The 114,427-nt window shown below is 56.8% G+C and carries 95 protein-coding genes and 6 tRNA genes (1 of these 101 running past the window's edge); 36 read left to right on the forward strand and 65 right to left on the reverse strand.

Annotated elements, in window-relative coordinates:
* On the reverse strand, window positions 1–97 hold the beginning of the coding sequence (locus AC2D8O_RS08690; RefSeq protein ID WP_484678430.1) for a hypothetical protein. Its footprint begins 839 nt before the window's first position; the window shows 97 of its 936 coding nt (coding positions 1–97); it begins with the start codon at window positions 95–97; its stop codon lies off the left edge, out of view.
* A gap of 63 nt (window positions 98–160) precedes the next feature.
* On the opposite strand from AC2D8O_RS08690, the gene AC2D8O_RS08695 reads away from it, so the two are divergent.
* Window positions 161–508: a thioredoxin family protein gene (locus AC2D8O_RS08695; RefSeq protein WP_484678431.1), complete on the forward strand. Its 348-nt coding sequence runs from the start codon at window positions 161–163 to the stop codon at window positions 506–508.
* Window positions 509–563: 55 nt separating this feature from the next.
* Here the strand turns inward: AC2D8O_RS08695 and AC2D8O_RS08700 are convergent, their stop codons facing one another.
* The 4 genes from AC2D8O_RS08700 to AC2D8O_RS08715 form a co-directional block, all read right to left on the reverse strand.
* Window positions 564–2,060, reverse strand: coding sequence for a GH3 auxin-responsive promoter family protein (locus AC2D8O_RS08700; RefSeq protein WP_484679308.1), 1,497 nt, complete (start codon window positions 2,058–2,060; stop codon window positions 564–566).
* Window positions 2,061–2,136: 76 nt separating this feature from the next.
* Window positions 2,137–2,874, reverse strand: a complete 738-nt coding sequence (lptB, locus tag AC2D8O_RS08705) for an LPS export ABC transporter ATP-binding protein (protein ID WP_484678432.1) — start codon at window positions 2,872–2,874, stop codon at window positions 2,137–2,139.
* A 33-nt stretch (window positions 2,875–2,907) separates the two neighbouring features.
* Window positions 2,908–3,507 carry a riboflavin synthase gene (locus AC2D8O_RS08710; protein ID WP_484678433.1) on the reverse strand — a complete coding sequence of 200 codons (600 nt, stop codon included), beginning with the start codon at window positions 3,505–3,507 and terminating at the stop codon, window positions 2,908–2,910.
* Window positions 3,508–3,568: 61 nt separating this feature from the next.
* Window positions 3,569–6,502 carry a T9SS type B sorting domain-containing protein gene (locus AC2D8O_RS08715; RefSeq protein ID WP_484678434.1) on the reverse strand — a complete coding sequence of 978 codons (2,934 nt, stop codon included), beginning with the start codon at window positions 6,500–6,502 and terminating at the stop codon, window positions 3,569–3,571.
* A 242-nt stretch (window positions 6,503–6,744) separates the two neighbouring features.
* On the opposite strand from AC2D8O_RS08715, the gene rplM reads away from it, so the two are divergent.
* From rplM to efp, 5 genes are all read left to right on the forward strand, one after another.
* Window positions 6,745–7,194: a 50S ribosomal protein L13 gene (gene rplM, locus AC2D8O_RS08720; protein ID WP_484678435.1), complete on the forward strand. Its 450-nt coding sequence runs from the start codon at window positions 6,745–6,747 to the stop codon at window positions 7,192–7,194.
* A 24-nt stretch (window positions 7,195–7,218) separates the two neighbouring features.
* The gene (gene rpsI, locus AC2D8O_RS08725; RefSeq protein WP_484678436.1) at window positions 7,219–7,611 is read left to right on the forward strand and encodes a 30S ribosomal protein S9; all 393 of its coding nucleotides are present in this window, start codon (window positions 7,219–7,221) and stop codon (window positions 7,609–7,611) included.
* A gap of 8 nt (window positions 7,612–7,619) precedes the next feature.
* The gene (gene rpsB, locus AC2D8O_RS08730; protein ID WP_484678437.1) at window positions 7,620–8,360 is read left to right on the forward strand and encodes a 30S ribosomal protein S2; all 741 of its coding nucleotides are present in this window, start codon (window positions 7,620–7,622) and stop codon (window positions 8,358–8,360) included.
* A gap of 101 nt (window positions 8,361–8,461) precedes the next feature.
* On the forward strand, window positions 8,462–9,844 hold the full coding sequence (hisS, locus tag AC2D8O_RS08735; RefSeq protein ID WP_484678438.1) for a histidine--tRNA ligase: 1,383 nt from the start codon (window positions 8,462–8,464) through the stop codon (window positions 9,842–9,844).
* Window positions 9,845–9,894: 50 nt separating this feature from the next.
* Window positions 9,895–10,455 (forward strand): elongation factor P, encoded by a 561-nt coding sequence (efp, locus tag AC2D8O_RS08740; RefSeq protein WP_484678439.1) that lies wholly within the window; start codon window positions 9,895–9,897, stop codon window positions 10,453–10,455.
* 90 nt (window positions 10,456–10,545) lie between these two features.
* Here the strand turns inward: efp and dapA are convergent, their stop codons facing one another.
* Window positions 10,546–11,445 carry a 4-hydroxy-tetrahydrodipicolinate synthase gene (dapA, locus tag AC2D8O_RS08745; RefSeq protein ID WP_484678440.1) on the reverse strand — a complete coding sequence of 300 codons (900 nt, stop codon included), beginning with the start codon at window positions 11,443–11,445 and terminating at the stop codon, window positions 10,546–10,548.
* Between the two features lie 63 nt (window positions 11,446–11,508).
* Between dapA and AC2D8O_RS08750 the strand changes: the two genes are divergently transcribed.
* The 3 genes from AC2D8O_RS08750 to AC2D8O_RS08760 are packed head-to-tail and all read left to right on the forward strand — an operon-like array spanning window position 11,509 to window position 16,207.
* Window positions 11,509–12,531 carry an agmatinase family protein gene (locus AC2D8O_RS08750; protein ID WP_484678441.1) on the forward strand — a complete coding sequence of 341 codons (1,023 nt, stop codon included), beginning with the start codon at window positions 11,509–11,511 and terminating at the stop codon, window positions 12,529–12,531.
* Window positions 12,532–12,555: 24 nt separating this feature from the next.
* Window positions 12,556–13,473, forward strand: coding sequence for a S66 peptidase family protein (locus AC2D8O_RS08755; protein WP_484678442.1), 918 nt, complete (start codon window positions 12,556–12,558; stop codon window positions 13,471–13,473).
* Between the two features lie 55 nt (window positions 13,474–13,528).
* Complete coding sequence (locus AC2D8O_RS08760; RefSeq protein WP_484678443.1) at window positions 13,529–16,207, forward strand: YfhO family protein; 2,679 nt, start codon at window positions 13,529–13,531, stop codon at window positions 16,205–16,207.
* 92 nt (window positions 16,208–16,299) lie between these two features.
* On the opposite strand, the gene AC2D8O_RS08765 is transcribed toward AC2D8O_RS08760, so the two are convergent.
* The 8 genes from AC2D8O_RS08765 to AC2D8O_RS08800 form a co-directional block, all read right to left on the reverse strand.
* Window positions 16,300–16,926 carry a hypothetical protein gene (locus AC2D8O_RS08765; RefSeq protein WP_484678444.1) on the reverse strand — a complete coding sequence of 209 codons (627 nt, stop codon included), beginning with the start codon at window positions 16,924–16,926 and terminating at the stop codon, window positions 16,300–16,302.
* Window positions 16,927–16,946: 20 nt separating this feature from the next.
* Window positions 16,947–18,626, reverse strand: coding sequence for an ATP-binding protein (locus AC2D8O_RS08770; RefSeq protein ID WP_484678445.1), 1,680 nt, complete (start codon window positions 18,624–18,626; stop codon window positions 16,947–16,949).
* Between the two features lie 19 nt (window positions 18,627–18,645).
* Window positions 18,646–22,494 carry a sensor histidine kinase gene (locus AC2D8O_RS08775; RefSeq protein ID WP_484678446.1) on the reverse strand — a complete coding sequence of 1,283 codons (3,849 nt, stop codon included), beginning with the start codon at window positions 22,492–22,494 and terminating at the stop codon, window positions 18,646–18,648.
* A gap of 106 nt (window positions 22,495–22,600) precedes the next feature.
* Window positions 22,601–23,818, reverse strand: a complete 1,218-nt coding sequence (locus AC2D8O_RS08780; RefSeq protein WP_484678447.1) for a bifunctional 3,4-dihydroxy-2-butanone-4-phosphate synthase/GTP cyclohydrolase II — start codon at window positions 23,816–23,818, stop codon at window positions 22,601–22,603.
* Between the two features lie 58 nt (window positions 23,819–23,876).
* A complete protein-coding gene (locus AC2D8O_RS08785) occupies window positions 23,877–24,872 on the reverse strand; it encodes a glycosyltransferase (RefSeq protein ID WP_484678448.1) in 996 nt (331 codons plus the stop codon).
* 2 nt (window positions 24,873–24,874) lie between these two features.
* The gene (locus AC2D8O_RS08790; RefSeq protein ID WP_484678449.1) at window positions 24,875–25,480 is read right to left on the reverse strand and encodes a hypothetical protein; all 606 of its coding nucleotides are present in this window, start codon (window positions 25,478–25,480) and stop codon (window positions 24,875–24,877) included.
* Window positions 25,480–26,655 carry an RluA family pseudouridine synthase gene (locus AC2D8O_RS08795; RefSeq protein WP_484678450.1) on the reverse strand — a complete coding sequence of 392 codons (1,176 nt, stop codon included), beginning with the start codon at window positions 26,653–26,655 and terminating at the stop codon, window positions 25,480–25,482. The genes AC2D8O_RS08790 and AC2D8O_RS08795 overlap by 1 nt, the downstream gene beginning before the upstream one ends.
* A 293-nt stretch (window positions 26,656–26,948) precedes the next feature.
* Entirely contained in the window at window positions 26,949–29,177 is a 2,229-nt protein-coding gene (locus tag AC2D8O_RS08800; RefSeq protein ID WP_484678451.1) for an FG-GAP-like repeat-containing protein, read from the reverse strand.
* 101 nt (window positions 29,178–29,278) lie between these two features.
* Between AC2D8O_RS08800 and AC2D8O_RS08805 the strand changes: the two genes are divergently transcribed.
* From AC2D8O_RS08805 to AC2D8O_RS08815, 3 genes are all read left to right on the forward strand, one after another.
* Window positions 29,279–29,365: transfer RNA gene (locus tag AC2D8O_RS08805), tRNA-Ser, on the forward strand.
* Window positions 29,366–29,416: 51 nt separating this feature from the next.
* Window positions 29,417–29,491: transfer RNA gene (locus AC2D8O_RS08810), tRNA-Pro, on the forward strand.
* Between the two features lie 128 nt (window positions 29,492–29,619).
* Window positions 29,620–29,693 (forward strand) — tRNA-Arg (locus tag AC2D8O_RS08815).
* 154 nt (window positions 29,694–29,847) lie between these two features.
* Here AC2D8O_RS08815 and AC2D8O_RS08820 read toward each other — a convergent pair.
* The 6 genes from AC2D8O_RS08820 to AC2D8O_RS08845 form a co-directional block, all read right to left on the reverse strand.
* Window positions 29,848–30,075 carry a histone H1 gene (locus AC2D8O_RS08820; RefSeq protein WP_484678452.1) on the reverse strand — a complete coding sequence of 76 codons (228 nt, stop codon included), beginning with the start codon at window positions 30,073–30,075 and terminating at the stop codon, window positions 29,848–29,850.
* An 80-nt stretch (window positions 30,076–30,155) separates the two neighbouring features.
* On the reverse strand, window positions 30,156–31,403 hold the full coding sequence (locus AC2D8O_RS08825) for an aminotransferase class I/II-fold pyridoxal phosphate-dependent enzyme (RefSeq protein ID WP_484678453.1): 1,248 nt from the start codon (window positions 31,401–31,403) through the stop codon (window positions 30,156–30,158).
* A 44-nt stretch (window positions 31,404–31,447) separates the two neighbouring features.
* Window positions 31,448–32,689 carry an anthranilate synthase component I family protein gene (locus AC2D8O_RS08830; RefSeq protein ID WP_484678454.1) on the reverse strand — a complete coding sequence of 414 codons (1,242 nt, stop codon included), beginning with the start codon at window positions 32,687–32,689 and terminating at the stop codon, window positions 31,448–31,450.
* A gap of 26 nt (window positions 32,690–32,715) precedes the next feature.
* Window positions 32,716–33,645, reverse strand: coding sequence for a hypothetical protein (locus AC2D8O_RS08835; RefSeq protein ID WP_484678455.1), 930 nt, complete (start codon window positions 33,643–33,645; stop codon window positions 32,716–32,718).
* Window positions 33,646–33,991: 346 nt separating this feature from the next.
* On the reverse strand, window positions 33,992–35,095 hold the full coding sequence (locus AC2D8O_RS08840) for a glycosyltransferase (protein WP_484678456.1): 1,104 nt from the start codon (window positions 35,093–35,095) through the stop codon (window positions 33,992–33,994).
* An 8-nt stretch (window positions 35,096–35,103) separates the two neighbouring features.
* Window positions 35,104–36,336, reverse strand: a complete 1,233-nt coding sequence (locus AC2D8O_RS08845) for an NADH-quinone oxidoreductase subunit D (protein WP_484678457.1) — start codon at window positions 36,334–36,336, stop codon at window positions 35,104–35,106.
* Between the two features lie 38 nt (window positions 36,337–36,374).
* On the opposite strand from AC2D8O_RS08845, the gene AC2D8O_RS08850 reads away from it, so the two are divergent.
* Together AC2D8O_RS08850 and trpS are read left to right on the forward strand one after the other, a co-directional pair.
* On the forward strand, window positions 36,375–36,986 hold the full coding sequence (locus AC2D8O_RS08850; protein WP_484678458.1) for a hypothetical protein: 612 nt from the start codon (window positions 36,375–36,377) through the stop codon (window positions 36,984–36,986).
* Window positions 36,987–37,042: 56 nt separating this feature from the next.
* Window positions 37,043–38,020: a tryptophan--tRNA ligase gene (trpS, locus tag AC2D8O_RS08855; RefSeq protein ID WP_484678459.1), complete on the forward strand. Its 978-nt coding sequence runs from the start codon at window positions 37,043–37,045 to the stop codon at window positions 38,018–38,020.
* A gap of 87 nt (window positions 38,021–38,107) precedes the next feature.
* Here trpS and AC2D8O_RS08860 read toward each other — a convergent pair whose 3' ends face one another.
* The 4 genes from AC2D8O_RS08860 to AC2D8O_RS08875 form a co-directional block, all read right to left on the reverse strand.
* Window positions 38,108–38,962, reverse strand: coding sequence for a peptidoglycan DD-metalloendopeptidase family protein (locus AC2D8O_RS08860; RefSeq protein ID WP_484678460.1), 855 nt, complete (start codon window positions 38,960–38,962; stop codon window positions 38,108–38,110).
* 202 nt (window positions 38,963–39,164) lie between these two features.
* Window positions 39,165–40,130: a TerC/Alx family metal homeostasis membrane protein gene (locus AC2D8O_RS08865; protein ID WP_484678461.1), complete on the reverse strand. Its 966-nt coding sequence runs from the start codon at window positions 40,128–40,130 to the stop codon at window positions 39,165–39,167.
* 127 nt (window positions 40,131–40,257) lie between these two features.
* Window positions 40,258–40,851 (reverse strand): phosphatase PAP2 family protein, encoded by a 594-nt coding sequence (locus AC2D8O_RS08870; RefSeq protein WP_484678462.1) that lies wholly within the window; start codon window positions 40,849–40,851, stop codon window positions 40,258–40,260.
* On the reverse strand, window positions 40,851–42,071 hold the full coding sequence (locus tag AC2D8O_RS08875; protein ID WP_484678463.1) for a methylmalonyl-CoA mutase family protein: 1,221 nt from the start codon (window positions 42,069–42,071) through the stop codon (window positions 40,851–40,853). The genes AC2D8O_RS08870 and AC2D8O_RS08875 overlap by 1 nt, the downstream gene beginning before the upstream one ends.
* A 229-nt stretch (window positions 42,072–42,300) precedes the next feature.
* Here AC2D8O_RS08875 and AC2D8O_RS08880 point away from each other — a divergent pair, with 229 nt between their 5' ends.
* The 4 genes from AC2D8O_RS08880 to AC2D8O_RS08895 are packed head-to-tail and all read left to right on the forward strand — an operon-like array spanning window position 42,301 to window position 45,244.
* On the forward strand, window positions 42,301–42,846 hold the full coding sequence (locus AC2D8O_RS08880; RefSeq protein ID WP_484678464.1) for a SiaB family protein kinase: 546 nt from the start codon (window positions 42,301–42,303) through the stop codon (window positions 42,844–42,846).
* Window positions 42,847–42,893: 47 nt separating this feature from the next.
* On the forward strand, window positions 42,894–43,283 hold the full coding sequence (locus AC2D8O_RS08885; protein ID WP_484678465.1) for a DUF1987 domain-containing protein: 390 nt from the start codon (window positions 42,894–42,896) through the stop codon (window positions 43,281–43,283).
* Between the two features lie 34 nt (window positions 43,284–43,317).
* The gene (locus AC2D8O_RS08890) at window positions 43,318–44,097 is read left to right on the forward strand and encodes a hypothetical protein (RefSeq protein WP_484678466.1); all 780 of its coding nucleotides are present in this window, start codon (window positions 43,318–43,320) and stop codon (window positions 44,095–44,097) included.
* Window positions 44,098–44,107: 10 nt separating this feature from the next.
* Window positions 44,108–45,244 carry a glycosyltransferase family protein gene (locus AC2D8O_RS08895; RefSeq protein WP_484678467.1) on the forward strand — a complete coding sequence of 379 codons (1,137 nt, stop codon included), beginning with the start codon at window positions 44,108–44,110 and terminating at the stop codon, window positions 45,242–45,244.
* Here the strand turns inward: AC2D8O_RS08895 and scpA are convergent.
* From scpA to AC2D8O_RS08955, 12 genes are all read right to left on the reverse strand, one after another.
* Entirely contained in the window at window positions 45,241–47,319 is a 2,079-nt protein-coding gene (scpA, locus tag AC2D8O_RS08900) for a methylmalonyl-CoA mutase (RefSeq protein ID WP_484678468.1), read from the reverse strand. The two genes, AC2D8O_RS08895 and scpA, sit on opposite strands and share 4 nt — an antisense overlap.
* Window positions 47,320–47,332: 13 nt before the next feature.
* Complete coding sequence (locus AC2D8O_RS08905) at window positions 47,333–48,091, reverse strand: phosphatase PAP2 family protein (protein WP_484678469.1); 759 nt, start codon at window positions 48,089–48,091, stop codon at window positions 47,333–47,335.
* Window positions 48,091–49,383, reverse strand: coding sequence for a murein hydrolase activator EnvC family protein (locus AC2D8O_RS08910; protein WP_484678470.1), 1,293 nt, complete (start codon window positions 49,381–49,383; stop codon window positions 48,091–48,093). The genes AC2D8O_RS08905 and AC2D8O_RS08910 overlap by 1 nt, the downstream gene beginning before the upstream one ends.
* Window positions 49,364–50,176: a lipoprotein insertase outer membrane protein LolB1 gene (lolB1, locus tag AC2D8O_RS08915; protein ID WP_484678471.1), complete on the reverse strand. Its 813-nt coding sequence runs from the start codon at window positions 50,174–50,176 to the stop codon at window positions 49,364–49,366. The genes AC2D8O_RS08910 and lolB1 overlap by 20 nt, the downstream gene beginning before the upstream one ends.
* On the reverse strand, window positions 50,163–51,932 hold the full coding sequence (locus tag AC2D8O_RS08920) for a tetratricopeptide repeat protein (protein WP_484678472.1): 1,770 nt from the start codon (window positions 51,930–51,932) through the stop codon (window positions 50,163–50,165). Before AC2D8O_RS08920 ends, lolB1 begins: the two co-directional genes overlap by 14 nt.
* 10 nt (window positions 51,933–51,942) lie before the next feature.
* Window positions 51,943–52,941 carry a sugar phosphate nucleotidyltransferase gene (locus AC2D8O_RS08925; protein ID WP_484678473.1) on the reverse strand — a complete coding sequence of 333 codons (999 nt, stop codon included), beginning with the start codon at window positions 52,939–52,941 and terminating at the stop codon, window positions 51,943–51,945.
* A gap of 29 nt (window positions 52,942–52,970) precedes the next feature.
* On the reverse strand, window positions 52,971–53,414 hold the full coding sequence (dut, locus tag AC2D8O_RS08930; RefSeq protein WP_484678474.1) for a dUTP diphosphatase: 444 nt from the start codon (window positions 53,412–53,414) through the stop codon (window positions 52,971–52,973).
* A complete protein-coding gene (locus tag AC2D8O_RS08935) occupies window positions 53,411–53,713 on the reverse strand; it encodes a 4a-hydroxytetrahydrobiopterin dehydratase (RefSeq protein WP_484678475.1) in 303 nt (100 codons plus the stop codon). Before AC2D8O_RS08935 ends, dut begins: the two co-directional genes overlap by 4 nt.
* Before the next feature lie 17 nt (window positions 53,714–53,730).
* Window positions 53,731–54,456, reverse strand: coding sequence for a hypothetical protein (locus AC2D8O_RS08940; protein WP_484678476.1), 726 nt, complete (start codon window positions 54,454–54,456; stop codon window positions 53,731–53,733).
* 294 nt (window positions 54,457–54,750) lie between these two features.
* Window positions 54,751–55,323: a 50S ribosomal protein L25 gene (locus AC2D8O_RS08945; protein WP_484678477.1), complete on the reverse strand. Its 573-nt coding sequence runs from the start codon at window positions 55,321–55,323 to the stop codon at window positions 54,751–54,753.
* Window positions 55,324–55,343: 20 nt separating this feature from the next.
* On the reverse strand, window positions 55,344–56,279 hold the full coding sequence (locus AC2D8O_RS08950) for a ribose-phosphate pyrophosphokinase (protein ID WP_484678478.1): 936 nt from the start codon (window positions 56,277–56,279) through the stop codon (window positions 55,344–55,346).
* Window positions 56,280–56,395: 116 nt separating this feature from the next.
* Window positions 56,396–56,466 (reverse strand) — tRNA-Gln (locus AC2D8O_RS08955).
* A 178-nt stretch (window positions 56,467–56,644) separates the two neighbouring features.
* Here AC2D8O_RS08955 and AC2D8O_RS08960 point away from each other — a divergent pair.
* From AC2D8O_RS08960 to fumC, 3 genes are all read left to right on the forward strand, one after another.
* Window positions 56,645–57,934, forward strand: coding sequence for an aminopeptidase P N-terminal domain-containing protein (locus tag AC2D8O_RS08960; RefSeq protein ID WP_484678479.1), 1,290 nt, complete (start codon window positions 56,645–56,647; stop codon window positions 57,932–57,934).
* 212 nt (window positions 57,935–58,146) lie between these two features.
* Window positions 58,147–58,704 carry a hypothetical protein gene (locus AC2D8O_RS08965; RefSeq protein WP_484678480.1) on the forward strand — a complete coding sequence of 186 codons (558 nt, stop codon included), beginning with the start codon at window positions 58,147–58,149 and terminating at the stop codon, window positions 58,702–58,704.
* Window positions 58,705–58,779: 75 nt separating this feature from the next.
* Entirely contained in the window at window positions 58,780–60,171 is a 1,392-nt protein-coding gene (gene fumC, locus AC2D8O_RS08970; RefSeq protein WP_484678481.1) for a class II fumarate hydratase, read from the forward strand.
* Window positions 60,172–60,546: 375 nt separating this feature from the next.
* Here fumC and AC2D8O_RS08975 read toward each other — a convergent pair whose 3' ends face one another.
* Both AC2D8O_RS08975 and AC2D8O_RS08980 read right to left on the reverse strand, forming a co-directional pair.
* Window positions 60,547–61,383, reverse strand: coding sequence for a hypothetical protein (locus AC2D8O_RS08975; RefSeq protein ID WP_484678482.1), 837 nt, complete (start codon window positions 61,381–61,383; stop codon window positions 60,547–60,549).
* Between the two features lie 44 nt (window positions 61,384–61,427).
* A tRNA-Arg gene (locus AC2D8O_RS08980) sits at window positions 61,428–61,501 on the reverse strand.
* A 156-nt stretch (window positions 61,502–61,657) separates the two neighbouring features.
* On the opposite strand from AC2D8O_RS08980, the gene AC2D8O_RS08985 reads away from it, so the two are divergent.
* A complete protein-coding gene (locus AC2D8O_RS08985) occupies window positions 61,658–62,701 on the forward strand; it encodes a glycosyltransferase family 9 protein (protein WP_484678483.1) in 1,044 nt (347 codons plus the stop codon).
* Here the strand turns inward: AC2D8O_RS08985 and AC2D8O_RS08990 are convergent.
* From AC2D8O_RS08990 to AC2D8O_RS09060, 15 genes are all read right to left on the reverse strand, one after another.
* Window positions 62,667–63,635 (reverse strand): AAA family ATPase, encoded by a 969-nt coding sequence (locus AC2D8O_RS08990; RefSeq protein ID WP_484678484.1) that lies wholly within the window; start codon window positions 63,633–63,635, stop codon window positions 62,667–62,669. The genes AC2D8O_RS08985 and AC2D8O_RS08990 overlap by 35 nt on opposite strands.
* Before the next feature lie 704 nt (window positions 63,636–64,339).
* Window positions 64,340–66,055, reverse strand: a complete 1,716-nt coding sequence (pyrG, locus tag AC2D8O_RS08995; RefSeq protein ID WP_484678485.1) for a CTP synthase — start codon at window positions 66,053–66,055, stop codon at window positions 64,340–64,342.
* A 142-nt stretch (window positions 66,056–66,197) separates the two neighbouring features.
* Window positions 66,198–67,031, reverse strand: coding sequence for an energy transducer TonB (locus AC2D8O_RS09000; protein WP_484678486.1), 834 nt, complete (start codon window positions 67,029–67,031; stop codon window positions 66,198–66,200).
* Between the two features lie 115 nt (window positions 67,032–67,146).
* On the reverse strand, window positions 67,147–67,686 hold the full coding sequence (locus AC2D8O_RS09005) for an energy transducer TonB (protein WP_484678487.1): 540 nt from the start codon (window positions 67,684–67,686) through the stop codon (window positions 67,147–67,149).
* Between the two features lie 83 nt (window positions 67,687–67,769).
* On the reverse strand, window positions 67,770–68,585 hold the full coding sequence (locus tag AC2D8O_RS09010; protein WP_484678488.1) for an energy transducer TonB: 816 nt from the start codon (window positions 68,583–68,585) through the stop codon (window positions 67,770–67,772).
* A 20-nt stretch (window positions 68,586–68,605) separates the two neighbouring features.
* The gene (locus AC2D8O_RS09015) at window positions 68,606–69,211 is read right to left on the reverse strand and encodes an ExbD/TolR family protein (protein WP_484678489.1); all 606 of its coding nucleotides are present in this window, start codon (window positions 69,209–69,211) and stop codon (window positions 68,606–68,608) included.
* A 33-nt stretch (window positions 69,212–69,244) separates the two neighbouring features.
* Complete coding sequence (locus AC2D8O_RS09020) at window positions 69,245–69,847, reverse strand: ExbD/TolR family protein (protein ID WP_484678490.1); 603 nt, start codon at window positions 69,845–69,847, stop codon at window positions 69,245–69,247.
* Between the two features lie 3 nt (window positions 69,848–69,850).
* Window positions 69,851–70,741: a MotA/TolQ/ExbB proton channel family protein gene (locus tag AC2D8O_RS09025; RefSeq protein WP_484678491.1), complete on the reverse strand. Its 891-nt coding sequence runs from the start codon at window positions 70,739–70,741 to the stop codon at window positions 69,851–69,853.
* Between the two features lie 173 nt (window positions 70,742–70,914).
* Complete coding sequence (locus tag AC2D8O_RS09030) at window positions 70,915–72,543, reverse strand: pseudouridine synthase (RefSeq protein WP_484678492.1); 1,629 nt, start codon at window positions 72,541–72,543, stop codon at window positions 70,915–70,917.
* Entirely contained in the window at window positions 72,464–73,090 is a 627-nt protein-coding gene (scpB, locus tag AC2D8O_RS09035; RefSeq protein ID WP_484678493.1) for an SMC-Scp complex subunit ScpB, read from the reverse strand. Before scpB ends, AC2D8O_RS09030 begins: the two co-directional genes overlap by 80 nt.
* A gap of 67 nt (window positions 73,091–73,157) precedes the next feature.
* A complete protein-coding gene (locus AC2D8O_RS09040) occupies window positions 73,158–73,613 on the reverse strand; it encodes an RNase H family protein (RefSeq protein WP_484678494.1) in 456 nt (151 codons plus the stop codon).
* A 7-nt stretch (window positions 73,614–73,620) separates the two neighbouring features.
* Window positions 73,621–74,640: a glycosyltransferase family 9 protein gene (locus AC2D8O_RS09045; RefSeq protein WP_484678495.1), complete on the reverse strand. Its 1,020-nt coding sequence runs from the start codon at window positions 74,638–74,640 to the stop codon at window positions 73,621–73,623.
* Window positions 74,637–75,434 (reverse strand): glycosyltransferase family 2 protein, encoded by a 798-nt coding sequence (locus tag AC2D8O_RS09050; protein ID WP_484678496.1) that lies wholly within the window; start codon window positions 75,432–75,434, stop codon window positions 74,637–74,639. The genes AC2D8O_RS09045 and AC2D8O_RS09050 overlap by 4 nt, the downstream gene beginning before the upstream one ends.
* Window positions 75,435–75,480: 46 nt before the next feature.
* Window positions 75,481–77,445, reverse strand: coding sequence for an AAA domain-containing protein (locus AC2D8O_RS09055; RefSeq protein ID WP_484678497.1), 1,965 nt, complete (start codon window positions 77,443–77,445; stop codon window positions 75,481–75,483).
* Between the two features lie 9 nt (window positions 77,446–77,454).
* Window positions 77,455–77,943 carry a thioredoxin family protein gene (locus tag AC2D8O_RS09060; RefSeq protein ID WP_484678498.1) on the reverse strand — a complete coding sequence of 163 codons (489 nt, stop codon included), beginning with the start codon at window positions 77,941–77,943 and terminating at the stop codon, window positions 77,455–77,457.
* 117 nt (window positions 77,944–78,060) lie between these two features.
* Between AC2D8O_RS09060 and AC2D8O_RS09065 the strand changes: the two genes are divergently transcribed.
* Together AC2D8O_RS09065 and AC2D8O_RS09070 are read left to right on the forward strand one after the other, a co-directional pair.
* The gene (locus AC2D8O_RS09065) at window positions 78,061–78,747 is read left to right on the forward strand and encodes a peptidase associated/transthyretin-like domain-containing protein (RefSeq protein WP_484678499.1); all 687 of its coding nucleotides are present in this window, start codon (window positions 78,061–78,063) and stop codon (window positions 78,745–78,747) included.
* 53 nt (window positions 78,748–78,800) lie between these two features.
* Window positions 78,801–79,691: a hypothetical protein gene (locus tag AC2D8O_RS09070; protein ID WP_484678500.1), complete on the forward strand. Its 891-nt coding sequence runs from the start codon at window positions 78,801–78,803 to the stop codon at window positions 79,689–79,691.
* 7 nt (window positions 79,692–79,698) lie between these two features.
* On the opposite strand, the gene mutS is transcribed toward AC2D8O_RS09070, so the two are convergent.
* Complete coding sequence (gene mutS, locus AC2D8O_RS09075; protein ID WP_484678501.1) at window positions 79,699–82,326, reverse strand: DNA mismatch repair protein MutS; 2,628 nt, start codon at window positions 82,324–82,326, stop codon at window positions 79,699–79,701.
* A 106-nt stretch (window positions 82,327–82,432) separates the two neighbouring features.
* Between mutS and AC2D8O_RS09080 the strand changes: the two genes are divergently transcribed.
* A complete protein-coding gene (locus tag AC2D8O_RS09080) occupies window positions 82,433–82,975 on the forward strand; it encodes an RNA methyltransferase (RefSeq protein WP_484678502.1) in 543 nt (180 codons plus the stop codon).
* A 4-nt stretch (window positions 82,976–82,979) separates the two neighbouring features.
* On the opposite strand, the gene AC2D8O_RS09085 is transcribed toward AC2D8O_RS09080, so the two are convergent.
* Both AC2D8O_RS09085 and AC2D8O_RS09090 read right to left on the reverse strand, forming a co-directional pair.
* On the reverse strand, window positions 82,980–83,660 hold the full coding sequence (locus tag AC2D8O_RS09085) for a cell division ATP-binding protein FtsE (protein ID WP_484678503.1): 681 nt from the start codon (window positions 83,658–83,660) through the stop codon (window positions 82,980–82,982).
* Between the two features lie 20 nt (window positions 83,661–83,680).
* A complete protein-coding gene (locus AC2D8O_RS09090) occupies window positions 83,681–83,905 on the reverse strand; it encodes a fructose-6-phosphate aldolase (protein ID WP_484678504.1) in 225 nt (74 codons plus the stop codon).
* 171 nt (window positions 83,906–84,076) lie between these two features.
* Here AC2D8O_RS09090 and AC2D8O_RS09095 point away from each other — a divergent pair, with 171 nt between their 5' ends.
* From AC2D8O_RS09095 to AC2D8O_RS09105, 3 genes are all read left to right on the forward strand, one after another.
* Entirely contained in the window at window positions 84,077–85,873 is a 1,797-nt protein-coding gene (locus AC2D8O_RS09095; RefSeq protein ID WP_484678505.1) for a tetratricopeptide repeat protein, read from the forward strand.
* Window positions 85,874–85,945: 72 nt separating this feature from the next.
* Entirely contained in the window at window positions 85,946–87,883 is a 1,938-nt protein-coding gene (gene hscA, locus AC2D8O_RS09100) for a Fe-S protein assembly chaperone HscA (RefSeq protein WP_484678506.1), read from the forward strand.
* Between the two features lie 96 nt (window positions 87,884–87,979).
* The gene (locus AC2D8O_RS09105) at window positions 87,980–89,335 is read left to right on the forward strand and encodes an alkaline phosphatase D family protein (RefSeq protein ID WP_484678507.1); all 1,356 of its coding nucleotides are present in this window, start codon (window positions 87,980–87,982) and stop codon (window positions 89,333–89,335) included.
* 64 nt (window positions 89,336–89,399) lie between these two features.
* Here the strand turns inward: AC2D8O_RS09105 and AC2D8O_RS09110 are convergent, their stop codons facing one another.
* Window positions 89,400–91,286, reverse strand: a complete 1,887-nt coding sequence (locus AC2D8O_RS09110) for a DNA topoisomerase IV subunit B (RefSeq protein WP_484678508.1) — start codon at window positions 91,284–91,286, stop codon at window positions 89,400–89,402.
* A gap of 147 nt (window positions 91,287–91,433) precedes the next feature.
* Between AC2D8O_RS09110 and AC2D8O_RS09115 the strand changes: the two genes are divergently transcribed.
* From AC2D8O_RS09115 to aat, 3 genes are all read left to right on the forward strand, one after another.
* Window positions 91,434–92,831: an MBL fold metallo-hydrolase RNA specificity domain-containing protein gene (locus AC2D8O_RS09115; RefSeq protein ID WP_484678509.1), complete on the forward strand. Its 1,398-nt coding sequence runs from the start codon at window positions 91,434–91,436 to the stop codon at window positions 92,829–92,831.
* Between the two features lie 98 nt (window positions 92,832–92,929).
* Window positions 92,930–94,792, forward strand: coding sequence for a M61 family metallopeptidase (locus AC2D8O_RS09120; protein ID WP_484678510.1), 1,863 nt, complete (start codon window positions 92,930–92,932; stop codon window positions 94,790–94,792).
* 63 nt (window positions 94,793–94,855) lie between these two features.
* Window positions 94,856–95,464 carry a leucyl/phenylalanyl-tRNA--protein transferase gene (gene aat / locus AC2D8O_RS09125; protein ID WP_484678511.1) on the forward strand — a complete coding sequence of 203 codons (609 nt, stop codon included), beginning with the start codon at window positions 94,856–94,858 and terminating at the stop codon, window positions 95,462–95,464.
* 44 nt (window positions 95,465–95,508) lie between these two features.
* Here the strand turns inward: aat and AC2D8O_RS09130 are convergent.
* Window positions 95,509–95,590: transfer RNA gene (locus AC2D8O_RS09130), tRNA-Leu, on the reverse strand.
* Between the two features lie 116 nt (window positions 95,591–95,706).
* Window positions 95,707–99,093 (reverse strand): methylmalonyl-CoA mutase family protein, encoded by a 3,387-nt coding sequence (locus AC2D8O_RS09135; RefSeq protein WP_484678512.1) that lies wholly within the window; start codon window positions 99,091–99,093, stop codon window positions 95,707–95,709.
* Between the two features lie 154 nt (window positions 99,094–99,247).
* Between AC2D8O_RS09135 and recJ the strand changes: the two genes are divergently transcribed.
* Entirely contained in the window at window positions 99,248–100,936 is a 1,689-nt protein-coding gene (recJ, locus tag AC2D8O_RS09140) for a single-stranded-DNA-specific exonuclease RecJ (protein WP_484678513.1), read from the forward strand.
* A 63-nt stretch (window positions 100,937–100,999) separates the two neighbouring features.
* Here recJ and AC2D8O_RS09145 read toward each other — a convergent pair whose 3' ends face one another.
* Window positions 101,000–103,186, reverse strand: coding sequence for a S9 family peptidase (locus AC2D8O_RS09145; RefSeq protein WP_484678514.1), 2,187 nt, complete (start codon window positions 103,184–103,186; stop codon window positions 101,000–101,002).
* 112 nt (window positions 103,187–103,298) lie between these two features.
* Here AC2D8O_RS09145 and AC2D8O_RS09150 point away from each other — a divergent pair, with 112 nt between their 5' ends.
* Genes AC2D8O_RS09150 through AC2D8O_RS09165 form a run of 4 tightly spaced genes read left to right on the forward strand, consistent with a single transcriptional unit; the run spans window position 103,299 to window position 106,253 of the window.
* Window positions 103,299–104,039, forward strand: a complete 741-nt coding sequence (locus AC2D8O_RS09150; protein ID WP_484678515.1) for a M48 family metallopeptidase — start codon at window positions 103,299–103,301, stop codon at window positions 104,037–104,039.
* Window positions 104,040–104,072: 33 nt separating this feature from the next.
* Entirely contained in the window at window positions 104,073–104,876 is an 804-nt protein-coding gene (locus tag AC2D8O_RS09155) for an RluA family pseudouridine synthase (RefSeq protein ID WP_484678516.1), read from the forward strand.
* Entirely contained in the window at window positions 104,866–105,564 is a 699-nt protein-coding gene (locus AC2D8O_RS09160; RefSeq protein WP_484678517.1) for a Dph6-related ATP pyrophosphatase, read from the forward strand. The genes AC2D8O_RS09155 and AC2D8O_RS09160 overlap by 11 nt, the downstream gene beginning before the upstream one ends.
* Window positions 105,564–106,253, forward strand: coding sequence for an alpha/beta fold hydrolase (locus AC2D8O_RS09165; RefSeq protein WP_484678518.1), 690 nt, complete (start codon window positions 105,564–105,566; stop codon window positions 106,251–106,253). The genes AC2D8O_RS09160 and AC2D8O_RS09165 overlap by 1 nt, the downstream gene beginning before the upstream one ends.
* 2 nt (window positions 106,254–106,255) lie before the next feature.
* On the opposite strand, the gene AC2D8O_RS09170 is transcribed toward AC2D8O_RS09165, so the two are convergent.
* The 5 genes from AC2D8O_RS09170 to AC2D8O_RS09190 all read right to left on the reverse strand — a co-directional run bounded on the left by AC2D8O_RS09170 (window position 106,256) and on the right by AC2D8O_RS09190 (window position 114,208).
* On the reverse strand, window positions 106,256–107,800 hold the full coding sequence (locus AC2D8O_RS09170) for an ATP-dependent DNA helicase (protein ID WP_484678519.1): 1,545 nt from the start codon (window positions 107,798–107,800) through the stop codon (window positions 106,256–106,258).
* Window positions 107,793–109,148: an adenylosuccinate lyase gene (gene purB, locus AC2D8O_RS09175; RefSeq protein WP_484678520.1), complete on the reverse strand. Its 1,356-nt coding sequence runs from the start codon at window positions 109,146–109,148 to the stop codon at window positions 107,793–107,795. Before purB ends, AC2D8O_RS09170 begins: the two co-directional genes overlap by 8 nt.
* Before the next feature lie 14 nt (window positions 109,149–109,162).
* Window positions 109,163–109,975 carry an enoyl-ACP reductase FabI gene (locus AC2D8O_RS09180; RefSeq protein ID WP_484678521.1) on the reverse strand — a complete coding sequence of 271 codons (813 nt, stop codon included), beginning with the start codon at window positions 109,973–109,975 and terminating at the stop codon, window positions 109,163–109,165.
* Window positions 109,976–110,056: 81 nt separating this feature from the next.
* Entirely contained in the window at window positions 110,057–112,438 is a 2,382-nt protein-coding gene (locus AC2D8O_RS09185) for an OmpA family protein (RefSeq protein WP_484678522.1), read from the reverse strand.
* A gap of 222 nt (window positions 112,439–112,660) precedes the next feature.
* Window positions 112,661–114,208 carry an APC family permease gene (locus tag AC2D8O_RS09190; protein ID WP_484678523.1) on the reverse strand — a complete coding sequence of 516 codons (1,548 nt, stop codon included), beginning with the start codon at window positions 114,206–114,208 and terminating at the stop codon, window positions 112,661–112,663.
* Window positions 114,209–114,427: the final 219 nt, after the last annotated feature.

A 114,427-nucleotide genomic window follows, 5' to 3' on the forward strand; every position in this document is an offset into this window, starting at 1 on the left:
TCACCAAACTAAGGCCAATAGCGACAATCAAAGCAATCATCACCCAGCCCCAGATAAAGTCAGTCGTCCACTTCAACACACCTTTCTTTTTCTTCATACCCCCAATCTACCGAAAATCTGCCATTGTGGCATGGGCAGGGGATTTGCTGTAGGGAAGGGTATGGCAAGCTTCAAAGAACTCGTGAACGATACGCGCCCCGTGCTGGTGGACTTCACCGCCTCGTGGTGCGGGCCCTGTCAGGTGCAGGCGCCCATCCTACAGGAACTGGCCGGCGTCTATGGCGACCGTGTGCGCATCCTGAAGATTGACGTGGACAAGAACCAGGCGCTGGCCCAACAGCTGCACGTGCAGGGCGTGCCTACGCTCATCCTCTACAAAGGCGGCGAAATCTTCTGGCGCAAAAGCGGCGTGTCGTCCCTGCCCGACCTGCAACAGGTGGTGGACAAAGCCCTGAAGAGCACCGACGCCTTCAACGGCCTGTACGGCGGCGGCATGGGTTTTAAATAAGTCCAGCCAAACTGACCCGCGCGCTAACCAACTGGTTGGATAAACCAGTTGGTTGCTACTGGACGGGTAACAGCGGCAGGAGGGAGTCGAGATACTGGCGGTCGTTGCTGAGGCGGGGCACTTTGTTCTGCCCGCCCAGCTTGCCGCGCTGGCGCATCCACTCGTAGAAGGTGCCCTGTGGGGCGAAGTGCACGACGGGCGGCGTCATGGCCATGTCTTTGTGGCGCTTGGCCTGGTAGTCGGAGTTGAGGCGCTGGAGCGTGGCGTCGAGCACCTGGACAAACTGATGGGCATCGCGCGGGGGTGTACTGCACTCGATGACCCACTCGTGGCCGCCGGGCTGGCCGGGGGCGGGCATGTAGATGGGCGCGGCGGTGTAGTCGGTGACGGTGGCACTGGTAGCAGCACAGGCTTCGGCGAGGGCAGCGTCGGCGTTTTCGATGACGAGCTCTTCGCCAAAGGCGTTGATGAAGTGCTTGGTGCGGCCAGAGATAAGGAGCTTGTAGGGGCTGGTGCTGGTGAAGCGGATGGTGTCGCCGATGAGGTAGCGCCAGAGGCCGCCGTTGGTGGAGATGACGAGGGCGTAGTTGCGGCCGACCTCCACCTGACTGAGGGGCACGGTGCGGGGGTACTCGGAGCCGACTTCCTCGAGGGGCACGAACTCGTAGTAGATGCCGTAGTCGAGCATGAGGAGCAGAGCGGGGTCGGCGAAGTCGTCCTGGAGGGCGAAGAAGCCTTCGGAGGCGTTGTAGGTCTCCATGTACCGCATGCGCTGGCCGGGGATGAGCTGGCGGAAGGTGTCGCGGTAGGGCGTGAAGGCCACGGCACCGTGGAAGAAGACTTCGAGGTTGGGCCAGGGGTTGCCCTCGCCGCCGATGTGTGGGCGGCCGGTGATTTCGAGCAGGCGCTTGAGGAGGACGACCGTCCAGGTGGGCACGCCGGCCATGCTGCGGACGTCCTGCGGCAGGGTGTGGGCTGCGAGGGCTTCGATCTTGGCCTCCCACTCGGACATCAGGGCGATGTCGCGTGTGGGCGTTCGGAACCACTCGAAGAAGGTGGGCATGTTCTGGATGAGGACGGCGGAGAGGTCGCCGTAGCGGGCGTGGCCGGAGAAGCGGGAGATTTCGTGGCTGCCGCCCATAGACAGGGTGAGGCCATGGAAGAGGCGGCTGTCGGGGCGGAGGTCGAGGTAGAGGGCAATCATGTCGCGCCCGAGCTGGTAGTGGCAGCCGTGGAGGCTGTCGGGCGGCATGGGGATGAACTTGGAGGCGGCGTTGGTGGTGCCGGACGACTTGGCGAACCACTCTACCCTACCGGGCCACAGGACATCGGCCTCACCGTTGAGGGCGCGCTCGATCCAGGGGTAAAACTGCTCGTAGCTCTGGACGGGCACCTGACGGGCGTAGGCATCGGGGGTGGTGGCGGCAGTGAGGCCATGACGGCGGCCGAAGTCGGTGCTGGCGGCACTGGCCATGAGGGTACGGAACACGCGCTCCTGCGTGCCGTGGGGGTCGCGGCGGAAGGCGTCAATACGGGCCATGCGGCGGCGCATGACGGGTGCGCCAAGGGCCTGCAAAGGCAGCACCGCGCGGAGGATATCGCCGAGAGAGGGCATAGGCGAAGGGGAGTTAACGGGCCATTCGGCGGCGGAGTTCGAACTTCTCGCCGAGATAGACGCGGCGCACCTGCTCGTCTTCGGCCAGCTCTTCGGGCGTGCCCGCCTTGAGGATGGAGCCGTTGTAGAGGAGGTAGGTGCGGTCGGTGATGGAGAGCGTTTCGTCGACGTTGTGGTCGGTGATGAGGACGCCGATGTTACGTTCGACGAGCTTGGAGACGATGCGCTGGATTTCCTCGACGGCGATGGGGTCTACGCCGGCAAAGGGCTCATCGAGGAGGATGAACTTGGGGTCTACGGCCAGGGCGCGGGCAATCTCGGTGCGGCGGCGTTCGCCCCCGGAGAGATAGGTGCCGAGGTTCTTGCGGACGTGAGTGAGGGAAAACTCCTCGAGCAGCATCTCGGTTTTCTCGCGGGCCTGCTGGCGGGTAAGGTCGGTAAACTCGAGGACGGAGAGGATGTTGTCCTCGACCGAGAGCTGGCGGAAGACGGATGCCTCCTGCGGCAGGTAGCCGATGCCGATTTGGGCGCGGCGATACATGGGCAGGGGCGTAATGTCCTGGTCTTCGAGGAGCACACGGCCACTGTTGGGGCGGATGAGGCCCACCACCATATAGAAGGTAGTGGTTTTGCCCGCGCCATTGGGGCCCAGCAGCCCGACGATTTCGCCCTGGGCTACCTGCACACTGACGTCGTTGACGACGGTGCGCTGTTTGTACTTCTTGATGAGATGCTCGGTGCGTAGCAGCATGCAGGGGCAAAGATAGGCGGAAAGCCGTGCGGCCTACTGCGGGCGCAGCTGAAGTGAACGTTGAACGTACTTGCCGAGGATATCGAACTCGATGTTGACTGGCTGGCCTTCCTCAAGGGTATGGAGGTTGGTGTGCTGCCAGGTGTAGGGAATGATGGCCACCGAAAAGCCGTCGGCTGGGGCCTCTACCACGGTGAGACTGATGCCGTTGATGCAGATGGAGCCCTTTTCCACCACGAGATGGGCGGTGCCGGGGGGCAGGGCAAAGTGCAGCTCCCAACTGCCGTCGAGGGTGACGAGGCGGCGGAGTGTGGCGGTGCAGTCGACATGGCCCTGCACAAAATGGCCGTCGAGGCGGGCGCCGGGGATGAGGCAGCGTTCGAGGTTGACGAGGGTGCCGGGTTGCCAGAGGCCGAGGTTGGTGCGGCGAAGGGTCTCGTCGATGGCGACGACCTCGTAGGTGCTGGCGGCGGTGTCGATGGCGACAACCGTGAGACAAACGCCGTTGTGGGCAACGGACTGATCTACCTTCAGCTCGCTGGCGAAGGGGGCGTGCACGGTGAACCGACGGTTGGTGCCTTCGGGTTGCGCGGCCACTACCCTACCCAGTGCCTCAATAATTCCTGTAAACATAATATTCGTCTAAGCGGGTATCCGATAAGCTGTTATCAGATACCCACACGTTACTTAACAGTTAATACATGACATTCACGACGCCTGTCCGGATGATTTTTTCGCCCCGTGTGAGGCCTTCGAGGAAGATCTCGATGGTGTAGTAATAGGCACCGGCCTGCGCGGGTTGGCCTGCAACCTTGCCATCCCAGAGGTTGTTGCGGTCTGTGGAGAAGGAGAGCTGACGGCCCCAACGGTCATAGACATAGCAACGGACGGCGGCCACCTGCTGCACCGAGAACTGGTCGTAGTTGAGGGGGCGGAAGATGTCATTGATGCCGTCGCCGTTGGGCGTGATGACATTGGGCAGCTGGAACTCGAAACACTCGGCGTCCACACACTTCTCGCCGATGACGCCAGAGCGGTTGCCTGCTTCATCTATCAGTATCAGCCCGTAGCAACCTGCAATGTTTTTGTTGACGGCATCCTGGCGCGTGAAGGTGATCAGCGTGCCCGCCGTGGCATTGGCCAGGGTGTCGATGGGTTGGAAAGGTTCGTTGGGGTAACGCCTGTAGACGAACAGTACCGTATCAAGATCTGCGTTGCAGCCGAAGGGAATCAGGTTGCCAAAGTATGTAACCGTTCCCGTGTTGCAATCTGTTCTGATAGAGAAGTCATTGTCGCCGCAGGGCGCGGTGGTGTCAAAAGGGGTGGCGCAGGCAATCTCAGAGCGGTTGCGCAGGGCAATCGCCGCGAGGTCTGGCGAGGTAAAGCGTCCCAGGCCATCCACATAGTAGCAAACCGGCACACGGGGTTGCAGGCCTGTGTCGCGGAACGACTGTGTACTAGCTCCGGGGATGGCGGCCACTGTTTGCAATAAAGTGAACGGCCCGCCATTGATCGAGCGGTAGATATCGAAATTCTGGTTGACCCAGGGAGTTAGCCAGTTCCAGGTGAGGTCTACCGCACGCTCGGCAGCGGTGGCGGTGAGGAAGGTGCTGGTAGCAGGGTCAGACTGTGAAAGACTGTCGCCATTGGCGTCGTACAGGCCTACTTTATAGGTATATCCTGTCGTGGCTGTGTTGATTCCGGCAATACGATAAGTGGTATCGTTGAGGGGGGTGAAGGCTGTTACTTCACGGAACGTACTGGTTCCAAGGCCGGTGGACTGGAAGAGTTTGTAGCGGAAAGGCAGAATGGGCGCCGGACTGAACCTGGAGGGGTCAGGTTGGATCCAACGCACAAGGAGCTGACCCGTGGTGGGATTGGTAGTCTCAATGTCGACGTTGCGGATGACAGGGAACGAGCGTTCCTGTATCACACAATCCTGATTGGAGGGACAAGAACTGACCAGCGTGCCCAGCAAAGGCCGGTAGACGGCCACTACCCGGTAACAGTATCTGCCCCGGAATGGTAGCGGGGTGGTAGCGCCATCGGTGTAGGTAAAGGTAGTGGGGCCAACCTCGGCAATTTTAACATAGCCAGGGCCCGCTGTACCATCGCAGCAGGCGTCAGGGGCAGCAGCCAGCGAGTCGGTGGCGCGGTAGATGTCGTATCGTTCGACATTGGGACAAGCTGGGGCCGCCCAATTGAGCACAACAGAACGGTTGGGCAGAATGACGGCAGTAAAGTTCTGTGGAGGGGGCGCCGACACCCTTATGGTGGTGACGTGGTTGTCGGCAAGGATGGGCCGGTTGGTGATGTTGAAATCACGGCCATCAGTGGCGTAGAAATCCACACGGTAGGGCTGTGCGGTGATGTCATCGCACTCGATGAGCCAGTCGAACCTTGAGACGATGGGGAAGAACCCGGGTGGTGGCGGCACCAGGGGTTGCCGCTCGACACGCTGAGGGGCAAGTGCCAGGTTATTGGGTGGCGTGAGCGTGGCCCCCCTCTGCCAAGGCGCGTTCAGTCTGGAGGGGTCAAACGTGCCGGTGGTGAAGTCATTATTAAGGTACAGGAGTACAGAGTCGCCCGGATTTGGGTCGCGTACCTGAACATCGAAACTCAGGGTTTGGCCAGGTGCGACGCAGGTGTCGTCGAGGGCCTCAATGATGGGGGGATCGTTGTTGCAGTTCCGCACGATAATGGCCATATCGCGCAGTACCTGGCCAATCTTTACGCCAAAACGATATTCCTCCACGAGAATGCCTACAGTGTAGATACCGGGAATCTGTGGGGTGTTCCAAGTAACGATGCCTGTTCGGGGATCAACGTCATAGCCATCGGCAGCAGGCGACACCTCATCTGGAAAGAGGTAGCCGGGCGCTGGAACCGGCTCGAAAATCTGGGCAGGAATCGAGGGATCGTACTGAATGGAGGGCGACCGGGAGAAGACGAGCGAATCTCCATCGGGGTCCACGGCACCGGGGTTGTGCGACCACAGGCGGTTGGTGCAGGCGTCGTCATAAGGGCGGTTCAGCAACTGAGGTGAGCTGTTGGGGCCCTGCGCCGGCACATTGAAAAGAGTAGTCGCTACGTACCAGGTGACCGAGCCAGAATTGGTCATGTTGAGGATGCCAGCAGTTCGATACGGGCTGTAGTATCGAATTTCATAGACACCGGGGCCACGCAGTTCGATGGTGGTAACATAGACATTCTTCTTAAGGCGGCGAGCCCCACCTCCAAACAATGCTCCGTTGTTATCGATGATCCGTACATACTCACCTACGGGGATTCCTGGGGCAACAGTGGCTTCGCAAAGGGGTGTAAAACCGCCGTTGGTACGTCGCACGTTAGCGAGACCAGCAACCTGGTCGTCTGGGACCCGGATGAAATTGCCACTGAAGCGAGCCCAGAGCTCAAAGGAAATGGTAGGCTCATCGACCCCGTTATCGCAAGGAGTAGTATACGTAGTAAGGGTTATCTCGTAACGGTTGAGGCCGAGGTATCGATAGGTAATCTGCCCGGCGAGGTTGTGCGAGGCCATCAGGCATGCAGGGACAAAAAGCAGGCAGAAGGCAAGCAGGGCAACCAGTGGTCGGCGGAGCAAGGAGAGCGATGCTGTTGCAGACATATCTGCGAATGTAACCGCCAAGGGATTGCGGAGATTCCTTTTTGGGTAATTTTAAGGATGAGAGGTGGCAGGCAACTGGCCTGAGGCTGGTTTATCTACAATTGCACGGAGGCTGTTGGCAGGAAAAACAGACGGTAGTGGAGAAAGGGCAGGTTTTTTTGAGGAGAATGTTTGACAATTCGCGAAATGTGCCGAAATTGCGGCCCTTTCTGCAAATACCCTACATAGCGTAGTTACTCGTCATGGACGCAAAGAGTTTTAAAACCGAGCACGTAAAGGCTTCTACGGCCGACCGCAAGTGGCTTGTGGTTGACGCCAACAGCCTGGTGCTGGGCCGCATGGCCAGCCAGGTAGCCTTCCTGCTGCGCGGCAAACATAAGCCCAGCTTCACTCCTCATGTGAACTGTGGTGATCATGTAATCGTCATCAACGCCGAGAAGGTACGCCTGACCGGCCGCAAGCTGGACCAGCGTGAGATCCTGCGTCACACGGGTTACCCGGGTGGCCAGCGCATGGAGACTCCCCGTCAGATTCTGGCGAAGAACCCCGCACGACTGATCGAGATCGCTGTGAAGGGTATGCTTCCCAAGAACAAATTGGGTGCTGAACTGTTCCGCAACCTGCATGTATATGCTGGCAGCGAGCATCCGCACCAGGCTCAGGAGCCCAAAGCATACAAACTTCCTTTCTGAATCCTGACCGTCCGATAACGCCTTATGTCGCATATCAATACTGTTGGCCGGCGCAAGACTTCCATCGCCCGTGTGTATCTGACACCGGGTGGTGCCGGCAAAATGATCATCAACGATCGTGACTCGCAGGAGTTTCTGAACCACGACGTACTGCGTATGAAAGTGCGCAAGCCGTTCGAGGTACTGTCGCTGGACCCTGCTGGTTTCGATGTGAAAGTGAACGTCACCGGTGGTGGTGTAAACGGCCAAGCCGAAGCGATTCGCCTGGGCATTTCGCGCGCCCTCGAAACCTACAACCCTGAGTTCCGCGCAGCGCTGAAGAAGGAAGGCCTTCTGACGGTAGACGGCCGTCAGGTAGAACGCAAGAAGTACGGTAAGCGCAAAGCCCGTCGCAGCACTCAATTCTCGAAACGCTAATCTGCCCCATGGTTACGCACGAACAACTACTGGAAGCCGGAGTACACTTCGGCCACCTTTCGCGCAAATGGCACCCTGCCATGGCTCCATACGTGTTCATGGAGCGGAACAACATTCATATCATCGACCTGCTGAAGACGCAGAAGATGCTGGACGAAGCTTGCCGTGCTGTACAGCAGCTGGCAAAGTCGGGCCGGAAGATTCTGTTCGTAGGCACGAAGAAGCAAGCCCAGGAGATTATCAAGGAGCAGGCTTCGTCGGTGAACATGCCTTACGTAACCGACCGTTGGCTCGGCGGCATGCTGACGAACTTCGCCACTGTGCGTAAGAGCGTCAAGCGCATGCAGATGCTGCAGCGAATGGAGCAGGACGGCACGCAGAAGCTCATCGGCAAGAAAGAGCGTCTGATGATTGGCCGCGAACTGGAGAAACTGGACAAGGTATTGGGTGGCGTGGTTGACATGACCCGTCTTCCTTCGGCCCTGTTCATCGTTGACATCAAGAAGGAGCACATCGCTGTTGCGGAAGCCCGTCGTCTCAACATCCCGACCATCGGTATGGTTGATACGAACAGCAACCCCAACATGATTGACTTCCCGATTCCTGCCAATGACGACGCTGCCAAGTCGATCCAACTGATCACCGGCACTATCGTTGACGCCATCAAGGCTGGCTTGGCCGAGCGCAAGCTGGACAAGGAAGCTGAAGGTGCCAAGAAGGACGACGCTCCCGCAAAAGACGAGGAGTAATACCTACGCTACAAAGCAGAAAAAGGCGGACTAATCACCCGCCTTTTTTGTTTGCCACTCACCTACCCTTTTCTGCTACAAACCCCTCTTCTCTTCGCGCGATGAAACCCGTGAAGCCCAGTAACGCCCGTGGTACCCGCGACTTTACGCCAACTGTGCTGCGCCGTCGTCAATATGTCTTCCGCACGCTGACACAGGTATTCGAGAAGTATGGCTATGCGCCGATTGAGACGCCAGCCATGGAGAACCTGAGTGTGCTGAGCGGCAAGTATGGCGAGGAAGGCGACCGGCTGATGTTTCGGATACTGAACAGCGGCGACTATCTGAAGGAAGCCCCTGCCGAGACCCGTACCGACTACCAGGCGCTTATGCCGCACATCACCGAAAAAGCGCTGCGCTATGACCTGACGGTACCGTTTGCGCGGTTTGTGGTGATGCACCAGAACGAACTGGCCTTCCCATTCAAGCGGTACCAGATACAGCCGGTGTGGCGCGCCGACCGCCCGCAGCGGGGCCGCTACCGCGAGTTCACGCAGTGCGACGTAGACGTGGTGGGCAGCAAGTCGCTGCTGCACGAGGCCGAGTTTGTGGCCATCTACGACGAAGCACTGAGCCGTCTGGGCCTGAAGCAGTTTGCCATACACGTGAATCACCGGCAGGTGCTGGCGGGCATAGCCGAAGTGATTGGTGCACAGGGCAAAGAAGTGGACCTGTGCACGGCCATTGACAAGCTGGACAAGATAGGCCGCGATGGTGTGGAAGCAGAACTGCGCGAGCGCGGCATTGGCGAGGACAGCATCCAGAAGCTGACGCCCATCTACAGCCTGACGGGCACGGCCGCCGAGCAGATTGCCCAACTGAAGGTGTGGCTGAAAGACAGCGCAACCGGCATGGCAGGTATTGCCGACTTCGAGACTTTGCTGGGCCACCTGCAACACTTTGAGCTGCAACGTGCTGAACTGAAACTGGACCTGACGCTGGCCCGCGGGCTGAACTACTACACCGGCTGCATCTTTGAGGTGAAGAGCGGCGAGGTGCAGATGGGCAGCATTGGCGGCGGTGGTCGTTACGACAACCTGACAGCCATGTTTGGCGGGCGCGACCTGCCGGGCGCCGGCATCAGCTTTGGTGCTGACCGCATTTACGATGTGATGGAGGAACTGAACCTCTTTGAAGGCAAAGTGCCAGCCGACACCACCGTAGCCCTGATGGTGAACTTCGGTGCCGCCGAACTGGGCTATGCGCTGAAAGTGGTGCAGCACCTGCGCAGCGAAGGTCTGGCCGTGGAACTGTACCCCGATGCCACCAAAATGGGCAAGCAACTGGAATACGCCGACAAGCGTGGTATTCCCTTTGCCCTGATAGCCGGTGGCACCGAGCAGACTGCTGGCACCGTAAACCTGAAAAACCTGCAAACCGGCACTCAGGAGGCCATTGCCCTGCCAGAACTGGCAGCAAAGCTGAAGGCCCTGACGCAGAACTGACCGGATTCTTTATTTTTGCACCCGAAATAACCGCAACCCTACCCCAAGCAATGGCAACTACTTCTGATGTTTCCCGCGGCATGTTCCTGCGCCACGAAGGTGAGCTGGTGCAACTGTTGGAATTTGAGCACCGCACCCCTGGCAACCTGCGGGCTTTCTACCAAGCCAAGATGCGGAACGTGCGCACGGGTCGTCTGGTGGAATACCGTTTCCGCTCGGGTGAGAACGTGGAAATCGTGCGTGTGGAAGTGCGCAAGCTCCAGTACCTGTACATGGACGGCGACAACTTCATGGTGATGGACACCGAGACCTTTGACCAGATGCCGCTGCCGAAGGTGCTATTTGGCGAGCGCGCCGAGTTTCTGAAAGAAGGCATGGACGTGATGGTATCGTTCGACGGCGACATTCCGCTGCTGGCCGAACTGCCCCCTATCGGCGAATACGAGATTACCTACACCGAGCCCGGCCTTCGGGGCGATACCGCTACCAAAACGCTGAAGGCCGCCACCATCGAGACGGGTGCTACGGTACGCGTGCCCTTGTTCATCGACATCGGCGATCGTATCCGTGTAGACCTGAAGACTGGCGAATACATGGAACGCGCCAAGTAAGGGCCTGTTTCTACGCTTGCTCTCTTACAAGATAAAACCCCAGTCGGACGACTGGGGTTTTGCTTTTCATGACGTTAGACCCGCGTGGCATCAGCCTTGAAAGTGGGCCAGTTCGGCGCGAAGCTGCTCGGTGAGCTTGTCAGAGGCCTCGACGAGGGGCAGGCGCACCTGCGGATGGCAAAGTCCGCGCAGCGACATGGCGGCTTTGATACCGACGGGGTTGCCCTCGGCGAAGAGCAGTTCGATGAGGCGGATGAGGTGAAGGTTGGTGGGCGCAGCGACGGCAAACTCGCCTTTCAGGCACTGGCGGATCATATCGCTGAAGGTGCGTGGCAGTACATTTCCCAGCACCGAGATGATGCCTTCGTAGCCGCAGGCGATACCTGCGAGCGCCAGGGGGTCGTCGCCGGAGAGGACCTGGAAGTGTGCGGGCTTGTCGCGGAGAATCTTCATGCCCTGCTCGACGGAGCCGCTGGCTTCCTTGACGGCCACAATGTTGCGGCAGTCGTGGGCAATGCGGCAGATGGTGTCGGGCAGGACATTGCTGGCGGTGCGGCCGGGCACATTGTAGAGCACGATGTCGCGGTCGGTGGTCTGGCTCAGGGCCTTGTAGTGGCGGTAGATGCCTTCCTGCGACGGCTTGTTATAATGGGGGCTGGCGGTAAGATAACCCTGCACGCCAAATCGCTTGTTGTACTCATCCATTTTGCGGGCTACGGCGGCGGTGTCGTTGCCAGCGCAGCCGAGCAGTACAGGCAGGCGGCCTGCGTTCTGCTCGAGGGCGGCGTCTACGCAGCGGGCAATCTCGTCGTCGGTGAGGACGGCAGCCTCGCCTGTGGAGCCCATGAGCACCATGTATTCCACCCCACCCTGCACAAGGTGGTCCACAATCTTTCGAAGCGACTGGATGTCAGGTTGGTGGGCAGCATCGAAGGGCGTAACCACGGCAACGCCCGTGCCAGTCCAGCGGCGGGTGTGGGGAGTATTCATACGAGTAATGGAAGGGAGATGCAAAGAAATGGTTTGTTTTGCGAAGCCAATTGAAAAAACAGCATGATTCCTGAAAATTTCGACCCGAGCGACGTAGGACTGGACAACGGCAATCTGTATGGCCTGCCACATACACTGGAGACAGCCCAGATAGCCATTTTGCCTGTACCGTGGGCCGCGACGGTGTCGTATCGAGAAGGAACAGAGCGCGGGCCGGAAGCCATGCTGGAAGCGTCGTTGCAGGTGGACCTGTATGACCAGGACGATGCCGACGCATGGAAGCGGGGCATTTATATGCTGCCGATTTCGGAGGAATGGCTGGAGCGGTCGGACGCCATGCGCGAACATGCCCGCACGCACATTGAGAGTCTGGTGGCCGGCAACGACCCCGCCGACACCCTGGCACACGTCGAGAAAGTGAATGCGGCCAGTCGCGAGCTGAATGCATGGGTGAAGGCGGAAACCGCCCAACTGCTGAAGCAGGGCAAGCGCGTGGGCCTGATTGGTGGCGAGCACAGCGTGCCGCTGGGCATTTTCCAAGCGATGGGCGAACACCATGGCGACTTCGGCATCCTGCACGTGGATGCCCACGCCGACCTGCGCGAGGCCTACGAGGACTTCCAGTACAGCCACGCGTCCATCATGTACAATGCGCTGAAAGAAGTGCCACAGTTGAAGAAGCTGGTGCAGGTGGGGATACGCGACTGCGGTCACAACGAAATGCAGGTGGCGGCCGACTCGAATGGGCGCGTGGACCTGCACACGATGCGGAGCATCCGGCGGAAGCAGTTTCAGGGGGCTAGCTGGGACCAGGTGTGCAACGAACTGATTGCCTCGCTGCCCCAGAAAGTGTACATCAGCTTTGACATCGACGGGCTCGACCCGGCCCTTTGCCCCGGCACTGGCACGCCTGTACCCGATGGCTTTCAGTATGAAGAGGTGTTTCATCTGCTGGCGAAAGTGACGCAGAGCGGCCGCCAGCTCATTGGCTTTGACCTGGTGGAAGTAGGCACCAGCGAATGGGACGCCATCGTGGGCGCCCGTGTGCTGCTGCGCCTGGCCTACCTGCTGGGCGCCTCGAAGTAACCACCCGACCCGCTTGTGTCGCGCATGACTGTCCCCCCATTTCTGGAGCCCGGCGACGCCATCAGCGTAGTAGCTACCGCACGTGCCGTAAGCCGCGAGGAGCTGCAACCAGCAGTAGAAGCCTTTCTGCGGCACGGGCTGAAACTGCTGCTGCCTGAGGGTCTGTTTGCCCGCGAACACCAACTGGCGGGGAACGATGCTCATCGGCTGCGCATGCTGAACGAAGCCTTGGCCAACCCGGCCAGCAAGGCCATTCTGTTTGCGCGGGGCGGGTACGGCACCAGCCGGATGGTGGACGGTATAGACTGGCAGGTTGCCAAGCGCCATCCGAAATGGATGTGTGGCTTCTCGGACCTGACGGTGCTATCGGCGGCGGCAATGCAGCAGGGCATCTGCACCTTGCACGGACCCATGGCCATCAGCTATGGCATGCAGGTAGATGCAGGAACGCTGGAGGCCCTGCCTCGCTTCCTGAAAGGCGAATGGCCCCTGCCACCCAGCTACCGCCCCCACCCTGCACACCCCAACCGCTGGGGTACCGCCAAGGGACGCCTGATTGGTGGCAACCTTAGCCTTCTGTGCCATCTGGTGGGCACCCCCACCGACTACGACTACGAGGGTGCGGTGCTGTTTCTGGAAGACCTGGACGAATATCGCTACCACATAGACCGGATGCTGCGGCAACTGAAGCGCAGCGGACGCCTGGCGCGGCTTGCCGGACTGATAGTGGGCAGTTTCAGCGACCTGAAAGACAACGCGATTCCGTTTGGCGCCGACTACACGGACATCGTTCGCGAACTGGTGGCTGAGTATGACTACCCGGTAGCCTTTGGCTTCCCGACCGGGCACGAACGCCACAACTGGCCGCTGGCCGTAGGCTGTGCGGCAGAACTGACAGTGGCCGAAACAGAGATTTCGCTGGTGTACAGCCCCACTGCCTAACCCATTTGCTACTATCTTTGGGCGGGCCCAACGGCCCCTTTTGTTTTTACTGCCGATGATCAAACGCTACTTTTCTCGCCCCGACGTGGGGGCCACCTGGCTGTCGGTGCTGGGTTTGCTGTTGCTGGCGATTCTGCTTTTCAATCCGCTGCTGCGGGGTAAAGTGCTGCCGATGGGCGATGTGGTGAACGCCACTGGCATGCAACGCGATATCGTAGAATTCCGCGAGAAGACCGGCCAGGAGCCCTATTGGGCTGAAAATATGTTCGGAGGCATGCCTGGCGAAACCATCGGCAACGACTATTCGGGCAACCTGCTTAAGCAGATGCACCAAGTGCTGATGGACGGACTGGGCCTTCCGTTCCCGATGGTTCACTTCTTCCTTGGCATGGCCTTTTTCTACGGTCTGCTTCGGGTGTGGAAAGTAAACCATCTGCTTTCCATTGCCGGGGGCATTGCCTATGCCTTCTTCTCGTACCACATCATGTGGATTGAAGCCGGGCACACCAACAAGTTTCAGGCGCTGATGATAGCGCCGGGCGTGCTGCTCTCGATTTCGCTGCTGTTCCGTGGCAAACTGGCGCTGGGCTTTGCACTGACCTTTCTGACGCTTGGTCTCCAGCTGTATTACAACCACGTGCAGATGACCTATTATCTGGCGATGGTAGCTGGCTGCTATGTGGTGTATGAACTGATCACAGCCCAGAAAGAAGGTCGTCTGAAGCAGGCTGGCATACAGGTAGTGGTGCTGACAGTGGCTTCGGGCATGGCCCTGATGCTGAATGCCGTGCCCATATACCCGCTGTACAAATATTCGCAGTTTACCATCCGTGGCAAGAACGAACTGAAGGTGAACCTGGGTCAGGGTGGCGCCGGAGACGGCGGCCTCGACCGCGATGCCTATGCCTACAACTGGAGTCAGGGGCGTCTGGAAACGATGTCGCTGCTGATACCGAACGTACAGGGCGGTGGCAATGGCTACCTGCCCGAAGACGGCAAAACACTGGAAGCACTGGTGCAACACCGCAACGAACTGCCTGGCCCGCCCGAACAGTTCATTCCGCAGCTGAAAAGCCTGTCGTACTGGGGTGACCAACCGTTTCTGTCGGGGCCCATCTACATAGGTGCTGTACTGGCGTTTCTGGCGCTGGTGGGTATGATACTGGTGCGCAGCCGCCTGAAGTTTGCGCTGGCATATGCCATTCTGCTGGGCCTGTTGCTGGCCATGGGCAAGCACAGCTTCAGCGTATGGGAAGCCCTGCTGATACTGGCCATGCCTGCCGTATACCTGTTCACGGCAGACAAAGTGAAACTGGACCGCACGCTGTATGGCGTACTGTTAATGGCAGGCGCGCTGGTGGTAGTACTGGCAGTATCGAAGAACCCGGCTGGTTACCGGTTCTCTGACCTGCTTTACGACTACCTGCCGCTGTACAACAAATTCCGGGTGCCGAGCTCCATGCTGGTGATTGTGTCAATGGCAACACCGTGGCTGGCGATGCTGGGTGCCCAGGCACTGTTGAACGAGGAGACTGACAAAGAGGCAAAATCGAAAGCGGTACTATGGGCGGGCGGCCTGGTGGGTGGCGTTGCGCTGCTGTTCTGGGTGATGGGCCCAAGCCTGTTCGATTTTGTGTCGGCGCAGGACGAGCAGGTGCTGTCATCTGGGCTGCCGAAGTGGCTGATGGACGCCATTCAGGCCGACCGGGCGGAGATGCTGCAAGCCGATGCCCTGCGTACACTACTGTTTGTACTGGCTGCTGCCGGGGTTTGTCTGCTATACACCAAGCAGTTTGTGAAATCTGCCGCGGCAGTGAGTGTGCTGCTGCTGGCCTTGGTACTGGTGGATCTGTGGGGGGTAGACAGCCGCATGCTGAACTCCAAGACCTACCAGCGCAAAACGGAGTATGCCCAGAACTTCCAACCCCGTCAGGCCGACCTGCTGATCCGCCAGGACACGACCCACTACCGTGTGTTTGCACCTACCCGTAACCCATTCAACGATGGTTTCACGCCGTATTTCCACAAATCGATCGGTGGTTACAACGCGGCCAAGCTGCGCCGCTACCAGCAACTGATTGAAAAGCACTTTACGCGTGGTATTGGCGACCCGAACGTGCTGAACATGCTGAACACCCGGTATGTGATTTCGAGCCAGCAACTGAACCTGAGCCAGTTTGCCGAGGTAGCCAAGACGAACGACGGAGAGTATATCTACCTGAACAAGACCGACTACGGCAACGCCTGGATTGTAGACAAGGTGATGATTGTGCCGACGCCTGACGCCGCACTGGATTCGCTGGGCACGGTGTTCTCATTCGAGACGGCCATTGTGGAAGAGAGCCAGAAGGGCCTGCTGACAGCGTACAGCACGGATTCGCTGAACCGCGAGCGCGAGCGGGTGCAGTTGCTGCAAAGTGACAACACGTACCTGAAGTACTCGTACAAGTCGGACAAGGCGCGATTTGTGACCTTCAGCGAGGTGTACTACCCGAATGGCTGGACGGCCACGATAGATGGCAAGGACACACCGATTGTGCAGACCAACTTCGTGCTGCGCGGTGTTGTAGTGCCTGCTGGGGAACACACGATCGAATTCCGCTATGCGCCAGAAAGTATTCTGATTGGCGAGAAGATTTCAATGGTATTTTCAATCCTGCTGGTGCTTGCGCTGGGCGGGGCGATATACCTGGAGGTTAAGGGTCGTAAGCCTGAAGAGGCTGCGCAAGCCTAATGCAACCAAGTTTACACCAAACATGGAAAGGGCCACTCGATTGAGTGGCCCTTTCCATGTGTTATACAGCTGTAGAGGGATGGGAAACCGTGCTACCTGACTGCGTAGTCGGCTTGGCCTATAACACGTGTTCGGCCTTCGTCAGGCAGAAACAGAATGTCTGTGCCGAAGGTAAGGCGATGCAGGTGGTAAAGGCCATCGGTGCGGAAATGCACTTCAATGTATACGTGGGTGTCGTAGAGCCAGGACTGCCGCTCGATAGTGGAAGCGATGTAGCGGATGACGCCAGTGGAGGCATCTCGGACGATTTTCTGACGGCGAAGGTCGCACTTGGCTTCCAAATTGGGCTTGAGAACTGCAACAAGGGTATCGCCACTGCGGGTGGTATCGAAGTATGAAAGCAGGGCGGGGTCAGAATAAAGAAGTTCGGTGGCGTACGCCAGTTCGTCGGCAAACTGAATGGGTGGAGCCGAGCGATCGGCAGTACCGTTGTCCTTGCTGCCGGGCTTATTCTTGACCAGATAACGTATAGTGGCACTGGAAGCAGGGGCCGAAGCGTCATCGGCGCCTGCAACCGTTTTGCGGTAAGAGAACGAGCGGTCAATACTGCGGTCGACCTGGGCCTGGAAACGCGAACGGATAGGATTGACGGGCTGGGCCGCCACGTGGACAACAAGTAGCAACAGCGCTGGGAGTATAGCCAGTCTGGGGGACATCATGGGGGAAAGGTAGGGAAAACTCAGGCGTGGAGAGGTAAAAGAATTGTGAAGGTGGTGCCTTTGCCAACCTCACTGGTGACACCCACAGTACCATTGTGCATCTGTACTAGTTCCTTGACGATGGAGAGGCCAAGACCGGTGCCACGTTCGCCGGCGGTGCCTGCACGCTGACGCGCTGCGAACTTTTCGAAGAGGCGCGGCAGTTGGTCGGGCTGAATGCCGATACCTGTATCGGAGACGGTAATGCGTGCCTGTTGGGCATCAGACGAAAGTGTAAGCGTAACGGATCCGGCGGTGGGCGTGAACTTGATGGCGTTGGAGAGGAGGTTGTTCACGGCTTGCGACAGTTTGCCTTCGTCCACCATTGCCATAATGCCAGAGGGCGCATTGACGAGGAGTTGAATCTGCTTGGTGAAGGCAACCGGCTCCTGGGCAGAGATGAGGCCGCGCAGGAAATGACCGAGGTCTACTTCCTGTCGGCTGAGGATGATTTTTCCGGACTCGAGGCGTGCGAGGTCGAGAATGTCGTTGACGAGCTTGAGGACGTTGCTGGTAGATTTCTGGATCATTTCGCCGTAGCGCATGACGTCGGGCGTGTTCTCGGCAATGTCCTGGTCTTTGAGGAGGCCTGCCAGCGAGGCGATGCCTGTCAGGGGCGACCGGATGTCGTGGGAGACGATGCGGACCATTTCGTCCTTGTGGGAGTTGGCCGCGATGAGCTCTTTGGTGCGCTCGTAGACAGTTTCCTCGAGGTGATCGAGGAGATAGGCGTGATCATAGGCGATGGCTGCCTGCGAGGCGAGGGTCTGGAGGATATCGATGCGCTCTTCGGTAAAGAGCCCCCGGAGGGTGGCATGTTCGAGGTAGAGAACGCCCACCTGCTTGCCACTGTTGATGAGGGGAAGGATGAGGAAAGAGGCCGGCGGGCGCGGGGTAAAGTAGGGATCTGGGGTGAGTGCGGGCGAGATATCGGCATTGGTCCAGAGCTGGCCGGCGTTGGCGGCTTCTCGAATGAGGGAAACCGGCATAGAAGCGGCCGCTTCCTCCAGCGTGAGAGCGGTGGTTTCGATGAAGCCACCCGCCTTAAGTGAAGCTTCTACCCGCAGTACATCGCCATGCTGGCTGACGAGCACCAGACGATCGGCGGCGGAATACTCGCGCATGACGCCCAGCATGGCGCGGTTCAGGTCATTGAGCTCGCGCTGGCGGGCGATAATCTGAGCGGCGTCGTGCATGAGACGAAGGACACGGTTTTGTTCGTCTATGCGACGGCCCTGCACATAGCTCTTGGCGGCCTCTTCCACTGACATCTGCATGTCGGTGATATCCCAAGGCTTCTCGATGAAGCGGTATAGGGCACCTTTGTTGATGACGTTGGTGACGGCGTGGGTCTCGGCCTGGCCTGTGAGCATGATCTTGAGCGCCTCGGGGACCTCACGATGACTGGCAATGAGAAACTCATCGCCCTTCATGCCGGGCATGAAGTAGTCGGCGATGATGACGGCCACTTCCTTACCGGAATTGACGGTGTCCTTGATGATTTCGAGAGCCTCGTTGGCGGTGAGGGCTTTTTCTATGAGAAAGCCACTGCCCAACCGCGCCGACAGCTGCTCTTCGAGCGCGTCTACTACCTCGCGAACATCATCCACGCAGATGATTACGGGCTTTGCATTAGAAACAGCGGTAACGGCGGATTGCATATGCTAGGGAGAAGGAAGGTCAGGAGTTGGGGAACTGCGGAAAGGGGCTCAGGAGCGTAACTGGCGCAACAGGCGGGGCAGCAGGGCCTGCAACTGGCAACAGAATGGTAAAGACGGTTTCGCCTGGCTGGCTGGAAACTGCCAGGCTGCCGCCATGCTCTTCGACAATCTGGCGGGAGATGTAGAGCCCGAGGCCGGTACCTTCGCCAGCGGCTTTGGTGGTGAAGAACTGATCGAAGACGCGGGAGAGGTAGTCGGCGGGGATGCCAGGGCCGTTGTCGGAGAACAGAACCTCGACCTGCTGGTCGACGAGGCGGAGGGCAATGCGGAGCACTGGCTGGAAGCCGGGATCATCCTTTCTCTTCTGGCCAATGGCGTGCACAGCGTTGACGAGCAGGTTGGTCCAGACCTGCATGAGGCGCTGGGGGAAGCCCTGCAAGGGTGGCAGGGGCTGGAAGTCGCGGATGAGCTCTATGCCATCTTTGAGGGTGTGGCTGTAGAGGGTGAGTACGAGGTCTATGTTGTCGGCGAGGTCAAAGGGCTCGAGGACGATTTCCTGGCCCTGCCCTGAGCGTACGTAGGTCTTGAGCGAGGTAACGATGCGCTGTGTTTTCTCGACACTCTGGAGAATCTTTCCGACGTTTCTTTCCAGGTTGCCGAGACGGAGAGCTGCCGCCAGAATTTCGTCGGCGCGGGCATGATTGAGCAGCGGCAGGAAACGCTCGGGCTGTGCCTGTACGCCCAGTTTGAGAAGGGTGACTGCGCGGCGGTCTGGATCTTCGACCTGAAACTGTGCAAGGACTGCGGAAAGCTGGTCGCGGAGCTGGCGTTCCTCGCGGGTGCCGAGGGTTTCGGTAGCGAGGGCGGCAACCGCCAGCAGCTCGCTGAAGGCCTGTACCACGGGCTCTTCCAGCTGCCGAAGCAGGCCCGGTAGCGAACGCAGAGTTTCGGGCAGGCTTTGCGACAGGGTCTGTGCCGTGCCTTTGATGGCCCCCAGTGGACTGTTGATTTCGTGAGCGACATTAGCGACAAGCAGCCCCAGCGCGGCCATCTTCTCGCTCTGCACCAGCTGCTCCTGCTGGCGGTGGATAGTGGCGAGAGATTCAGCCAATTCGAGGTTTTTGGACTCGAGGATGCGGCGCTGGCGCTGGTTGTCGTCGAGGGTGGTGGCAAGCTCGCGGTTGCGGGCTTCGAGCTGGTGCTGGCTCTGCTCCAGTTCGCGGTTTTTGCTTTCCAACGCTTCGGCGTTTAACTGCAAATCGCGTGTTGCGTTCTTTATAATACGGTCTTTTTCAACGCTATCCTGCACAATTTTGTAAGTGCGATATCGCAGGAAGCCATACACCCCGCCGCCCAGCAGCAACGCATAAAGCAGGAAGGCTGGCCAGGTGTAATACCAAGGGGCGCGAACTGTGAAGCGGTAGGAAGTGATGGGGGAAATGCGGCCGAGGTAGTCGACGGCGCGCACCTGGAGCTCGAACGTGCCGATGCCAAGACCGGAGAAACTGGCACTGCCAGCAGTAGACCAGTCGGACCAGTTGGTGCGGGGTTGGCCGTCGCGAAGGAGGCGGTGAGAATAGCGGATGGCCTCGGGGCGGTAGTAGGCAGCGGCGAGATAGGAGACGTCGGCGGCGTTGCGCTCGTAGTCGAGGAGCGGGCCTTCCTCGGTGCCAGGGAAGGGGTCGATGCTCAGGCCTTCTTTGTCGCGGAGGCGAATCTGCCGGAAGGCCACATGGAGATTGCCGATGGGTTCGCGGCCAAGTTGAATCCGGAGCAGGCGGCCCTCGGTAGCTACCCATGCCTGATTGTCGGAGATGGGCAGCAGTGCGTCGGCGCGGCGCTGGAAAAGCCCCAAAATGCCGGAGGTATCGGCAGTGTAGCCCTGCGCAGTCTTGCGAATGACCACAAGGGTGTCGCGATTGGCAACCCAGAGAGCGGCAGCAGACTGGGGAGCAAGGACAAGGTCGCCTTGACCTATGAGGCGCGAAAGCAGGGTATCTACCCGCAACTGCCCCTGACCGTTAAGGACAAACACGCCCTGCGCCGAGCGGAACAGCTGCTGTCCAAACGCCCGGAAGCAGGTAAGCTGGGCATCGGTGTTGGTGGGGCCGCCCTCCAGCCGCTCAACCAGCGGGGCCGAGGTAAATGCCCGCGATGGAAAGAGCGCTACCTGTGCGCCCCGGTCGTGCCCCAGCAGCAGTCGGCCGTCGGTGAGTTCTTCCACCGAATTGTATTCTTCTGTAAGGCCCTTGAGGACGATTTCTTCTGCTGCCACACCGTCGGCGGCAGGGCGCAGCACACGTACCTCGCGGCCAGTGAGCACATACAGGCGGCCGGGGAACAGGGCCGAGATTGCAATGCGGCGGACATCGCGGCCACTGGCCCCCAGCAGGGTGGCTTTGTTCTGCCGGATGAGATAGACGCCGGAGTAGGAAGCCGCGAACAAATCGCCATTGTGTTCAAGCAACTGGCGGACAGGTGCCTGAATGCCCTCGACACGGCGGAACGAGACAACCGATGCACCCGAACTGAGGAGGCGCTGGAGGGGATCGGCGAGCGGCGTGGATTCAGCAGCAGCTTTGCTGTCGGCAGGTTTGCCCCGCCGGGGCTTTTTTCGCCCGGCAATGGTGCGTACGGTCGGCTGGGCCAGAAGGCGGCGGGCGATTTCCTGCTCCAGTGCGCCGGGTGCGGGCGCCGCAGGCTGCAACGGCACCCCACCCTCGCCCAATCCCATGCCCGATGACAGGCCTGAAACCGAGGTATAGAAGAGCCCCTGAGACGTGCCTACGTACAGCCGGCCGGCATATTGCCGCAGAGCGAGAACACTACCCGAAATGCCTGGCAGAAAGCCATAGTCCTGCACGGGAAGGCTGTTGCCAACCAGCACTACACCATGATCGGTAGAAAGCCAAAGGTCACCCCCAGCCGGACTCGCCGCCACAGCATAAACAGCCTCACCGCTGAGAGCCGTAGAAGAATCGAGGATGGCGGAGAGCTTCTGGGTGCGGGTGTCCAACATGAGCACGCCGCGGCGAACGGTAGCGATGGCCAGCCGGTTGTCGCCTGCCCAGGCTGCATCGTAAATCTCGCGACCATCGAGATAGGGATTTATGTCGGGGGCAAAAGGGGCTATCTGCTCGGTGTTGGTAGTGAAGAGGCGGTGCTTACCCTCAGCGTCTACAGCGCCAATGAGGACATTCCAGCGATTGAAGGGCAGGCAGAAACGGATGTCGAGGCCGACGGTGGCGCGGGCATTACGGGCAGGGCTGAGTTTGCCTTCCATAACCTCGTGGAGGCCAATGCCCTCGACATTGACGAAGACCTTGGCGGCTGTGCTGACCAGTCCAGCAAGTTTGCGGCCGGGATATGCCAGCGCCGTAATGCGATTGGATGGCAGGGAGTAGACGAGAATGTACTCGCGGCTGTAGAAATAAACCAGACCACTGTGCAGAAGAATGCGGTCGACAGTGCCAAAGGCATCGTTGGCTTTGGCGAGCTTAGGAATGATGGGTTGCAGGCGGTACTGACCATTGGGGGCCATGAGCAGCACACCGACGCGCCCCCGGGAGCCGACGTAGATGCGGCCAGCGGAGTCGGCGGCCAGGGCGCTGACCTCGGGGACGGCGGCAAGCTTCTGCCACTGGTTGCCCTCGAGCAGGTAAACGCCGTCGCGGTTGCCCAGGAGCAAGAGGCCTTCGGGCGTAGTGGTGAGTGCGAGGTTATTGCGGGGGTCGCCTTTGTCGTCGGGCTGAGTAAAAACGCGCGTGGTTGGGTACAGTCCCTGCCCAAAGGCAATGGCAGGTAACAACACCAGCCAGCACAGCGCCAGACGCCCCAGAGCATAAATAAATGTGACGGACCTCACCACCTATCAAAAATAACCTGAAAAGCGGGGAGGAAAGGCAAAAGGGGCAGGCAATTGCCCACCCCTTGTTTCTGAACATTACAAACCCGGTGGATACCGGGCGGCAAAATCAGCTTTCCTTGAGGATGGTGTGGCCCATCTTGTCCTTTTTGGTGCGGAGGTAGGACTCGTTGTGCGGATTGGGCGTGCACTCGATGGGCACAGACTCCACGATTTCGAGGCCATAGCCGAGCAGCCCTGCGCGCTTGGTGGGGTTGTTGGTCATGAGGCGCATTTTGGAGATGCCGAGGTCGCGAAGAATCTGTGCGCCGATGCCGTACTCGCGCTGGTCGGGCCGGAAACCGAGCTCGACGTTTGCCTCCACAGTATCGCGGCCCATTTCCTGCAGACGGTAGGCTTTGAGTTTGCCCAGCAGACCAATGCCACGACCTTCCTGGTTCATGTAGAGCACGACACCCTTGCCTTCGCGTTCAATCTGCTGAAGGGCGGCGCCGAGCTGGTCGCCACAGTCACAGCGGAGCGAGCCGAGAATGTCGCCAGTGAAGCAGGAGCTGTGCACACGGACGAGCACGGGCTCGTCGGGCTTCCATTCGCCTTTGACGATGGCCAGGTGGGTTTCGCCGGTGTGGCGGTGCTGGTAGGCGATAAGCTCGAAGTGACCGTACTTGGTGGGCATCTGCACGATGACCTCTCGGGTAACGAGCTGCTCGTGGTTGAGGCGGTAGCGGATGAGGTCGGCGATGGAGACGAGCTTTAGGCCGTGCTTGTCGGCAAACTGGCGGAGCTGGGGCAGCCGGGCCATTTCGCCATCGTCGCCAATGATTTCGACAATGACACCCATAGGTTTCAGACCTGCCAGACGGGAGAAGTCTACAGCTGCTTCGGTGTGACCGGCGCGACGAAGGACACCGTCGTCCTTGGCGATAAGCGGAAAGATGTGACCGGGACGGCCGAGGTCTTCGGGATCAAGGGCTGGGTCAAGCAGCGCCTGTACGGTGCGGGAACGGTCGTAGGCCGAGATGCCCGTGGTAGTGCCATCTTTCTTGTAGTCGACAGAGACGGTAAAGGCTGTTTCGTGCACCGCGTTGTTGCGCGACACCATGAGGTCGAGTTTGAGCTCGGCCGCACGCTGGGCGGTCATGGGTACACAGATCAGGCCCCGGGCCTCGCGCGACATGAAGTTGATGACCTCGGGGGTAACGAACTCGGCCGCAATGACCAGGTCGCCTTCGTTCTCGCGGTCTTCGTCGTCCACCACTACTATCATCTTGCCGGCCTTGATGTCTTCGAGGGCGGCCTCGATGGAGTCGAGTCTGATGGGATCCATGTGTGAGATAGAGGTGTGAGTTGTCGGTATCAGTTAAACACCGGTTTGGGGCAAAAAATTACCCGGCGGTGACAAAAGCCTCGAACTGCTGGGCCTGCCCTGCGGGGGTACGCTGCGCCAGAAGGTGTTCGCGTGCGTTGGCACCCAGCAGGCTGCGGAGCCCCCGTTCGGCCCGGAGGCGCTCGACAGCCGCAAAGAGCGCAGGTGCGGTATCGGCCAGCAGCAGGTGCGCTTCATGCGCAAGGCCAAGTTCGGCAGCGGTTTCCGGTTTAGACACGCAGGGCCGCCCCAGCTGGGCAGCTTCGGCAAGGGCTCTGGCGCCGATGGCAACCACGATTTCGGCCTGCATCAGCAGGGCTGTTACGTCCTGCTCGTTGACGGGGCGCGCGGGATGCTGGTACTGCTGGGCGGGCAGGCGCCAGTCGTCGGGGAGCGGGGCATCGGCCCAAACGATGACGGAGCCCTCCGCGACCTGAGGCAGATCGAAGGGAATTGGCAACAGCGGCAGCAGAGGAGCCAGTGCCAGCATGTTCTTGTGCAGGGGTTTATCCTCAGGAAGTGCTATCTGTCCTTTCAAGAGAAACCCCTGCTGGCGCAGGAAACGCTGACCGGCACTGGCATCCATCCCGGCGATAAACGCGGAGGGCAGCCAGCCATCGTCGGCAGCAGTGCAATGGAAGATGGGGGCCTCCGGGGCCTGGTAACGGATGACGTCGGCGTAGACCAATGCGGGGTTACCCAATATCAGGCAGATATGGGGTTTCTGTTGGCGGATGTCGTGGACCAGGCGCAGCGACACCTGTTCTTCCAGCCACAGGCTGTAACGATACGGCAGGCCTCCTATTACTTTGGTGAAAAGCGCACCACCAATACCGGGGTCAAAGGGAAAAGGAACCGTAACCAGCCCTGGAAACTCCACTATTGGCGCGGGTATCTGGGGGTGATGGGGCGCCAGAGCCACACCATACAGTCTGTGGCCGCGCCGTGTCAGCGCCGACAGCAACGGCCCGGCAGTTGCCAGGGCGTCGGGGGTGGCCACCACCAGTATCTGCATGGCTATTGCTGGAGGGTAAGGTGGAGTTCGACCCGAAGGGCATTGACGCCGGAGCCCTTGATGCTCTGGCTGGCGGTGTTGCGGAGCATTTCGTTGAGGCCAATGGTATAGAAAACGCCAAAGCCTACAGTGCCCCAACGGGCGGGGAAATCGAAACTGGCGCCAATGGGCACAGCGGCATACCACGCCTGCATGGTGCCTTCGGCCCCGCTGATGAAGCCTTTGCGGGTGGGTACCCAGCCGAGCAGTAGGCCCGTTTGGGGATGGAACCAGCGAAAGCGGGGCCCTACACGGAGGTCGCCCTCGATGGCGAACCACTGGGTCTGCTGGTCGGTGGAGAAGTCCTGCATGAGGAGCGGCAGGCGAAGGCCGCTTTCCTCACTGCCTTTGTAGATGAAATTGAGGCCGAGGCGCATGCCACCCCACTGGCTCATGCTGCTGTAGTAGCCCCCGACATAAAATGTGGACCAGGTGGACTGCGCCAGCACGGGCTTGTCGGTGACGTCGGCAAAGGAGCGGAAATCGGCACCGAGACGGAAACCTACCCCGCGCTGGGCCAAGAGCCCTGCCGGGAGGAAGAGAAGAACCAGGAACAGCAGCGGGCGCATCAGGAGGTAAGCGATTGAGGATCGAGGGTGTCTTCGAGGGCTTCGCGGATGGGGTCTACCTTCATGAAGGCCGCCATGCGAATAATGACCTGCTTCATATCGTCGGGCAGGGGGCAGGCAAAGTGCATACGCTGGTGCGTTACTGGGTGTTCGAAGCCGAGGGTTTTGGCGTGCAGGGCCTGGCGCGGGAGCAGGTCGAAGCACTCCTGTATGAAGCGCTGATAGGCACGGGAGGGCTTGCCGCGCAGGAGGCGGTTGCCGCCGTAGAACTTATCGGAGAACAGCGTGTGGCCGATGTGCTTGAGGTGCACGCGGATCTGGTGGGTGCGGCCGGTCTCGAGCTTGCACTGTACAAGGGTGGCCACGCCATAGCGTTGCAGCACGCGGTAGTGCGTGACGGCGTGCTTGCCCTTGTTGGGGTCGTCGGTGACGGTAAACTTCTTGGGGTCGCTGTCAGAACGGGCGATGTTGCCGACGATGGTGCCCCCTTCGGACTTGATGTCGCCCCAGACGAGGGCGTAGTAGAGCCGGTCGGTAGTGCGGTCGAAGAACTGCTTGGCGAGGAAGTTGTAGGCGTGCTCGGTTTTGGCAATGACGAGGAGGCCGGAGGTGTCTTTGTCGATGCGGTGAACGAGGCCGGGGCGAATGCGCGCCTTGTCGGCATCGGGCAGCTCCATGTTGTTGAAGTAGTGGAGCAAGCCGTTAACGAGGGTGCCGGAGTAGTTGCCGATGCCGGGGTGACAGACGAGGCCCGCCGGCTTGTTTATGACGATGAGCGAATCGTCTTCGTAGACGATGTCGAGGGGAATAGGCTCGGGCCGGAGATCGGGCGCGGGCGGATACGGCATGATGACGCTGACGACATCGCCGGGGCGCACCTTGTAGCTGACCTTTACCTGCTTTTCGTTGACGCGTATGAAGCCAGCCACCGACGCCGCCTTGATGCGGGAGCGCGAGATGTTCTTGACGCGGTTGGCAAGGAAGAGGTCTACCCGCAGGGATTCCTGGCCCGGATCTACGACGATGCGGTGATGCTCGTAGATGCGAATATCCTTGGTATCGAGGAAGGAAAAGTCTTCCTCGGCAGCCGGAGCGGCGGGGGCCGCGGGGGCACTGTCGTCGTCCCAACTGAGGGAATCTTCTTCTACGTAGGGTTCAAATTCCTCGTCGGACATCTAGGCGAAGGCGAAAAAGCGATAAGCATGCAAGATAACGTACAGGCGGCAGAGCACCTATTGGCAGGCACTTTCCACAGGCTATTCACCAGATAAACAGGCATTTCCACACATAGCCTTTGCAATGAACAGCTTTCAGGATCCTTTGAACGGCAATCGACAGGCTATGAACAGCTTATACACAGGAATAGGCTGGTTTGGTCCTTGAAGTGTCGCAAACTGCCGCACCGTGAAGCAGCGGTAGCTGGATACCCACAGACAGTCCACAGGCCGTCCACAGGCTTTCCACTAGGTTATTCACCCGAAACCAACAGCACCCGCAAGGTGGCTTTGCGCCCATTGAGGTCGCCCTGCAGGATGTAGACGGCCGATTCCAGCCCAGAAAGACGCAGGGTGAGGCTGGAAAGCGTACCCTCGGTAGGTAACTGGGCCTCGCGCACCGTACGGCCGAGCAGATCTATCAGTCGCAGGCGGGTGCCCGCTGGGCCGGTTACCGTCAGAAGCCCTGTGGTGGGATTGGGCGCGATATCCAGCTGAAGGTCGCCGCTGAAGTTGGGCTGGTCGAAGAGGCGGGCTGGAAGCGTGGCCAGCGTTACCCCACCCTGCCGTGTGCCCACCAGCAGGGCCAGAGTGTCGGACTGGAACAGATTGCCAAGCGCAGGGGCCGAAAACGCACCGGAAACATCGGTGAGGGGTGCCAGTTCGGTAAAAAGCGCGCCAGCAGAAAGCGAAAGGTTGGCGAAGCGCCTCAGGGTTGTGCCAGCGGTTCCGACTAGAAGGTCGGGCCGGCCGTCGGCGTTGAGGTCGGCGATGAGAGGCCGGGCCTGCCCTACCCCCTGTATGGGGTCGCGGAGGTCAGCGCCGCCCCAGGTGGTGCTGATGAGCGTGAAACGGGCGTCGGTGCTGCTGCCGGTGTTTTCGTATAGAATAAGACGGCCCGACTGTGTGCCCAGCACGAGGTCGAGGTCGCCATCCTGGTCTATGTCGGCGAGGGTGGGCGCCAGGCCAAACTGGCCCAGTGCGGAAGCTGTGAGGAAATTGGCATCAAGCAGCTCGAACTGCCCGCCGGAAAGCTGCCGGTAACGGCGCAGGGCCGGGCGGTTGGTGGCAGGGTCGAACACGGCAAGCAGCAGGTCGGCATCGCCGTCGCCATCGAGATCACCAAAGGCGGGAGCCAGACTCACCAGCTGACTGGTGCTGGCATCGGCAGAGAGCCCCAGCCAGTCGCGGTTGACGAGAGACAGCACGGGCTGGCGCGACGAGCCGATGTTCTGCAACAGAGCCAGCCCGGCACGAAAGCGGCCGGGGGCCTCGAAGCGGAACTCTACCCCGACGACGACATCGAGGAGGCCGTCGCGGTTGACATCGGCAATGGCCGGATAGGCGCGGGAGCCAAAGTCGAGCATGGTATTCTGGAGGAAGTCGCGCTCCTGCAACTGGAAGACTGGCTGCGTGGCGGTGCCGGCATTGTGGTAGCGCCAGACAGAGGCGGTATCGGCATCGCGGCCAAAAGAGTTGGGGCTGACAAGCAGATCGGGTACAGCATCGCCGTCGACGTCTTCGTAGTACATAGCCGGGGCGCGTTCTACGCGTATGGGCTGACTGCTCGGAAAAGGGCCTGAGACAGAGACCATATCGGCGGCGCGGCGTGTACCGCCATTCACGAGGGAGATAGCGTAGTTGATTTCAGTATCCGAAATGAGGACATCGGTGAGCGAGTCGCCATTGAGGTTGAGCGGCAGAATGGCGCCACCGCCTTCATGGTCAGTTTTGGGGGTTGCGACATAACAGCCAGTAACGCCTAGCTGAGCGGTATAGCCGCCAAGCGGATCGGCAGGATTGAAGGCTTCACGGAAGTTACCCCAACAGGTAGCAGCCTTCTGCATGAGGAGGGTATCGGCGCGGCCCAGCAGTTCTACGCCCATGTTGCGATACCACGCAACGTTGAGGCCCAGGACATCCCATGCAAGAATGTCGAGGTCGCCATCATCATCGATATCGGAGAAGGCATCGAGATCTGCATTGGCGGTGTAAACTGGACGGGTGACATTGTCCTCATCAAGAGACTGCAAAACGGCGTATCGGCGCTGCCAGCGGAAGGAGCCATCGGGATTGCGGCCGAGGTTGACCCAGACCTGCGTGGAGTTGAGAGAGTCGGCGAAGAGGTCGGGCAGACCATCGGCATTGTAGTCGCGGAGGAGGAGCCAGTTGCGGAAGCGAAACTGCGGGAACCAGCGCCGGTAGGCTTCGTCATAGCGGAAGCGCAGATTGCCGGGGCGGCCTGTGTTGATGAACGTAAGGATACGGGCATCTGCACGATCGGCGACGACGAGGTCGGGCAGGCCATCGTCATTGAGGTCGGCAACGGAGAACTGAGGTGCAGATAGCCCTCCAGCCCAGGCAGAACAGAGCGTATCGGCCTGAAACAACAGCGGCAACTGAAAGCGGCTGGTTTGCGCATGTGCCTGAAAGACAATCAGCAGCAGCGCGAAGGCCCAAACAGCCCTGAGGGAACAATGCATGGCCGAAGATGGTGAAAAGAGAAAAACAGGTCTGAGGGACAAAAAATTTTGTGGTTTTCCTTTGCAGGAGAGAAAGAGGCGTGTACTTTTGCATTCCCAACGGAGAGGTGGCTGAGAGGTCGAAAGCACCTCCTTGCTAAGGAGGCGTACTGGAAACGGTACCGTGGGTTCGAATCCCACCCTCTCCGCAACAGGCCCGGGAAACCGGGCCGCTTCGTTTCGCGACGAAGCTGGGTACTCGGGGCATGGCGCAGTCCGGCTAGCGCACCTGGTTTGGGACCAGGGGGTCGTAGGTTCGAATCCTGCTGCCCCGACGAGAACAAGGCCACCTTCGGGTGGCTTTTGTTTTGATGGAAGGAATGGACAAGTGATGGTGCGGGCTTTGGCACAGCAGTTGAAGTGCTCTATCTTTGCCGCGCTGCCACGAGGCTGCAATGTGTATGGCTCCGTAGCTCAACCGGATAGAGCAGCGGCTTTCTAATCCGCCGGTTGGGGGTTCGAGTCCCTCCGGAGTCACATTTATCTCAGAACGCAACAGGCGCCACAATCACGGCGCCTGTTTTCATTTTGGGGCAAAAAGAAACCGCACTGCCAGGAAAGGGCAGTGCGGTGTAGGAATTGAGCCCAGCCAGGTTTGGCCTCACGGCCATACAACCAGCTTCGGAAGGAATTACTTCTTCTTGGCAGGAGCGGGCTTCTTGGCAGCGGGCTTCTTGGCAGCTGAGGAGTTCTTGATCTCCTGTACGGCCATGCGGATTTTCTGAGCTTCGTCGCGCAGATCCTTCATGCCCTTACGTACGCGAGTACCAGCGGCGTTGTTACCCTTTTCGAAGAACTTCACGAAATCGTCTTCCATGCCTTCGAACATTGCCTTCAGCGAAGCATAGGGGTTTTTCATAAACGGGTAGATAGTTAAGTAAGTAGAAACACCGATTATGAACCAATAATATGCCTTGGCGGGCGCAAAAACAAATTTTTTTACACCAAAACAGGCATTTTGTCCTCGTACTGCTTGTTTTTGAGCTTGTCGGCCACCTTGGTGAAGGTATCCAGGGTGTATTCTACGTGCTCCATGGAGTGTGCAGCGGTAGGAATAATGCGCAAAATGAGGCCGCCACGCTCGATTACCGGATAGGTAACGCCTGAGACGAAGATGCGGAAGTTCTCGCGCACGTCTTTCATCACCTGCACCATTTCGCCTACGCCACCGCGGAAGTAAACGGGCGTAACGGGTGTTGTGCCAGCGCCGATATCGAAGCCTTTGGCTTTGAGGCCGCCCTGAATGGCATTGGTGATATCCCAGAGTTGCTTGCGCAGCTCGTGACGGTCGCGGAGCAGCTCGAGACGCTTGATGGCGCCGATGGTGAGGGCCAGCGGGAGGGCCTTGGCGTAGATCTGGCTGCGCATGTTGTAGCGCAGGAAGTTGATGACCTTAGCATCACCGCAGATGAAAGCGCCGATCATGGCCATGGACTTGGCGAAGGTGCAGAAGATTAGATCGATGTCTTTCTGTACGCCGAGGTGCTCGGCAGTGCCCTGACCCTTCTCGCCCATGATGCCGAAGCCGTGTGCGTCGTCAACAAAGATGCGGAAGTTGAACTCCTTCTTGAGGGCGGCGATTTTGTCGAGGTAGCCGTAGTCGCCCTTCATGCCAAACACACCCTCGGTGACAACGAGGATACCCCCACCCGTCTGGCGGGTGATTTCCTGGGCTTTGACAAGGCGCTCGCGCAACTGCTCGATGTCGTTGTGGCGGAAAGAGAAGCGCTTGGCGGGGCTTTGCAGCATGCCGTCGATGATGCAGGCGTGCGACAGCTGGTCGTAGACGATGACGTCGTGACGGTCGGTAATGGCCTGAATGATGGAGGCGCAGCCCTGGTAGCCGAAGTTGAGCAGGAAGGCGTCGTCTTTCTCCATGAAGTCGGCGGCCATGCGCTCGAACTGCTCGTGGTACTCGGTATTACCAGTGAGCATGCGTGAGCCCATTGGATAGGCGAAGCCGTACTCGGCAGCCGCCTTGGCATCGGCCTCGCGCACCTCGGGGTGGTTGGCCAGACCAAGGTAGTTGTTCAGCGACCAGACGAGAACTTCCTGGCCCTTGAAGTACATCTTGGGGCCAATCTCGCCGGAGAGCTTGGGAAAGGTAGTCCAGCCGTGGCCGAATTTGGCGTACTGGCCGAGGTCGCGCTCCATGGCGCGGTCAATCTTATTGAAGATATCGGACATGTCTCCTGGGAAAAATCGGGGCAAAGGTACTTTATTTCCACTGGTTAACGCGCGACGGGCGGAAATAGTCGTTGAAGGGCAGCAGCTTTTGTGAGGGTCTCTTCATACTCGGCCTGCGGGTCGGAGTCAATGGTGACTGCGCCTCCTACATTGTAGGAAGCGATGCCGGTGCGGGCATCCATCTGCAGGCTGCGGATTACGACAGACAGGTCAAAACTGGCGTCTGGGCCGAACCATCCAAGGGCACCGGCGTAGGCGCCACGGCCTGTGCGTTCATACTGCTCGATGAGGCGCATGGCGGCCACCTTGGGTGCCCCGGTCATACTGGCAGGGGGAAATGCGCATGCAATGGCCCGCCAAGGACTGTTATCCGGGCGGAGCTTCCCAGTGACCGTGCTGATGAGGTGATGCAGATGACGGTAGGAATACAGGCCAAACAACTCAGGCACGCGCACGGAACCAGGCACACATGTACGGTTGAGGTCGTTGCGGGCCATGTCCACAATCATCACGTTTTCGGCGCGGTCTTTGGGGCTTGAAAGAAGAGCCGCCTGCGTCTGAGCATCGTGAGCGGAATCGGGCTGGCGGCGGGCTGTGCCTTTAATGGGCTGTGACACCAACTGGCCACTGCGGAGTGCCAGAAACCGCTCCATAGACCCCGATACCAGCGCCAGATGGGCAAAACGGAAGCAGGCAGAGAATGGAACAGGTGCGGCAGTGCGAAGCGCCAACCACACCTGCATGGGGTTCAGCTGTACTCCTGTTGCAGTATACTGTTGCGAAAGGTTGATCTCGTATGCATCGCCCGAACGAATATGCTCCTTCAGGGCAAGAACGGTGGACTGGTAATCGGCAGGGGTGAAGTTGGACACGAAAGCAACAGGGGGCAGTGCGCCAGGCAGTGGGGCTTTCTGCTGCTGCCATTTGGCCAGCAGTGCTGTTGGATTTTCAGCCCAGATTACCGGCGACTCGCCTCTTCGCTGATAGACAATCCACTCTGGGCAGAAACAGGCCACCTCGGGCCACGCAACAGGGGCCACTCCACCCAGATCGGCCAGCGGCTCGAAGAGGTTCTTAAGCTCATAAGGCAACAACCCAGCCACCCATGCATTTTCACTCAACGCCTTAGACAGGGCTGAAATTGAGTCGATTGGCATATGGCCAGCGGCTGCAAAAAACTCGAATGATCCGTAGGCATCCGGATAACCGCAGGAATCCAGTAGCAGGCTGTAAGGATAATCTTCAGCCAGTGCGGCCAACCTCTCCAGCTGCTGGGCTGAAGCCATGCAGGAGCGTGTTTGCCACCGTTGGCTCACAGCCCCAGCCGGTAGTTGACCATGGTCTGGATGCGATAGAGCTTGCCGAGCTCTGTGAGCAGGCTTGCAGCAGCTTCCTGCTGGCGGTCTAGGGCCAGCTTGAGGAGCTCAGGATGCTGGAGATGCTCGCCTGTAAGCTCTGTGCTGACGGAGAGTACGGGCTTGCGGCCGCCGTAGCGTACAGCGGAAGCTACCATGAAGCTCTCGTGGTTGAAGCGGTTGAGGCGAATCCAGAGCCGCTCGTCGGTGGAGTCGAGAATACCGATGTCGGTGCGCAGGCCCAGGAACCAGTCGGCGTGGGCCTTCTGCTTGCGCACGAAGGGCAGTTGCTCAACTGTGAGGGTAGATACCTGCTCACCAGCAGTAAGGCCGTATTCGAAGCGGGTGATCTGCACCACGTGTTCGGGGCCCAGCAGATCGCCCAGCAGCTTTTCGGCCAGAATACCTGCGGCATCGCGGCCCATACCGTCCTGCCAGGCAGGAGGTGGTAGTTCGCTGCGAACAAGGTGGAAGAGATTGGCGCGGAGCTCGGTTTCCTGAAATGGCAGCTCGGCAAAGTCGGCTGTTACCTGCTTGTAGAGGCTTTCGGCAGCCGAGACCATCTCGAAAACAACGCGGTAGAGCCAGCCGTTGTAGGGAGAATCAGGGGCGAGCGTGCAGCCGAGACACAGATTGGCGTCGGGCGAGAGATAAAACTGGCCGAAAGGAACAAAGCTGTTGTTCTGGTGGACGGTGTGCCAGAGGGTAAGCTTGTTGCGGGTGAGTTTTTCCAGCAGGCGTACTTCTATACGCAGACCAGCGGCGCTCTGCTCTCCTACGAGTATAACCAACCCAGATTCTGCCCGGAGGCGGTCGGCGCTGGGGCGTTCTACCGCCCGCAGGCCCAACTCCAGAAGGGTGCGTTCCAGTTCGTCGATCTGTGCCATGCGCAAAAAGAAGTAAGCAGAATCAGGGAATGACGAAGTAAAGGCTTACCGTAGAGAAAAACCTTGGCAGCTTGCTGAATTCGTTAACAGATACCCCTTATGCGACAGAAATGGTGTTGACAGGCAACAAAAAAGGGCAGCTTGTGCCGCCCTTTTCAAACAAACAAACAAACAAACAAAACTGAATATCGGAGACGCCTTGCGGCGCACGATGTCTAGGCTTCCGTTTCAAAGATGCTGCCGCAGTTGTATAACTACGACTAACACCTTACAAATATAGAGAAATCGCCTAACGCCAAGCAAGCGGTTCAGGAAAAAATTAAGCTTAAAAGCGTACGAAAAAGTGCTACCAGCGCAGCGACTTGGAAACGAAGGCTTTAGCCGAGACAATGCCCAGCAGAACTATCCGGAAGGCGTCTAAAAGGGGCATAAATAGAATCGCCCAGGAGACATTCAAATGCTGGCCAGCCAGAAGTAAATAGGTAGTTCGCAGTAGGAAAAGACATACAACCCCTCCGATGATGTCATACATCTGTCCGTAGCAAATAGCAATACAGAGGGCCAGGCCCCACACGGCCACACCGGTAACAGAAAAGGCAGCCAGCAAAGCTTGCGAAACGACGCCATATGCGCTACTGGCGCTCACATGGCGGGTTTTCTGCCTGATCAGCTGGCCGAGTGTCGCCTTGGGCTGACTGAGGGCGAAGCTATCGGGATGAAGCGCCACTGCCGTAGCCTGGGGCAGGGCATTGTGGTTGATCAGCAGGTCGTCATCGCCTGAAAGCATATGCGCATGTTCGCGCAGCCCCCCTACCCGTTCGAAGAAGGTGCGATGGTAAGCCAGACACCGCCCTACGGCCATGTAAGGAAACCCTGCCATTGCCGCTCCCAAATACTGCGCTCCGATACAGAATGCATCCCACCTGATGATGACATTCAACAAGCCTGAACGGTACTCGTAGGGACTGTAGCCCAATACCACTTCTTTGCCCTGCGCAAGCGGTGCCGTGAGCGTGGCGAGCCAATCGGGGCCTACTTTGCAGTCGGCATCAGTAAAGGCCACCACGGGGTGACTGGCCGATGCTACGGCTGTCTGTACGGCCCATTTTTTGGGCGACCAGCCCGCGGGTGTTTCGGTAATTGACAGAATGCTAACGTGAGGAAATCGATTGGCGGCAGCCTGCAGCAAAGCATGGGAGCCATCGGTACTGCGATCATCGACAAGCAGCAGTTCGTAGGCAGGGTGTCGCTGACAGGCCCAGGAGGCGAGGTGACGCCGCAGGTTATCTTCCTCGTTGTGCAGGCAGACAATGAGCGTAACTGGCAGGAAGGTTGTCGATGTATCTGGATGAGACAGGCGCTTTGCCAGGCTCGCACGGAGCCATTGCCAGGCCAGAACTGCCAGCAGGGTCGTCTGTACTGTCCAGCAGATCCAGAAAAAAGCAATCATGGACGGAGTCAACGGTCTATCTCGCAAAGGACGATATCGATGGAGCCCAGTATGGCCACGAGATCGGTGATGAGTACGCCACGAGCCAACTCGGGCAAAACAGACAGGTTGCAGAAACTGGGGCCGCGGGCCTTACAGCGCACCGGCACCTCGCTTTTGGGCTCGGCCTGGAAGTAGAAGCCGAGTTCTCCGCGGGCGTTTTCGGCACGAAAATACAATTCGGGCAGTACCGGGCGGGCCTTCTTGGGGCAGTTGGCGCGCGGATCGAAGGCAGGGGTACGTTTGTGAAGCCCCAACAGCCGGTCGATACATTGACGGGCAATGCGCACACTCTGGCGGATTTCTTCCACCCGAACCCAGTAGCGGTTCCAGCAGTCGCCTACAGTGCCAACGCCATCTTTGCCTACAGGGATATCGAACTCCAGTTCGGGATAGACTGAATAGCCATCAACCTTGCGCAGATCCCAGGCCAGGCCAGACGCACGAAGCGCTGGCCCTGAGATACCATAATTGAGAGCCGTAGCAAGCGGCAGTACGCCTACGCCAGCAGTGCGTTCGATGAAGATGCGGTTGGAGGTCATGGCGACGTCGAACTCGGCCAAGCGAGGCTCGAATACATCAAGGAATTCGCGGGCCTTTTCTTCGAAACCAACCGGAAGGTCGAACATAAGGCCACCTACCCAGATGTAGTTGTAGAGCATGCGGGCGCCGGAGGCCCATTCGAGGAGTTGAAGGATGGTCTCGCGGTCGCGCATGGCCCAGAGAAACGGGGACCAGGTACCGACGTCGAGCCCGAAGGTGCCAATGGCAATGAGATGCGAGCCGATACGGTTGAGCTCGGCCACGAGCACGCGGATGTATTCCACACGGGGATCAAGCGTGCCTTCGATGCCACAGAGCCGCTCTACCGCCATGGCCCAGCAATGCTCAGAGTTCATGGCTGCGAGATAGTCGAGCCGGTCGACATACGGAATGCTCTGAGCAAAGGTCATGGTCTCGGCGTGCTTTTCGAAGCAGCGATGCATGTAGCCGAGATGGGGAATGACATCCACGACAAGCTCGCCATCGGTGACGAGTTCAAGGCGCAGCACGCCATGTGTGCTTGGGTGCTGGGGCCCCATATTAAGGATCATTTCCTGCGTACGGAGATCGCCCAGTTGTGTGCGGTTTGGGGCAGAGCGTGCCAGCAGCTCGGAATAGCTGATTTCGTTGCGTTGGTGGTTCTCGAAACGCGGCTGCATAGACGGAAATGAGTCCGGAGACGTTAGGAGTGCAAGGTATGCAAATCCGCCCTGCCCTACGCCCAACGGAGACGCTAACAGCGGCCGAACTGGAATTGTTACAGAACACACACTTTTGCGCACTCCGGCAGTCGGCGCTGGAGAAAGTGGAGAGGCAGCTGGCGGAAGTACAGTTGTTGCTTGAGCAATGGCTGGAAGGGCATTCTGGGCTGCCCGCGCCAGTCTACAACCTTAAGGGACGCATCAGCCGGGGCGAGCATTACAAGACACCTGATGGCCTGTCACTACCCTACCGAGTGCTGGACTGCCCACGGCTGTTCACGCCTGAGTTGACACTGGCCTATCGCGTGGTTTTTGTGTGGGGGCAGGGCTGGAGCCAACACCTCGTGCTGAGTGGAGACGAGAGTGTCGCCCTGCGAAAGGTCCTGTTGGCCAGCCCGTTCAGCGTGCTGGACGTGGAAGCGGACCTACGCCCTACCCCTTGGAGATTGGAGCCCACAGGGCACCTGCTGAATGATGACCGTAACCAACTGAATGCAGCCAATCATGCTTTTCTCAAGCTCTCGCGCTTTCAACCACTGACTGCCGCCAACTGGCAATCGGAGGCCCTGGTGTGGTGGAATGAACTGGGGCAGAAGCTGGTGCGTTGAGGCGTTTGCATTACCCCAGTGAAACACGCAGTTTTGCGGCGCATTCTGATAATCCTATGCCACGATTCCTGACCGGCATCCAGAGTTCGGGCCGCCCTCATCTGGGCAACCTGCTGGGTGCCATTCTGCCCGCCATTGCCAAGAGCGCAACGCAGCCTGACCCCTCCTTTTTCTTCATTGCGGACATGCATACGCTGACCAGCAGCAAAGATGCCGCGCTGAACCGAGAGAACACCTGGCAGGTGGCAGCTGCGTGGCTGGCCTGCGGGCTTGACACCGAAAAAGACTGTTTCTATCGCCAGAGCGATCTGCCCGAAGTGTCAGAACTGACGTGGTATCTGAGCTGTTTCACGCCCTTTCCGATGCTGGCAAACGCCCACAGTTTCAAGGATAAGAGCGAGAATCTGAAGGACGTGAATGCGGGCCTATTTACTTATCCAGTGCTGATGGCAGCAGATATTCTGCTTTATGATGCTACACATGTGCCTGTTGGGAAAGACCAGAAACAACACCTTGAGATTGCCCGCGACATTGCCAGCGCCTTCAATCACCGTATGGGAGCCGAGTTGCTGGTACTGCCCGATGCAGTGATAGACGAGAAGGTAATGACGATACCAGGTACCGATGGCCGAAAGATGAGCAAGTCATATGGCAACATCCTGAATGTCTTTGCGCCTGAAAGAGAGCTGAAGAAGCAAGTGATGAGCATTCAGACGGACAGCACCCCACTGGAGGCTCCCAAAAAGACTGAAGGCGACACGACATTTGCCATCTACAGCCTGGTAGCCAGCCCCGAGCAGACTGCCGAACTGAAACGCCTCTATGAAGGCGGCAACTTTGGCTATGGCCATGCCAAGCAGATGTTGCTGGAGCGCCTGCTGGAGCGCTTCGCGCCTGAGCGGCAACGCTATGCCGAACTGACTGCCAACCCTGACTATGTAGAACAGGAACTGGCCAAGGGTGCGGAAAAGGCGCGCGCCATAGGCCAGGCGACCCTGCGGCGAGTGCGTGAGGTGCTGGGGCTTAAGGTGTGAACGATCCATCTCAGGACAAAAGAAAAGGCGCTCCACTGAGCGCCTTTTTCATATTGTGAGCCACTGGAAGGCTGTCTGAGCAAAAGATCAATTGACGCGAAGGCGACGACCAGGACGCAGAAGCGAACGGGTGGTCATGCCGTTGAGCCGGCAGAGACGAGTGATGCTGGTGCCATAGCGACGCGCAATGTGGCCCAACGTATCGCCGCGACGAATGACGTGGTAGCGAGCCGCCCGAAGTTCGACAAGATGCTTGAACCAGCTTGCATCAATGTGAAAAGTATCTGCGATGATTTCGCCCTCATTGAAATCGATTACCCTGGCGGCATCAAACTGCTGACCGAGGAAACGAAATTCGAAATGGAGGTGGGGGCCCGTGCTCTTCCCTGTGCTGCCACCAAGGCCTATCAACTCGCCAGACCGCACGCGGTCTCCCGACTGTACGAGCACCTTGGAAAGATGGCCGTAGAGCGTCTCTAGACCATCAGGATGCGAAATGACGATGAAATTGCCATATCCGGGTTCCCAGCGTACAACACGCACGATGCCATCCATGGCGGACACAATTGTATCTCCAGTTTGGAGCTTGACATCTGTTCCGAAATGATAGTGTACACCCCAGAAGCGGCGTGGGCCGAACCCTGACGTAACGCGTCCCTGAATTGGGAAGGTGAAACGCTTGCCGTTGGCTGGGTCATTGAGTACTACCTGGAAGGTGTCAGCCATCTTGGTGACATCCTCGCGGTAGATGTTAATGGTGAAAGCATCCCAGCTGGCTGCCTGAAATGAGTCGGCAACAAAGAACTGCTTGAGTTGTCGCAGTTGGAAGGAGGGCGCAGGCCTGCCAGAAGTGTCTGCCACGACAGAAGCCCACGCGCAGCTGGTGCCAAGCAGACAGCCGAGCGAGAGAACTGCCAATGTTCTACGTAGAGAAAAGGTCATGCGTAACTGTTTGAGTTGCGCTGGAGGGCAAAGACCATACCAGCTATACCACAACTGAGTTACGAGTATCGGCTTTTTAGCGGAGATTCGAACAAAGTGTGGAAAACTTTGACACACATATTAAGCTTTGTGCTGGTGTGCCAATGTTCACAACACATTGTGAATCACAGGCCCTTAGACAAATTTGTCTTGTAAGAATCTGTTAGTCTGCTTCAATTTCACCCTCAACTTCCGTCTTGGCCTGCTTGGGGAAGTAGATAGAGAGCACAATACTGCCTGAAAGCACGATGATGATAACTGCCAGTGAGTAGAGTGGCGGAATATGGAGTTCCACCATTTCCAGCAGCATCTTGATGCCAATGAAAATCAGTATGTAGGACAGGCCCTTCTGGAGGAGATAGAACTTGTCCAGAATACCAGACAGCATAAAGAACATTGCCCGCAGGCCCATCACCGCAAAAATATTGGAGGTGTAGACCACGAACTCGTTTTTGGAGATACCGAAAGCTGCTGGAATGGAATCGACTGCAAAAAGCAAGTCGGTGCTTTCGATGAGCAGGACTACCAGAAAAAGCGGCGTGAAGAAGAGACGGCCTTCACGGCGGATGAAGAACTTGCCAGAAGAGTCTTCGTTTACGAACGGCAACCAGCGGCGGGCGTACTTGATAACGATATTGTTATCGGCATCAAGATCCTTATCATCGTCATCGTGGGTCAGCATCTTGATGCCTGAGTACAGCAGGAAGGCCCCGAAGATGATAAGAATCCATTCAAAATGATGGATGATGTATGCGCTGAAGAGAATGAAGATGGCGCGCATGATAATGGCGCCAAGAATGCCCCAGAACAGAATCTTGTGATAGTACATCTCTGGGACACGGAAGTATCGCAGGATGAGAATCATTACAAAGATGTTGTCTACCGAAAGGGCATACTCTGTAAAATAGGCAGCAAAGTATTCAAAGGCCGCCTCGTGTGTGTCATAGTACCAGATTCCCGCACCGAACGCTACTGAGATAGCTACCCAGATACTGGACTGTATGAGTGCTGAACGGGTGGTAACGACCTTGGCTTTCCGGGAAAGAAAACCCAGATCAATCACCAAGAAGGCGATAATCACCACCGCGAACACCAGCATGAGCCAGCTTTCGTTCGAGCCTGAAAACATCTGGGATACGTCTAGTTAGTGTGTTAGTGCGGCGCGGGTCACAATCCAGCGTGTGGTATCCGGAAGTTGCAACGCAAATTAGTCAAATTCTCTAGGTAAAAACACTGTAGTGAAACAGTGCTGTAATTTACCTGTCAGTCGTTAGGCTTGAATCCCCAGAAACGGGGATGCGCGATGCAAACAGTCGCCATGGTATATACGCGGCATAAGCCAAAATAGTGCCCAAAATGGCTCCCAGGAGAATATCGACAGGCCAGTGTACGCCAAGATAAACACGGCTGAGGGCGTTGAGTACTGCCCAGAGGCCGACTGCAATTTTAAGTTTTCGATACCGTATTTGGGGGAGGGCCAGTGTCAGAAACACCGCCAACGCAAAGCAATTGGCTGCATGGCTGGAGACAGAGCCATAAGTGCTGCCACAGGTATCGGGCAGCAGGTGCAACAAAGGCGCTACAGCTTCGTCATGGCACGGGCGCACACGTCCTATCTCAGCCTTCAGCCAGGTAGAGGTCCTGTCGCTCACGAAAATTGTGGCGAAGATGAGCACTAGCATGAACCCACCGCGCCATCTGAATCGCCACAGAAGCCAGACTGCCAGCAGAACGTAGAGTGGAAACCAGGTAAAGCGGTTGGTGACAACCAGAAAGAAAGCATCAAGCCAGCCCGTGTGGAGGCCATTGAACCAGCGGAGGAGGTCCAGGTTGATGTCCAGCAGAAGCATCAGTTACTGAGGTCAGATGCCTGTGAAGCCATACGCCATTCCTGAGGGTACGGCCCTGGTGCAAACCGTTTTTCGGGTGCTTCAGAAACAGCTTCTGATTTCAAAGGGAACCGGTTTACTCCCAGCACAACGTCTGTTCCTGCGGCCAGACGTTCGGCACGAGCAGCCGCAGTAGACTGAATCTGTGTCCGCATAAAGTCCGGACGGTTTTCAGGAGAAAGCGCGTGTAACTGAGCCAGGAGCAGATTGGCGGTATCCATTAGTTGCTGTGTAAGGCGTTCAAAGAAAGCAGCACCAGCGGCGGGGTCGTCTACACGGTGCAACTGAGCCTCGTGACGCAGCACCAGTTGGATGCCCCGGGCATATCGCTGACTGTCATCGGAAGAATGCGTTACTGCAAGAACATCGTGTGGAGGCAACACCACAGCGTCGGCTCCCCCCAGAATCGCAGCCATTGCCCCTGCGGTAGATCGAAGGAGATTAGTATGAGGTTCGGTGGCTGTGAGGTGAAAGGCAGCCATGCGACCTATCACTTTGAGCGTGGCCGTTGGAAAAAGCTGCTCGAGCAGCAGCCTTAGTGCACGAATCTTGGCCAACTCCACGTAAAAATCCCGGCCAGTTGAAACCACAACTGTGATGGTCTTAGGAACTCTGGCGTCCGTCACATGCTTCAGGTGGGCTATTCCAAAGGCTATTTCTTCAACAGCGGAGGCGCCCATTTCGGCAAGCGCTGATATATCAACAGCAGAAGTTGAAGATGAATGAAGTGTCTGACGCTGTGCAAGGGCCAGCATCCGGGCCAGCGAATCATCGACTGGAAGAATATTGTCGGGCAAGGACTCCTGTTGGGCTTCTGAGGCGAGGATGAAGGCCGTCAATCCTTTGGTGGCCAGTTCGGCTGCGAACCATTGTAAATGCTCAGCAGACGCTGTACCAGAGAGCCAGAAGCCTTCTGACCCTCCTTCAATTGCTGATTGAGCTGATTCTTTCCAGTTAGGGGCGTTGAGTTGAATCCACTGAAGTAAGTGCCAGCCGGGAGCTCTCTGCCTCAAATGCGGTAGCAGAGTAGAGGAATCCGCCATTGCAAACGGTTCAATCTGCAGGTTTCCGGGGCGCTGGCGCGTAAGCAATTCAAAGGCATTGGCCGACTTGGACTCCTTGTCCAGCAAGGCTTTCCACTGCTCGGGAGTGCCTGGGGCGAAACCATCAAACAAAGGCATGGGGCGTTAAGGCTTTTGTAACCAAACGGTGACTAACGGGGCACAATTCTACTCAAGAAAAGGCTTCGGGGCATTGAGTAACGGCGGCAGGATATTAGTTTTGTAAAAAGCGCCGGATTTTCTTTATTGCAGGAAACTCAGGCGAAGCGACCCACCCCGACATGCAACATCCATTTCAGGCTGGATTTTATCGCTCTCCGCAGCACATGTTGCGGGGTCTTGTGTATCTTTGCGCCTCCAAGTTCACCCCTGGCCACCACCCCTTTCTGACCACCACCTAAAGCGCATGGAAGTGTTGTTCAACTTCAAGGGGGAAATCAATAACCAGGTGCTGCGCTCCATTCTCCAGACGATGGACGAAAAGATGGAACAGCTTGGCGAGGACCGTTTCCTGCGCAAGAAGATCAACTCGATATTGATCGAGTGCCTTCAGAACCTGATATTCCATGCAGAGAAACCTGCAAATGCAGAAGAAGAGCCGGCGCTCTACATTGCCAAAAACGGCAAGGAGTATGAAATCAGAACCTCGAACCTCACGATAAAGGACAAGGCGGACAGTTTGAAGCGCTACATCGAGCGTATCAACGCCATGAACGATGAAGAGCTGCGGACCTTCTACCAGGAAGTGTTGACCAATGGCAAGTTCAACCCGCAAGGCGGTGCTGGGCTTGGCTTGATCAACATTGCCCGCAAAACCGTGGACCAGAAACTACACTACGACTTCAAACCGGCCAGCAACCACAATGTCATGTTCGAAATGAGCTTCCGCGTGTAAGATGCGGCGGCCGCAAGTTGTAGAACCCTGAAAGCACACCCAAACAGATGAAGCCCCTATACATAGAGTCGACTGACGATACGCCGAAAGTGCACCTGGACCCTGCCAGTGGTGTATTCGAGTTTGTCGGTAACTCCTATCCGGAGAACTCCTCGAAGTTCTACAGCCCGGTGTTGGACTACCTGAAGGAATTTATTGCAGCCAACCCTGGCAAAACGGCAACCTTCAGTTTCAACTTCGATTACTTCAACACGAGCAGTGCCAAGTACATCCTGGAGATACTGCGACTGGTTGAAGACTATCACAAAGTAGGCAACACATGTACCATCAAGTGGTTCTACTTTGAGGAAGACACCGATATGCTGGAAGCTGGTGAAGACTATCAGCGCACAGTACAGGTTCCCTTTGAGCTGATTGAACGGGAAGACACGTTCTGATTAGCTGATTGTTCACGCAGTAAACCGCAACCCCATGTCCGGCTCTAATTCAAAGCAGAATGGTGATGTTGCTTACTCGCGTGAGAGTGAGATTATACAGCATTTCCGCACGCTGTCCAAGCGCAACAAGGAGTTGTCGCCTGAAGCGATGTCGGAAGCCTTGAACGATATGTGTCAGCACTACGAGCGTCTGCTTGATGACTCGAAGTTGTTGACCTCAGTAGGAGACCGTCTCCAGCGGAAGTTGAAGGGTGCCAACCTGATGCTGCGGGAACAGGCCGATGAAATCCGACGTATAAACGGCACGCTGCAAAGCAAAAACGTAGAGCTTCAGCAGACCATTGATGAACTGACAAAAGCCCGAGCCAGCAGAAAGGCTGCCACTATTCTGTTTGTACTGGCCATAACCCTGTTCATCATCTCCGAACTGCTGGAGCAGTATGTAGAAAGCCGAACCACCAGCTTTGAAAATGGCTGGATACTGTCGTGGGGCTTCAAGTTACTACTGGTTATCATCCTGAAGCCATTGGAGAACCTTCTGGAACGCTACTATATCCGAGCAGCTCAGAAGAACATACAGGAAGAAAAGCAGCGTGCTCAGCAAGAAACAGCGACAGCAACGGGTACTGAGACGACGCCAGTTTCAGAGCCCGCTGCTGTCACTGCCGCAGTCGACTCTAATGGTTCGGCTCCTGCTGGCGAAGCTGGCCTTGCAGCCATGACTCCCGCGGCCCGTCGCAAAGCAGCGGCGGCTGCCCGCGCAGCAGCACAGGAAGCCGAAGCCGCTTCCAAACCCCAGACTACGGAATCCTGATTCCGACGGCATGGCTCTGGACGTCTGCCACCTTTCGGTGCTGAACCCACCGAAGCATCCTCGTATTTTCTACCGCGAAGCCTTGAGCCAAGCCCGTGCTGCGTTATCGGTGGGTATTATAGCACAGGCCGCTGGCCCTCATATAACTGAAGAGCGGATAGAGAAGGTAGAACTGACTGGCCTACCCCAGCTAAAGCGCAACAGCTTGAGCAGCCGAATACGCAGAGCCTGGAAGTTACTAGCGCTTGCCAGGCAACGAAAGGCCAAAATAGTACATCTGCATGCGCCCGAGTTATTGCTGCCAGCGTTGATACTGAAGCCCTTCACCCGCTGGAAAGTAGTGTATGACAAGCACGAGGACTATCCACGCCAGCTGCTGGATTCACCAGGTTGGCCCAAATGGCTGCGATTCATACTGGCGGCTGGGGTCCACATAACGGAGTGGCTAGCCGCACCCTTTCTCGATTACGTCTGGTACGCAGAAAAGAGCTACAGAGGCAACCTGCCCATCGCCGCCTCGAAGTGTGCTGTGCTGGGCAACTACTATGCAGGACCCGCCCAGCATCAAGCTGCTGGAGCATCGCGGCCATTCCCTTTTCCTACCCTACTCTATTCGGGTACGCTTGGTGAGACTGGCGGACTGGGACAGTCGCTGGACTTATGGCGCCGCCTCAATCTGCTTTCACCCGTGGGGTTGATTGTTACTGGGCACGCCCCTCTAATGGAAACCGTACCGACAATACGGCAGTTTGCAAGTCAACACCAGCTGGAAGAACGGCTGATGGTTGATGCCAGTGACATGCCAATTGCCTATGACAGGATCATGCGCTGGATAGCGGCCAGCGATGCGGGTCTTGCACTTTACCGACCCTTCCCTTGGCTGGTTACAAAAATCCCCAGCAAATTCTATGAGTACATGAGCCAGGGCAAGCCGTTGATTTTCAACGCTAACCCAAGCTGGAACAGACTGAACTCCCAGTGGCAGTTTGGGTTAGCGCTGGAGGAGACGACCCGTACAGAAACCGTTTTGCAGTGGCTACAGACAACAGCTCCTGGTTGGGTACGCCCACCAGCAGAGATATGGAGCTGGGAAGTGCAGGCAGCACCCCAACTGGCACTGGTAACGCGAAAGCTATTGGGCCGTTAGGAAACCAGCAGGTCGTCGAGGATACGGCCGGCAGCATCGGCAATCACCGTACCAGGACCGAAGACGAAGCGGGCACCCGAGGCAAAGAGGGCATCGTAGTCCTGCTGCGGAATGACACCACCAGCCACCACCATGATATCGGGGCGGCCCAGTTCGCGAAGGGCCTGTACCAACTCTGGCACCAGGGTCTTGTGGGCACCAGCCAGCGTGCTGACGCCTACGATGTGCACGTCGTTCTCTACAGCCTGTCGGGCTGCTTCCTGCGGCGTCTGGAACAGCGGGCCAATGTCGACATCAAAGCCGATGTCGGCAAAGGCAGTGGCAATGACCTTGGCACCCCGGTCATGGCCATCCTGACCCAGTTTCACCACCAGAATGCGCGGGCGGCGACCTTCTAGTTCGGTAAAACGAGCGATTTTCTCGCGGGTGGCTTCAAACGCTTCCATACCCTGAATCTCCTGTGCGTAAACGCCTGCAACAGTGCGGGTGGTTTCGCGATAGCGGCCAAACACTTTTTCGAGTGCGTCGGAGATTTCGCCGAGGGTAGCACGTAGACGTGCAGCCTCTACACTGAGTGCCAGCAGATTGCCTTCGCCAGTTTCGGCGCAACGGGTAAGTGCTTCCAGTGCTTTTGTAACTGCGGCATTGTCACGCTCGGCTCGCAGTTTCTCCAGCCTTTCGATCTGCTTGCGCCGCACGGCATGGTTATCCACTTCCAGAATCGGAATCTCAGACTGCTGGGACACCTTATAGCGATTAACTCCAACCACTACTTCGCGGCCACTGTCTATACGGGCCTGCTTGCGGGCAGCGGCTTCTTCAATGCGCAGTTTGGGCAAGCCCTGCTCAATGGCCAGCGCCATGCCGCCCAGCTGCTCTACTTCTTCAATCAGCGCCCAGGCTTTCTCTGCGAGCTGCTGGGTAAGGTATTCTACATAGTAAGAACCGCCCCAAGGGTCAACGACATCACAGATGCCCGTTTCCAGCTGGAGGTACAGCTGCGTGTTGCGGGCAATGCGGGCCGAGAAGTCGGTAGGCAGCGCAATGGCTTCGTCGAGAGCGTTGGTATGCAGGCTCTGTGTGCCCCCGAAGGCAGCAGCCAATGCCTCTACACAGGTGCGCGCCACGTTATTGAACGGATCCTGTTCAGTAAGGCTGTAACCGCTGGTCTGGCAGTGTGTACGCAGTGCCAGGCTCTTAGGATTTTTCGCACCCATTTCCTGCACAATCTTTGACCAGAGGAGACGCGCTGCACGCATTTTGGCAATCTCCATGAAATGGTTCATGCCAATGGCCCAGAAGAACGAAAGACGGGGCGCAAAATCATCGATATCGAGCCCGGCCTTTAGGCCTGCCCGAAGATACTCGAGGCCATCGGCAAGGGTGTAGGCAAGCTCTAGATCGGCAGTGGCACCAGCCTCCTGCATGTGATACCCGCTGATAGAGATGGAATTAAAGCGGGGCATGTTCTTCGCGGTGTAGGCGAAGATATCTGTAATGATGCGGAGTGACGGCTGAGGCGGGTAGATGAAAGTATTCCGCACCATGAACTCCTTGAGGATGTCGTTCTGGATGGTGCCAGACAGCTTCTCAGGGGAAACACCCTGCTCTTCGGCCGCGACGATGTAGAACGCCATGACTGGCAGAACGGCCCCATTCATGGTCATGGAAACGGAAATCTGATCGAGGGGTATACCATCGAACAGAATCTTCATGTCGAGAACAGAGTCAATGGCAACCCCTGCCTTGCCGACGTCACCAGTTACCCGGGGATTATCAGAGTCGTAGCCACGGTGGGTAGCGAGGTCGAAGGCAACAGAAAGGCCCTTCTGGCCCGCTGCAAGGTTGCGGCGGTAGAAGGCATTGGATTCCTCAGCAGTAGAAAAGCCGGCATACTGTCTGATGGTCCAGGGCTGGCCAGTGTACATGCTGGCATAGGGGCCGCGCAGGTATGGAGGCGCCCCAGCAATGAACTTCAGATGTTCGGCACTGGCGATATCGGCAGCAGTGTATTGCTGCTTTACCGGAATTCCTTCCGGGGTAATCCAGATTTCGTCGGGAGAAGAACCAGCCATCTAGTGAAGGGAATCAGAAAGCCCAAAGATACTTGTAGCGCATGGCAATTCCGGCAGTGAGCGCGAGTACGGCCACGAACATTAGGATAAATGCAGTTCGATGTTGCGCTACCGTCCCTACCCTGCCCCACCAGCTTTCGAGGCGTGGAAGAAGAAGACGCAGCAACAGGAAGGTTATGAAAGTGCCAAGCGCAACGCCCGCCAGCACATCGCCCAGGAAATGCAGCCCCACATATACACGGCTGTAGCCTACCAGCACCACCCCCAGAACAGCCAGTGCCTGCAACCATCTGCGGTCGGCACCAGCCCAAGCGGCCAGAATCAGCATTCCTGTTGCAATAGTGACACTATGGCCACTGGGGAAACTGTTGTGTCGAGCAATTTCCTGCGCGAAGTAATGGATATCGACACCGGAACCTTCAAAAACCCGAAGGGGCCGGTCCCACTCTGAGAAAAATGTTCGCTTGAGATACTGGGCAAACAGCCCTGTGAAAGTGATGACCAGAATGCCAAAGAGCGCCAGCGGGGTACGGCTGCGGGCCATCAGCAGCGTAAGCATGCTGGCAAGGATAAGCGAGTCGCCAAGGTTGGAGATATGCGGCATCAGGGCGTCGCCCAGCCTGGAATGCAGACTGTTGAGGAGCAGAAAACTGCCATGATAGCCCTCCACTGCCAATAACATAAGACCTGCCATGTAGAGCACAACCAGCAGGAGCAGATAAGGGTAATAGGGCCTGAAGAAGCTCGAATCGGTATCGGGAGTAGACTGCATCAGTTGCGGCGGATTACCCACATGAGGGGATCAACGGGAGTTCGCTGATTGTAGATGAGAAAATTCAATGTGGCTCCGCCAGTTCCCTCCTGAAGAGTGCCCAAGGTCTGGAGGGTCTCAATCTCGTCGCCTTCCTTGACCCTTAGATCGCTGGTGGCAAACACATATGTGGTGAGATAGGAGCCGTGGCGCAGGATGATAATGGTGCCTAGCCCTGGCTGTTTACGAGCCAGGGTGACTTTGCCGCCAAAAACAGCGCGGACCTCTGTACCCGGCTCAACAGTAAGGATAACGCCATCGTTCTTCACTTTGCCGCCAGAGACATCCTGCTGAATGCCAAAGCCAGACGTCACGACCCCCTTGTTTTGAGGAATAGGCCAGGGAAGCTTGCCACGGTTTCGCTCAAAAAGGGTGGCCATTTTCAGGCTCTCTTCGCTGACTGGGTTGGCTACTGGCGCAGAGGCAGGTGCTGGCTTTTTCCCTGCTGCAATCGCCCTTTTACGAGCGGCTTCTGCCGCCCGTTTGGCTGCAAGTGCCGCAGCACGCTCGGCCCGCTCGATTTCCTCACGGATGAGCCGCTCGATTTCAGCGTTGATCTTGCGCAGGTTCGCCTTGTATTCAGTAAGCTGGCGGTTATACCCGCTCTCCTTCTGTTTCAGCTGCCTGAAGAGCTTATCCTTTTCAGCACGGGTGGCATCCAACTGCTGACGCTCTTTCTGCCGGGCCGAGAGTAGTTCCTGCTTTTCGCTGCGGCGCTGGTTCAGCTCGCGCATTCGCTTGTCGAGATTGCCTTGCGCCTGCTTTATGAGAAAAATCTGCTGCTTACGGAAGCGGCTGAAGGCATTGAAATAGCGGAGGCGATCGTATGCCTGCTGAAAACTCGCGGAGCTGAGAATCCAGAGCAGCGTATTGAGATTGGTCTGGGACGAATAGGTTTTGTAGGCAATCTGGCCGTAGTTCTGTTGCAGCTTTTTTACATCGCCCCGCATGGCCGTTATGAGCCGGTCCATCTCCAGCATTTCGTTTTCCAGTGCTTCTACCTCCTGGGCGATGTTGGTGACCAGCCGCTCGCGCAGGACAATCTGCTGCTGCAACAACTGCATCTCGGCAAGCGAACGCTTCTGGTTGGTCTTAGCCTGTACGATGAGGCGCCGGGTAAGGTTGACTTCCCGCTCAATTCGCTTGCGGTCGCGCTCCAGTTGTTCGCGCGATTTGCCTTGCCCTACTGCAACGAGAGGCAGCAGAAGGCAAAGCAGGAATACCCAGCAGCGGTCAGTAGCGAATCGACTCATAGTCTGCTGGAATGGAGAATGCCAGACTGAGGGAGGTTGGATTCAGTTCTACCTGCCGGTGGTCAAACGCCACTTGCAGGGTCTTGGGAGCAGAGACGTCTACCAATACCTTACGGGCCATCACCTGCGTATCGAGCGGCTCAAAAGCGGAATAAACCAGGCGTGTAAACGCTTGGGCAGCAGCTGCCTGCTGGGCTTCCACACGGTTGAGCTTGTGGTTGTCGCCCCCTACGAAGTAGTTGAGCGCATAGCGCCCCTGTGCATCGCTGAGCGCAAAGCTGGCAGCACTGCCAGTAGCCTCAGGTGGGCCGGGCAGGTAAAGCGCACTGGCAGTGGTGGCATTGCCAATGAGGAGATCCTGCAGGAGGTCAAAATCCATCCTCAGGCCCAGCTTCTGTTCCAGGAACGCATAGCTGCCAGAAATGTATTGCCGCTTGGTTCGGTCAATCAGCTTGAAAGAATCGGGTGTTGCGAGAATACGAACCCCCTCAAAGCCCAAGAGCGAAAGTGAAGCCCAAACGGCTTTGCCACGAACAACGTGCAGCCTGTAGTTGAAATTCATGCTGCGGTCGTCGTCTGAATAGGAACCAACACCACGCAGAATCAACTGGGCATAGTCCAGATTCTTGACGGTAAGCGCTTTAACGTCAAATTCGCCTTTGGGAGAAGTGGCAGTGGCACCAGCCTGCGGCACAGGGTCAACGCGGGTATACTTGCCACCTTTGCCCTTGCAGGACGCCAGCACACTGGCAAAGGCCAGAAATAGTATAAGAAGGTAGTTACGGCTTGACACGGCTGATTTTTGCCTCAATGCGTGGTTTTTGAACAGAGGATGCAGCTTTAACAGCTGTTTTCCAGGCGGAAAGTGCTTCGCCTGGTTTGGCAGATGCAAGCAATGCATCGCCCTGCAGTTCCCAGGCCAGTGGGTCGGATGTATGCTGCAACAGCGGAGCAATTGCTGTAAGCGCATCGGCAGGTCGTTGCGAATACAACGCGAGGTGGGCTGCAGCCAGTATCACCTCGGGCATCGCAGGGTCTTCGCGTTGAGCCCGCTGTACATCCTGTTGTGCCGACGCGAGGTCGGGGGGATTACGTTTCAACGCTTCCAAGGCCCGAAGCGCCAGCAAATAAGGGCTGGAGGGATCCAATTCCAAGCCGTGGCCAAATGCAGTAGAGCTTTCGGCTTGGCGACCGAGACGCCCCAAGGCATAGCCCTGAAGGGCATGTACTTCGGTGAGCAGTACCGGATCGGTTGGTCCCAGCTTCAGGATTTTCTCCAACAGTGGTAGCCCACGTGCGTCTTCTTCACCCATGATATGAGCTTGGGCAAGCGCAAGATTCAGGGTGATATCGAGCGGATAGGTTTCAAGTGCCAGCTCGGCATCCATTCGAAGCTGGCGCCAATCGCGCCGGACCTTGACCACTTTAAGGAGGCGATCCCAGCCAGGCCTGTTTGAAGGATTCTCCTCAACAAGCTGGCGTAATTCCATTTCAATGTTATCGCCAGCTAGGGTCTGTCCACCCGTCGCTTCAGCGTTGCTGAGTTTCCATTCCGACTGCAAAGTGGATACCGCTGCACTGCGAGGAAACTGCGATACCAGCTTGGGCAACCACTTGTCTATGCGGGCGGCCATCGGTGGCTCGGCACGGTATGGCAGAAGACTGCGCAAATAGCGCACACGAAGATCGGGACCGCTATTAGCCTGCGAGAACCAGCGGTCCAGCAGTGGTTCGGCGTCGGCCACACGGCGCTGCTCGTCATACAACTGAAGCAATTCGTAGAGCGCCTGTTCCTGTTTTGGCACCTGCTTCAATAACGAAAGTAATGCCTGCTCTGCCTGATCTTTGCGGCCATTCCGTAGGCAGGTATCAAAAAGCCAGAAATAGAAGGATTCGTTGGCGGGATCGCGTGAGATATACTTTTTGAGTTCTGCTATGGCCAGGTCCCAATTCCGAGCCTGCACCAGCAACTCCCACTCGCGCTGCACCCATTCCTCGGAAAATCCAGTCTTCTGTATTATCGACTCGAAGATAGGTGGGGCTTGTTGCGGCTGGCCTGCCAAAACATACGTGGCGGCAAGTTGTGCGAGCAGCTGAATATCTTCCGGGGTGCGCGTACGGGCTTTCTGCAGGACTTCAATTGCCTTGGAGTATTCGCGCGACTGCTCGTAGCAGGTTGCCAACAGACGTGTGAACCATACGTTGTCTGGCTCCAGAGTGGCGGCAGCTCTTGCGTAAGGAAGTGCTTTGGAGGGCTGGCGATCATGCAAGAGAATGTCTGCCAGATTGTAGAGGGCTACGGGATGCTGTGGCAGTTTTTTCAACAGCGCCTGATACTGATCAGCCGCTAGCTGGTAATTATCCTGAGCCTGGGCAATCAGCGCTTCATAAAACAAGCCATCGACTTCGGCCTTCTCCGCAGCTGTAAGCTGCCCATAAGCCTGCTGAAATGAAACCGGCTGAGCCCAGACAGCAGATGGGCGGCCCAGCAGCAGCAAAAAACCAAAGAGCAAGCCACTGATAAACAGCAACTTGCTCTTATGCATCATGCAGTCAGAATCAGGCAACGCTGAAGTCGCCGAGGTTGAGGCACTCCGGTTTGCGGGAAAGACTGGCATCGTTTCCGAGTATGGTCTGATCAATGCAGGCGTTGTCTACACTGGCGCGCTCACACAAGATAGCGTTTTTGAGCACGGACGAGCGTACAGAAGCCCCTTTGCCAATGGAAACGTGTGGACCAACGACACTATTTTCCACGTGCGCACCTTCGCCGATAAAGCAGGGCTCGATGACGGTGGAGTTGACGAGTGTAATAGAACGGCCACGTCGCTGGTCGCCTGGGAGGAAGTCGAGAATTTCACGATTGGTGTCCAGGACTGCATCCTTATTGCCGCAATCCATCCAGGCATCCACCCGACCGGGTACAAGCACCGCGCCTTTCCGGCGCATGTTTTCAAGGGCATCGGTGAGTTGGAACTCACCCTTGCTGGTAATGTTGTTATCGAGTAGATGCTTGATTTCACCACGCAGACCTGCACCATCCTTGATATAATAGATACCAATTATGGCAAGGTCTGACACGAAAGCATCGGGTTTCTCTACCATGCCACTGATATGGCCCTGTGCATCGAGCGTTACGACGCCAAATTGCTTGGGGTTCTCGACAGACTTAACCCAAAGCACACCATCGGCCGAGCGGTCCAGCTTGAAATCTGCACGGAAAAGTGTGTCGGCAAAGGCGATAATAAGTTCGTCATCCATGCGAGCTGAAGCGCAATAGACAGCGTGGGCAGTACCCAGAGGCTTATCCTGCTTAAAGATGAGGCCTTTGGCGCCGAGGCGCTCGGCCACCTGAATCAATTGCTTTTCAACAGCCTCGCCGAATTCGCCAGTGATGTAGCAGATTTCATCAATCTTTCCATCGTATAGCCGGGCAATGTCTTCCACCAGGCGCTCTACAATCGGCTTGCCTGCAATAGGAAAGAGGGGCTTTGGCGTAGTGAGGGTGTGCGGCCGGAGGCGTTTGCCCATTCCGGCCATGGGTACAATTACACGCATGAGGTTCTTTTTGCGGGTGTAAAGCTACATCAGACACCGGTATGACCAAACCCACCGGCACCACGAGTTGTGTCCGCGAGGGAATCAGCCAGTTGCCACTGTACAGTTTCATGCCGTGCTACTACCATTTGCGCAATTCGCATACCGGGTTCGATGACAAAAGGCTCGGCAGAAAGATTTATCAAGAGAACGCCAATTTGCCCACGATAGTCAGAATCGATGGTTCCGGGACTGTTGACCATTGAAATGCCATTCTTGAGTGCCAACCCACTTCTGGGCCTGATCTGGGCCTCATAACCTGGTGGCAGCTCGATAGACAAACCCGTCGGCACAAGCATACGCTGCATGGGGGCCAGGGTTACGGGCTGTGGCAAAAAAGCCTGGAGGTCCATACCCGCGGCTCCGGAAGTAGCGTAGGCGGGCATCTGCGCACCATCAGCCACCGTTATTCTCACCTGCAAAGGCTGGTTCATCTGTTGTGTGAATGGTAGTATTCGTTCAGCAAAGTGGCCATCTGAATGTCCAGAGAGGAAATGCCTTTGGGGTCGTGCGTTGACAGGCGTATGCGCACCTGGTTGTAGACATTCCAGATTTCGGCATGGTGGTCGAGCCGCTCGGACAGGAGGGCGAGATAGGAAAGAAAGGCCCAGGCAGCTGCAAAATCGACAAAGGAGAACTGAGCCTCCAGGGCATCAGACGCCAACGCCCATCCCGGCAATTGCGCGAGATGGGCGTTGAGCTGTTCAGTCGTGAGGGGCTGTCGCTTTGACATGCCCAAAGATAGGAGGCTCAGCGGCCGCTTTCCAATTCGGCGAGCCACTCGCGCGCAAACTGCCGGGCGGTCTCGGTAGCTTCACGACCTGCACGGAAAGCCATTTTCCATTCCGCAGGCTTTGCTTCATAAGCTGCATTGGCGAAGTACTTCTTGCCATATCGCGGAACCAGCGCAGCGTTATAGTCTACGCCTTCTGTCGCTGCGAGAAATTCTTTCAAGCGAATTTTTACTATACCCTTGGGGGTCCGATTGGCAGCGGTTGCCTTCTGCCGCGCCTCCCATTGAGCCAGTTCGCGCTTATACTTCGCCATCGCTTGTGCGTACTCCTCGTTGATGGCCTCATTCATTTGGCGAAGCGCTGCGGCTCGATCTGCCTTTTCCTGTGGGGTAAGGTTGCGTTCTGCAGCTTCCGCCTCATCTAGTTGCTGCTTCATGTCATCGGCAGCCTGTTGCAGTTGGCGCTTGACTTCCGGGTTGGTTTGCGCCTGAACACTTTGCAGAAAACTCTTGTAGGTTTCCTTCATGGATTGAATCATCTGCGTCTGAGGGTCGCCCTGAATACTTTCTGGGGCCTTTGGCGGAGTTGGCGGCTCAGAATCGCCCTCGAGATATGGATTGAAGTCGCTTGCAAACTCGGCAGTAGAAACATAGGCTTTGGCAAACATGCCGATACCCCGTACAATACCTGCCCTATCAGCCACCGGCACACTCTTCAATTTGTTGGGATAGGGAAGTATCATGTAACCTCCCTCCAGACTCTCTTTTATAGCTCTTTGCGCATCATCAGGTGAGATGCCAGCGGCAGAGAGGGCATCTTCCCCAGGCAGCAGCCGGTTAAAAGCCATGGTAGCTGCAGCAGCAAAAACAAGCCCTATCAGCCAGATTCTGTACGGTTTCATTTTCTAATCAGTAGTAGGTTCCTGACAAAACTATCTACTGCGCCTCTTCCACAGTATTAACGAATGCTATCCTGTTGCTAAAAAAACAAAAGGCGCCCATGCAGGGCGCCTTGTCGTAATCCGTTTCGGGGTCGCTTAGTTGCGAGGACCTTGTTCCTGGCGCAGTGCGCGGGGAATTTCGATGGTAGCAACCGGTACGTCACCAGCCATGTTGATGGTGAGGTTGTTGAAGCTGATTTCGCGAACCTTGAGGCTGCGGCCCAGAGTGAGCATACTTACGTCGATATCGAGTGAAGCGGGCAAATCTTTGCGCAGGCCGCTCACGCGCATCTTACGAAGCTTCTGGACGAGTTTGCCACCAGCAAGAACGCCGGGCGCCTGACCCGTGAGCTTAACGGGAAGCTCAATTTGGATGGGGCGGTCTTCACGTACCTCGGTAAAGTCTACGTGAAGCATGTTGCCATGTACGGGATCGAACTGCGATTCAGTAATGATGGCATTGTGCTTGGCGCCATCGATGCTCAGTTCCACAACATACACCTCAGGAGTGTAGATGGTTTTCTTGAGGGCGTTCAACTCGGCGCTGAAGTGCTTGGGGCCTTGAGCAGTGTAGAGAACGCACGGGATTTGGCCCTCGGCGCGGAGCTTTTTTACCTGGTTGGTGCCGATTTGGGTACGGCTGGAACCGGTCAACGCAATGGTATTCATGACGTGCGGGATTGACGCTTTTAGTTGAGGAACAGCGAACTAACGGACTCGTAGTTGTGAATGTTGCTGAGCGCCCGCGCAAAAAGTGGCGAAACACTCAGGACTTTGATCTTGTCGATCTGCTTTTTCAGCTGAATGGTGTCTGTAACCAGCAACTCTTCCAACTGCGATTCAGCAATCAGTTCGTAGGCTTGGCCGGAAAGAACAGGGTGCGTGATGGCAGCGCGAACGCTCTTGGCACCCTTTTCCAGTATATAGTTGGCGGCCTTGCAGAGGCTGCCACCTGTGTCAATGATATCGTCTACGATGAGAACGTTCTTGCCCTTGACATCGCCAATCAGCTGCATGGAGCTGACCTGATTGGCACGCTCGCGGTATTTGTCGACCAGAACGAGGTCAGCTTTGAGGTGCTTGGCGTAAGTGCGGGCACGTGCCACGCCACCCATGTCGGGCGAAGCAACTACCAGATCTTCAATATTGAGGCTCTGGATGTAAGGAACGAAGATAGCCGAGGCCTCAAGGTTGTCAAGCGGAATGTCGAAGAACCCCTGTATCTGTCCGGCATGGAGGTCCATCGTTACCACACGGCTTGCACCACCCGCGGTGAGCATATTAGCTACCAGCTTGGAGCCAACAGAAACACGGGGGCGGTCCTTGCGATCCTGCCGGGCATAACCGAAGTAAGGAATAACGACCGTTATGCTTTTGGCAGAAGAGCGACGAGCTGCGTCCATCATCAGCAGCAACTCCATCAGGTTTTCGGCCGGAGGGATGGTGCTCTGTACGATGTATACGTCGTTTCCGCGGAGCGACTCGTGGAAGATTGGCTGTAGCTCACCGTCGGCGAAACGCTGAACGGTAACCTTGCCTAATTCGCAGCCATAGGCAATGGCGATGCGCTCGGCAAGCGAACTTGAAGCGCTACCGGCAAACATCTGAAAGTGACGGGCGGCCATTGCGAAAGGCGATGTTGCGATTAATCCTACTGTTTATGAAGAAAACCGAACCGGGATGCGGTTCGGTTTTCTTCAAAGTTGTGCTTTCCGGGAGTAACTCCGGTTGGCGGGTTGTGTTGCCCGGGGAGGATTCGAACCCCCACTGACTGAACCAAAATCAGCTGTCCTACCCTTAGACGACCAGGCAATGTTCAACGGGAGCGCAAAGTTGTGAGGTTTTCTCGAACCATGCAACCCCTGCTGAAAAATTTTTCAAAGACCGCTGCGGCAAATCTCGCGACCAGCGCAGCAGGCAAGAAAGGGTTTCCTTATACTTGCGGGACGCAAAAATAACGTACAGACAGACATCTACCAAACCCATTCGAATGAAATATCACGCAATTTCTCCTGCGCTGTTCACCCGCAATCGGGAAAAGCTTGTGCGTCAGCTTCTACCGGGTACTGCCGCGATTTTTTTCGGCCATGAGTTGGTGATGGCCAATGTAGATTCCAACTACTCTTTCAAGCAGAACAGCAACTTCTTCTACCTCACTGGGATTGACCAGGAAGACGCCATCCTGTTCCTGTTTCCTGATGCGCCGAAGGACAGTTTCAAGGAAATCCTTTTTGTTCCAAGAACGAACGATCATATCCGCCACTGGGTAGGCTGGAAGTACTCGCAGGAAGAAGCTACAGCGGCCAGTGGCGTACGCACGGTACGCTTCCGCGATGAATTTGAAACTGTGCTGCGGCAGATGGTGTCGCACTTCAACGGCGTATATATAGACACCAACGAGCACGACCGGAATGTGCTCTACTACCCCACCCCTTCGCTGGTATTTGCCGAGCGGATGCGGCGAGAGTTTCCTGCACATCAGCTGCACCGGGCAGCGCCAATCCTTGCCGACCTGCGCCTGCACAAGGAGCCGGAGGAATTAGAGCTGATGAAAAAGGCCATTGACATCACCGAGAAAGGCTTTCGTCGGGTGCTGGGCTTTGTTCGCCCGGGCGTCAAGGAATATGAGATTGAAGCAGAGCTGGCGCATGAGTTTCTGCGCAACCGCGCCACTGGTTTTGCTTACCATCCCATTGTAGCCAGTGGCGCCAACAGCTGCATTCTGCACTACAATGAGAACAACCAGGAATGCCGTGCGGGCGATGTGCTGCTGCTGGACGTTGGTGCCGAATACGCCAACTACGATGCCGACCTGACCCGTACCATTCCGGTGAGTGGCCGGTTTACCGACCGTCAGCGGGCCGTGTATGAAGCGGTACATCGTGTTAAAGATGCCGCCACCCAGCTGCTGCGCCCAGGACGGAAAATGCAGGATTATGTAGACCAGGTAGGCCTGATTATGCAGGATGAACTGCTGAAGCTGGGCCTGTTGACCAGTGAAGACGTGAAGAATGCCACGCCTGAACAGCCGGCCTTCCGCAAATATTTCACGCACGGTATCGGTCACCCGCTGGGCATTGACACCCACGACGTCGGCAGCCGCTACACCGAATTCAAACCGGGGCAGTTGTATACCGTAGAGCCCGGCATTTACATTCCGCAGGAGAACCTGGGCATTCGAATCGAGAATAACGTGTTGATTACCGACAGCGAGCCGCTCGATCTGATGGCGTCCATCCCCTCACATCCTGACGAGATTGAGCGCCTGATGAATGCTTAATGTCGGATTATTGTAAGTGCTTACTATTAGCTCACCGCACCATGAACTTCCGTCTAAACACGTATTTTTCAAAAAGTGCGTCCACAGGCTCTGAAAACCCCTTGACACTAGCAAAAATGCAGTATCATTGTATCAGTTTAGTTAGTTTATGGTTCAACCGGTGTCAGGCAACTGGCATCGGTTTTTTATTGCTCGGCTTCTTCATATTACCCTTGAAAAGCCGCGCGCAATACCAACTGTCCGAATCAGGCTTCTCCCTGGGTGGCGGTTATTTTCAGCCTCTTGGTAACGACCGCCTGAATGGCGGCATCAGTGCCACCGGACAAGGGTTCTTCACACATTATTTCTGCGGCACGCGCACAGGTTACCATCTGGAAGGTGGCCTGAACTACATCCAGAGCACGGAGAATGCGGGGGGCCAGGATGCAGTAGTAGGGCTGGTCGATGGCGGTTCGCTTTCGCAGCTGCAAGCAGGGATTGGCGCCTACCTGAAAATTCGGCCAGTAAACTTCCACCGGAAGCAGGAAATTGCCCTGCTCATTGGCCCCAAGGCCTGGGTAGCGGTGAGTAGCAGCCCTGGCAGTGTGAAAGGACGCACTTTTCAGCCGGCCCTGCATGTTTCGCTGTGGTGGCGTTTTCCGCTGAACAAGACCAACGGCCTTTTCCTGCAACCTGGAGCCGAGTGGTCGCCCACCGGGCCATTTGACAACACGCAGGGCAGCCTGAACGTATTTCTGCGTGCAGGCCTTTCGCTGTGGCGCAGCCTCTAGGTTTTCGCCCCAGTCTGGCCACCAACTCTTACCATTAATTACCTTCGCGCAACCAAACCGACATCCCCAATCGTCATGCAATACCGTATTGAGAACGACACCATGGGCGACATGCAGGTACCGGCCGACCGGTACTGGGGTGCCCAGACCCAGCGCTCGCTTGAGAACTTCACCATCGGTGGGCACCGCATGCCCATTGAGGTGATTCGCGCCTTTGCCCACCTGAAAAAGGCGGCCGCCCTGACCAACGCCGACCTGGGCGTACTGGCCAAAGACAAGGCCGAAATCATCGGCAAAGTGTGCGACGAGATTCTGGCCGGCAAGCTGGACGACCATTTCCCGCTGGTAGTGTGGCAAACGGGCTCGGGCACGCAGAGCAACATGAACGTGAACGAGGTAGTCTCGAACCGTGCCATTGAACTGCTGGGCGGCGAAATGGGCAGCAAGAAGCCTATTCACCCCAATGACGATGTAAACAAGAGCCAGAGCTCGAACGATACCTTCCCGACGGCCATGCACATTGCGGCGTACACAGCCGTAGTGGAACACACCATTCCGCAACTGAAGGTGCTGCATGCCACCCTGAAGGCCAAGAGCGATGCCTTCATGCAGATTGTGAAGATTGGCCGCACCCACCTGATGGATGCCACACCACTAACGCTCGGCCAGGAGTTTTCTGGTTATGCCAAGCAGATTGAGAATAGCATCAAGGCACTGGAGCGCGCACTGCCCCAGGTAGCAGAACTGGCGTTGGGTGGCACCGCAGTGGGCACTGGCATCAACGCCCCCAATGGCTATGCGGAAAAGGTAGCCGCCAAGATTGCCGAGCTCACCAAGCTGCCTTTCCGTTCGGCTGAGAACAAGTTTGAGGCACTGGCGACACACGATGCGCTGGTAGAGCTGTCAGGCGCCCTACGCCGCGTTGCCGTGAGCCTGATGAAGATTGCGAATGACATCCGTCTGCTGGCCTCTGGCCCGCGCAGTGGTATCGGCGAAATCCTGATTCCAGAGAACGAACCTGGCAGCTCCATCATGCCCGGCAAGGTGAACCCCACCCAGGCCGAAGCCATGACCATGGTATGCGCACAGGTAATCGGCAACGATGCAGCTGTGGCAGTAGGTGGCATGAACGGCCATTTTGAGCTGAACGTGTTCAAGCCGGTGATCATCTTCAACGTGCTGATGTCGGCGCGCCTGCTGGCCGATGCCGCAGACTCGTTCAACAAGCACTGTGCAGTTGGAATTGAGCCGAACCACAAGGCCATCCAGAACCACCTGAACAACTCGCTGATGCTGGTGACTGCCCTCAACCCCCACATCGGGTACGACAAGGCTGCCGCCATTGCAAAGAAAGCCCACAAGGAAGGTACCACGCTGAAGGAAGCGGCCATTGCCCTGGGCTACCTTACCGCAGAGGAGTTCGACAAGTATGTAGTGCCCGCCGACATGGTAGGAAACCTGAAGTAAACGCACCCTTCAGTACTGCACAGGGGCCCTCTAGGGCCCCTTTTTTGTGCTTTTGCGATAGTGGTAACAGAAAGTAGCAGGAGATGCGAAATTTACACAGATATAATATTTTCATTTAACTATTGACATATACAAAGCCATTATAGTATGTTTGCATCAACAAAAACGCCGAATACTTACAACAATTGAAAGGAAGCGGCACAAATACTGTAGGGTGGCGAAACATGGCAGCCGCGCCCGCTTGTCTCGCGGGTGGGGGCTTGGAGATAAACTCCCCGGGCCCAGGGAAGCTAATCCCCCCTTGGAGGTTCGAATCCTCCCCCTACAGCGTATGGGTGATTTGGGAACGGCGCGGTGCTCACCGTGCCGTTCTTTTTACAGAACCAGCAAGAGGAGATACAGCAGAAAGCCTGCGTCGCCCCAGGCGCGATAACGACCGAAGGGCTGGAAGATATAGGGCATGGCAATGGGCATCCATTGCCAGACGGCCTGACCCAAGGCCAGCGCCAACGCCCATTGCCTGTGTGGAGACGCAATGCCCCAACCCAGTATCAGCGCCAGCAGCGCAACCACCATACCCAACAGGGTAAGTCCCCAAATGATCAGCTGGGATCGGCCCGTCCCCAGCCCCTGTACCCAGGAGGATTGCCCCTCGGCTTTGTCGGATTGGAGCTCGAACCAGGACAGCGTAAGCAGATTTACGATGGCAGCCAGCACCAACAGCAACGCCGGCAGCCAGTAGCCCTCGAAGCTGTGATGCAGCGAAAGTGGCGCTACGGACACGCCCAAGGTATAGATGCCTGCCACTGCCAGTTCTTTCTGGAGGAGAACCCCTGTACGATTGCCGACCAGCCAAACGAGCATCAGATGCAACAGACACAGCCCCAACACCAGAAAGCCCATGCGCAGCAACCGCTCGGGTGCGCCAAACCACACCCACATGCCCGCGCCTATGGCCACTATCATCCATACAGCGGCAATGCTGCCGAAATGCTCCTGATGAAAGCGATGACGAAACTGCGAGGCAGGTTGGGAGATACGCCGGGCGTCGAGCAGGTGGTCGAGCGTGTAAATGAGCCACACTCCTACCGGCAACAGCAGCACATGGGGAGTGAGGTTTACACCGAGCAATGCTGCGACAAAAGCTGCTGAGCCCAGCGAGCCCAGTGCGACATCCAGACTGAGCGCGCGGGCAAGGGTGAGAATCCGCATGGCGCAAAAGTAAAAAAGCCCGCAGTGTGCGGGCTTTTTCTTCGTGCATTCGGGAGGATTCGAACCCCCAACCTTCTGATCCGTAGTCAGATGCTCTATCCAGTTGAGCTACGAATGCGCCGTTGTTCCGTAACGGGAGTGCAAATATAAGTGGCATTCTACACTCCGCAAGGCCTGTACAGGAAAATTTCAGGTGTATTCTGGAAGTGCCTAAAAATGAAGCGGATTAATTTTTGGCTTTTCATGATACCCGTGCATCCAGTAGTTTTCTGGCATGAAAGGTGTGCAGGCACAGATCAGCCGGATTCTGGTGATACGGATTGGAGGCATCGGGGATGTGGTGATGACGCTGGTAATGCTGCCCAGCCTGCGCGCTGCCTATCCGCATGCCGAAATCCATTACCTGACCGATCCAGGCTCGGTAGGATTTCTGAAGGCTGTGCCAGAGATAGACCGCGTGCTGACGCTGGACCGCCAGAACCCCATACGGGCCATCTGGGAGTTGCGCAGGGCCGGATATGATTTGATACTGGACCTGTGGCAGAACCCCCGCACTGCGCTGATGACAGCACTCTCGGGCGCACGGACGCGTGTGAGTTTTGACAGCAGCAGCCGGCGCTGGGCCTACAACCTGCGCACACCCTTCTCTGAAGGCAAATTCCTGATTCAGCAGTGCCTGGACATGCTTCGGGCGCTGAATATCCCCGTGGTTGAAAACCGGGTGCGTTTCCCGCTGCCGGAAAAAGAGCTGGCGGTAGCTTCCGAAACGTTGCACACGCTGTTCCCCTCGGCAACAGGCATCATCGGGGTATTGCCTACAGGCAATGTAGCCTCCAAACGCTGCGACCCCGACCAGCTGGCAGACTTTGCACAGGCGTTACAGGAACGCTACAGCTGGCCTGTTCTGATAATGGGTGGCCCCGCCGACGAACCCGCCATGCGGGCACTGGAACAGGAACTGACACAACGCGGAACGCACTTTAAGCGCTGTCCTGCTGGAAGCATTCTGCAACTGGGAGCCGTGCTCTCAAAACTGAGTCTGGTACTCGCGAACGACAGTGGCCCCTGTCACATTTCAGCTGCCAGCGGCGCGCCTACTGTAGCACTCTTTGGCCCGTTTACCAGCATGATGGGCGAGTATCGTCCCAATCCCGTTGCCACCGTGCAGCTGGATACACTGGATTGCATCCGATGCCATCTGGACCACTGCCCCAAGGCACACGAGTGCTTCCGGCTGATGCCCGTAGCGCAGGTGCTGGCAGCAGCAGCCGAGGTGCTTGCGCTTAAATCGGAACTGCCAGCAGCAGCTTCTGAATGACGTCGAGCGAGGATACGTTCTCTGCTTCAGCCTCGTAGGTCATCAGGATGCGGTGGTTGAGCACATCCGGCGCAATCTCCTTCACGTCTTCTGGCAGCACATAGGTGCGGCCTGCCATAAAGGCGACGGTACGGGCGGCAAGGTTCATGGCAATGGTAGCGCGTGGCGATGCTCCATACTCGATGTACTGTTTCAGTGCCTCCTGCCCCACAGAGGCTGGGTCGCGGGTTGCCATCACCAGCTTCACGATATACTGCTCGATACGCTCGGCTACTTCAATCTGCTCGATGAGGTCACGGATGCGGAAGATCTGTGTGGCATCCAGCACTGGCTGTATGGTCTGGTCTAGCTTGGTGTGGGCCATGCGCCGCATGATCTGCAGCTCCTCTTCGTATGTGGGATAGTTTACGAAGACACGCATCATGAAACGGTCTACCTGGGCTTCGGGCAGCGGATAAGTGCCCTCCTGGTCTACAGGGTTCTGGGTTGCCAGCACAAGGAATGGCCGTTCCAGCTTGTAAGTAGTCTCGCCGAGCGTCACCTGTTTCTCCTGCATGGCTTCGAGCAGGGCCGCCTGCACTTTGGCGGGCGAGCGGTTGATTTCGTCGGCCAGAATGATGTTGGCGAAAATGGGCCCCTTCTTCACCTCAAAGGTGCTCTCCTTGGGGTTGTAGATCATGGTGCCTACAACGTCAGAAGGCAGAAGGTCGGGCGTAAACTGGATACGATGAAAGCTGAGCTTCAGCGCCTGCGCCAGCGAACTTACAGTAAGGGTTTTGGCCAGTCCCGGCACGCCTTCCAGCAGCACGTGACCATTGGTGAAAAGACCAATCATCAAGCGATTGACCATTTTATGCTGCCCCACTATCACCTTGTGCATCTCTTCAGCAGCCTGGTGCACCAGTTTACTGCATTCCTGTATTTCTTTCTGCAAAGCGGTATGATTAGGGGCAGTGGCAGTCTGTGACATCCGGTTAGTCTTGGTAGGTTGACAGCCAAAGCTACAAAAGACAGGCCAGAATGAATGAACCGGGAACCAGCATGGCGGAAAAGATGCTTCTGGATAAGTATGCTGCCCGCACAACGATTCCCTGAGCCGGAGCCCCAACGACGAAAGCTACTGTTGGAAAGAGCCAAACTCCTGCGAGGCAGGCCGGAAAGCAACAGGTCACAGGAGGACCTACAGGAGGTCGTCAGGTTGTGCTTTCTGCTGGCCGACACCGCACAACTGTATGTTGACTGGGGCCAGAAATCGGCTCATGTGCTACAAAAATTTAACAGCCTAAGCAACCTGTATGACATATCATTCACTTGCATTTCAGCAAAATATAAACTGAATCCAATAAGTCAGTTTCAAACGATTCAGGAGGGGGTTCGAAAACTGGAGGCTCTGCCAGATATTGGTACCGAAGCGACCGAAATTCACTGGGTGAAAGCCCAGATTTACAGCAGGCTTCCTTCTTTGCTGCCCCACCGGCCGTCGCCTCAGTCGCATATACGTCAACTGGCCCAACAGGCCACACAGTGGCTACCCAGCCTGCCAAGCTACTTCGCGAACGAGGTTCTGCATTTTCTATACACAGAAAAGGCGCTTGACCTTTCGGAAGCCAAGCGCCTGTATGCATTGACACAATCGTGCTAGGCCATCGTACGAGGTGGTCGCTCGGTGCTGCGGGCGGTACCCAGTCGTAGTTTATTCTCGTAAACCCCTTTTACAAAGCCCACAAAGAGGGGATGAGGGTTTTCCACCGTACTGCGATATTCGGGGTGAAACTGGCAGCCAACAAAAAACGGGTGCTCGGGCAGCTCAATCATCTCCACGAGATCCTGCTCGGGATTGATCCCAGAGAGCTTCATGCCCGCAGCCTCATACTCCTCGCGGTAGGCATTGTTGAACTCGTAACGGTGGCGGTGGCGCTCCTGAATGTTGTTTCGGCCATAGACCCGCTGCACCAGCGATCCCGGTGCCAAATCGCAGGGCTGAAGGCCCAGACGCATTGTGCCTCCCATCTGCTTCACAGCCTTCTGGCTTTCCATGAGTGAAATGACAGGGTGCGGACAGGTAGCATCAAACTCGGCTGAATTGGCACCCTGTAGGCCCAGCACATTACGTCCATATTCAATCACGGCCATCTGCATGCCGAGACAGATACCCAGGAAAGGAATGCCTTGCTCGCGTGCGTAGCGCACGGCCACAATCTTTCCTTCAATACCACGAGCGCCGAAGCCGGGTGCCACCAGAATGCCGTCCATACCCTTCAGCATTCGGGCCACATTCTCCTCGTTGATATCTTCCGAGTGAACGGAGTCGATGCGCACGTTGAGTTCGTTGGCGGCACCACCGTGCTTCAGCGCTTCCAGGATGGATTTGTATGCATCGTTGAGTTCTACATACTTGCCCACCAGCGCAATCCGCACCTCATCCACTGGGTTCTTGAGGCGGTGCAGGAAGGCCCGCCAACTGGTCAGCTCGGGTTCCTGCCCCATCGGCAACTTGAGTTTCTCCAGTACAACCTTGTCAAACTCTTCCCGCTTGAGAAGCAGGGGCACTTCGTATATGGAATCAGCGTCGCTGGCCTCGATGACACTGTCGTTCTTGAGGTTACAGAAGAGGCCGATTTTACGCTTCAGGTCTTTGTCGAGGCGATGCTCGGTGCGGCAGACGAGGATGTCGGGCTGCACACCGTTTTCCAGCAGCAGCTTTACGGAGTGCTGGGTGGGCTTGGTTTTGAGTTCTCCTGCTGCATTGAGGAAGGGAACGAGCGTAAGGTGGATAACCAGGCTCTGGTGGTCGCCAAGATCGTAGCGGAGCTGGCGTACAGCTTCGATGTAAGGCAGGGCTTCGATATCGCCCACGGTGCCTCCAATCTCGGTGATGACGATATCATACTGCCCCGATTGCCCCAACAGCTGCATCCGGCGCTTGATTTCGTCGGTGATATGCGGGATAACCTGTACGGTTTTGCCCCCGTACTCGCCCATGCGTTCCCGTTTGATTACCGTCTCGTAGATACGACCGGTGGTAACGTTATTGGCCTGGCTGGTAGGAATGTTGAGGTAACGCTCGTAGTGACCGAGGTCAAGGTCGGTTTCGGCACCGTCGTCCGTAACAAACACCTCCCCGTGCTCGTAGGGGTTCAGCGTTCCTGGATCAATGTTGATGTAAGGGTCAAATTTCTGAATGGTGACCCGGTAGCCACGCGCCTGCAACAGCTTGGCAAGCGAAGCCGATACGATACCCTTTCCAAGCGAGGAGACGACGCCCCCCGTAACAAAGATGTATTTACATGAACCTGAGGTGCCGGCGACGGAGTCTGCTCCGTTCACCCCGGCCTGTTCGGTTGGGGCGTTCATGTTTTCAAAATTAGCGAATTCCAGTAAGCCAATGGCAGAAGCGCCCCGGATTAGTTCCAATTGGGTAACAGACATCTGGTTAGGACGTCGGCCAAACGCCAAAAGGCCCCGAAGGGCCTGTTGAGCATGATATACTGATGGCTCAGCGGTCGAGCTGGAACCGGATGGGAATGGTAACCCAAACCGGAACCGCACGCCCACCCTGCGTACCTGGCTTGAACTTCAGCAGGTCGAGGTGCTTTTCCACTTCCTGCGTCAGCAGCTTGTGGGGCGAGGCCAACACAATATGATTGAGTATGGCACCGTCTTTCCCTACCAGAATGCGCATAGTGACCATTCCCTGCACACCCATTTCCTTGAGGGCAATCGGATACCCCATAGCCCGTCTGAAATCGGGCATATTCAATGCTTCCGGTACCTGGCCATCAAAGAACTCGGTTGGAGAAGGGATTTTCTCCGGCTCGATGCCAATTTCTACAGGGCCTGTTGCAGGCGCACCGTCTGGGTCGCCTGTTGGCACCCCTGTGTCTGCCCCATCCTGGTCCTGCAAACCCGGATTCAAGCCAGGGCCTACATCCGGTATGGTTGCATCGGGTTTCGCCTGTTCGTTATGGACTACCTGCAGATTGTTTACATACTGCTGGGTTCGAATCTGCTGGGGTTGGTCTGTTGGCGGGGGCTGTACAGGCTTTGGGGGCTCTACAATCGGCGGAGGATCTATGATGGTTACCACGCGGACTCCAGTTACACCTGTCGGCACAGGCACTTCCAGCGCTTCGTCTCGAAGGGCATTAATGGCGGCGGGCAAAGACAGCAAACCCGCAAAGAGTACGACAGCTGAGGCAAAAGCCCTGGCAGTTCGTTTTGCATATGCCTTGCGTAAGGCATATGCCCCATAGGCTTTGTTCCGCTGGGCGAAAACGATCTCGTCCAAATCGGCACGAAGTCCTTCCTTGTTTTCAGGCGTAGGATTCATAAGGCCAAAGGGTTGGTTTAGGGTTACTAAAAGGTAACAGATCGCAGGCTCAAACGCAACTGGATTGCAATAAAAAAGCCGGCCAACAGCCGGCTTTGCATTCTTTTAGGAGAACTCACTTCAGATTGAACGGAAGTGAAACCCATGTAGCAACGTCCTGAGAGCCAAGCCGGGCGGGATGAAACTTCAGGTTGGAGACCTGGGAAATAATTGCGTTGGCCAAGTCTTTGTTTTTATAACTGACTGCAATAGCCTGTATAACGTTACCCTCTTTGTCTACCAGCAAGCGAGTGAGAACACGCCCCTCACCTTCCGACAGATTCTGCGGCACGAGAACACTCGCGAGGAAGGCTTCCATATTAATGGCGACAGGTGCTTTGTCAACACGGGCAACAGCAGTTACTGAAGTTGCAGACATGCTAACCCCTGCATTGGGTTCAGCTACAGCCAAGGCCTGGGCATAGGCAGTGAGGCTAAAGCTGGCGAGCATTATGGCGCACAATGCGCCGACAAGGCGATGCTTGAGAGAGTTTGTTGTTTGCTTTGCGGCAGCTTTCAGCTCCGGGAAAGCAGCTTTAACCGTTTCCATATTTAAATATACATTATTTCTTAACATTGAGTTTACATTGAAGGACAAGTGAGGAAACATTTTCATAACATGACTATCTAATCAACTGGTTATCAGCAATAAAAAAGCCAGCCTGTTCTCAGGCTGGCTTCGTAGAGTTTCAAGAACTCTTAGTTCTGCAACTGGAAGTTGAAGGGTATAGTAACCCAAACCTTGATGGGCTTACCACCCTGGATACCAGGGGTAAACTTCAGCATCTTGATTTTTTCAACTACTTCCTTCTCAAGGCTGGGGTGAGGCGAACGCAGCACCACGTGACGCAGGTAGTTGCCCTGAGCGTCAACAAGGATACGAACGATAACCTGGCCTTTAATACCAGCTTCCTTGGCAATCGGAGGATAGCCAATCAGTTTCTTGATTGCATCCAGATTGACAGGAGCGGGCTCCTTTTCAACTGGTACGAAAGCGGTTGGCTCGGGATCTTTGTCTTCGACAATTTCAACCGGGCCAGTGCCTTCGCCCTCTTCGTCGCCGATAGAGAATACGGCATTTGGATCACCCTCTACAGTACGTGTACCTGCGTCGACGTTGGTCTTGAAGGTATCAATGTTAACGATAGTCGCTTCTGGTGGAGCTTCCTCGTTACGCACTACAGTGGGAGGCACGAACTGCACCTGCGCACGTGCGGGTGGCGGCGGAGCCTGCACATCCGGTGGTGGCGGGGGCTGCTCGTCGCGGTTCACTGGTGGGGGATCCGCGAGGTCAGCATAGCTGAACTTCTTCTTCTCAACAACTGGGGCTTCTTCTTCAGACTTCAACAGCTCGATGATACGAGGTGCCGAGAGTGCAACAGTGAAAACGGAGCAGCCAATCAGAAACCCGACTAATGTGGACTTACCATACTTCTTGCGAAGTTCGTAAGAGCCATATGCTTTGTTTCGGGCCCTGAATACCAGTTCGTCGAGATCTGCTTTGATTACAGACATGAGCGTACTGTGGAAAGCGATTAATTAATACTGCTTGGGGTTGCGGCAGTACCACCACCAACAGCGGCCTTGTATTCATCAATCAGCTTGAGTTCTTCGGGGAGAGGATCCACGAGCGCGTATTTCTTCTGCTCAGTGATTGCCATCTCGTCCAGAAGGTCTACAGCATTCTTGTACTTGGCCTTGGTGGTGAGTTTGATCAGCACGATCGACGGCTGGGGATCGGCAGCAGTAGCGAACTGCCCGTTGATCTTGGCACGTGTCTCGAGTATTACCTTTCGGACACCGTCCTTGGAGAAGGACGTTGTGTTCAGGCTAATCGGTTGAGACCCATCCGAGGGAACGCCTTGGTACCAGAAGATTTTGTCGCCTTCGTCGACGATCAGAATCAATACTTTCCCTTCGGCAACCTTTGGTGGAGGGGGATCATTCTCTTTAGGTTTTTCAGGAACAACGATCGGCATGGTTACCGGCGTGTTCATGGTCGTAGTAAGAACGAAGAAAGTGAGGAGGAGGAACCCGAGATCCACCATCGGCGTCATGTCGATGCGGGGGTTGCCCTTTTTACCTCGGCCTTTCTTGCCTTTTTTGTGGCCACCATCGCCACCACCTACTTCTGCAGCCATGTTGTGGGTGTAAGTTTAAGGGTGGAACAATGATTATTCGGCAACGGCTTCAGTATTGGTCACAAGGTTGAACTTGTTGATGTTCCGCTCTTGCAACGTATTGATAACCTGCTGCATAACAGGCCAATTGGCATCGGCGTCACCCTTCACTGCAATACGCAGCTGGGGGTTTGAAAGACGGGCGTACACGATCCAGTCGGAGAGTTCGTTCCGGGAGCTGTCGCAGGGGATGCCCGCCGTAGCGGCCGCTTCCTTGCGTTTTTCGGGATCGAGCGCCAGCCACTGTTGAAGGCGGCCAACATCGATACCAACGTCCGGGAGCACCTTGAAGGTGTTCACTTCGTCCTGGGTGAGCTGCAGATTATAGCGTGAAGCCATCTGGCTCAGCATTCTCTCACGTGTATTCTGGTCAGAGACCGAGAAGTAAATCCTGCCGTCTTTAGACACCGTAATCTGCATCAGGTCCTTCTGCGGGATTGGCGTCTCAGCGATGGAGCTGGGGATTGAAACTTCCACCGACTCCTGCGGACGGAATTTCACCGTCAGCATGAAGAACGTAATCAGCAGAAAGGCCAGATCCACCATCGGCGTCATGTCGATGGCCGTGCTTTTTTTCGCAATCTGGGCCTTAGGCATGGATTAGTGCTTTTCGCTGAAGGTTTGTACGATAGAGAAGCCAGCTTCGTCGATGCGATAGGTCATCTCGTCAATTTGGCTGGTGAAGTAGTTGTAGGCTACGGTAGCGATGGTCGAGGTCGAGATACCGAGAGCCGTATTGATCAGAGCCTCAGAGATACCAGAAGCCAGAGCTACGGCATCAGGAGCACCCGCAGTGGCAAGAGCCGAGAAGGCCTTGATCATACCCAGTACGGTACCAATCAGACCTACCAGGGTAGCAACTGATACGATGGTAGCGAGGATTACAAGGTGCTTCTGCAGCATGGGGAGCTCGAGCGCAGTAGCTTCTTCCAGAGACTTCTGGATAGCAATCATCTTTTGCTCTTTGTCCTTTACGTCGGCAACAACGATGTTGGAGCCTTGCGATGCTACAACCTGAGCGCCCTGCTTTTCACGCTTGGACTCTTCGTGCATTTCGCCATACTTAACGAGGGCAGCCTTCACGACATTACCAACGGAGCCGCGCTGCTTATCGCACTCGCTCATGGCCTCGGTGATGTTGTCGTTTTCCAGGTGGAGCTGGATACGCTGAACGAAAACGTCCATGCTGCCTTTGCCACTGGCGCGGCCCAGGGTGATGGTGCGCTCGATGGTAATGGTCACTACCATGAGGAGCATCGCAATGGCGATACCTACCAGCAGACCACCTTTGTATACCAGACCGAGGGTATTGATGTGGTGATGAGTGGTGTCGCCACCTTCGAAGTTCGCGGGGTTACCCAGAACTACGAAGTAGAGGATGTAACCTACGGCGATAGCGCCAAAAATTACGAGCGCGCCGAAGTAGTTCTTCAGCGGATTTGCCGTCTTAACGGCGGTTTTACCAGCGGTAGCTGCGGGCTTCTTTTCCATACAGTTGGGTGGAGTTTGAAGTCGGACTGATTGTTAAGGATGTTTTAACGTGGACGCCAATATATCAGCCAAGGGGGGAAAAGCCAACCCGAATGGTGAAAATTAACGCCCCAAAACGCATTATCAGCGAATGTACGTAGGCCCTTTAGGTTATTGACAGCGGAAGCTGGAGCTTACAGCATCTTCAAATAACCTACTTCCCGCTCTTCCAGTACACGCCAGAAGCCACGCTTAAGGCCTTTCTTGGTCAGCGAGCCAAATGCCACACGATCTAGTGCAGTAACCTCATAACCAAGGTGTTCGAACATACGGCGAACGATGCGGTTACGGCCAGAATGAATCTCTACGCCTACTTCATTCGCGTCGGCACCTTCGATGTAGTCAATACGGTCCACGTTTGCAGGGCCGTCTTCCAGCTCGATGCCCTCCAGCAGCTTCTGCATATCATCCTGTTTTACAGGCTTATCCAGACGAACGGCATACACCTTGCGGACGTTATGGCTGGGATGCGTCAGCTTCTTAGCAAGGTCTCCATCGTTGGTCAGTAGCAGCAGCCCCGTGGTGTTACGATCAAGGCGACCAACAGGATATACGCGCTCGCTGGTGGCATCTCCAATCAGATCCATCACCGTTCGGCGGCCCTCAGGGTCGCTTACCGTACTGAGGTGATTCTTGGGTTTGTTGAGCAGGATATACACAAACTTACGAGGCTGTATCGCCTTGCCATTCAGCAGGATGACATCCTTGTCGGTGTCTACCTTCATGCCCAGTTCGGTGGCCACTTCGCCGTTTACCTTCACCTTGCCTTCGAGAATTAGCTCGTCGGCCTGGCGGCGCGAGCAAACCCCACTCAGAGCGATGTAACGATTGAGGCGAATGACACCGGTTACTGGCCCGGGCATGTCCACTTCTTCTACTTCCTCTTTCCAGCGGCGGCGTGGACGTTCTTCGTATTCGTCTTCCTGCACCTTGTAGCCACGGGCTTTGGCCATACGGCTGGGAACATAGTCGCCTTGTGGCTGGTCATTGCCGGTGAACTTCTCATAGAAAGGCTTTCTCGGCCCACCTTTTCCCTGAGGCTTTCTGCCACGGCCATCGCGGTCGCCCCCACGGAAGGGACGGTCATCGGATCGGCGTTGCGGGCGGTCATCGCGGTTGAACGGCGGGTGGCCTCCGTCGCGGCGGTCGTCACGGTTGTAGCGTGGTGTGCGGTCTCCACCTTCTTCGCGGCGGAAGGGGCGGTCATCGGAGCGGCGTTGCGGGCGGTCTTCGCGGTTGAACGGCGGGCGGCCTCCGTCGCGACGGTCATCACGGTTGTAGCGTGGTGCGCGGTCTCCACCTTCTTCGCGGCGGAAGGGGCGGTCATCGGAGCGGCGTTGCGGGCGGTCTTCGCGGTTGAACGGGGGGCGGCCTCCATCGCGACGGTCGTCACGGTTGTAGCGAGGTGCGCGGTCGCGGTCGCCACCCTGTTCACGACGGAAGGGGCGGTCGTCGGAGCGGCGCTGTGGACGGTCTTCGCGATTGAATGGTGGACGACCTCCGTCGCGGCGGTCATCGCGATTAAAGCGCGGTGCGCGGTCCGAGCCATCGTTGCGGCGGAAGGGTCGGTCCTCGCGGTTGAAGGAGGGGCGATCACCCTCAAATCTATCTTCCTGAAAGCGACGCTGCGGGCGGTCTACTTCAAATTCTTTACGGGGCGGTCGACCGAAGTTGGATACCTTTTTAGGCTTGCTGTGCCGGCTGTTGCTCGTCCGGCTGTTCGGCGCTTCGGTTCTCGAATTGCGCCCTGAGGGCTTCTTCATCTTGTTGAATTTCTTGCAGTCTTGGAAGGTCTTCTGGCCCAGCAATGCCGAAATGCTCCATCAATTGCCGGGTTGTACGGTACAAAAGGGGTCTGCCTGGCATTTGTGCACGGCCGGCAGGTTCAATAAGCTGCTTCTCCAGCAGTTTCTGCAGCGCATAGTCACAGTTCACCCCACGGATGAACTCGATTTCTGCTCTGGTTACGGGTTGTTTATAGGCAATGATGGACAGGGTCTCGAGGGCAGCCCGAGAGAGCTTTTTGTGCGCCCGCTGTAAAGCAGCCACCTGAACAAAAGAAGCGAGTTCGGGGCGGGTCAGCAGTTGAAAACCTCCAGCAATGCGCCTCAGCGAGAAGGCAACCGGCAGTGCATCCAGTTGCTCATCCAGCTCGGATATGGCAGCCTCAATCTGCTCGACTGTGGGCACTTCCACCTCTTTCTGCAGCGCCAGCTGGGCCTGTAACTCCTCGGCCGACAGCGGGGTTTCCGCCACGAAAAGGAGTGCCTGCAGAATCAGCGGCAGTGAAGGAACAGAGGTTTCAGCCATAGAAGCCAGTCAAGAACGCATCAGGCTCAAGAAAATTGCAAAATGGTCCTGATTACCTCAACTCCAATCAAGCCCCAGGGGCTGCGGGCCGAAAACCAGCGGCGCCTCGCTTGGCCAGGGCGTCGGCGTAGTCGTTCCAGCGGTTGCCGGTGTGGCTCTCTACCTTGTGCCAGACAATCTGAATGCCGCAGGTGCGAATAAAGTCACGGTAGCGCTGCGTGATGGGCTTGTTGGCTTTCCATTCGCCAGTGGCCCACTTTTCTATACCGAAGTAGTCGTAGAAAATGTGTGCGCGAAAAACCCCATGCTTCTGGCACCAACGAATGCAGTTGCCCACGGCGAAGAGTTCACCAGCCACTTGGCGGGTACCTTCGCTGTCTTCGGGGCGCACGGGGCCATAGATCTCATGCAGAATGGTGTCGCCCGAGAGAATGACGGCGCCATAGCCTACGGTATCGTCGCGAAAGGAGCCGTCAACGTAGATGGAAACTTCGGCAGGAGCTGCCTTTGGAATGTTGGACATGAGAGAATTACACTTTCTGGGCAGCCCATTCGAGCACAACCGACTGGACCTCGGCCGCTGACAGCGCCGACATGCAGATGCATGTGCCACCTGAACGGCAGTCGTCACAGGACTTATCGAGTACAAGATGGCGGGCCTTCAGTCCTACGGGGGCCCAGCGACCTGGATGCATGGGCCTGATGGGCGGGAACAGCCCCAACACATTGCGGCCAAGGGCCGAAGCAATGTGGAGCGGGCCTGTGCTGGCTGCTATCACTCCATCCGCGTCGTTCAGGAAAGCAATCAGCTGGGCCAGGGACATACGGCCTGTAACGTTCTGAACATTCGGCAGGGCCAGCAGCGCCGGACATTCGCGGGCAATATGTTGGCCTTCGGCTTCGGTGCCGGTAATCCATAACTGGAAGGCCTCTGGCGGCAGCATTCGCGCAAGTTCCAGCCAATGCTTCATGGGCCACTCTCGGGCACTCCCTGCCGACTTGGGGTGCAGCACCAACTGAAACCGGCCATCGTGCATGGCCGCAGTGAACTCGGCCGGGAAAGCTACCTGTGGCGATAGGCCATACAGCAATGGGATGGATGCCAACGGAACGGAGTCGGGCAGTCCAAGGGGCTGCAGCAACTTGAAGTTCAACTGCGCCTCATGAAGGTCGGAATTGCGACGGGAGAACCAGACCAGGTGATTACAATACAGCCAGTGGTGCAGTCGATGCGCCGTTCCAATTCGTTTCTTGATACGGGCAGCTGCCGCACGGCGCGCCACCCATTTGTCGGGCAGCACGTGTAAAATGATATCGGGGCGGGGCCGCTCGATGGCGCCAGGATCTGCTTTTACTTCGTCGTAATCCAGAAACACATCCACATACCGGCAGGCCTCTATGACCGGGCGGGTGTAGCTGCGCCCCAGAAAAGCCACTGTTACCTGGGGCATGCACTCCTTGATAAAACCAGCGAGGGGCAGCGTCAGCACGACATCGCCAATGGCGTCGGGCCTACTGATAAGAATGCAGGGGGCGCCTGAGAGGGTCATGATGAAGACTGGGATGAGTTGCGGGCCTGGCGTATCGCAGTGATATGCTTGGCATACTTAAGAAATGCAGCCTGAGCTGATACCGATGCAATGATCAGTCCGTTGAGGCCATCCAGAAAGCCCATGCGGATGACATAATCGCGCAGGAACTTGAACATGGGGCTGAAAATGAGCTTGAACCAACTGGGCTTTTTGCCAGCTTTCAGCATTACCTGCACCGAGATGTCGGTAAAGCGGTTAGCCTGTGCAATGTGCTCGGTGATGGAGTAGTAGGTATAGTGCAGAATATCCCCCTTAAGGTAGCCAACAGCGGCACCGGGCTTCATCTGCACATAGTCGTGTGGGTTATCGCCCGTCCAATAGCCCTGGCGGCGGTCAAATACCCTGATTTTACGGTCGGGATACCAGCCACCATGCCGTATCCACTGGCCGCAATACGAGGTCAACCGATTCATGCGGTAGCCATCGTGTGTCCAATTGGTCTTCGCTGCCAGCAGTGAGGCGCGCAACTGGGCATCCAGTGCCTCGTCGGCATCCAGCGAAACCACGTGGTCGAACAGGGCGTGGTCAAGCGCAAACTGCTTCTGCTGGATGTGACCCTCGAACGGGTTCTGGAGAAAACGGGGCTTCAGTGGGTGGTTGCGCACCAGCTCTTCGGTGCGGTCAGTTGAGAAAGAATCTACCACCAGCACATCGTCCGCAATGTCCAGAAGTGAATCCAGACACCGAGCGATGTTCTTCTCCTCGTTTTTCGTGATAATCACAGCCGAAAGCTGTACGGGGTGCTTCTGCATCCAGCTGTAAAGGGGGTTGGCGGCCTGAAATTACGAAACGCCCGGCCTAGACCAAACCCGTTTCCCAGGCAGATCGATACACACCCGTCTGCTGGTAGTGCTCGATTAGCGCCGCGTAGAATGGATGGCTGCAAAGTGTAGCTGAATCGCCCACTACCACCAGTCGGGACTTGGCCCGAGTAAGTGCCACGTTCATGCGGCGGGTATCGGACAAAAAGCCAATGATTCCGCTGGCGTTGCTGCGCACCAGCGACAGATAGATGACATCGCGTTCCTGGCCCTGAAAGCCATCGATGGTGCGCACCGAAAGCTGTCGCCCCAATTGGCTGAGTACTGGCGAGCGGGACACCTCGCGGCGGAAGATAGCCACCTGATCACCGTAGGGGGCAATGAGACCGATGGATAGGTTACGGGCCTGAATCTCTTCCAGATGTTCGGCAACGAAGCCCTCCAGGTGCCTGAGCACAAACGCTGCCTCGGAGGGGTTGCTGGTGCTGAGGGTGACCTCACTGGTTTCGTCGTCGAACCCACAGCCGGCCGTGTCGAGGTATTCTACTGCCGCTGGTGGCGTGGCAAAAGGCAGCAGACGGGCCGCCACAGAGCGGGAAGCCTTCAGCTGATCACCATAAAAGTGATGGTTGGGGAAGGCCATGATATCGGCGTGCATGCGATACTGCACCTGCAACATCTGCCATACTGTACGGTCGCGTACCGACTGTCGTTGCAGGAACTTCTCGGCCAGGCTCACGGAAAGGCCTGCTGCTGCGGCTTCCGGGCTTTTGACGGTAGGCGGCAACTGGAAGGGGTCGCCCGCGAAAATGACCCTTTCTGCCTTGAGCAGCGGTATCCAGTTGGCCGGCTCCATGGCCTGCGCCGCTTCGTCTATGAAGACTGTGCGGAACCGCATATCGCGGATCATCATGGCGGCAGCGCCCGTGAGCGTACAGCAAATGGCCTGTGCGCCGCCCAAGACATCCTGCATGATGTAGCGTTCGATGCGCTCGGCATCCTTTCGAAGCAGTTTCGACTCGGTGTAGGCTTCGGCGCGGGCGCGCTTCTCCGCTGGTCCAAAACTGCGTTTGTATTTAGCCGCCTTGGCCTGTGCCTGCTCGGCCAGCTTCAGCAGCTTCTTCCACTCGGCCTGCGCGGGGTGGGCATCAATGCGGGCGTCGAGTGTCAGGCTCAGCAGCTGCTCGTTTACCCGAACCGGGTGCCCCAGCCGCAGGACATTCAGGCCACGGTTGCTGAGACGCTCGGCCAGAACGTCAACGGCTGTGTTGCTGGCTGCGCACACCAGTACCTGCCCCTCGGCCTGCGCTGCCAAACGGATGGCCTCTACCAACGTGGTGGTTTTGCCTGTGCCGGGCGGGCCCAGGAGGAAAGCGCCATCCAATGCGGACAGGGCAAAATCGACTGCCTGTCGCTGGGAGTCGTTCAGGTGTTCGGCAAAACAGCGTTTCTCGGGGCGGTCGAACCGTGCCTGGCTGTAACCCAGCATTACCGAGCGCAAATCGGCTACGCGGCCGGTGTCGGCCCGCTGCACTACCCTGAGTGCAGCTTCCATCTCCCGGTAGCTGCGGTCATCGTAAAAGGCATCCAGCCCTAGTGGGGCATTGTCGAGCCATTCTGGCTCCTCATCGCCGTGCAGTGCAATGGTGATTTCTTCAGGCGACACCCGTGCTACCACGCCAGTAGCTGAAGGATTTCGTTTGTGGCTGGAAGAATCCCAGAACAGACTCACCACCTGTCCCGGCTGAAAAGAATTGCGGTTCAGCGACTCGGGCCTACCCTGCCCCATAGGCGCAAGCGTTACCATCAATGTATCGCCTGGGCCCAGATGGGTATCGCGCCAACGCAGCGGATACCAGCAGGAACCCTGTTTTACGCGTTCAGCCAGAGGAGTGAGCAGCACCTTTTCAGTGTACTGTCGGCGATCTTCCTCCTCTTCAATCTTCAACAACTCGGCCATGCGGGCAATCTCCCGCTGGGCATCGTTCAGAAGTTCGGCCACAGGGCAGCCTTAACGGGCGAAAAGGACACTGAGTGCAGCACGTTGGGCAGGCGTAGCCCGCTGCATGGTACGCCCTTCATTTGAGCCAAGTTTCTGGCCAGAGAACCGCTGCAGGGCGCGCAGGAACGACTCGGCGTTCTGGTAGCCGATTACCCGATTGATCTCCTTGCCGTTGCGGTCAAAGAAAACTACCGTCGGATAGCCCTCAATGTTGTACTGGCTTGCCAGGCGTATGCCTTCACCTTCTTCTGCATTCAGCTTGTAGGCGATGAAATGCTGGCCAGCAAAATCCACCACCTTTTCATCTGCGAATGTGGTACGCGCCATCAACTTGCAGGGGCCACACCAGTCGGCGTAAAAATCAACGAAGAACGGCTTGCCCTGCTTCTTGGCAGCTTCCAACAGGCTGGCCCAATTGCCACTATGAAACCTCATCTCCTGGGCTTTAAGGCCAGAAAATGCAACAAGAAAGGGCAGGATCAGGAACAGTTTCTTCACGGCTTGCTATTGTCTGTTTGTGCAATATAAACGTTAGAACAGTCTAATTCATGCAATAGTGGCCAAATATGCCAGCGTTCTAGGAACTGGAATGAGCTTTCATGTATTTTGCCTTCGATGAAGCGTCTTCTGATTTTCCTGTTTGCAGTGGCCATGCTGGCCCCGGCCGCGCTTTTTGCCCAAACCACCGAAGTGGTGTATCAGCTGTCAGGCATGATTCTGTCTGACAAAAAAGATGAGCCACTGAGCTTCACGCGTGTACGTATTGGCCAGACCCGCAGGCGCACGGTTGCTGACGAAAATGGCTTCTTCAGCATTCCGGTAATCGCTGGCGACACCCTTTACTTTGAGCGCCTGGGCTACAAGCGGGGCATGCTGGTGGTGAGCGAATACCTGAAGCAGTACCAGGGCGACAAGCAGAGCCAGTATATCTACACGATTCAGTATCTGGCCTCTGACGACATTGAACTGCCACTGGTAAACATTTACCCATACAGCAACGCACAGGAGCTGAAGACTGCCATGCTGAACGTGCCGATGATGCCAGACGACCCAGCCAAACTGGCGCAGCGGAATGTGTCGCCAGAACTCATTGCTTACATGATGAACGATCTGCCGCAGAACGATGCCGACCGGGCGGCTGTGGCCCAGCGACGCTACGAAGCGCTATACCGCCAGCGGGGCACGCCGCAGCAGGTACCGCTTTTGGATGCTGTAGCAGTGTTCCGTCTTATTGACTACATCGGCACCAAGTCGAAGCAGAAGCGCGAGAAGTCCTACAACTACTGGCCCGACGAGAAGTAAGCCGTCGCCCCAGCCGTTAAACCTCCTCTGCTCCACTACGTCCTATTGCTGTTATGAAAGGTAAACTGATTGGATTATTTGCAGCGCTGCTGCCTTTTGCTGCCTTTGCCCAAACCGAACAGGTGAGCATACAGCGGATAGAGGCCTTGCAGCAGGTGGTGGCCAACCGGGTCCGTGGAGTAGAAATCCGGTTCGAGAGTGTCTACACTGGTCCTGTCAATGCGCTTTTCAAAGAAGGTCAGTTGGCCGTGTATCTGGTGGACGCCAATGGCAGCTACCTGCGTGCCCGCCCGGGTTCAGGTGAAGCCTATACCGACGCCCAGGGCAACTTTCGGGTATTTGCAACAATCGACCTCTCCAAATCGCCAGCCACATCCCTGCAGCAGGTTTTTCTGCCATTCCATGCATTGGAGCTACCCGAAGGCGCGCATATGCTGAAGGTACGGGTGCGAATAAAGCGCAACCTGCGCGAGGCCGCTGAAGTATTGAACGCCTATGACGAGCGCGAAGGCACTTTCCGCTACGAGATGCCCCGCATGTATCGTGTGCAATTGGGCATAGCCGAAGCTGAAGTAGAGGCAATGGATGCCGCTGGCACCACCTGGGATACCCCCCTACGCGTTGGCAACAACGATCGACAGCTGCCGGATATCGCCTGGCAGATTCGCCTGGAGAGCCTGCGTCTTCAAAGCATTCCCTATCAGTCGGAAGAACGGCGCAACACCCTAACTGGCACCTGGACCGGCGTCTCGCCGGTGGTGTATCTCTCCGAGCTGGATGAGATTGGCCTCTATGTAGTGGACGTGGAAGACATTGGCGAGCCACAACTCATAGGTGGCCTCTTTTTCACTGCGGGCCAACTACGTCAGTTGCAGGAAGAACCCGAGGAAATGCACTTTGGCCGCGTCAAGCGCCTGAAGTTTTCGAGCATCCGAGTGGAATAACCTCGGTTCAGGCGTTACGCTCCAGCCACTGCTGTACCTCTCGCAGCTTCAGCAGCGCCTCCACGGGCGTCATACGGTCAGTATCGAGCCCAGCAAGCAGGTGCTTCAGCCTGCCCAGTTCCGGAGTGTTTACCTGTACTGGCTGCGGCCTGGGAGTGCCATGCCCTTTATCGGGACGATGCATGGCCTCAAAGTGTGCCAGCAGCTGCTTGGCCCGTTGCACCACCGAGCCAGGCATACCGGCCATTTCGGCCACCTGAATACCGAAACTGTGCTCACTACTGCCCGGCAGCAGTTTGCGCAGAAACAGAATGCGCCCATCCACTTCTTTCACCGCCACGTGCGAATTGAAAACGCGCGGCAACTCATCGGCCAGGTCGGCCAGTTCGTGGTAGTGGGTGGCGAAGAGTGTCTTGGCAGCGCAGCGGTCCTGGTTGTGCAGATACTCAACAATAGCCCAGGCAATGGAAACGCCATCATAGGTGCTGGTGCCCCGGCCAATTTCGTCCAGCAGAATCAGGCTGCGGGAAGTTGCGTTGTTGAGTATGCGCGCCGCTTCGTTCATCTCCACCATGAAGGTACTCTCGCCAGCAGCGAGGTTGTCGGAGGCCCCCACGCGGGTAAAGATGCGGTCTACCAACCCCACATAGGCTGCCTTTGCTGGCACATAGGAACCCATCTGGGCCATCAGCACAATCAGCGCCGTCTGGCGCAGCAGCGCTGATTTACCTGCCATGTTGGGCCCGGTTACAATGCAGATCTGCCGCGCCTGATTGTCCAGTTGCAGGTCGTTGGGGATGTAGGGGGTGTCGCGTGGAAGCAGCCGTTCGATGACGGGGTGGCGCCCTTCGGTGATGTCGAGGCGGTCGTCGGTGCCCATCTCTGGGCACACATAGTTCCAGGTCTGTGCGGCTTGGGCCAAGCCCTGCAATACGTCAACTTCCGCCACCCGCTGCGCCACCAGTTGAAGCGTCTGCACCCAAGGCTGCAACTGCTGCACTACCCTTTCAAAGAGCTCGGTCTCGAGTCGTAACAGCTTCTCCTCCGCCGTTAGGATGCGCTCCTCATATACCTTCAGCTCGGGCGTGATGTAACGCTCGGCGCCAGTGAGTGTCTGCTTGCGGATGTAATCAGCGGGCACACGGTCCTTGTGGGCGTTGGTAATCTCGATGTAATAGCCAAAGACCTTGTTGTACGCTACTTTCAGCGAGGAGATGCCCGTACGTTCCATTTCGCGGCGGCGCATCTGCTCCAACACATCGGCGGAGTTGGAGCGCAGGGTTCGCAGTTCGTCCAGTTCTGCGGAGAAGCCAGTGCGAATGACACCGCCCGCCGCCAGATTGGCCGGGCAATCGTCTTCCATTTGCGTGCGCAGCAGCTGGAGGGGCTCATGTATATCTGGAAAAGCACGCACTAGATGGCTGAGGGCGTCGGTCTGGGCGAGGTGCAGCAGTTCCTGCAGCGGTGCTACCAGCTCGAGCGATGCCCGTAGGAAACTGCACTCGCGCGGATTGATGCGTCCGGTAGCGAGTTTGGCGCACAGGCGTTCGAGGTCGCTGAAACGCTGGAGCAATTGGCGGGTTTTGGCACGCAGTGCGTCGTTCTGCAGCAGCGCCCCAACCGCCGCATGCCGCTGGCGTATGGCCGCAAGGTCAATCAAGGGGAAACTGACCCAGCGCCGGAGTAGACGTGCGCCCATTGGCGATAGCGTCTCGTCGAGCATGTCGGCAAAGGCGCGGCCATCGGGATGCAGAGGGGCCAGCAGCTCCAGATTCCGCAACGTGAAGCGGTCAAGAAACAGGTGGCTGTTGTCCTCGAAGCGGTAAATGCGGGATATGTGCCCCAGGCGGTGCTGCTCGTTCTCCTGTAGGTAATGGAGCAATACCCCTGCCGCCAGAGCCCCCAGCGGCTCTTCATCCAGCCCGAAGCCCTTGAGGCTGGCAACTTTGAAATGGCGCAACAGGTGCTGCTCGGCAAAAGCCGACTCAAACACCCAGTCCTCCAGCCGATAAGTATAGTAGTCATCGCCGTAGCGTTCCCGAAAGGTCTTGATGTCGTTGCGGGGCAGCAGCACCTCCTTGGGCTGTAGGGCGGCCAGCAGCTTCTCCATCCGGCCCGCATCGGCAGTGAGGCAGAAGAAATCGCCGGTGGACATTTCGAGAAATGCTGCACCCCACATGCCACTGGCCTTTGCCTGAAACACCGAGGCGAGATAGTTGTTGCGCTTACGGTCCAGCAGCGAATCAGACAGGGCTATCCCAGGTGTTACTATCTCGGTGACTCCTCGTTTGACAATGCCTTTGGCCTGCTTGGGGTCTTCTAACTGGTCGCACACTGCTACCCGTGCACCGGCACGCACCAGTTTGGGCAGATAGGTCTCCAGCGAGTGGTGGGGAAATCCGGCCAGTTCAATCTCGGAGGCAGAGCCATTGCCGCGCTTGGTCAGCACGATGCCAAGAATCTCGGCCGTCTTGATGGCGTCCTCACCGAAGGTTTCATAGAAGTCGCCGACACGGAAAAGCAGAATGGTACCGGGATACTTGGCCTTGATGGACAGGTACTGCCGCATCAAAGGCGTTTCGTTGGCGGCTACCAATGGTTCGCCGTCAAGGCCCAGGTTCAGTTTGCCAGTCATGTAATGTGCCGGAGATAACAGGATAACCACCAAAATTACAGCGGCCCATGGCAGATTGGGGGCAGGAGTTTTCCCCCACAGGCAGGTTATCCACTAGTTTTGCAACATGCGCAAACTGACGATGGATGAGCTGGACCGTGCCAGCCTGGAACAATATCGCCACCAGCAGAAAATCCCACTGGTGGCGGTACTGGATAACCTCAGGAGCCTGCACAATGTAGGCGCCATCTTTCGCAGCGCCGATGCCTTTTCGCTGGAGAAACTGTACCTGTGTGGCTACACCGGCACCCCACCCAACCGCGACATCCACAAATCGGCCTTGGGCAGCACCGAAAGCGTAGCCTGGGAGTATGTGTCGGACACCAGTCTGTGTGTAGCCGCCCTGAAGCAACTGGGTTATCAGGTGCTGATACTGGAGCAGACTACGGAAAGTGTCCTGTTGGATGCCTTTGCGCGGAAGATGGCACAGGCACCCGCACCGCTGGCACTGGTGCTGGGCAATGAAGTAGATGGGGTCAGTGACACCGTATTACCGCTGGCAGATGCCGCACTGGAGATACCCCAGTTCGGCACGAAACACAGTCTGAATGTGTCGGTTGCGGCGGGAATCGCCTTTTATGCGCTGTCGCAGGCGCTGCGCACACACTGAGAGGCTACTTGGCCGAGCGCTCCATCAGAGTATGGTCGCGGCATTCGATAACGCGGGCCGGGTAGCGTTGCAGCAGGTCGTGGGCATGGGTGGCCATGAGTACTGCGGTTCCGGCACGATTCACTTTGTGCAGAATCTCCATGATGTGCTCAGTCACCTCGGGGTCCAGGTTTCCTGTAGGCTCGTCGGCAATGAGCAGGACCGGGTCATTGACTAAGGCGCGTGCTATGGCCGTGCGCTGCTGTTCACCACCTGAAAGTTGATACGGATAACTGGCAGCTTTGTTGGAAAGCCCCACCTGCATGAGCACTTCTGAGAGTCGGGCTTTCATTCGGGTGCTATCCGTCCAGCCACTGGCACGCATGGCGAAGAGTATATTCTCGGCAATGGTACGGTCGGGCAGCAACTGGAAGTCCTGAAAGACAATGCCGAGCTTACGGCGGAGAAACGGCACCTCGCTATCCTTGATCTTGCTGAGGGAAAAATTGGCGACCGTCAGTTGGCCTTTGGTGGGCGTATGGTCGGCGTAGAGCAACCGGAGAAACGAGCTCTTGCCCGCGCCGGTGCGTCCAATAAGGTAGACAAATTCACCCTTTTGTTGGCTGAAAGACACACCAGACAGTATCGTACGGCCACTAAGCTCCAAGGCCAGTTCCTGCGATTCAACAATAGCAGTAGAAGACATGCGTTACGGCGATGAAAAAATCAGAGTTCGAGCTCCAGTTTAGTGATGACGCCGAACGGAATCTGTTCAGCAGCCAGCTCAATCTGTTGATAAACTGCGTCTTCGCCCTCAAGTTGGGAATGCTTGCCACTACGGCCAGGGCGGAAATAATTGATCAGTGTAAAGGACTCGTCCCGCACCTGGATATAATCCGGGATTTTGGCTTTCCCCTTGACTTTCAACACATAAAAAGTGCGTAGTGCCATCTGCGACTAGGGATAAAAAATTGGTTCAGGCGAAAGACGTAAGCAATATGCCCAAAACTGGCACAAAATTAGCGCAGAGGCGGACAGCAATACGAAATTCTTTTTCTAGTTTTGCCCCATAAGACGGGTCATCACACAACCGTACCAGTCCCACCTATCAAGTTTCCATCCATGAAGCGTATTCTGAACGCCAGCTTGCTTACCGCCGCAGTGCTGGGCCTGTACAACTGTACGCCCAAGTTCAAGGGCATCACAGCTTCCGTCAGCCCACGTCCGCTGGAAGTACACGCCGACTCGGTGAAGGGCACCATCCGTGCTTCTATTGCCCCCAAGAAAGAATCGGGCATTGCCAAAGGCATCACCTACAACGGCAAAGTGGTCATTCGTAACAATGCCGACACCCTCCAGAAGGTACAGGTGTCTACCGTTACCATGCGTTACGAAGACTTCCCGGGTGTTGAACAAACCGGTGCTTCACGTGCCGTAACGTTCGGTGCTCCTTACCAGGACGTGATGAACCCCGGCACTCTGCTTGTTGAAAGCAGCTACGAGCGCAAGGGCAAGTCCTTCCAACTTCCCAACTACACGCTGGGCGAATGCTGCATCACCACCTCCCGTCTGCTCTACACCGGCTCTATGGGCGCTGGTGCTGATGCTGCCGGCATGGCTGATACCAACCGATTCAAGCGTTTCGGCGACAACTACAAGGCTACTACCCCTGTTTACGCTGAAGCCCGCTTCCAGTTCCCCAAGGACGTATTCAAGATCCAGCGCGATCAGTATCGTCAAGAGGATATCATCGCCATTGGTGAATTCCTGAAGAAGGGTTACACTGCCAAGAAAGTCAACATCCAAGGCTTTGCATCTCCTGAAGGTGCCTTCGCCCGCAACCAGATGCTGTCTATCAACCGTAGCCGCGAAGTGCAGAAGTGGCTTATCGAGCAGCTGAAGAAGAACGGCTACACCGCCTATCTCGACAGCAGCTTCTTTGCCATCACCACCACCAGCGAAGACTGGGAAGGTTTCAAGGCTAACCTTGACCAGACCAGCTACAGCGAAGATATCAAGCGTCAGATCATCGAAATCGTTAGCGCTGGCTACGAAGAAGATGAGAAAGAGCGCAAGATCATGGCTCTCGTAGGCGGCGCCAACAAGGTTGAGAAAATTCTGGCTCCCCTCCGTCGTGCTACCATCATGATGGAAGCTGAGACCAAGTCACGTTCCATCGACGTACTGGCTGGCATCATCAACGGTTTCATCGCAGGTACTGTATCAGAAGACTCTGTCCGTCGTGCCCTGTCACAAGACGAGTTCCTCTTCGTAATCCGTTCACAGAGCTCGCTCGAGAACAAGATCAAACTGAGCGAAGCCTACGTACGTGCCTACCCCGATGACTACCGTGGCCACAACAACCTCGGTGCATACTACGCCTACAACAACCAGAAGGATAAGGCTTATGAGGCGTTCAGCGCTGCCAACACCAAGCGTGCCAATGACCCCATCATCCTGAACAACCTGTCGAACATCCAGATGGCCCGCGGCAACTGGGAAGATGCTTACGCTTTTGCTGAGAAGTCTTACCAGGTACAGAAGTCTCCCGAAGCTGCCTTCGTACTGGGCGTTCGTGAGCACAAGCGTGCCAACTACACCAAGGCTGCTGCCTACTTCGACGAAGCCAAGGACGTGAAAGGTGGCCGCTACAACGCTGGTCTGGCCAAGCTGCTCTCCAACGACCTCGCTGGTTCCAAGAGCGACCTGGATGCCGAAGTACGTGGCAACAAGGAAAATGCCTGGGCACACTATGTGCTGGCTATCCTCGGTGCCCGCAGTGGTGACACGAACCTGATGGCTGTAAGCCTGAAGCAGGCTGTAACCCTGGACGCCACCCTGGCTACCAAGGCTGCAAGCGACCTCGAATTCCGCTCTTATGCAAACTCGGCTGAGTTCAAGGCAGCCATTGCCCGCTAAGACTCTGTCGATTTCCGACTGACTCAGATACGCATAGCGCCCCGCCAACAGCGGGGCGCTTGTGTTTTTTATATGCCCGAGGAAATCATTCCCCGGCTCATGCGTTATTATCGCACCGCATTTCCCAAACTCGACATGGCCCGTATTCCCATCAGTATAACCACTGGCAAAATCAAGGAAGAGAACCTCATTGTCGGCATAGACCTTGGCACTACCAACAGCCTCATTGCCAAGATGGAAGATGGGAAGCCTGTTGCGCTGGCCGACTTCGGCAAGCCCACGCTGGTGCCTTCGGTGGTACACTTTCGCCAGGATGGCTCGGTGGTGGTGGGCGACGACGCCAAACCTTTTCTCACAACCGACCCAGCCAATACCATCTACTCGGCCAAGCGTCTGATGGGCAAAACCTACCGCGATGTAGATACCCAAACGGATTTCTTCAGCTACCGCATTCTGGACGACGGCACCGACAGCCTGGTGAAAGTGGCTGTACGCGACCGTTACTACACGCCCATTGAGCTTTCCTCGCTCATTCTGAAAGAGCTGAAAGCCCGCGCCGAGCATCGCCTCAAGCAGGAGGTAAAGCAGGCGGTGATTACTGTACCGGCCTACTTCAACGATTCGCAGCGTCAGGCCACGCGCGATGCCGGCAAACTGGCCGGACTGGATGTGCTGCGCATCGTAAATGAGCCTACTGCGGCGGCACTGGCCTATGGGCTGGGTGTAAACCCAAACGAGCAGCGGACGGTAGCAGTGTATGACCTGGGGGGTGGCACCTTTGACGTAACCCTGCTGCGCATCGAAGGCGGCGTCTTTGATGTACTCAGCACGCACGGTGACACCTATCTGGGAGGCGACGATTTTGACCGCGCCATCATGCGTCACTGGATGCAGGAGCATGCAATAGCCGAAAGTGCCCTTCAGGACAAAACCGCTGGCCAGCAGTTGCGACTTGCAGCCGAAGAAGCCAAGAAGACCTTGAGCCAAACTGCGGAGTTTCGGGCCACAATACCGCTGGCAGAGAAGACCATTACCCTTGGCCTGAGCCGGGAGAGGTTTGAGCAGCTGATTGCACCGCTGGTTCAGCGTACACTGGAAAGTTGCCGGGCTGCACTGGAAGATGCGGCACTGGCGCCAGCCGATATTGAAGAGGTGATTCTGGTAGGCGGCTCTACCCGCGTGCCGGCAGTGAAGGCAGCGGTTGCAAAGCTGTTTGGCAAAACAGTAGAAGCACTGCACGACCAGCTGAACCCCGATGAAGTAGTAGCCCTGGGTGCAGCCGTACAGGCTGATATTCTTGCTGGCAACCGCAAGGACCTGTTGCTTCTGGACGTAACCCCGCTGTCGCTGGGGATCGAAACAGCGGGTGGCCTTATGGACGTGCTCATTCCCCGCAACAACAAGATACCGGCGCGTGTGGGCCGCCAGTACACTACGGCACGCGATGGGCAGGCCAATATGCGCATCAGCGTATTTCAGGGAGAACGGGAGCTGGTGAAGGACAACCGCAAGCTGGCAGAGTTTGAACTGAAAGGGATTCCGGCCATGCCCGCTGGCCTGGCCAAAGTGGAAGTGCGCTTCCTGATAGATGCAGACGGAATTCTGCGGGTAGAGGCACAGGAGTTGCGCAGCGGCGTGCAGGCGCATGTGGAAGTGAAGCCCCAGTATGGCCTCACCGACCAGGAGGTAGAGACCATGCTCATGGCATCGCTGACGCACGCACAGGCTGATGTAACGGCCCGTATGGTGCTGGAAGCCCGTAGCGAGGCTGAGCAGATGCTTTACTACGCCGAACGTTTTCTGGCGAAGAACGGCCGCCTGATGACCGAAGCTGAGCAGGCAGGCATGCGCAACTGCATGGAAGCCGTTAGGGATGCCATACAGACTGGTGAGAAAGACGCCATGCACAAAAGCCTGGAAGCGATGGACGCCTATAGCAGACCCTTTGCCGAACGCGTGATGGACGAAGCCGTCAAAGCCGCGATGGTAGGCCGGGCCGTAGGCGAGTAAACACGCGTTATCGGCAGGTTAAAATTTGCGGATAACAGGTGGTTCTCTGGGTCATTCGGTTAGTTTTGCTCGCACAACTAGCCAAATCTGACAAACATGAGTAAAACGCTCTACGCACTGCTGACATTGCTGGTATGTCTGTCTCCTTTGTGGGCAGCAGCGCAGGCCGACCTGTTGCAGTCTGGCCCGATGGTAGGCTACAGCGACATGCGCGAAGTGATGCTGTGGGCACAGACCACAGCCCCGGCCAACGTTTACATCGAATACTGGGAGCAGGGCAAGCCCACCCCGCGTTACCGCACCAATACCGTAGCCACCACCAAGGATGCAGCCTATACAGCACACCTTGTGGCCGACAAGGTTCTGCCGGGCAAAAAATACGACTACGAGCTGTTCATCAACGGCAAGAAAGTAGCACGTCCCTACCCGCTTCAGTTTCAGAGCCAGACGCTGTGGCAGTGGCGCACCGATCCACCGGCAGCCAAGATTGTCATAGGCAGTTGCTTCTACGACTGCGACCCCGATTTTGACCGCCCCGGCAACTGCTACGGCGACAGTCTTGTCGTGTTCAAGTCCATCTACGAACAGAAGCCCGATGCCATGCTGTGGCTGGGTGACAACATCTACCTGCGCGAGCCGGATTGGGGCAGCCGTACTGGCATTCAGTATCGCTACACTCACGGCCGTAGTACGCCCGAATTGCAGGCGCTGCTGGGCAACACCCATCATTACGCAACCTGGGATGACCATGATTTTGGGCCCAACGATGCCGATGGCAGCTACTCCATGAAGACCGTAACGCTGGAGACCTTTAAGCGCTTCTGGGCCAACCCCAACTACGATGCGGCGGGTATCCCCGGCGTAACTGGCACCTTTGAGTGGTCTGATGTGCAGTTCTTCCTGCTGGATGACCGCTACCACCGCGACCCCAATGACCGCCTGACGGGTGATCGCGACCAGTGGGGCAAAATCCAGATTGAGTGGCTTATCTCGGCCCTCAAGACCAGCAAGGCGCCCTTCAAGTTCATCGTTTCAGGTGGCCAGGTGCTCAACACCGCCCTCAAGCCCTATCTGGAAACACATAGCAGCAAGTACCCCGAAGAGCGCAAGTATCTGCTGGACCGCATTGCCGCCGAGCGCATTTCTGGCGTTATCTTCCTCAATGGCGACCGCCACCACAGCGAGCTGTCCATGATTCAGCTGCCCAACTTCTATCCGCTGTACGAAATCACCGTTTCGCCATTGACTGCTGGGCCGGTAGGCGAGCGGGCCCGCAGCGAAGGCAACAGCGCCCGGGTGGAAGGCACCTATTACGGCTGGCGCAACTTCGGCGTGCTGGAGTTCTCAGGCCCACGTACCGACAGAGTGTTGAAAATGACCCTGATGAGTAATCTGGGCAAGCCCATCTGGACGCGTGAATTCAAGGCAAAAGAACTTCAGTTCGGCCGCTGATTGAGCTTGCTCCTAAATACAAAGGGCTCCTGCGAGGAGCCCTTTTTTATTCTCTGAGGAGTGGCTATACCGCCAGCATCTCTTCTGCCTGTCGCTTGGCAATCAGCGCATTGGCTTCCTCCACTACGTCTTTCTCAACACGCAGATTGGAGATGATGAACTCCTGACGGTCTGGGGTGTTTTTGCCCATGTAGTAGCCCAGCAGCTGGACAAGGCTGGTATCCTTGCGCAGCAGCACTGGCTCCAGCCGGATGTCTTTACCGATAAACGCCTCAAACTCCTCAGGCGAAATTTCGCCCAGGCCCTTGAAGCGGGTAATCTCCGGCTTGCCTCCCAGGCGGTTCATGGCCTCCATCTTTTCCGCCTCATCGTAGCAGTAGATGGTCTGCTTCTTGTCACGCACACGGAAAAGCGGTGTCTGCAACAAGTACAGGTGGCCGTTGCGCACCACCTCGGGGAAAAACTGAAGGAAGAACGTGAGCAGCAGCAGGCGAATGTGCATGCCGTCTACGTCGGCATCGGTGGCGATTACGATGTTGTTGTACCGCAGGCCGTCTATCCCCTCCTCTATGTTGAGGGCGTGCTGCAACAGGTTGAACTCCTCATTCTCGTATACGATCTTCTTCGTGAGGCCGTGGCAGTTCAGCGGCTTGCCCTTCAGCGAGAACACTGCCTGCACCTCAGGGTCGCGGGCTTTGGTAAGCGAGCCGGAGGCGCTGTCGCCCTCAGTGATAAAGATGGTGGTATCCTGACGGCGCAGGTGCTTGTCCTGAAAATGCACCTTGCAGTCGCGCAGTTTGCGGTTGTGCAGGTTGGCTTTCTTGGCGCGCTCGGTAGCCAGTTTTTTGATGCCGGCCATGTCCTTGCGCTCGCGCTCGCTCTGCAGAATTTTCTTCAGCAGAATGTCGGCGGCCTCCGGGTTGCGGCGCAGCCAGTTGTCCAGCTCTTTGCCTATAAAGTCGCCTACCCAGGTTCGCAGTGCGGGGCCATCGGGGCCAATATGGGTGCTCCCCAGCTTGGTCTTGGTCTGGCTTTCAAACACTGGCTCCTGCACCCGCACGCTGATGGCAGCTACGATACCGGAGCGGATGTCTGAGGCGTCGAAGTCCTTTTTGTAGAAATCGCGCAGGGTCTTTACTACCGCCTCGCGCAGGGCAGCCTGGTGGGTACCCCCTTGGGTGGTGTGCTGGCCGTTGACAAACGAGAAATACTGCTCGCCGTACTGCTCGCCGTGTGTCATGGCAATTTCAATATCGTTACCGACCATATGAATGATCGGGTAACGGATGGTCTCATCGGTGTTGCGTTGTAGCAGGTCCAGCAGGCCCTTGTCGCTGAAGAAGCGCTGCCCATTCAGCACAATCGTGAGGCCACGGTTGAGGAACACATAGTTCCAGACCATGTTCTCGATGTATTCCTGCCGGAAATGATAGTTGCGGAAGATCGACTCGTCGGGTGTGAAGGTCACCAGGGTGCCATTACGCTCTGAAGAGGCCCCAACAGGTGTTTCTTCTTTCAGTATCCCCTGAGAAAACTCGGCCAGTTTGGTTTCGTTCTGCCGGAACGACTGCACCGTGAACTTGGCCGAAAGCGCATTCACGGCCTTGGTACCCACACCGTTCAGGCCCACCGACTTCTGGAAAGCCGAGGAGTCGTACTTGCCCCCAGTATTGATCTTGCTGACAACGTCCACCACTTTCCCCAGCGGGATGCCCCGGCCATAGTCGCGCACACGCACCTTGTGCTCACTTACCGTAATCTCGATGGTTTTGCCAGCACCCATCACGAACTCGTCAATCGAGTTGTCGATTACTTCCTTGAGCAGAACATAGATGCCATCATCGGCAGCAGAGCCGTCGCCAAGCTTGCCGATATACATGCCCGGGCGCAGGCGGATATGCTCGCGCCAGTCGAGGGATTTAATGGAATCTTCGTTATACGTAACACTCATGGGCTGCCAGACGATAGGGGGATATACAAAGGACGGACCTGATCCGTGCATTTGTGTCTGCAAAGTTCGGTGAAGTTTCGACAGGTACCTCACCGCTGTGGAAAGCCAGTGTGAACCTGTTGAGAAAAGCCACTATCTTGGTTGTTAATGAAGATTACGCTGAAATTTCTGGGAGCGGCCCAAACCGTTACGGGTTCGCGGCACCTCCTCTCCATAGGCGACTTTCGCGTCCTGATTGACTGTGGCCTGTTCCAGGGACTCAAAGAGTTGCGGCTGCGTAACTGGGAAGAATTCCCCGTGAGCCCTGACAGCATTGATGCCATCGTCATTACCCACGCCCACATTGACCACACCGGCTACCTGCCACGCCTGGTGCGCAACGGCTTTAAGGGTCCTATCTATGCGACAGAAGCAACCGCCGATTTGATGGAGCTGTTGTTGCGCGACTCGGCCAAGCTGCAGGAAGAAGATGCAGACTATGCACGCCGCAAGGGATATTCGAAGCACAGCGACCCACAACCCCTGTACACTGAGCAGGATGTGGAGCAGGTGCTGCCTATGATCAAAGTGAAACCCTTTGAAAAGGAGGCCGAAATTCATCCAGGTGTCCGTATCCGCTACCGCGAAGCCGGGCACATACTGGGCGCAGCCAGTGTGGAGTTTTCGGTTGATACCAACTTAGGCCCGAAAAAACTGGTATTCAGTGGCGACATTGGCCCCTATGATGATCCGCTGCTGAACCCGCCTCGCGCTTTTGAGGAAGCGGATGTGCTGGTGGTAGAATCGACCTATGGCAGCCGATGCATGCCCGACACCAATCCAGCCGCCGAGCTGGCACGAGTCATCAACTCAACCTTTGCACGGCGGGGAGTAGTGGTTATCCCTGCTTTTGCCGTTGGCCGCACCCAGCTGATTCTGCAATACCTGCACAAGCTATTGGAGAACAAACAGCTCGACCCCTGTCAGGTTTTCATTGACAGTCCGATGGCGCGCAGTGCCACCAACCTGTACCGCAACTACCTGAGCGACGAACACCTGCGAAGCAAAGGCCTGCCGCTGGATGTGTTCGACCACCCTTCGTTCCGCTATGTGCGTACGATAGAGGAATCAAAAGCCCTCAACGAAATCGAAACCAATGCAGTGATCGTCTCGGCAAGTGGTATGATGACGGGTGGCCGCATTGTGCATCACCTGTTCAACCGACTGCCCCGCCCGTCTGATACCATTCTCTTTGTTGGCTTCCAGGCTGAGGGCACTCGTGGCCGCAACCTGCTGGAAGGTACCGAAACCCTCCACATGTTTGGCCAGGATGTGCCCGTGCGATGCAACGTGGAGAAGATTGACGGCATGAGTGCCCACGGTGACCAGCGCGAACTGATTCAGTGGCTCAAAACCTACAAAGACGCCCCCAAACGCACCTACATCGTGCATGGCGAGACTGAAAGCTCACAAGCGCTTGCTCAATTGATTCGCGAAGAACTGCAATGGCCCAATGTGGAGGTTCCACTCTTTCTGGAAAGCGAACTGCTATTCGACGGAGTCTAGTTGAAAATCTTAACAAGCGTTAAGTCGTTGCGTACGCGCAACCCCCTGTGCACTTTGCACTCTTTATCTTTATTAGAACCCACTTCCAATCCTCACGCATGAAATCTACGCTTGCCTGGGGCGTATCGGCGTTGCTGGCCTTCTCGGCTGTGCAATCCTACGCCCAGACCAAACCTCTGAAAAATGTATACCAGTACGCCGTCAACCTGACTGACGTTAAGGATGACAAACTGAAGGTAGAGCTTGTGCCCCCAGTTCAGACATCCGATGTAGTGGTTTACAACATGCCACAGGTGATTCCTGGCACCTACGCCGACTACGACTTCGGCCGCTTTGTGTCTGACTTTCGCGCACTGGATGCCAAAGGCAACGAACTGAAGGTTACCCGCCTGAACCCCAACCAATGGCAGATTGAGGGTGCCAAGAAGCTGGCGAAAGTGGAATACCTGGTAGAAGACACCTGGGATACTGACATCAAGGAGCAATTTGTTTTCGAGCCAGGCGGGTCAAACTGGGAAGCTGGCAAGAACTTCACGTTCAACAACAGCTGTCTTTTCGGATACTTCGGCGAACAGAAGCGAGCCGAGTATCGCATGACCTTCACCAAGCCTGAAGGTTTCTTCGGCTCTACCAGCATGGTGCCTGCCAAAACCAGTGCCACCCAGGACTACTTCGTGATGCCCAACTACATGGATGTAGTCGACGCCCCAATCATGTACTGCAAGCCCGACACGGCCATGATTCCCCTGGGGGACGCCAATGTACTGGTATCAGTCTACAGCCGTACTGGCAAGAACAAAGCTGCCGATTTGAAGGATGCCATCGCACGAACCGTTACTGCACAGCGTGCATACCTGGGCAAACTGCCAGTAGACCGCTATGCCTTTATCATTTATTTGGCCGATGGCCCCTACAAGTCATCTTCTGCTGGCGCGCTTGAGCACTCTTACTCTTCGCTCTATACCCTCTTCGAGGGCGACTCCAAGCAGATTGCCAACAACGTAGTCAGTGTAGCTGCACACGAATTCTTCCACATCATCACCCCGCTCAATATTCACGCGGAAGAGATTGGAAACTTCGACTATGTAAACCCCAAGATGTCGAAGCATCTGTGGATGTATGAGGGCTGCACTGAGTACTTCGCTCAGCATGCTCAGATCCATGAAGGCCTGATGGACATGGATGAGTTTCTGGCCGAAATGCGTGGCAAGATGGGAACGGCGGACCGTTACAATCTTACTGCCCCCATGACTGTCTTCAGCAAAGGCATTCTGGAGCCCGAGCACGCCCCCAAGTTTGGCAACGTCTACAACAAGGGCGCCCTTATTGGAATGATGCTGGATATCCGTCTACGCGAACTCTCTGGTGGCAAAATGAGCCTCGTAAAGCTGATGATGGAGCTGAGCAAAGTGTATGGCAAAGACAAGTCGTTTCAGGATGACGAGCTGTTTGACAAGATCACCAGCCTCACCTACCCTGAAATCCGCGACTTCTTCCGTCGCTACGTAGAAGGCACTGAGCCCCTGCCCTATGGCGAGTATCTGGCCAAGGTCGGTATTCAGTATGTAGAGTCTGCCAAGAAGAAGGAATTCTCTTTAGGCGGCATTCGTGTAGGCTACAACCCCGACCGTCAGGCTCTGTTCATTGCTGACGTGTCGCGCATGAACGACTTTGGCAAGGCCCTTGGCTATCAGCAAGGCGACGAACTGGTCTCTGTAAATGGTACTGCGCTCTCACTGCAGAATGCCCAGCAGGTGCTTCAGGGTTTCCCTGGCAGCCTCACCGAAGGCCAGGACGTTCAGATTGTGGTACGCCGCAAAAACGCCAATGGCGAACTTGAAGAAAAGACGCTGACGGCAAAAGCCATGGCAGTGGAGGTAGAGCAGCGTCACATGCTGAGCCTCAACCCCAATGCAACCCCCGAGCAGATTGCTCTGCGTGAAGCTTGGCTGAAGAACTAATCTGAACAGCCGTTCAGGTGAAAGGGGACACGGATATGTGTCCCCTTTTTCGTTGTTTCAGCCATGCGAATCATTCCACAATCGGAAGTTCTGCCACCGGGCCTATTACTCCGGGCATACAGCCTGGGCATCTTTCCTATGGGCCGTGATCGCCACGACCCTACAATAGAATGGGTGGAACCAGAGCTGCGTGGCATAATTCCAATGGATTGCTTCAGGGTGTCCAAGAATGTATTGGCACGCATCCGCCGCGCGGAATACACCGTCACCTACAACCAGGCATTTGAGGCCGTAATGACAGGGTGTGCAGCGCGTGAGTCTACCTGGATCAACGACACGATCATCGCCTCATACACCGAACTACACCGACTGGGATATGCCCTGAGCACCGAGGTGTGGCGGCAGGGGCAGTTGGTGGGCGGCAACTACGGGGTGCTTCTGGGCCGTGCCTTCTTTGGCGAAAGCATGTTCAAACGGGCGCCCGAAGCTGACAAAGTAGCCTTGCATTACACCTGGCTGAAGCTGCGTGAACTGGGCATAGAATTGTGGGACACACAGTTCTGGACCGAACATCTGTCACAATTCGGCTGTGTGGAGATGCCACAGGCCGAGTATCTGATTCTGCTGGAGAAAGCCCTGACCGGGCTACTGCCTGCCACTGAAAAGGGCTGAAAAGCAAAAGACCCCTCAGGGAAGGGGTCTTTTTGAATTACCTGTGACGAAGGTGGGAGTCGAACCCACACACCTTGCGGTACACGCCCCTGAAACGTGCGCGTCTACCAATTCCGCCACTTCGCCAGGCTGTTCCGAGCAGCAGCGCTACCGGAACGGGATGCAAATATGGGGGCTGTCAACTGGCTATGCAAACTTTTGCGGGCAAAAAATTGCAGAAAGCTGATTGCCAGCCCCAAAAATCACATGTTCCTGCGATACTGCCCACCCACCTGGTACAGTGCCTGGGTCATTTGGCCCAGAGAACACACCTTGGCAGCTTCCAGCAGTTCGTTGAAGACGTTGCCACCGCTTACGGCGGTCTCCTGTACTTTGCGCAGTGCTGACGCGGCTTCTACCTCATGACGGCTGTGCAGTGTCTGGATGGCCGTAATCTGGCGGTCTTTTTCCTCGTACGTACTGCGGAATACCTCCTGCGGCAGAATGGTGGGGCTGCCATTCGGGCTGAGGAACGTATTCACGCCGATGATCGGCAGCTCGCCCGAGTGCTTCAGCATCTCGTAATACAGGCTTTCTTCCTGAATGCGGTTGCGCTGGTACATGGTTTCCATGGCTCCCAGCACCCCACCCCGCTCGGCTATGCGGCGGAACTCGGTGTAAACGGCCTGCTCCACCAGGTCGGTCAGCTCTTCAATGATGAAGCTGCCCTGTAGCGGGTTCTCATTCTTGGCCAGGCCCAACTCGCGGTTGATGATGAGCTGAATAGCCACTGCCCGGCGCACCGATTCTTCCGTAGGCGTCGTGATGGCCTCGTCGTAGGCATTCGTGTGCAGCGAGTTACAGTTGTCGTAAATCGCGTAGAGCGCCTGTAGCGTGGTACGGATGTCGTTGAAGTCGATTTCCTGGGCGTGGAGCGAGCGGCCCGACGTCTGGATGTGATACTTCAGCATCTGGCTGCGTTCGCTGCCGCCATACTTGAACTTCATGGCCTTGGCCCAGATACGGCGTGCCACGCGGCCAATCACCGAGTATTCGGGATCCATGCCATTGCTGAAGAAGAAACTCAGGTTGGGCGCGAAGTCGTCAATGTTCATGCCCCGGCTCAGATAATACTCCACAAAAGTGAAGCCGTTGCTGAGCGTAAAGGCCAGCTGCGAAATAGGGTTGGCGCCCGCTTCGGCAATGTGGTAACCCGAGATGGATACCGAGTAGAAGTTGCGTACCTGGTTGTCAATGAAACTCTGCTGGATGTCGCCCATCATGCGGAGGGCGAACTCTGTGCTGAAGATGCAGGTGTTCTGGGCCTGGTCTTCCTTGAGGATGTCGGCCTGAACGGTACCGCGCACCACATTCAGCGCATGCTTGCGGCAGTTGGCATAGACGTCGGCTGGCAACACCTGGTCGCCGGTAACGCCCAGCAGCAGCAGGCCCAGTCCATTGTTGCCCTGTGGCAGCTCACCGTGGTAGCGAGGACGGGGAACGCCCTTCTTGGCATAAATGGCGTCAATCTTCCTGCTTACCTCTTCCTCCAGCCCGTTCTGGCGGATGTACAGCTCGCACTGTTGGTCAATCGCCGTATTGAGGAAGAAGGCCAGCAGCATAGGCGCTGGGCCGTTGATCGTCATCGACACAGACGTGCTGGGGTTGCACAGGTCGAAGCCGGAATACAGCTTCTTGGCATCGTCCAGACTGGCGATGGACACGCCGGACATGCCGATTTTGCCATAGATGTCGGGGCGCTTGTCGGGGTTTTCGCCGTAGAGCGTTACCGAGTCAAAAGCCGTGCTGAGGCGGGCCGCAGGCATGCCCTGACTCAGGTAGTGGAAGCGGCGGTTGGTGCGCTCGGGTTCGCCTTCACCTGCAAACATGCGGGTCGGGTCTTCTCCTGTTCGCTTGTAGGGGTACACCCCTGCCGTGTAGGGAAACTCGCCGGGAACATTCTCGCGCATGCTCCAACGGACAATCTCGCCGTAGTCTTTGTACCTCGGCAGTGCCACTTTGGGTATTTGCAGGTGCGAAAGGCTCTCGGTGTAGTTCTTCACCCGGATTTCCTTGCCGCGCACGGTGTAGACAAACTCGTCGTCGCGGTACTTCTTTACTTTCTCGTCCCAGCCACGGAGAATGGCCCGCGTCTCGGCTGTCATGGACTCCTCCACCTTGGCAGCATGCGCAGCCAGCGCCTCATGTGCCGCCGTTACCTCGGCTGGCAGCGCCTGAAGCGCACCTTTCAGCTGGTACAGTTGGGTGGCCTTGGTGGCTTCCAGTTCTACCTGGCGGTCGTAACGGTCGCTGTCTTCTGCAATCTCGGCAAGGTAACGGGTGCGGTCAGGCGGGATGATGTAAATCTTCTCGCTCTGGGCGGCACTGCTGGCCCAACCCGTAGGGAAGGTAACGTTGCACTTCTTCTCCAGCACCCCCAGCACCGCGCGATACAGATTATTCATGCCGGGGTCGTTGAACTGGGCGGCGATGGTGCCATACACGGGCATGTCGTCTACCTTCTCGTTCCAGCGCTGCTGGTTGCGTTGCAGCTGCTTACGCACGTCGCGGAGGGCATCTTTGGCGCCGCGCTTGTCAAACTTGTTGATGGCCACGAGGTCGGCAAAATCCAGCATGTCGATCTTCTCCAGCTGGGTAGCTGCACCGAACTCAGGCGTCATCACATACAGCGAGGCATCGGCCAGTTCGGTAATCTGGCTGTCGCTCTGGCCAATACCTGCCGTCTCCACAATCACCAGATCGAAGCCCGCCAGCCGCATGAGCTGAATGGCATACCTGATGTGGCGGTTGACACTCAGGTTGGCTTCGCGGGTGGCGAAAGAGCGCATGAACACCCGTGGGTTGTGGATGGAGTTCATGCGGATGCGGTCGCCGAGCAACGCACCACCAGTCTTCCGCTTGGAGGGGTCTACGGACAGGATAGCGATGTTCTTGTCCTCGGGCTGATCCAGCAGGAAACGCCGTACCAGCTCATCCGTCAGCGACGACTTGCCTGCTCCACCCGTACCCGTGATGCCGAGTACCGGAGCCTTGGGCGAAAGGCCCGAGGTCTCGAGCGCCTTCAGGAAATCCTCGGCCTGATCGGGGTTGTTCTCCAGATAGGTCACCACCCGCCCCAGGGCCACTGGGTTACGCTTGGCAATCTGCCCAGCTTCGCCGTTGAGGTGGTCGATGGTCAGGAAGTCGCTCTTCTCCAGCAGGTGATTGATCATGCCCTGCAGGCCCATGGCGCGGCCGTCGTCGGGCGAGAAGATGCGGGCGATGCCGTAGGCATGCAGTTCTTCAATCTCAGACGGCAGAATAGTGCCGCCCCCGCCGCCAAAGATGCGGATATGACCTGCACCACGCTCACGCAGCAGGTCGTACATATACTTCAGGTATTCTACGTGGCCACCCTGATAGCTCGTCATGGCAATGGCCTGTGCATCTTCCTGTATCGCGGCATCCACCACCTCGGCTACCGAACGGTTGTGGCCCAGGTGAATCACCTCGGCGCCGCTCGATTGCAGGATGCGGCGCATGATATTGATGCTGGCGTCGTGGCCGTCGAACAGAGACGCCGCGGTGACGATGCGCACCTTATTGCGTGTCTGGTACGGGGTTACGGTATGGACTGAAGACGTTTGCATGGCCGTAAAGTTAGCGAAAAGGGCCCCATTGAGGGCGTTCACCTATAACGAACATCAGTTAGGGTTTTGTCCCACATTTTCAGGCTTTTGTTAACGATTTGACCAAAAAGTACCGCTTGATGGCCCTTCACTGGGGCTGATGTACTTTTGCCCTGTGAAGAAACCCTACCGCTGGACCCTTGCCGCCTATTCCGAACCTACCGCCTCTGCGCTGGCCCAGACCTTGGGCGTGAGCGAAGCTACAGGAGCCGTCCTGGCCCAACGCGGCGTCACCAGCTTTGAAGAAGCACGTGCCTTCTTCCGGCCCGACTGGAACACCCAGCACGATGGCTGGCAGATGCGAGGTATGCAAACAGCCGTTTCCCGGCTGGCACAGGCCATTCACGCCGGCGAGAAAATCCTTGTCTACGGCGACTATGACGTAGATGGCACCACGTCCATCGCGCTTACCTGCGCGCTTTTCCGGCGCTTTGGAGTGGCACACGGTTTCTACGTGCCAGACCGTGTCAGCGAAGGCTACGGCATCTCGCTTCAAGGAATAGACTACGCAGTGGCGCAACAGGCCAGTATTTTGCTGGCGTTCGATTGCGGCACCAAGGAACTGGACAAAGCTGCATATGCAGCCAGCAAAGGGCTGGACCTAATCATCTGCGACCACCATACCCCTGGTGCCGAATTGCCGCAGGCACTGGCGCTGCTGAATCCCCGCCAGCCCGATTGCCCCTACCCTTTCAAGGAACTACCCGGCTGTGGCATAGCCCTCAAACTCATGCAATGCCTGGCCCAGCACATGGGCTGGGAAGTGGATTTCCGCGAATACAGTGAGTTTCCGGCACTGGCCATTGCCTGCGACCTGGTACCCATGCTGGGCGAGAACCGGGTGATTGCTGCCACAGGGCTGCAGAAACTGAAGACCGCGCCCAGTGCAGGAATCGCGGCGCTCATGCGCCTGTCAGACCGGGAGCGCCGCTGGGACGCCTCAGATGCCGTGTTCTACCTTGGCCCCCGGATCAATGCTGCTGGCAGGATGGGCCACGCAAGCAATGCCGTAAAGCTGCTGCTGGGCGACCTGCCCACCGACGACCTGCCCGGCCTGAACCTGGAGCAGCACAACGACGAGCGCCGCGAAGTGGAACAGCAGATGGCGCAGCAGGCCTTTGAGATGATTGATGCCCAAGGCATGCCCGCCCGACGAAGTGTGGTGCTGCACAGCGAAACCTGGCACAAAGGGGTCATCGGCATTGTCGCGGCTAAGGTGGTAGAACGCTACTATCTACCTACCGTGCTGCTTACCCGCAGCAATGGCCACTATGCGGGCTCCTGTCGCAGCATTCAGGGTTTCGACCTCTACGAGGCCCTGACCGCCTGCCGCGAGCACCTGATACAGTTTGGGGGCCACATGTATGCCGCGGGTCTCACCATTGCACCAGAGAACGTAGACGCCTTTACAGAGGCTTTCGAGCAGTATTGCCAACAGAACATTCAGCCACAGCAGCTGGACCCCGTCCTGGAAATCGCCTGTGAGCTGCCCCTTAATGCCATCAACGAAAAGTTTGTGCGCGTGCAGCACCAGATGGCCCCCTTTGGGCCGGGCAACCTGCACCCCTATTACATCGCCCGCGATGTAGAAGTAAAAAGCGCCCGCCTGCTGAAAGACCGCCATCTGAAACTGACGCTTCTTCAGTACCAGCATGTACTGGATGCCATAGGGTTCGACCTCGGCCAATACCATGAGCATCTGGGCCCAGGCGCGCGGATAGACATTGCCTACTACCCTGATTTCAACAGCTACAACGGTCGCATGTCTATTCAGCTCATTCTAAAGGACATTCGCCTGCTCTGAACAGCTCGAGCAATAAAAAAAGCCCCGGAAAACCGGGGCCTTCTAGACTTATTTGTCTGACAATCAGAGCTTCTCCATGATGAAGTCTGTCATCATTCGGTAGAGGTGCAGGCGGGTGTTGCCACCGCTGATACCGTGGTTTCGGTTCGGGTAGAAGAACTGCGTGAACTGCTTATTGGCACGCACCAGCGCATTCACCATCTCCAGCGAGTTCTGGTAGTGCACGTTGTCGTCGCCTGTACCATGCACCAGCAGCAGGTTACCCTTCAGCATGTTGGCAAAGTTGATGGGCGAGTTGTTGTCGTAGCCAGCAGCATTCTCCTGTGGCGTGCGCAGGAAACGCTCGGTATAAATGGTGTCGTAGTAGCGCCAGGTGGTTACCGGAGCCACCGAGATGCCTGTCTTGAACACGTCGGCACCTTTGGTCATACACAGCAGCGTCATGTAGCCACCATAACTCCAGCCCCAGATACCAATACGGCTGGCATCCACATACTTCTGCTTACCGAAGTAACGGCCAGCGGCGATCTGGTCTTCGGTTTCGAGTTTACCCAGATTCAGGTACGTGCACTTTTCAAATACCGAGCCCTTGGCACCTGTGCCACGGCCGTCCACACAGGCCACGATATAGCCTTTAGACGCCAGCATCTGATACCACATACCATTGGCGGGGTCGTAGCTGTTGGTCACCTGCTGGCTTCCGGGTCCACCGTAGACGAACATCAGCAGCGGGTATTTCTTTGTGCTGTCGAAATCGGGCGGCACAATCATCCAGGCGTTCAGCTGTTGGCCATCGGCACCAGGCACTGTCATGAACCGCTTGGGCACAAACCGGTAGCCAGCCAGTCGCTCGCGTAGCTTGGCATTGTCTTCCAGCACCCGGATCTGCTTACCGGCGTTGTCATACAGCACGGTCTGCGTCGGGGACGTAGTATTGGAATGACGATCAATGAAATACGTCATCGCCGAGCTGAAGCTGGCATTATGCATGCCCGGCGCGGTGCTCAGACGCACTTTCTTCTTGCCATCCAGCGTGATGCCATACAGATGACGCTCGGTAGAACCTCCTTCGGTGCTCTGGTAATAGACCATCTTCGTCTTGGCATTGTAGCCATACAGGGACGTAATCTCCCAGTTACCCTTGGTTACCTGCCCCAGCAGTTTCCCTTCCAGACTGTAGCGATAGAGATGATCAAAACCATCACGGTCTGACTTCCAGAGGAATTCCTTTCCGCCGGGCAGGAAAATCAGCGACTCTTCTTCTACGTCCAGCCAGGTCTGGGTGTCTTCGGTGAAGACCACGCGATGCGCACCGGTAGCGGCATCAGCGACAAGGAAATCCAGGTGGTTCTGGTGGCGGTTCAGGCGCAGGATAGCCAGCTTGGTGGGGTCGGCGGTCCATCGTACGCGGGGGATATACTGGTCTTTTTCGGCACCCACATCCATCAGCTGGATTTTGCCTGAAGCAAGGTCGTATACGTGAATGGTAACGGCTGAGTTCTTTTCGCCCGCCTTGGGGTACTTGAACTCATAGCGCACGGGGTACGTCTGACCGCGCATGTAGTCCATGGTGAACATGGGCACTTCGCTCTCGTCGAAACGGTAGAAAGCGATGCGCTTGCCATCTGGCGCCCAGTAGAAGCCTTCCGGAAAACTGAACTCCTCTTCATACACCCAGTCGGTGCTGCCGTTGATGATGCGATTGGCCGCACCATCGGTGGTTACCTGCACCACTTTGCCCGTTGCCAGTTCTGCGTAGTACAGGTTGTTGTTGTAGGTGAAGCCTATGTTCTGGGCGTCGGGCGACAGCGTGGGGTTGCTGATGGGCTTGCCATCAAACACCTTGAAGAGCTTCTTGGCTGCGATGTCGTACACGTAGCAAACGTGGGTGGCCGAGTGGCGATAAATGGGCTTGGACTCTGTCAGCAGCAGCACCCGGCGCTCGTCCTGGCTGAAACTGTAGTCGGAAATCGCCAACGGATTGCCGTTGAGGGCAAACTCAAACGACCGTGCCAGCGTATCCACCACCTTACCCGACTTTACTTCGTACTTCAGCAGCGTGTTGTTGTCGGTGAGGGCGCTGTAATAATTGTCATCTTTCATCCAGGCGTAATCGGCGCTCTGGGCAGGGAAGAACCGGCCGGTCCAGATTTCTTCAAGGGTGATGGGCTGGGTGCCATTTTGGGCACTCACCAGCGCAGGCACCACCAGAAGCAGGGCAAGCAGGCAGCGTGTGAAGAGCTGTTTCATCTGTATTGGTTGAGTATGGACTATCTGCAAGATAACAGAGACCACCCTATCTGACCAGCTTTTCAGGCCAGAGAAATCATACGGTAAGCCCCGTGTATGGCGTTGTTACACCGTGCCCGTGCGCCCCTCCTGCTCCGTCACCGCCTCCGAGATTCTCATTGGCAGCCAACGCCTGCCACTTACTATTCGCCCCAGCCGCGGGCGCAGCATTCGACTGGGCGTGGCCGAAGGGCATGTGTGGCTGGAATCCCCAGGCGGGCGACTCAGCAATCCGGAAGTTTCGTTTATCCAAAGCAAAGCGGGATGGCTGCAACGGGTGTTTGCACAAGTGCAGCAGCACGCTGGCGAGCGCCAACGCATGCGCCTCAACATCATGCGCGAAGCCAGGGTGTTTGGCCGTAATGTGCCCATTGTGTTCCAGAATGGGCCCAAGCTGTTTTACCGCTACACGCCACAACAGCTTACCATCATCGTGACCCCCAGACACCGGGCGCGCCCGCTCCAGTGTATCCGGGCTGTATTGATCCAGATTGCCCGACAGTATCTGGACCGCCGCCTACGCGAACTGGCCGAATATGTGGACCTTACCTTTGCTGATGTGCGCATCAAGGGGCACCGAACCAAATGGGGCAGCTGCTCCACCCTACGCAACATCAACCTCAACTGGTACCTCATCCTGCTGGACAAAGCCCTCATCGACTATGTGCTGCTGCACGAACTCATGCACCTGCACGAAATGAACCACGGCCCACGCTTCTGGGGGTGGGTGGCCCGCTACATGCCCGACTATCAGGCCCGTGTGACGGAACTGCGCCGGCACGAGTGGGTCATAGGCTGCTACGAGGCTGACTGACAGAATACAAACCCTTTACATTACCTTTGCTGGATGGACATTGATGCTATGGCAGCCGAATGGCTGACCCAGTTTGAAGAAGAAGACCGTGCAGCGGTAAAGCGCCCCAAAAAAACACCGCGCTTCCGCTTTGAGGATATCATTCTGTTTGAAGACGACGCCATTCTGGTAGTGAACAAACCCGCTGGCATTACCTCACTTGCCGAACGCAATGTGCCTGAAAGCGGCCTGCTGGAAGTAGCCCGCCGCTACAACCCCGCGCTCAAACTTTGCCACCGTCTCGACCGTCATACCACCGGCCTGCTGCTGTTTGCCAAAGGCGACGACGCTTACCGCAACCTGGCCATGCAGTTTGAGCACCGGGAAACGGAGAAGCACTACAAAGCCATCGTTGGGGGTGTGCAGCACTGGGACGCCCTGTTGATTGATGCCCCGCTGGCCCCGCCTGCCAATGGCAAGGTGCATGTCAACTATGGGCATGGTAAGCCCAGCCTCACGATGGTCAATACCGTTAAGACCTTCCGGCACTACACGCTGGTGGATTGCGCGCCCATCACGGGCCGCTCGCACCAGATACGTGCACACCTTGCGCACATTGGCAGCCCCATCATAGGCGACGAGACCTACGGTGGCGAACCCCTGCTGCTGAGCGTGATGAAGCAGCGCAACTATAAAGCACCTGCTGAAGGCGAGCGCCCCCTGAACGACGGCTATCTGCTCCACGCACACGGACTGGGCTTCCAGCATCCAGTAACCGGAAAGCGCGTAGAGTTCACCGCCCCCTATCCCAAAAACTTCGAGGCCTGCCTGAAGATTCTCGAACGCAATGACGCCTGAACCCCGCCGTTCTGTGATTGTCAGCTTCAGCGGGGGCAAAGACAGCCACCTGATGCTCTGGAAGTTGAAAGAAATGGGGCTTTCCATTTCCGCCCTCTTCTGTACCCTGGAAAGAGAAACTGGCTGTTCCAAATTTCATGGTGTATCGCGGCATATGACCCAAGTGCAGGCCGACCGCATGGGCTTGCCCATTCACTGGCTGGAGGTCCCCACTTATGCGGATAATGCAGTTTATGAGCGTGAGTTGCTGAGTTTGCTGGAAGCCCTCGCTTTTCTGTACGGCACCCGCACAGTTGCCTTTGGAGATCTTTTCCTGGAGCCCATCCGCAGCTGGCGCGATCAGCTGATGAGTCGAAATGCATTTCAGGCTCTCTATCCTCTCTGGCATACTCCTTCATTATCAGTTGCCGAACAATTCTGGGCACTACGTGGAGCCGCAACCATTGTATGCGCTGACCTGGCCGTGATGCCAACTGGCACCGCGGGTCAGAAGTATACGCCAGCGTTTGTAGGCAGTCTAGCCGAAGGGATTGACCCCGCTGGCGAAAACGGGGAGTTCCACACCTATGTCACTGACTTCGAGCTGTATTCAGCACCCATAGCCACCCTCGTCACCGAGCGTAGGCAACAACGCTATGTCGGAAGTGTACCTGCATTACATGAGATAGCAACGCTATCTTTGGCTTGATGAAGCCTCTGATTCTGCTGCATGGTGCCTTAGGCGGGCCCGACCAACTGCAACCCCTTGCCCAACGACTGGAAAGCTGGCGGCCCGTACACATACTGGCCGTACCGGGACATGCCGGGCGCCCAAGCGCACCCAACGATTTTCATATCCCTGCTTTTGCCGAAGCCCTGCATCAAGACCTGATGCAGCTGGGCGTAAGCCAAGCCGACATCTTTGGCTACAGCATGGGCGGCTACATTGCCCTGAAGTTGGCCCTCACGCACCCAGAGGCAGTAAACAGCATCTTCACCCTAGGTACCAAGTGGGAGTGGAATCCAGAGTCGGCTGAAAAAGAGGCCGCACGCCTGAACCCTGAAAAAATCGAGGCCAAGGTACCAGCGTTCGCACAAGCCCTGGCAGCCCGCCATGCCCCATTGGATTGGAAAACCGTGCTGGCAAATACCGCAACCATGATGCGCCAGATGGGGCAACACCCGCCCCTCACTTCCCATCAGCTGCAAGGCGTTACCCAGCGTGTGCGCATCGGCATTGGCGATCGCGATGAGATGGTCGCCCTCAACGAGGCAGTTGAGATGTACGGGAGTCTGCCGTCGGCCTCACTGACCGTTCTGCCCGAAACCAGCCACCCAATAGAGAAGGTATCACTCGACCTGTTGGAAGCCGCCCTGAAAGGCTTCTGGCGCAGCTGACCTTACTCGAAAGTCTCCATCGCCGAGTCGTCCAGCACCATGTTGGGCAGCACATCGGGCATATCCACCCAGTCGAAAGGGGCATTGAAGAGGTAGAGCTTTTCGCTGGCACGGGTAAAGGCCGTATACACCCAGCGCAGGAAAGAAGTGTAGTCTTCCGAGCGCAGGCGCCCCGATAGTGCTGGCTCAAAGCACACGAAAACGTGCTCCCATTGCCCGCCCTGGGCTTTGTGGCCAGTAATGGCATAGCCATGCTTCAGTTGTAGGGCATTGAGATAGGGGTCGGCTTTGGGCTCAAACCGCCGGGCTTTGCGGCCCGAACGCTCGGCCTCCTCTGCCGCCTCCAGGAGAAAGTCGTGACGACGCTGGGTATACAGCTTCTGCGTAATGTCGTACGAGAGCGAAGGGTCTTTGCCCTCCAGCAGGTCCAGCGGCACTTTTGCCGTCACTTCCACAGGCTCCAGGTCCAACCCTTGGAATTCCACTATGGCGTCGCACCACTTGAGGCCATACGACTCTTCTTCTGTACGCCGCAGCACCTTCACTACACGGCCTGCATCCCCGTTTGCAATAAACGGCAGGGCCTCTGTCTGTGCCTGATAAAAGTTGCGCACTACAACCACCAGGTCGTTTTCCATCAACGGCTCGGACTCATCGAAGAAGCGGGCACGAATCGCCTTGTTCACCTGCGAGGCCATCAGGTTGCTGTAGGTGAGCACAATGGCCCGCTCAGGCTTGCTTACATCAAACAGTGAGGTAAAGCGCTCCAGCAGGTCATTGGCATCTTCCAGTGCGACCACATCCGGCGCAATGAAAACAGGTGGCGCTTCCGTATGGCCTTCAGAAAGTGCCGCCCGCACCAGCGTAGCACTGGCCAGTATGCCGCTGTCGAGTGCCTGACGACGCACCTGCGTCATCTCAACAGCCCCGGCCGTAAGGCCAAACTCGCCTTTTAGGTACTGAGGCGACAATGCCGGACTGAAGTCAGAGCCAATAGGCGGTAACTGTGCCCGGTCGCCCACAAAAATCAGGCGATTGTTCAGTCCCGGCGGAAACACATAGTCCATGAGGTCCTGCAACAGGCTGCCACTGGTAGCGCCGAGGTCGCCTCCCTCGCCTATCATGGAGGCCTCGTCTACTATGTACACCGTGCCTTTTGGATCTTCGTTCCTCCGGCGGCGAAACTTGAAGGCCCCGTGGGCATCGGTGGCCGTGTGGTAAATGTACTTGTGAATGGTGCTGGCCGTGCGTGCAGCCCGGCGCGAAATCACCTTTGCTGCCCGTCCCGTAGGAGCCAACAACACGTAGGGGGTTTCCAGCCGCTCCAGCAGCCGCACCAGTGCCCGCATCATGGTAGTCTTGCCCGTACCAGCGGCGCCATTCAGCACGAAGGCCGGCATGGGCTTGTCGGTGAGCAGAAAGCGCGACAGCCCGTGAAAGGCTTTGTACTGGTGAGGCGTGGGCGAGTGTCCGAAGTAGTCCAACAGCTCTTCCAGCAGTTCTTCTGCCGTAGCCGGCCTGCCAGAAGGGCGGCTGTCGTCAGGCATTGCCGATATAGTTGAACGGCGTCAGTTCTTTCAGCTGCGCTTTTACCTCGGCACGTACTGCCAGCCCATCAATAAAGGCATGAAGGCTTTCCTTGGTGACGGCTTCGCCACGGGTCAGTGCTTTCAGCGCCTCGTACGGTTTGTCGAAGCCCTCGCGCCGCAATACAGTCTGAATGGCTTCGGCCAGTACGGCCCAGTTGGCATTGAGGTCTTCCTCCAGACGGGGCGGGTACAGCTCCAACTTGCCAATACCCTTACGCAGCGATTGCAGGGCCAAACAGGTATGCCCCATTGGCACGCCCAGGTTGCGCAGCACAGTGGAGTCAGTCAGGTCCCGCTGGAGGCGCGACACTGGCAGCTTGTTGCTCAAATGATCAAACACTGCGTTGGCAATGCCCAGATTGCCCTCGGCATTCTCAAAGTCGATTGGGTTCACCTTGTGGGGCATGGCACTGCTACCCACCTCGCCGGCTACTACCCGCTGACGGAAATAGCCGAGCGATACGTACGTCCAGACGTCGCGCGCAAAGTCGATGAGGATGACATTGATGCGGCGCAGTGCGTCGAAAAGCGCGGCCAGACCGTCGTAATGGTCTATCTGTGTGGTCGTCTGGCTGCGGTGCAGGCCCAAGGTCTGGCCCACGAAACGGTTGCCAAAGGCCACCCAGTCAATCTCGGGATACGCCACCAGGTGGCCGTTGAAGTTACCCGTAGCACCCCCGAACTTGGCCGGATAGGCCAACTGAACCAGCTGTGCCCGCTGCACCTCCAGCCGCTCCACAAACACATGGAGTTCTTTGCCCATGGTGGTTGGACTGGCGGGCTGGCCGTGTGTCCGCGCCAGCATCGCTACAGGCCGCCAAGTGGCGGCAAGGTCGCGCAGCAGTTTCAGCACTTCGTCCAGCAGCGGCAGATAGGCCTCCTGAATAGAGGCCTTCAGCAGCAGCGGAATCGAAGTATTGTTGACATCCTGGCTGGTAAGGCCAAAATGAACGAACTCGGTCAATTCGGCATGTTGCTGAAAAAAGGGCAACTGGCACATCTTCTCCTTCAGCCAGTACTCCAGCGCCTTCACGTCGTGATTGGTCGTTTTTTCAAACTCTTTCACACGCTGGGCATCTTCCAGCGTAAAGGCATCGGCAAGTGTGCGTACCTGTTGCCGAACCTCCGGAGGCACCGATGCCAACTGAGGCAGCGGCAACTCACAAAGAGCGGCATAGTACTCTACTTCTACCTTGGCCCGTGCCTTAATGAGCGCGTACTCAGAGAAGTAGGCGGCCAGATCGGCCAAAGAACGACGATAGCGGCCATCCAACGGAGAGATGGCGGTGAGGGTGTCCAGTTGCATGCGTGTTGGCTGGCTCAGCCCTGTTGGCCAAATGCTTCCAAAACTTCTGGCGAAACACCCATATTGCTGAACCCACCATCGTGGTAGAGGTTCTGCATCGTGATTTTCCGGGTAAAATCGGAGAAAAGCATCACAACAAAGTCCGCACACTCATCAGCGGTTGCATTGCCCAGAGGGCTCATCTTCTCGCCGAAGTTCAGCATCTGGTCAAAGCCTGCTACACCGCTGCCAGCTGTGGTTGGGGTTGGGCTTTGCGACACCGTGTTGACACGCACTTTGCTCTTCTTGCCGTAGTAATACCCAAACGTGCGTGCAATGCTCTCCAGCAGCGCCTTGGCCTCAGACATGTCGTTGTATTTGGGAAAGGTGCGCTGGGCCGCAATGTAGGACAGGCCCACGATGCTGCCCCATTCGTTCATGAGGTCACGCTGATAGGCGACCTGCATCATCTTATGGAAAGAAACCGCGCTGATGTCATACGTCTTCATCAGGAAGTCGTAGTTCAGGTCAGTGTAAGGGCGGTCTTTGCGCACATTGGGGCTCATGCCAATGGAGTGCAGGATGAAATCAACCTTGCCAAAACGCGCCTGAGCAGCGTCGTAGAGCTTGCCGATGTCTTCAACCGAAGTGGCATCGGCAGCGATGAGCTCAGAGTTGGTCTTTTCCGCCAACGACTTCAGTGTACCCATGCGCAGGGCAACAGGGGCGTTCGTCAGGATAAACTCGGCACCTTCTGCATGGGCCCGTTCAGCCACTTTCCACGCAATCGATTGCTCGTCGAGCGCACCGGTGATGATGCCTTTTTTGCCTTTCAGGAGGTTATGCATGAGATGTCGGTTGGATAGGTCGAATGAAGAAGGCGCTAAAATAACCCTAACACCCGTCAGCCGCAACCCATCTGCCGCTTATTAGCGGTCGTCGCCATCATCGTCATCGTCGTCGCCATCAAGATCCAGAGGGGCAGATTCTGCTTCCTTGGCTTTCTTTTCTTCTTCCGCAGCCTTGGCAGCATCCTCTTCTTCCATAACCTCACCCAACAGAATTGACAACTCTGTTACATCCATTGCGCCGAGGTCGTCGAACTCCGCTTCCATCTCATCTTCAAGCCCAAACTCATCCTCCAGATCGCCAAAGCCGTCGTCGCCCAGAAGGTCGTCGCCAGTATCGGTAGCTGGTGTTGCAGAAGCGGGCTTCTTGCCGCCAGCAGTACCGGCAGAGGCTGCGGTGGCGGCCGAATCAGGAACCACAACCGGCACTGCCCTGCGCACCACTTTGCTGGAGTCTACAGCAGGCCCGCCAAGATCCAGCCGTACAAGCGTCTCGCCTTTCAGCGAATCACGGTATGCAGGTGGCACCCATAACTCAAATTCCACTCGCCGATTGGCCGTTTTATGCTCAGGCGTATCGTTCGGATAGATCGGGCGGGTTTCTCCGTAGCCTATGGCTTTTACCTGGTCTTCCTTCACCTTACTGCGGGCAAGTATCAGGTCCCGGATGTTCATGGCACGCTGCGCCGAAAGCGTCAGGTTGAAGCCATCGTCTCCATCTGAATCCGTATGGCCACCGATGGTAAGACGACAGTACGGGTGTCGTCGCAGGAACTCCCCAATCTCCCGAATCTGGGCCTCTACCTGCGGCTCAATCTCGGAACTGTTCCGCCGAAACTGCATGGACCTGAACACAATGGGCTTTGACAGGTCCAGTGCCGACGAGAAAATCCGTGTGAGCGTGTCTGCTTTCAGGTGCACCCGCTCGTCTATCGTCACCGAGTTGTCGCCCAGAATCAGCAGCCGATAAGTGCGGTTGCCTATGAGCCGGAACTCAAAGTACCCATTGGCATTGATATGAATGGGCGCTACCTCTACCCCGCGCTCCAGGTCTATCGCTTGAATGATGCCTGTTATCGGGTGACCCGAAATACTGTCGATGAGATAGCCCGAGAGCTTGACTACCGCATCGGGCCGGGCATTCATCGGCATTGGAAACGAATACAAGTCCAGATTCCGCGGATCGGACTCCGTCGCCATTGCGTAGTACAGGTTCTCCGCCTTCCCATCGATGGAGAAATAATATTCGTCGCCCGGCGTGTTCACCAGTGGGCCCAGGTTGCGGGGCTCCTCCCAATGGTTAAGCAACCACCGCGATTTGTAGATGTCGAAGCCCCCCTGCCCGTTCACATGGCCCTTGCTGCTGAAGTACAGCGTGTTGTTGATAGGATGGAGAAAGGGAGTTACCTCATCTTCAATTGTATTCACAATTGGCCCAATGTTCTGGGCAGGGCCCCACTGACCGTCTTCCCGCCGCCGGCAATAATAGATATCCGTCTTCCCAAAGCCTCCTGAGCGATTGGAGGCGAAAAACAACGTTTTGCCATCTGTAGAGAGGTTCGGGTGCGAATCCCAATCAGGGCTGTTCACATTCGGCCCCAATGGACGCACATTTCGCCACGAACCCTCTTTCCATTCAGCAACATACAGATCACAAACCCCCATCCCATCTGGGGCATTACAGCGGGTAAAAATCAGCTCGGTGGCATCGGCATTCAGACAAGCCGAACCCTCGTTGTACTGACTGTTGATGATATCCTCAAACCGCTGGGCGTACTCCCATCCCTCCCCGAAAATACTCTGCTGCACATAATACAGGTCCTCGTTCTGCGAAAAGTCAGGCGAGATGGCCTCGTAGGTGTTGCGGCGCGAGGTAAAGATCAGCGGCGTACCCTTGGGGTGCATCGAGGGTGCATAATCTGGGGCAGGGCTGTTGATCTTTTTGCCCATCGCCAGCATTACCCCAGACGGCGGAATCAGTGTATCGATTTTGCGCCGGGCGGCGACAATCTCATAGTAGTAGTCCAGCTGAACAAAGCGGTTGGCACGGCTGGCTGTTAACGAGTCGTAGCTGAGCTTGACCTGCGGATAGTACTTCGACTGGTTCTTGAGCGCCAGGCTGTAATAGAAGATGGCAGCTCCTGTATCCTTTCTGGCCTGTTTCAGCTGCCCGAGGCGCCATACAAGATCCAATTCATTGACTGCGCGGAAATTCTCTACTCCAAAATTCTTTACATAAAGCGACAGCAAGCGATCCAGCTTGGCCCAATCTCCTTCATCCTCGGCATTCAGGATGTCCTCCATCAAATCGCGGTCGGCGTAACGGGCCACGCGGTTGATGTTGGGGAAAACCGTGTAAAACTCGTTGGGTTCGCTTGTCTCCCGCAGGTATACGTTTGGCCCCAGTTGAATCTGCTGGGCATAAGCACTCTGCTGCCACAGACAGTTAAGCCCGCACAGCATCAGTATCAACGCTAAACTGCGTAGAATCAGTAATCTAGAGAGGAGAGGAGGACCCAAAGCACAAACGCTTACCCCAAGTTACTGTGCACCCGCCGGATTACAAGGCTTTTTCAGCCACATGTCCCTGTTTTACCACATTTGCATCCCCTCGACAAGTCTTACACAAAGCACAAACGCCCGGCAGTTTTGCCAGGCGTTTGTATGAAGGGGGAAACTGATAAATCAGTCCTCTTTCTGCAGCTTGCTGTTGTGGCGGCTATACAGGAAGTATACAAGCAGCCCCACTGCAAGCCAGATGGAAACGTACCCGATGGTAGCCAACGGCAGACCCGCAATAAGGCCCAGTGATACCAGTGCACCTGCGATAGGCACAAAAGGAACCAGCGGGGTGCGGAAGGGACGAGGGATCTCAGGACGGGTTTTGCGCAGTACCATGATGCCAATACATACGATGGCGAATGCAAGTAGCGTACCCATCGACACCATGTGGCCCAGTACGCCAATCGGCAGCAGGCCCGCCAGCAATGCAGCTACACAACCCGTGATAACGGTGGGGATGTGAGGCGTACGGAACTTGGCATGCAGTTTACCGAAAGAAGCAGGCAACAGGCCATCTTTACCCATTGAATAGAAAATACGGCTCTGACCCATCATCATCACAAGAATAACCGAGGTCAGACCCAGGATGGCACCGAACTTGATCGGGACGCGCAGCCACGAGAGCTGAGGCACCGCATTGATACCCACTGCGATAGGATCGGGAACACCCAGCTGGCGGTAATCAACGAGACCTACCAGAACCACTGCAACCAGAATGTAGATGATGGTACATACAAAAAGCGAGGCCAGAATGCCTATTGGCATGTCGCGCGCTGGATTTTTGCACTCCTGGGCTGCGGTAGAAACAGCATCAAAGCCGATGTAGGCAAAGAAAATGGTGCCAGCACCCGCCAGAATACCCGACCAGCCAAACTTACCGAACGTCCCGGTGTTCTCTGGAATGAAAGGCACGAAGTTCTCCGCCTTGATGAACCAGATACCAGCCAGAATGAAGATGATGATAACGGTGGTCTTGAGGATTACCAGGAAGTTGTTCGTCTTTGCCGACTCGCTTGTGCCACGGTAGAGAACGAAGGTCACAAGCGCAATAACCAGAACAGCTGGCAGGTTGAACCAGGAGGTGACATGCTCCATGCCTGCGAGGTCTACACCCTTCTCTGTTGCACGGCTTATGAGACCTTCGCTCATGACATTCCAGCCTGGCTTCACCGACAGCATGGCTGCAGTGGCTTCATCCGCAATATTCACCAGCTTCTGGCCATACGCACTGGCAAGCTGTGCCGGAATATGTACGCCAAAGTCGTGAAGGATGCTCACCAGATATCCCGACCAACTGACCGCTACGGTGGAGGCGCCCAGCGCATACTCCAGCGTCAGGGCCCAGCCGATGACGAAGGCTATGAACTCGCCCATCGTGGCGTAGGCATATACATAGGCACTGCCCGCTACCGGAATCATGGAAGCGAACTCGGCATAACACAGACCGGCAAACGCACAACCAACAGCTGCCAGGATGAACGACAGGATGATAGCCGGGCCTGAAACCTGAGAGGCTTCGCCGATGAGTGAAAAGATGCCGGCACCAATGATGGCACCTACACCGAGGGCCGTCAGGTTCATGGCAGAAAGGGTTCGTTTGAAGCCCCCTTCTTGCCCGACACCTGCTTCAGCCACCAGTTTCTCGATGGACTTGGTTTTAAAGAGTTGCATGTGTAGAGGTTAAACTCAGGGTCACTTGTTCGTTAAGGCGCCCCAATATAAAGCATATTTCCGGCCACTCCTCCCGCATCTGGGGTGGAGAGTTGTAATCCGCCGCCACCCAAAAATCAAAGTGCCTGATAAATAGGCCCCTTCCACTTTCACGCAGATTTTTTTGCAGCGGAGGGTTGCGCGCAATGTTCCACCCACTATCTTTGCATCCACAATCGG

This window comes from Pontibacter sp. T17, assembly GCF_057219875.1.

What these genes read in the sequence shown, in the direction of transcription:
- AC2D8O_RS08695 (WP_484678431.1), top strand. Translation starts at nt 161, where the DNA reads ATGGCAAGCTTCAAAGAACTCGTGAACGATACGCGCCCCGTGCTGGTG.
- AC2D8O_RS08700 (WP_484679308.1), bottom strand. Translation starts at nt 2,060, where the DNA reads ATGCGCCGCCGCATGGCCCGTATTGACGCCTTCCGCCGCGACCCCCAC.
- lptB (WP_484678432.1), bottom strand. Translation starts at nt 2,874, where the DNA reads ATGCTGCTACGCACCGAGCATCTCATCAAGAAGTACAAACAGCGCACC.
- AC2D8O_RS08710 (WP_484678433.1), bottom strand. Translation starts at nt 3,507, where the DNA reads ATGTTTACAGGAATTATTGAGGCACTGGGTAGGGTAGTGGCCGCGCAA.
- AC2D8O_RS08715 (WP_484678434.1), bottom strand. Translation starts at nt 6,502, where the DNA reads ATGTCTGCAACAGCATCGCTCTCCTTGCTCCGCCGACCACTGGTTGCC.
- rplM (WP_484678435.1), top strand. Translation starts at nt 6,745, where the DNA reads ATGGACGCAAAGAGTTTTAAAACCGAGCACGTAAAGGCTTCTACGGCC.
- rpsI (WP_484678436.1), top strand. Translation starts at nt 7,219, where the DNA reads ATGTCGCATATCAATACTGTTGGCCGGCGCAAGACTTCCATCGCCCGT.
- rpsB (WP_484678437.1), top strand. Translation starts at nt 7,620, where the DNA reads ATGGTTACGCACGAACAACTACTGGAAGCCGGAGTACACTTCGGCCAC.
- hisS (WP_484678438.1), top strand. Translation starts at nt 8,462, where the DNA reads ATGAAACCCGTGAAGCCCAGTAACGCCCGTGGTACCCGCGACTTTACG.
- efp (WP_484678439.1), top strand. Translation starts at nt 9,895, where the DNA reads ATGGCAACTACTTCTGATGTTTCCCGCGGCATGTTCCTGCGCCACGAA.
- dapA (WP_484678440.1), bottom strand. Translation starts at nt 11,445, where the DNA reads ATGAATACTCCCCACACCCGCCGCTGGACTGGCACGGGCGTTGCCGTG.
- AC2D8O_RS08750 (WP_484678441.1), top strand. Translation starts at nt 11,509, where the DNA reads ATGATTCCTGAAAATTTCGACCCGAGCGACGTAGGACTGGACAACGGC.
- AC2D8O_RS08755 (WP_484678442.1), top strand. Translation starts at nt 12,556, where the DNA reads ATGACTGTCCCCCCATTTCTGGAGCCCGGCGACGCCATCAGCGTAGTA.
- AC2D8O_RS08760 (WP_484678443.1), top strand. Translation starts at nt 13,529, where the DNA reads ATGATCAAACGCTACTTTTCTCGCCCCGACGTGGGGGCCACCTGGCTG.
- AC2D8O_RS08765 (WP_484678444.1), bottom strand. Translation starts at nt 16,926, where the DNA reads ATGATGTCCCCCAGACTGGCTATACTCCCAGCGCTGTTGCTACTTGTT.
- AC2D8O_RS08770 (WP_484678445.1), bottom strand. Translation starts at nt 18,626, where the DNA reads ATGCAATCCGCCGTTACCGCTGTTTCTAATGCAAAGCCCGTAATCATC.
- AC2D8O_RS08780 (WP_484678447.1), bottom strand. Translation starts at nt 23,818, where the DNA reads ATGGATCCCATCAGACTCGACTCCATCGAGGCCGCCCTCGAAGACATC.
- AC2D8O_RS08785 (WP_484678448.1), bottom strand. Translation starts at nt 24,872, where the DNA reads ATGCAGATACTGGTGGTGGCCACCCCCGACGCCCTGGCAACTGCCGGG.
- AC2D8O_RS08790 (WP_484678449.1), bottom strand. Translation starts at nt 25,480, where the DNA reads ATGCGCCCGCTGCTGTTCCTGGTTCTTCTCTTCCTCCCGGCAGGGCTC.
- AC2D8O_RS08795 (WP_484678450.1), bottom strand. Translation starts at nt 26,655, where the DNA reads ATGTCCGACGAGGAATTTGAACCCTACGTAGAAGAAGATTCCCTCAGT.
- AC2D8O_RS08800 (WP_484678451.1), bottom strand. Translation starts at nt 29,177, where the DNA reads ATGCATTGTTCCCTCAGGGCTGTTTGGGCCTTCGCGCTGCTGCTGATT.
- AC2D8O_RS08820 (WP_484678452.1), bottom strand. Translation starts at nt 30,075, where the DNA reads ATGAAAAACCCCTATGCTTCGCTGAAGGCAATGTTCGAAGGCATGGAA.
- AC2D8O_RS08825 (WP_484678453.1), bottom strand. Translation starts at nt 31,403, where the DNA reads ATGTCCGATATCTTCAATAAGATTGACCGCGCCATGGAGCGCGACCTC.
- AC2D8O_RS08830 (WP_484678454.1), bottom strand. Translation starts at nt 32,689, where the DNA reads ATGGCTTCAGCCCAGCAGCTGGAGAGGTTGGCCGCACTGGCTGAAGAT.
- AC2D8O_RS08835 (WP_484678455.1), bottom strand. Translation starts at nt 33,645, where the DNA reads ATGGCACAGATCGACGAACTGGAACGCACCCTTCTGGAGTTGGGCCTG.
- AC2D8O_RS08840 (WP_484678456.1), bottom strand. Translation starts at nt 35,095, where the DNA reads ATGATTGCTTTTTTCTGGATCTGCTGGACAGTACAGACGACCCTGCTG.
- AC2D8O_RS08845 (WP_484678457.1), bottom strand. Translation starts at nt 36,336, where the DNA reads ATGCAGCCGCGTTTCGAGAACCACCAACGCAACGAAATCAGCTATTCC.
- AC2D8O_RS08850 (WP_484678458.1), top strand. Translation starts at nt 36,375, where the DNA reads ATGCAAATCCGCCCTGCCCTACGCCCAACGGAGACGCTAACAGCGGCC.
- trpS (WP_484678459.1), top strand. Translation starts at nt 37,043, where the DNA reads ATGCCACGATTCCTGACCGGCATCCAGAGTTCGGGCCGCCCTCATCTG.
- AC2D8O_RS08860 (WP_484678460.1), bottom strand. Translation starts at nt 38,962, where the DNA reads ATGACCTTTTCTCTACGTAGAACATTGGCAGTTCTCTCGCTCGGCTGT.
- AC2D8O_RS08865 (WP_484678461.1), bottom strand. Translation starts at nt 40,130, where the DNA reads ATGTTTTCAGGCTCGAACGAAAGCTGGCTCATGCTGGTGTTCGCGGTG.
- AC2D8O_RS08870 (WP_484678462.1), bottom strand. Translation starts at nt 40,851, where the DNA reads ATGCTTCTGCTGGACATCAACCTGGACCTCCTCCGCTGGTTCAATGGC.
- AC2D8O_RS08875 (WP_484678463.1), bottom strand. Translation starts at nt 42,071, where the DNA reads ATGCCTTTGTTTGATGGTTTCGCCCCAGGCACTCCCGAGCAGTGGAAA.
- AC2D8O_RS08885 (WP_484678465.1), top strand. Translation starts at nt 42,894, where the DNA reads ATGAAGCCCCTATACATAGAGTCGACTGACGATACGCCGAAAGTGCAC.
- AC2D8O_RS08890 (WP_484678466.1), top strand. Translation starts at nt 43,318, where the DNA reads ATGTCCGGCTCTAATTCAAAGCAGAATGGTGATGTTGCTTACTCGCGT.
- AC2D8O_RS08895 (WP_484678467.1), top strand. Translation starts at nt 44,108, where the DNA reads ATGGCTCTGGACGTCTGCCACCTTTCGGTGCTGAACCCACCGAAGCAT.
- scpA (WP_484678468.1), bottom strand. Translation starts at nt 47,319, where the DNA reads ATGGCTGGTTCTTCTCCCGACGAAATCTGGATTACCCCGGAAGGAATT.
- AC2D8O_RS08905 (WP_484678469.1), bottom strand. Translation starts at nt 48,091, where the DNA reads ATGCAGTCTACTCCCGATACCGATTCGAGCTTCTTCAGGCCCTATTAC.
- AC2D8O_RS08910 (WP_484678470.1), bottom strand. Translation starts at nt 49,383, where the DNA reads ATGAGTCGATTCGCTACTGACCGCTGCTGGGTATTCCTGCTTTGCCTT.
- AC2D8O_RS08920 (WP_484678472.1), bottom strand. Translation starts at nt 51,932, where the DNA reads ATGATGCATAAGAGCAAGTTGCTGTTTATCAGTGGCTTGCTCTTTGGT.
- AC2D8O_RS08925 (WP_484678473.1), bottom strand. Translation starts at nt 52,941, where the DNA reads ATGCGTGTAATTGTACCCATGGCCGGAATGGGCAAACGCCTCCGGCCG.
- dut (WP_484678474.1), bottom strand. Translation starts at nt 53,414, where the DNA reads ATGAACCAGCCTTTGCAGGTGAGAATAACGGTGGCTGATGGTGCGCAG.
- AC2D8O_RS08935 (WP_484678475.1), bottom strand. Translation starts at nt 53,713, where the DNA reads ATGTCAAAGCGACAGCCCCTCACGACTGAACAGCTCAACGCCCATCTC.
- AC2D8O_RS08940 (WP_484678476.1), bottom strand. Translation starts at nt 54,456, where the DNA reads ATGATACTTCCCTATCCCAACAAATTGAAGAGTGTGCCGGTGGCTGAT.
- AC2D8O_RS08945 (WP_484678477.1), bottom strand. Translation starts at nt 55,323, where the DNA reads ATGAATACCATTGCGTTGACCGGTTCCAGCCGTACCCAAATCGGCACC.
- AC2D8O_RS08950 (WP_484678478.1), bottom strand. Translation starts at nt 56,279, where the DNA reads ATGGCCGCCCGTCACTTTCAGATGTTTGCCGGTAGCGCTTCAAGTTCG.
- AC2D8O_RS08960 (WP_484678479.1), top strand. Translation starts at nt 56,645, where the DNA reads ATGAAATATCACGCAATTTCTCCTGCGCTGTTCACCCGCAATCGGGAA.
- fumC (WP_484678481.1), top strand. Translation starts at nt 58,780, where the DNA reads ATGCAATACCGTATTGAGAACGACACCATGGGCGACATGCAGGTACCG.
- AC2D8O_RS08975 (WP_484678482.1), bottom strand. Translation starts at nt 61,383, where the DNA reads ATGCGGATTCTCACCCTTGCCCGCGCGCTCAGTCTGGATGTCGCACTG.
- AC2D8O_RS08985 (WP_484678483.1), top strand. Translation starts at nt 61,658, where the DNA reads ATGAAAGGTGTGCAGGCACAGATCAGCCGGATTCTGGTGATACGGATT.
- pyrG (WP_484678485.1), bottom strand. Translation starts at nt 66,055, where the DNA reads ATGAACGCCCCAACCGAACAGGCCGGGGTGAACGGAGCAGACTCCGTC.
- AC2D8O_RS09000 (WP_484678486.1), bottom strand. Translation starts at nt 67,031, where the DNA reads ATGAATCCTACGCCTGAAAACAAGGAAGGACTTCGTGCCGATTTGGAC.
- AC2D8O_RS09005 (WP_484678487.1), bottom strand. Translation starts at nt 67,686, where the DNA reads ATGAAAATGTTTCCTCACTTGTCCTTCAATGTAAACTCAATGTTAAGA.
- AC2D8O_RS09010 (WP_484678488.1), bottom strand. Translation starts at nt 68,585, where the DNA reads ATGTCTGTAATCAAAGCAGATCTCGACGAACTGGTATTCAGGGCCCGA.
- AC2D8O_RS09015 (WP_484678489.1), bottom strand. Translation starts at nt 69,211, where the DNA reads ATGGCTGCAGAAGTAGGTGGTGGCGATGGTGGCCACAAAAAAGGCAAG.
- AC2D8O_RS09020 (WP_484678490.1), bottom strand. Translation starts at nt 69,847, where the DNA reads ATGCCTAAGGCCCAGATTGCGAAAAAAAGCACGGCCATCGACATGACG.
- AC2D8O_RS09025 (WP_484678491.1), bottom strand. Translation starts at nt 70,741, where the DNA reads ATGGAAAAGAAGCCCGCAGCTACCGCTGGTAAAACCGCCGTTAAGACG.
- AC2D8O_RS09030 (WP_484678492.1), bottom strand. Translation starts at nt 72,543, where the DNA reads ATGAAGAAGCCCTCAGGGCGCAATTCGAGAACCGAAGCGCCGAACAGC.
- scpB (WP_484678493.1), bottom strand. Translation starts at nt 73,090, where the DNA reads ATGGCTGAAACCTCTGTTCCTTCACTGCCGCTGATTCTGCAGGCACTC.
- AC2D8O_RS09040 (WP_484678494.1), bottom strand. Translation starts at nt 73,613, where the DNA reads ATGTCCAACATTCCAAAGGCAGCTCCTGCCGAAGTTTCCATCTACGTT.
- AC2D8O_RS09045 (WP_484678495.1), bottom strand. Translation starts at nt 74,640, where the DNA reads ATGACCCTCTCAGGCGCCCCCTGCATTCTTATCAGTAGGCCCGACGCC.
- AC2D8O_RS09050 (WP_484678496.1), bottom strand. Translation starts at nt 75,434, where the DNA reads ATGCAGAAGCACCCCGTACAGCTTTCGGCTGTGATTATCACGAAAAAC.
- AC2D8O_RS09065 (WP_484678499.1), top strand. Translation starts at nt 78,061, where the DNA reads ATGAAGCGTCTTCTGATTTTCCTGTTTGCAGTGGCCATGCTGGCCCCG.
- AC2D8O_RS09070 (WP_484678500.1), top strand. Translation starts at nt 78,801, where the DNA reads ATGAAAGGTAAACTGATTGGATTATTTGCAGCGCTGCTGCCTTTTGCT.
- mutS (WP_484678501.1), bottom strand. Translation starts at nt 82,326, where the DNA reads ATGACTGGCAAACTGAACCTGGGCCTTGACGGCGAACCATTGGTAGCC.
- AC2D8O_RS09080 (WP_484678502.1), top strand. Translation starts at nt 82,433, where the DNA reads ATGCGCAAACTGACGATGGATGAGCTGGACCGTGCCAGCCTGGAACAA.
- AC2D8O_RS09085 (WP_484678503.1), bottom strand. Translation starts at nt 83,660, where the DNA reads ATGTCTTCTACTGCTATTGTTGAATCGCAGGAACTGGCCTTGGAGCTT.
- AC2D8O_RS09090 (WP_484678504.1), bottom strand. Translation starts at nt 83,905, where the DNA reads ATGGCACTACGCACTTTTTATGTGTTGAAAGTCAAGGGGAAAGCCAAA.
- AC2D8O_RS09095 (WP_484678505.1), top strand. Translation starts at nt 84,077, where the DNA reads ATGAAGCGTATTCTGAACGCCAGCTTGCTTACCGCCGCAGTGCTGGGC.
- hscA (WP_484678506.1), top strand. Translation starts at nt 85,946, where the DNA reads ATGCCCGAGGAAATCATTCCCCGGCTCATGCGTTATTATCGCACCGCA.
- AC2D8O_RS09105 (WP_484678507.1), top strand. Translation starts at nt 87,980, where the DNA reads ATGAGTAAAACGCTCTACGCACTGCTGACATTGCTGGTATGTCTGTCT.
- AC2D8O_RS09110 (WP_484678508.1), bottom strand. Translation starts at nt 91,286, where the DNA reads ATGAGTGTTACGTATAACGAAGATTCCATTAAATCCCTCGACTGGCGC.
- AC2D8O_RS09115 (WP_484678509.1), top strand. Translation starts at nt 91,434, where the DNA reads ATGAAGATTACGCTGAAATTTCTGGGAGCGGCCCAAACCGTTACGGGT.
- AC2D8O_RS09120 (WP_484678510.1), top strand. Translation starts at nt 92,930, where the DNA reads ATGAAATCTACGCTTGCCTGGGGCGTATCGGCGTTGCTGGCCTTCTCG.
- aat (WP_484678511.1), top strand. Translation starts at nt 94,856, where the DNA reads ATGCGAATCATTCCACAATCGGAAGTTCTGCCACCGGGCCTATTACTC.
- AC2D8O_RS09135 (WP_484678512.1), bottom strand. Translation starts at nt 99,093, where the DNA reads ATGCAAACGTCTTCAGTCCATACCGTAACCCCGTACCAGACACGCAAT.
- AC2D8O_RS09145 (WP_484678514.1), bottom strand. Translation starts at nt 103,186, where the DNA reads ATGAAACAGCTCTTCACACGCTGCCTGCTTGCCCTGCTTCTGGTGGTG.
- AC2D8O_RS09155 (WP_484678516.1), top strand. Translation starts at nt 104,073, where the DNA reads ATGGACATTGATGCTATGGCAGCCGAATGGCTGACCCAGTTTGAAGAA.
- AC2D8O_RS09160 (WP_484678517.1), top strand. Translation starts at nt 104,866, where the DNA reads ATGACGCCTGAACCCCGCCGTTCTGTGATTGTCAGCTTCAGCGGGGGC.
- AC2D8O_RS09165 (WP_484678518.1), top strand. Translation starts at nt 105,564, where the DNA reads ATGAAGCCTCTGATTCTGCTGCATGGTGCCTTAGGCGGGCCCGACCAA.
- AC2D8O_RS09170 (WP_484678519.1), bottom strand. Translation starts at nt 107,800, where the DNA reads ATGCCTGACGACAGCCGCCCTTCTGGCAGGCCGGCTACGGCAGAAGAA.
- purB (WP_484678520.1), bottom strand. Translation starts at nt 109,148, where the DNA reads ATGCAACTGGACACCCTCACCGCCATCTCTCCGTTGGATGGCCGCTAT.
- AC2D8O_RS09180 (WP_484678521.1), bottom strand. Translation starts at nt 109,975, where the DNA reads ATGCATAACCTCCTGAAAGGCAAAAAAGGCATCATCACCGGTGCGCTC.
- AC2D8O_RS09185 (WP_484678522.1), bottom strand. Translation starts at nt 112,438, where the DNA reads ATGCTGTGCGGGCTTAACTGTCTGTGGCAGCAGAGTGCTTATGCCCAG.
- AC2D8O_RS09190 (WP_484678523.1), bottom strand. Translation starts at nt 114,208, where the DNA reads ATGCAACTCTTTAAAACCAAGTCCATCGAGAAACTGGTGGCTGAAGCA.